At 73.7% G+C, this 114,760-nt stretch carries 101 protein-coding genes and 2 tRNA genes (1 of these 103 cut by a window edge); 68 read left to right on the top strand and 35 right to left on the bottom strand.

The genetic code is table 11. The features are described from left to right. Positions 1–146 precede the first annotated feature (146 nt). Positions 147–220: transfer RNA gene (locus IEV65_RS03865), tRNA-Gly, on the bottom strand. A gap of 95 nt (positions 221–315) precedes the next feature. Between IEV65_RS03865 and IEV65_RS03870 the strand changes: the two genes are divergently transcribed. Further along, positions 316–392 (top strand) — tRNA-Pro (locus IEV65_RS03870). Between the two features lie 81 nt (positions 393–473). After that, entirely contained in the window at positions 474–1,859 is a 1,386-nt protein-coding gene (gene tig, locus IEV65_RS03875) for a trigger factor (RefSeq protein ID WP_188428261.1), read from the top strand. 305 nt (positions 1,860–2,164) lie between these two features. On the opposite strand, the gene IEV65_RS03880 is transcribed toward tig, so the two are convergent. After that, positions 2,165–3,127 (bottom strand): DMT family transporter, encoded by a 963-nt coding sequence (locus IEV65_RS03880; protein WP_229734860.1) that lies wholly within the window; start codon positions 3,125–3,127, stop codon positions 2,165–2,167. Between the two features lie 139 nt (positions 3,128–3,266). Here IEV65_RS03880 and IEV65_RS03885 point away from each other — a divergent pair, with 139 nt between their 5' ends. The 3 genes from IEV65_RS03885 to clpX all read left to right on the top strand — a co-directional run bounded on the left by IEV65_RS03885 (position 3,267) and on the right by clpX (position 6,022). Then, entirely contained in the window at positions 3,267–3,869 is a 603-nt protein-coding gene (locus tag IEV65_RS03885; RefSeq protein WP_188428262.1) for an ATP-dependent Clp protease proteolytic subunit, read from the top strand. A gap of 28 nt (positions 3,870–3,897) precedes the next feature. Then, complete coding sequence (locus tag IEV65_RS03890) at positions 3,898–4,587, top strand: ATP-dependent Clp protease proteolytic subunit (protein WP_229734863.1); 690 nt, start codon at positions 3,898–3,900, stop codon at positions 4,585–4,587. 160 nt (positions 4,588–4,747) lie between these two features. Further along, the gene (clpX, locus tag IEV65_RS03895) at positions 4,748–6,022 is read left to right on the top strand and encodes an ATP-dependent Clp protease ATP-binding subunit ClpX (RefSeq protein WP_308642552.1); all 1,275 of its coding nucleotides are present in this window, start codon (positions 4,748–4,750) and stop codon (positions 6,020–6,022) included. A gap of 40 nt (positions 6,023–6,062) precedes the next feature. Here the strand turns inward: clpX and IEV65_RS03900 are convergent, their stop codons facing one another. Genes IEV65_RS03900 through valS form a run of 6 tightly spaced genes read right to left on the bottom strand, consistent with a single transcriptional unit; the run spans position 6,063 to position 13,162 of the window. Beyond that, positions 6,063–6,602 (bottom strand): hypothetical protein, encoded by a 540-nt coding sequence (locus IEV65_RS03900; protein ID WP_188428264.1) that lies wholly within the window; start codon positions 6,600–6,602, stop codon positions 6,063–6,065. Beyond that, entirely contained in the window at positions 6,599–7,993 is a 1,395-nt protein-coding gene (locus tag IEV65_RS03905) for a DUF58 domain-containing protein (protein WP_188428265.1), read from the bottom strand. The genes IEV65_RS03900 and IEV65_RS03905 overlap by 4 nt, the downstream gene beginning before the upstream one ends. 43 nt (positions 7,994–8,036) lie before the next feature. After that, entirely contained in the window at positions 8,037–9,047 is a 1,011-nt protein-coding gene (locus tag IEV65_RS03910) for an AAA family ATPase (protein WP_371870148.1), read from the bottom strand. Then, positions 9,044–9,547 (bottom strand): hypothetical protein, encoded by a 504-nt coding sequence (locus IEV65_RS03915; protein ID WP_188428266.1) that lies wholly within the window; start codon positions 9,545–9,547, stop codon positions 9,044–9,046. Before IEV65_RS03915 ends, IEV65_RS03910 begins: the two co-directional genes overlap by 4 nt. Further along, positions 9,544–10,386 carry a DUF4129 domain-containing protein gene (locus IEV65_RS03920; protein ID WP_188428267.1) on the bottom strand — a complete coding sequence of 281 codons (843 nt, stop codon included), beginning with the start codon at positions 10,384–10,386 and terminating at the stop codon, positions 9,544–9,546. Before IEV65_RS03920 ends, IEV65_RS03915 begins: the two co-directional genes overlap by 4 nt. Before the next feature lie 52 nt (positions 10,387–10,438). Then, the gene (gene valS, locus IEV65_RS03925; protein WP_371870159.1) at positions 10,439–13,162 is read right to left on the bottom strand and encodes a valine--tRNA ligase; all 2,724 of its coding nucleotides are present in this window, start codon (positions 13,160–13,162) and stop codon (positions 10,439–10,441) included. 116 nt (positions 13,163–13,278) lie between these two features. Here valS and IEV65_RS03930 point away from each other — a divergent pair, with 116 nt between their 5' ends. Continuing rightward, the gene (locus IEV65_RS03930) at positions 13,279–13,815 is read left to right on the top strand and encodes a hypothetical protein (RefSeq protein ID WP_188428269.1); all 537 of its coding nucleotides are present in this window, start codon (positions 13,279–13,281) and stop codon (positions 13,813–13,815) included. 159 nt (positions 13,816–13,974) lie between these two features. After that, entirely contained in the window at positions 13,975–15,894 is a 1,920-nt protein-coding gene (locus tag IEV65_RS03935) for an alanine/glycine:cation symporter family protein (protein WP_229734866.1), read from the top strand. A 73-nt stretch (positions 15,895–15,967) separates the two neighbouring features. Here IEV65_RS03935 and IEV65_RS03940 read toward each other — a convergent pair whose 3' ends face one another. Next, positions 15,968–17,338, bottom strand: a complete 1,371-nt coding sequence (locus IEV65_RS03940) for an FAD-binding oxidoreductase (protein WP_188428271.1) — start codon at positions 17,336–17,338, stop codon at positions 15,968–15,970. Positions 17,339–17,650: 312 nt separating this feature from the next. On the opposite strand from IEV65_RS03940, the gene ileS reads away from it, so the two are divergent. Together ileS and IEV65_RS03950 are read left to right on the top strand one after the other, a co-directional pair. Then, complete coding sequence (gene ileS, locus IEV65_RS03945) at positions 17,651–21,058, top strand: isoleucine--tRNA ligase (protein WP_188428272.1); 3,408 nt, start codon at positions 17,651–17,653, stop codon at positions 21,056–21,058. Then, positions 21,055–22,533: a bifunctional folylpolyglutamate synthase/dihydrofolate synthase gene (locus tag IEV65_RS03950; RefSeq protein WP_188428273.1), complete on the top strand. Its 1,479-nt coding sequence runs from the start codon at positions 21,055–21,057 to the stop codon at positions 22,531–22,533. Before ileS ends, IEV65_RS03950 begins: the two co-directional genes overlap by 4 nt. A 192-nt stretch (positions 22,534–22,725) precedes the next feature. Here IEV65_RS03950 and IEV65_RS03955 read toward each other — a convergent pair whose 3' ends face one another. Together IEV65_RS03955 and IEV65_RS03960 are read right to left on the bottom strand one after the other, a co-directional pair. Next, entirely contained in the window at positions 22,726–23,481 is a 756-nt protein-coding gene (locus tag IEV65_RS03955) for a DUF305 domain-containing protein (RefSeq protein WP_188428274.1), read from the bottom strand. Further along, positions 23,478–24,107: a thioredoxin-like domain-containing protein gene (locus IEV65_RS03960; protein ID WP_188428275.1), complete on the bottom strand. Its 630-nt coding sequence runs from the start codon at positions 24,105–24,107 to the stop codon at positions 23,478–23,480. The genes IEV65_RS03955 and IEV65_RS03960 overlap by 4 nt, the downstream gene beginning before the upstream one ends. Positions 24,108–24,198: 91 nt before the next feature. Here IEV65_RS03960 and IEV65_RS03965 point away from each other — a divergent pair, with 91 nt between their 5' ends. From IEV65_RS03965 to IEV65_RS04055, 19 genes are all read left to right on the top strand, one after another. Further along, entirely contained in the window at positions 24,199–24,630 is a 432-nt protein-coding gene (locus IEV65_RS03965) for a DUF4233 domain-containing protein (RefSeq protein ID WP_188428276.1), read from the top strand. 3 nt (positions 24,631–24,633) lie between these two features. Next, positions 24,634–25,464 carry an undecaprenyl-diphosphate phosphatase gene (locus tag IEV65_RS03970; protein WP_188428277.1) on the top strand — a complete coding sequence of 277 codons (831 nt, stop codon included), beginning with the start codon at positions 24,634–24,636 and terminating at the stop codon, positions 25,462–25,464. Positions 25,465–25,508: 44 nt separating this feature from the next. Then, complete coding sequence (locus IEV65_RS15560) at positions 25,509–26,699, top strand: helix-turn-helix transcriptional regulator (RefSeq protein WP_229734868.1); 1,191 nt, start codon at positions 25,509–25,511, stop codon at positions 26,697–26,699. 101 nt (positions 26,700–26,800) lie between these two features. Beyond that, complete coding sequence (locus tag IEV65_RS03980) at positions 26,801–27,295, top strand: hypothetical protein (protein ID WP_188428278.1); 495 nt, start codon at positions 26,801–26,803, stop codon at positions 27,293–27,295. Between the two features lie 10 nt (positions 27,296–27,305). Beyond that, entirely contained in the window at positions 27,306–27,743 is a 438-nt protein-coding gene (ndk, locus tag IEV65_RS03985; RefSeq protein ID WP_188428279.1) for a nucleoside-diphosphate kinase, read from the top strand. 116 nt (positions 27,744–27,859) lie between these two features. Beyond that, positions 27,860–29,440, top strand: a complete 1,581-nt coding sequence (locus IEV65_RS03990) for a S8/S53 family peptidase (RefSeq protein ID WP_188428280.1) — start codon at positions 27,860–27,862, stop codon at positions 29,438–29,440. Next, positions 29,437–30,048 (top strand): RNA polymerase sigma factor, encoded by a 612-nt coding sequence (locus IEV65_RS03995; RefSeq protein ID WP_188428281.1) that lies wholly within the window; start codon positions 29,437–29,439, stop codon positions 30,046–30,048. The genes IEV65_RS03990 and IEV65_RS03995 overlap by 4 nt, the downstream gene beginning before the upstream one ends. Continuing rightward, a complete protein-coding gene (locus IEV65_RS04000) occupies positions 30,045–30,530 on the top strand; it encodes a hypothetical protein (RefSeq protein WP_188428282.1) in 486 nt (161 codons plus the stop codon). The genes IEV65_RS03995 and IEV65_RS04000 overlap by 4 nt, the downstream gene beginning before the upstream one ends. Before the next feature lie 20 nt (positions 30,531–30,550). Continuing rightward, a complete protein-coding gene (locus tag IEV65_RS04005; protein ID WP_188428283.1) occupies positions 30,551–33,205 on the top strand; it encodes a CHAT domain-containing protein in 2,655 nt (884 codons plus the stop codon). A gap of 40 nt (positions 33,206–33,245) precedes the next feature. Continuing rightward, a complete protein-coding gene (locus IEV65_RS04010; RefSeq protein ID WP_188428284.1) occupies positions 33,246–33,554 on the top strand; it encodes a hypothetical protein in 309 nt (102 codons plus the stop codon). After that, positions 33,551–34,816 (top strand): cupin domain-containing protein, encoded by a 1,266-nt coding sequence (locus IEV65_RS04015; RefSeq protein ID WP_229734870.1) that lies wholly within the window; start codon positions 33,551–33,553, stop codon positions 34,814–34,816. The genes IEV65_RS04010 and IEV65_RS04015 overlap by 4 nt, the downstream gene beginning before the upstream one ends. Before the next feature lie 58 nt (positions 34,817–34,874). Continuing rightward, entirely contained in the window at positions 34,875–35,864 is a 990-nt protein-coding gene (locus IEV65_RS04020; RefSeq protein ID WP_188428285.1) for a ferredoxin family protein, read from the top strand. Between the two features lie 13 nt (positions 35,865–35,877). After that, the gene (locus IEV65_RS04025) at positions 35,878–36,930 is read left to right on the top strand and encodes a rod shape-determining protein (protein ID WP_188428286.1); all 1,053 of its coding nucleotides are present in this window, start codon (positions 35,878–35,880) and stop codon (positions 36,928–36,930) included. 8 nt (positions 36,931–36,938) lie between these two features. Continuing rightward, positions 36,939–37,748 (top strand): rod shape-determining protein MreC, encoded by an 810-nt coding sequence (gene mreC / locus IEV65_RS04030; protein ID WP_188428287.1) that lies wholly within the window; start codon positions 36,939–36,941, stop codon positions 37,746–37,748. Further along, positions 37,745–38,230, top strand: a complete 486-nt coding sequence (mreD, locus tag IEV65_RS04035) for a rod shape-determining protein MreD (RefSeq protein WP_188428288.1) — start codon at positions 37,745–37,747, stop codon at positions 38,228–38,230. Before mreC ends, mreD begins: the two co-directional genes overlap by 4 nt. Positions 38,231–38,304: 74 nt before the next feature. Next, positions 38,305–40,323: a penicillin-binding protein 2 gene (mrdA, locus tag IEV65_RS04040; protein ID WP_229734871.1), complete on the top strand. Its 2,019-nt coding sequence runs from the start codon at positions 38,305–38,307 to the stop codon at positions 40,321–40,323. Between the two features lie 80 nt (positions 40,324–40,403). Further along, entirely contained in the window at positions 40,404–43,175 is a 2,772-nt protein-coding gene (ppc, locus tag IEV65_RS04045; RefSeq protein WP_229734872.1) for a phosphoenolpyruvate carboxylase, read from the top strand. A gap of 200 nt (positions 43,176–43,375) precedes the next feature. Further along, positions 43,376–44,377 (top strand): type IV toxin-antitoxin system AbiEi family antitoxin domain-containing protein, encoded by a 1,002-nt coding sequence (locus IEV65_RS04050; protein WP_188428290.1) that lies wholly within the window; start codon positions 43,376–43,378, stop codon positions 44,375–44,377. 64 nt (positions 44,378–44,441) lie between these two features. After that, positions 44,442–45,284, top strand: a complete 843-nt coding sequence (locus tag IEV65_RS04055; RefSeq protein WP_188428291.1) for an Fpg/Nei family DNA glycosylase — start codon at positions 44,442–44,444, stop codon at positions 45,282–45,284. Positions 45,285–45,296: 12 nt separating this feature from the next. On the opposite strand, the gene IEV65_RS04060 is transcribed toward IEV65_RS04055, so the two are convergent. Continuing rightward, positions 45,297–46,031 carry a PIG-L deacetylase family protein gene (locus IEV65_RS04060; RefSeq protein ID WP_188428292.1) on the bottom strand — a complete coding sequence of 245 codons (735 nt, stop codon included), beginning with the start codon at positions 46,029–46,031 and terminating at the stop codon, positions 45,297–45,299. A 162-nt stretch (positions 46,032–46,193) separates the two neighbouring features. Between IEV65_RS04060 and rpsO the strand changes: the two genes are divergently transcribed. Together rpsO and IEV65_RS04070 are read left to right on the top strand one after the other, a co-directional pair. Further along, a complete protein-coding gene (rpsO, locus tag IEV65_RS04065) occupies positions 46,194–46,463 on the top strand; it encodes a 30S ribosomal protein S15 (protein ID WP_141817840.1) in 270 nt (89 codons plus the stop codon). A gap of 172 nt (positions 46,464–46,635) precedes the next feature. Next, the gene (locus IEV65_RS04070) at positions 46,636–49,164 is read left to right on the top strand and encodes a polyribonucleotide nucleotidyltransferase (RefSeq protein WP_188428293.1); all 2,529 of its coding nucleotides are present in this window, start codon (positions 46,636–46,638) and stop codon (positions 49,162–49,164) included. Positions 49,165–49,357: 193 nt separating this feature from the next. Here the strand turns inward: IEV65_RS04070 and IEV65_RS04075 are convergent, their stop codons facing one another. The 5 genes from IEV65_RS04075 to IEV65_RS04095 all read right to left on the bottom strand — a co-directional run bounded on the left by IEV65_RS04075 (position 49,358) and on the right by IEV65_RS04095 (position 52,442). Next, positions 49,358–49,498 carry a hypothetical protein gene (locus tag IEV65_RS04075; RefSeq protein ID WP_188428294.1) on the bottom strand — a complete coding sequence of 47 codons (141 nt, stop codon included), beginning with the start codon at positions 49,496–49,498 and terminating at the stop codon, positions 49,358–49,360. Between the two features lie 108 nt (positions 49,499–49,606). Continuing rightward, a complete protein-coding gene (locus IEV65_RS04080) occupies positions 49,607–50,785 on the bottom strand; it encodes a heparan-alpha-glucosaminide N-acetyltransferase domain-containing protein (protein WP_188428295.1) in 1,179 nt (392 codons plus the stop codon). Positions 50,786–50,788: 3 nt separating this feature from the next. Next, entirely contained in the window at positions 50,789–51,097 is a 309-nt protein-coding gene (locus IEV65_RS04085; RefSeq protein ID WP_188428296.1) for an AzlD domain-containing protein, read from the bottom strand. Beyond that, on the bottom strand, positions 51,094–51,846 hold the full coding sequence (locus IEV65_RS04090) for an AzlC family ABC transporter permease (RefSeq protein ID WP_188428297.1): 753 nt from the start codon (positions 51,844–51,846) through the stop codon (positions 51,094–51,096). Before IEV65_RS04090 ends, IEV65_RS04085 begins: the two co-directional genes overlap by 4 nt. Beyond that, entirely contained in the window at positions 51,843–52,442 is a 600-nt protein-coding gene (locus IEV65_RS04095) for a GNAT family N-acetyltransferase (RefSeq protein WP_188428298.1), read from the bottom strand. The genes IEV65_RS04090 and IEV65_RS04095 overlap by 4 nt, the downstream gene beginning before the upstream one ends. A 94-nt stretch (positions 52,443–52,536) precedes the next feature. Between IEV65_RS04095 and paaA the strand changes: the two genes are divergently transcribed. From paaA to paaE, 5 genes are read left to right on the top strand one after another with little or no spacing between them, the layout of a single operon-like run. Further along, entirely contained in the window at positions 52,537–53,556 is a 1,020-nt protein-coding gene (gene paaA, locus IEV65_RS04100) for a 1,2-phenylacetyl-CoA epoxidase subunit PaaA (protein ID WP_188428299.1), read from the top strand. Further along, complete coding sequence (gene paaB / locus IEV65_RS04105; RefSeq protein WP_188428300.1) at positions 53,553–53,840, top strand: 1,2-phenylacetyl-CoA epoxidase subunit PaaB; 288 nt, start codon at positions 53,553–53,555, stop codon at positions 53,838–53,840. Before paaA ends, paaB begins: the two co-directional genes overlap by 4 nt. Then, complete coding sequence (gene paaC / locus IEV65_RS04110) at positions 53,837–54,664, top strand: 1,2-phenylacetyl-CoA epoxidase subunit PaaC (protein WP_308642553.1); 828 nt, start codon at positions 53,837–53,839, stop codon at positions 54,662–54,664. Before paaB ends, paaC begins: the two co-directional genes overlap by 4 nt. A 20-nt stretch (positions 54,665–54,684) precedes the next feature. Then, positions 54,685–55,206 (top strand): 1,2-phenylacetyl-CoA epoxidase subunit PaaD, encoded by a 522-nt coding sequence (gene paaD / locus IEV65_RS04115; protein ID WP_188428301.1) that lies wholly within the window; start codon positions 54,685–54,687, stop codon positions 55,204–55,206. Positions 55,207–55,213: 7 nt separating this feature from the next. Beyond that, positions 55,214–56,332, top strand: a complete 1,119-nt coding sequence (gene paaE, locus IEV65_RS04120; RefSeq protein WP_188428302.1) for a 1,2-phenylacetyl-CoA epoxidase subunit PaaE — start codon at positions 55,214–55,216, stop codon at positions 56,330–56,332. 206 nt (positions 56,333–56,538) lie between these two features. Here the strand turns inward: paaE and IEV65_RS04125 are convergent, their stop codons facing one another. After that, complete coding sequence (locus IEV65_RS04125) at positions 56,539–57,873, bottom strand: NAD(P)/FAD-dependent oxidoreductase (RefSeq protein WP_188428303.1); 1,335 nt, start codon at positions 57,871–57,873, stop codon at positions 56,539–56,541. A gap of 408 nt (positions 57,874–58,281) precedes the next feature. On the opposite strand from IEV65_RS04125, the gene IEV65_RS04130 reads away from it, so the two are divergent. Beyond that, positions 58,282–59,487, top strand: coding sequence for an MFS transporter (locus IEV65_RS04130; RefSeq protein WP_229735056.1), 1,206 nt, complete (start codon positions 58,282–58,284; stop codon positions 59,485–59,487). 10 nt (positions 59,488–59,497) lie between these two features. Here IEV65_RS04130 and IEV65_RS04135 read toward each other — a convergent pair whose 3' ends face one another. Genes IEV65_RS04135 through IEV65_RS04145 form a run of 3 tightly spaced genes read right to left on the bottom strand, consistent with a single transcriptional unit; the run spans position 59,498 to position 62,411 of the window. Next, positions 59,498–60,121 carry a Maf family protein gene (locus tag IEV65_RS04135; protein ID WP_188428305.1) on the bottom strand — a complete coding sequence of 208 codons (624 nt, stop codon included), beginning with the start codon at positions 60,119–60,121 and terminating at the stop codon, positions 59,498–59,500. Next, positions 60,118–60,711: a GNAT family N-acetyltransferase gene (locus IEV65_RS04140; protein ID WP_188428306.1), complete on the bottom strand. Its 594-nt coding sequence runs from the start codon at positions 60,709–60,711 to the stop codon at positions 60,118–60,120. Before IEV65_RS04140 ends, IEV65_RS04135 begins: the two co-directional genes overlap by 4 nt. Positions 60,712–60,728: 17 nt before the next feature. Then, positions 60,729–62,411 carry a DUF885 domain-containing protein gene (locus IEV65_RS04145; RefSeq protein WP_229734873.1) on the bottom strand — a complete coding sequence of 561 codons (1,683 nt, stop codon included), beginning with the start codon at positions 62,409–62,411 and terminating at the stop codon, positions 60,729–60,731. Between the two features lie 108 nt (positions 62,412–62,519). On the opposite strand from IEV65_RS04145, the gene IEV65_RS04150 reads away from it, so the two are divergent. Beyond that, entirely contained in the window at positions 62,520–63,179 is a 660-nt protein-coding gene (locus IEV65_RS04150; protein WP_229734874.1) for an MOSC domain-containing protein, read from the top strand. Positions 63,180–63,342: 163 nt separating this feature from the next. Here the strand turns inward: IEV65_RS04150 and IEV65_RS04155 are convergent, their stop codons facing one another. After that, positions 63,343–63,600: an acyl-CoA carboxylase subunit epsilon gene (locus tag IEV65_RS04155; RefSeq protein ID WP_229734875.1), complete on the bottom strand. Its 258-nt coding sequence runs from the start codon at positions 63,598–63,600 to the stop codon at positions 63,343–63,345. Beyond that, positions 63,597–65,228 (bottom strand): acyl-CoA carboxylase subunit beta, encoded by a 1,632-nt coding sequence (locus IEV65_RS04160; protein WP_188428307.1) that lies wholly within the window; start codon positions 65,226–65,228, stop codon positions 63,597–63,599. Before IEV65_RS04160 ends, IEV65_RS04155 begins: the two co-directional genes overlap by 4 nt. A 24-nt stretch (positions 65,229–65,252) precedes the next feature. Here IEV65_RS04160 and IEV65_RS04165 point away from each other — a divergent pair, with 24 nt between their 5' ends. The 4 genes from IEV65_RS04165 to IEV65_RS04180 are packed head-to-tail and all read left to right on the top strand — an operon-like array spanning position 65,253 to position 68,624. Further along, positions 65,253–66,044 (top strand): biotin--[acetyl-CoA-carboxylase] ligase, encoded by a 792-nt coding sequence (locus tag IEV65_RS04165; RefSeq protein ID WP_188428308.1) that lies wholly within the window; start codon positions 65,253–65,255, stop codon positions 66,042–66,044. An 11-nt stretch (positions 66,045–66,055) separates the two neighbouring features. After that, the gene (locus tag IEV65_RS04170) at positions 66,056–66,850 is read left to right on the top strand and encodes an enoyl-CoA hydratase/isomerase family protein (protein ID WP_188428309.1); all 795 of its coding nucleotides are present in this window, start codon (positions 66,056–66,058) and stop codon (positions 66,848–66,850) included. A gap of 13 nt (positions 66,851–66,863) precedes the next feature. Beyond that, positions 66,864–67,556: a response regulator transcription factor gene (locus tag IEV65_RS04175; RefSeq protein ID WP_188428310.1), complete on the top strand. Its 693-nt coding sequence runs from the start codon at positions 66,864–66,866 to the stop codon at positions 67,554–67,556. Between the two features lie 3 nt (positions 67,557–67,559). Continuing rightward, positions 67,560–68,624 carry a sensor histidine kinase gene (locus tag IEV65_RS04180; RefSeq protein WP_188428311.1) on the top strand — a complete coding sequence of 355 codons (1,065 nt, stop codon included), beginning with the start codon at positions 67,560–67,562 and terminating at the stop codon, positions 68,622–68,624. Here IEV65_RS04180 and IEV65_RS04185 read toward each other — a convergent pair. Then, positions 68,597–69,163: a GtrA family protein gene (locus tag IEV65_RS04185; protein ID WP_188428312.1), complete on the bottom strand. Its 567-nt coding sequence runs from the start codon at positions 69,161–69,163 to the stop codon at positions 68,597–68,599. The two genes, IEV65_RS04180 and IEV65_RS04185, sit on opposite strands and share 28 nt — an antisense overlap. Before the next feature lie 39 nt (positions 69,164–69,202). On the opposite strand from IEV65_RS04185, the gene IEV65_RS04190 reads away from it, so the two are divergent. The 3 genes from IEV65_RS04190 to IEV65_RS04200 are packed head-to-tail and all read left to right on the top strand — an operon-like array spanning position 69,203 to position 72,055. Further along, entirely contained in the window at positions 69,203–70,453 is a 1,251-nt protein-coding gene (locus IEV65_RS04190) for a 5-(carboxyamino)imidazole ribonucleotide synthase (protein ID WP_188428313.1), read from the top strand. Then, positions 70,450–70,977, top strand: a complete 528-nt coding sequence (gene purE / locus IEV65_RS04195) for a 5-(carboxyamino)imidazole ribonucleotide mutase (RefSeq protein WP_188428314.1) — start codon at positions 70,450–70,452, stop codon at positions 70,975–70,977. Before IEV65_RS04190 ends, purE begins: the two co-directional genes overlap by 4 nt. 52 nt (positions 70,978–71,029) lie before the next feature. After that, on the top strand, positions 71,030–72,055 hold the full coding sequence (locus IEV65_RS04200) for an LLM class F420-dependent oxidoreductase (RefSeq protein WP_188428315.1): 1,026 nt from the start codon (positions 71,030–71,032) through the stop codon (positions 72,053–72,055). 65 nt (positions 72,056–72,120) lie between these two features. Here IEV65_RS04200 and IEV65_RS04205 read toward each other — a convergent pair whose 3' ends face one another. Beyond that, positions 72,121–72,630 (bottom strand): hypothetical protein, encoded by a 510-nt coding sequence (locus IEV65_RS04205; RefSeq protein WP_188428316.1) that lies wholly within the window; start codon positions 72,628–72,630, stop codon positions 72,121–72,123. A gap of 121 nt (positions 72,631–72,751) precedes the next feature. Then, positions 72,752–77,746, bottom strand: coding sequence for an nSTAND1 domain-containing NTPase (locus IEV65_RS04210; protein ID WP_229734876.1), 4,995 nt, complete (start codon positions 77,744–77,746; stop codon positions 72,752–72,754). A gap of 149 nt (positions 77,747–77,895) precedes the next feature. Between IEV65_RS04210 and IEV65_RS04215 the strand changes: the two genes are divergently transcribed. The 3 genes from IEV65_RS04215 to IEV65_RS04225 are packed head-to-tail and all read left to right on the top strand — an operon-like array spanning position 77,896 to position 80,980. Next, the gene (locus tag IEV65_RS04215; RefSeq protein ID WP_188428318.1) at positions 77,896–79,056 is read left to right on the top strand and encodes an acyl-CoA dehydrogenase family protein; all 1,161 of its coding nucleotides are present in this window, start codon (positions 77,896–77,898) and stop codon (positions 79,054–79,056) included. A 50-nt stretch (positions 79,057–79,106) separates the two neighbouring features. After that, complete coding sequence (locus tag IEV65_RS04220) at positions 79,107–79,919, top strand: isocitrate lyase/PEP mutase family protein (RefSeq protein ID WP_188428319.1); 813 nt, start codon at positions 79,107–79,109, stop codon at positions 79,917–79,919. Next, positions 79,916–80,980, top strand: coding sequence for a serine hydrolase domain-containing protein (locus tag IEV65_RS04225; protein ID WP_188428320.1), 1,065 nt, complete (start codon positions 79,916–79,918; stop codon positions 80,978–80,980). Before IEV65_RS04220 ends, IEV65_RS04225 begins: the two co-directional genes overlap by 4 nt. Before the next feature lie 14 nt (positions 80,981–80,994). Here the strand turns inward: IEV65_RS04225 and IEV65_RS04230 are convergent, their stop codons facing one another. Together IEV65_RS04230 and IEV65_RS04235 are read right to left on the bottom strand one after the other, a co-directional pair. Continuing rightward, positions 80,995–82,731: a serine/threonine-protein kinase gene (locus tag IEV65_RS04230; RefSeq protein WP_188428321.1), complete on the bottom strand. Its 1,737-nt coding sequence runs from the start codon at positions 82,729–82,731 to the stop codon at positions 80,995–80,997. 78 nt (positions 82,732–82,809) lie between these two features. Then, positions 82,810–84,018, bottom strand: a complete 1,209-nt coding sequence (locus IEV65_RS04235) for an LCP family protein (protein ID WP_188428322.1) — start codon at positions 84,016–84,018, stop codon at positions 82,810–82,812. Positions 84,019–84,108: 90 nt separating this feature from the next. On the opposite strand from IEV65_RS04235, the gene IEV65_RS04240 reads away from it, so the two are divergent. Together IEV65_RS04240 and IEV65_RS04245 are read left to right on the top strand one after the other, a co-directional pair. After that, on the top strand, positions 84,109–85,125 hold the full coding sequence (locus tag IEV65_RS04240) for a glycosyltransferase family 2 protein (protein WP_268235327.1): 1,017 nt from the start codon (positions 84,109–84,111) through the stop codon (positions 85,123–85,125). A gap of 18 nt (positions 85,126–85,143) precedes the next feature. Beyond that, positions 85,144–85,566: a pyridoxamine 5'-phosphate oxidase family protein gene (locus IEV65_RS04245; RefSeq protein WP_188428323.1), complete on the top strand. Its 423-nt coding sequence runs from the start codon at positions 85,144–85,146 to the stop codon at positions 85,564–85,566. Positions 85,567–85,648: 82 nt separating this feature from the next. Here the strand turns inward: IEV65_RS04245 and IEV65_RS04250 are convergent, their stop codons facing one another. The 3 genes from IEV65_RS04250 to IEV65_RS04260 all read right to left on the bottom strand — a co-directional run bounded on the left by IEV65_RS04250 (position 85,649) and on the right by IEV65_RS04260 (position 87,950). Further along, positions 85,649–86,323 carry a 3-oxoacid CoA-transferase subunit B gene (locus IEV65_RS04250; RefSeq protein WP_188428324.1) on the bottom strand — a complete coding sequence of 225 codons (675 nt, stop codon included), beginning with the start codon at positions 86,321–86,323 and terminating at the stop codon, positions 85,649–85,651. A gap of 1 nt (position 86,324) precedes the next feature. Then, positions 86,325–87,125, bottom strand: a complete 801-nt coding sequence (locus IEV65_RS04255; RefSeq protein WP_188428325.1) for a CoA transferase subunit A — start codon at positions 87,123–87,125, stop codon at positions 86,325–86,327. Between the two features lie 81 nt (positions 87,126–87,206). Next, positions 87,207–87,950, bottom strand: coding sequence for a TIGR03089 family protein (locus IEV65_RS04260; RefSeq protein ID WP_188428326.1), 744 nt, complete (start codon positions 87,948–87,950; stop codon positions 87,207–87,209). A gap of 78 nt (positions 87,951–88,028) precedes the next feature. On the opposite strand from IEV65_RS04260, the gene IEV65_RS04265 reads away from it, so the two are divergent. After that, positions 88,029–88,970 carry a DNA-3-methyladenine glycosylase family protein gene (locus IEV65_RS04265; protein WP_229734877.1) on the top strand — a complete coding sequence of 314 codons (942 nt, stop codon included), beginning with the start codon at positions 88,029–88,031 and terminating at the stop codon, positions 88,968–88,970. Between the two features lies 1 nt (position 88,971). Here IEV65_RS04265 and IEV65_RS15835 read toward each other — a convergent pair whose 3' ends face one another. Further along, positions 88,972–90,012: a coenzyme F420-0:L-glutamate ligase gene (locus tag IEV65_RS15835; RefSeq protein ID WP_188428327.1), complete on the bottom strand. Its 1,041-nt coding sequence runs from the start codon at positions 90,010–90,012 to the stop codon at positions 88,972–88,974. Next, positions 90,009–90,980 (bottom strand): 2-phospho-L-lactate transferase, encoded by a 972-nt coding sequence (gene cofD / locus IEV65_RS04275; RefSeq protein ID WP_188428328.1) that lies wholly within the window; start codon positions 90,978–90,980, stop codon positions 90,009–90,011. Before cofD ends, IEV65_RS15835 begins: the two co-directional genes overlap by 4 nt. 156 nt (positions 90,981–91,136) lie before the next feature. Between cofD and IEV65_RS04280 the strand changes: the two genes are divergently transcribed. From IEV65_RS04280 to IEV65_RS04290, 3 genes are read left to right on the top strand one after another with little or no spacing between them, the layout of a single operon-like run. After that, the gene (locus tag IEV65_RS04280; protein ID WP_188428329.1) at positions 91,137–91,406 is read left to right on the top strand and encodes a WhiB family transcriptional regulator; all 270 of its coding nucleotides are present in this window, start codon (positions 91,137–91,139) and stop codon (positions 91,404–91,406) included. Positions 91,407–91,463: 57 nt separating this feature from the next. After that, positions 91,464–94,685 (top strand): glycosyltransferase, encoded by a 3,222-nt coding sequence (locus tag IEV65_RS04285; RefSeq protein WP_188428330.1) that lies wholly within the window; start codon positions 91,464–91,466, stop codon positions 94,683–94,685. Beyond that, on the top strand, positions 94,685–96,463 hold the full coding sequence (locus IEV65_RS04290) for a DUF5719 family protein (RefSeq protein ID WP_188428331.1): 1,779 nt from the start codon (positions 94,685–94,687) through the stop codon (positions 96,461–96,463). The genes IEV65_RS04285 and IEV65_RS04290 overlap by 1 nt, the downstream gene beginning before the upstream one ends. A gap of 19 nt (positions 96,464–96,482) precedes the next feature. Here IEV65_RS04290 and IEV65_RS04295 read toward each other — a convergent pair whose 3' ends face one another. Continuing rightward, on the bottom strand, positions 96,483–97,691 hold the full coding sequence (locus IEV65_RS04295) for an ATP-grasp domain-containing protein (protein ID WP_229734878.1): 1,209 nt from the start codon (positions 97,689–97,691) through the stop codon (positions 96,483–96,485). Between the two features lie 30 nt (positions 97,692–97,721). Further along, positions 97,722–98,108: a metallopeptidase family protein gene (locus IEV65_RS04300; RefSeq protein WP_229734879.1), complete on the bottom strand. Its 387-nt coding sequence runs from the start codon at positions 98,106–98,108 to the stop codon at positions 97,722–97,724. A 107-nt stretch (positions 98,109–98,215) separates the two neighbouring features. Here IEV65_RS04300 and IEV65_RS04305 point away from each other — a divergent pair, with 107 nt between their 5' ends. From IEV65_RS04305 to IEV65_RS04375, 15 genes are all read left to right on the top strand, one after another. After that, entirely contained in the window at positions 98,216–98,596 is a 381-nt protein-coding gene (locus IEV65_RS04305) for a DUF3499 domain-containing protein (RefSeq protein ID WP_188428332.1), read from the top strand. 57 nt (positions 98,597–98,653) lie between these two features. After that, positions 98,654–100,078 carry a phosphomannomutase/phosphoglucomutase gene (locus tag IEV65_RS04310; RefSeq protein ID WP_188428333.1) on the top strand — a complete coding sequence of 475 codons (1,425 nt, stop codon included), beginning with the start codon at positions 98,654–98,656 and terminating at the stop codon, positions 100,076–100,078. A gap of 1 nt (position 100,079) precedes the next feature. Then, positions 100,080–100,289 carry a Trm112 family protein gene (locus tag IEV65_RS04315; RefSeq protein ID WP_188428334.1) on the top strand — a complete coding sequence of 70 codons (210 nt, stop codon included), beginning with the start codon at positions 100,080–100,082 and terminating at the stop codon, positions 100,287–100,289. A gap of 12 nt (positions 100,290–100,301) precedes the next feature. Further along, a complete protein-coding gene (locus tag IEV65_RS04320) occupies positions 100,302–101,603 on the top strand; it encodes an SIS domain-containing protein (RefSeq protein ID WP_188428335.1) in 1,302 nt (433 codons plus the stop codon). Between the two features lie 62 nt (positions 101,604–101,665). Then, on the top strand, positions 101,666–102,574 hold the full coding sequence (kynA, locus tag IEV65_RS04325; protein ID WP_188428336.1) for a tryptophan 2,3-dioxygenase: 909 nt from the start codon (positions 101,666–101,668) through the stop codon (positions 102,572–102,574). Further along, complete coding sequence (locus tag IEV65_RS04330; RefSeq protein ID WP_188428337.1) at positions 102,571–103,830, top strand: kynureninase; 1,260 nt, start codon at positions 102,571–102,573, stop codon at positions 103,828–103,830. Before kynA ends, IEV65_RS04330 begins: the two co-directional genes overlap by 4 nt. Before the next feature lie 25 nt (positions 103,831–103,855). Next, on the top strand, positions 103,856–104,938 hold the full coding sequence (locus IEV65_RS04335) for a DNA polymerase IV (protein WP_443093925.1): 1,083 nt from the start codon (positions 103,856–103,858) through the stop codon (positions 104,936–104,938). Positions 104,939–104,958: 20 nt separating this feature from the next. Next, positions 104,959–106,464 carry a mycothione reductase gene (locus IEV65_RS04340; protein WP_188428338.1) on the top strand — a complete coding sequence of 502 codons (1,506 nt, stop codon included), beginning with the start codon at positions 104,959–104,961 and terminating at the stop codon, positions 106,462–106,464. Positions 106,465–106,469: 5 nt separating this feature from the next. Then, a complete protein-coding gene (gene ahcY / locus IEV65_RS04345) occupies positions 106,470–107,948 on the top strand; it encodes an adenosylhomocysteinase (RefSeq protein ID WP_229734881.1) in 1,479 nt (492 codons plus the stop codon). Between the two features lie 22 nt (positions 107,949–107,970). After that, entirely contained in the window at positions 107,971–108,648 is a 678-nt protein-coding gene (mtrA, locus tag IEV65_RS04350; protein ID WP_188428340.1) for an MtrAB system response regulator MtrA, read from the top strand. Continuing rightward, a complete protein-coding gene (gene mtrB / locus IEV65_RS04355) occupies positions 108,620–110,395 on the top strand; it encodes an MtrAB system histidine kinase MtrB (RefSeq protein ID WP_229734882.1) in 1,776 nt (591 codons plus the stop codon). The genes mtrA and mtrB overlap by 29 nt, the downstream gene beginning before the upstream one ends. Continuing rightward, positions 110,392–112,149 carry an LpqB family beta-propeller domain-containing protein gene (locus IEV65_RS04360; RefSeq protein WP_188428342.1) on the top strand — a complete coding sequence of 586 codons (1,758 nt, stop codon included), beginning with the start codon at positions 110,392–110,394 and terminating at the stop codon, positions 112,147–112,149. The genes mtrB and IEV65_RS04360 overlap by 4 nt, the downstream gene beginning before the upstream one ends. Before the next feature lie 54 nt (positions 112,150–112,203). After that, complete coding sequence (locus IEV65_RS04365) at positions 112,204–112,971, top strand: ComF family protein (protein ID WP_188428343.1); 768 nt, start codon at positions 112,204–112,206, stop codon at positions 112,969–112,971. 111 nt (positions 112,972–113,082) lie between these two features. Further along, positions 113,083–113,769 carry a ribosome hibernation-promoting factor, HPF/YfiA family gene (hpf, locus tag IEV65_RS04370; protein WP_188428344.1) on the top strand — a complete coding sequence of 229 codons (687 nt, stop codon included), beginning with the start codon at positions 113,083–113,085 and terminating at the stop codon, positions 113,767–113,769. Between the two features lie 111 nt (positions 113,770–113,880). After that, a protein-coding gene (locus IEV65_RS04375) for a winged helix-turn-helix domain-containing protein (RefSeq protein ID WP_188428345.1) crosses the window boundary here: on the top strand, positions 113,881–114,760 show its 5' portion. It continues 338 nt past the right edge of the window; 880 of the gene's 1,218 nt are visible here — the first part of the coding sequence; its start codon is at positions 113,881–113,883; its stop codon lies off the right edge, out of view.

Genomic DNA, 114,760 nt, shown 5'->3' on the forward strand with positions numbered 1-114,760 from the left:
ACCTCGACGCCGACCGCGACTACCACCCCGCGACCCGACACCACATCGACGACACCCTGAGTCGCGACATCGACGACACCCCCGCGAACCCACAAAAAAAGCCCTGAGCCGCGACACCGTGTCAACGGTGTCGCGACTCAGGACACTGGAGCGGGTGACGGGAATCGAACCCGCGTAGCCAGTTTGGAAGACTGGGGCTCTACCATTGAGCTACACCCGCATGGACTGTCCCGGCCGCGCCCTCCGTGGTCCGGAGCAGCACGACCGAGCCGATAGTCTAGCCCTCTGGTCACCGTGCTCCGGCACGCGTGCCCGCGGGGTATGGCGCAGCTTGGTAGCGCGTCCGCTTTGGGAGCGGAAGGCCGCCGGTTCGAATCCGGCTACCCCGACCACCTAGCATGGTGAAGCCGACCCGCCGTGCCCTGGCCCCGCCAGGGCACGTCATACCCATCGACCATCCTGGAGCACCAGCAGTGAAGAGCGCTGTCGAGACCCTGACCCCGACCCGGGTCAAGCTGACCGTCGAGGTCCCCGCCGCCGACCTCAAGCCCCGCCTGGACGCGGCCTACCGCACGATCGGCGCGCAGGTGCAGATCCCCGGGTTCCGCAAGGGCAAGGTCCCGAACCGGATCATCGACCAGCGCTTCGGCCGCGGTGCCGTCGTGCAGGAGGCGATCAACGAGGCGCTGCCGGAGTACTACACGCAGGCCGTCGCCGAGCACGAGGTCCGCCCGCTGGGCCAGCCGGAGATCAACCTCACCTCGCTGCCGCTCGAGGACGGCCAGGACTTCGCCTTCGAGGCCGAGGTCGACGTCGTCCCCGCCTTCGACCTCCCCGACTTCTCCGACATCGCCATCGAGGTGGAGCCCGCGGCCGCGTCGGAGGAGGACGTGCAGACGCGCCTGGAGGCGCTGCGCGGTCGCTTCGCCACCCTCAAGCCGGTGAACCGCAAGGCCAAGACCGGCGACCACCTGACGATCGACCTGTCCGCCAAGATCGGCGACGAGGAGATCGACTCCGTCACCGGCGTCTCCTACGAGATCGGTGCGGGCAACATGCTCGAGGGGCTGGACAAGGCGCTGCGCGGCACGAAGTCCGGCGAGACCGTCGAGTTCGAGGCCCCGCTGGCCGGTGGTGACCGTGAGGGCGAGAAGGCGGACATCACCGTCACCGTCCAGTCCGTCAAGGCGCGCGAGCTGCCGGCTCTGGACGACGACTTCGCCCAGCTGGCGAGCCCGCACGACACGCTCGAGGAGCTGCAGGAGGACCTGAAGAAGCAGGCCGACCAGGCCGCGAGGTTCGGTCAGGGCATCGAGGCCCGCGACAAGGTCCTCGACGCGATGCTGGCCAAGGTCGACATCCCCGTCCCGGCCAACCTCGTGGAGGCCGAGGTGCACCGCCACCTGGAGGACGAGGGTCGCCTCGAGGACGACACCCACCGCACCGAGGTCACCGAGTCCACGACCAAGGCCATGAAGACCCAGTTCCTCCTCGACGCCCTCGTCGCGCGCGACGAGATCGGCGTGGACCAGGGCGAGCTGATCGAGTACATCATGATGACCGCCCAGCAGTACGGCATGAACCCGCAGGAGTTCGCCCAGCAGATCGACCAGGGTGGTCAGGTCCAGTCGATGGTGGCCGAGGTCGGCCGCCGCAAGGCGCTGGCCAACGTGCTGGAGATCGCCACGGTCACCGACACCGACGGCAACGTCGTCGACCTCGACGCCATCACCGGCGAGGACGAGCTGCTCGAGGATGATGAGCTGCTCGAGGACGAGGTCCTCGCGGAGGCCGACGCCGAGGCTGCCGAGGCCGAGGCTGCCGACGCCGACGCCGAGGCCGAGGCCGAGAAGGCCTGAGCACCCCCGCACCACACGAAGGCCCCCGACCTGCGCTGCAGGGCGGGGGCCTTCGTCGCGCCTGGGGCCGGGCCGGTCCGGGAGTGGGCGGACTCTGCGCGGAGGCGTGCAGTCAGACCGGCACTATCGGATGTGCCGGCGTGCGGAGCCCATGACGGCGGGCCTTTCGGCACGGACGGGGAAAGTGCCGGTTCGACTGCACGCCGGTGAGCCCGATGAGGGGGCTGGCGAGGGCGACCCGGTCGTGGGCGAGCCGTCCGGGCGCTCGGGAGACCGGCGAGGCCGACCCGGTCGTGGGCGATCCGTCAGGCGTCGACGTCGGCCCGGTCGCGGCTGACCACCGCGGGGGTGCTCGAGCGCTGCTCGTGCAGGGCCAGGGCGACGACGGTGACGAGCACGATCGCGATGCCCAGCCACTGCGTCGGCACGGGGCGCGTGCCGAAGACCACGACCCCGACGAGCGCGGCCGTGAGCGGGAACGCCAGCTCCGCCAGCGTGGCCCGAGAGGCGGGCGTGCGGCCGAGGGCCAGGTAGTAGAGGACCATCGCCGCCAGCCCCGGCAGGAGCACGAGGAGCACGATGGGCAGGTATGCCGTGCGCGGCACCTGGAGCGGGGTCGAGGTCAGCGCGACCAGCAGACCGAGCGTGACCAGGCCGATCGTGAACCGCAGGGCCACCAGGTCCCGGAAGCGCAGCTCGGCGCTGGCGTAGCGGCCCAGCACCGTCCCCGCGGCCCACAGGGCGGCCGCGCCCACCGCGAGCAGCGCGGCCTGCGCGCTGGAGACACCGACGGCCAGCGGGTCGGGGAAGGCCAGCAGCCAGGCGCCGACGAGCGCAGGGAGGAGGAAGGCGGCATACCGGGGACGGAGCCGCTCGCCGAGGATCAGCGCGGCCAGGGCGACGGCGAAGAGCGGCTGCAGCTTCTGCAGGACCTGCGGGGTGATCGGGTCGCCCATCCGGAAGGCCGCCGTGAACAGGACCGTCGCCAGCGCCGACGAGCCGGCCCCGATCACCAGCACGGCCGCCACCGTGCCGGGCCGGGCCGCGCGCAGCCGCCGCAGCGCCGGCAGCAGCCACGGGCTCACGAGGATCACGAGGAGCACGTGCTCCCAGAAGACGATGGTCAGCGAGGGCAGCTCCCGCGCCAGCGGCCCGCGCCACAGGGCGGACAGGCCCCAGAGCGAGGCGGCCAGGGCCACCATCCAGGTGCGGTCGGTGCGGGCGGCGCGGGTCGCGGCTCTCGGCGCGGTGGGCAGGCTCGGGGTCACGGGCGTCAGCGTAGGGCCCCGCTGCGCTCAGGGCGAACACGGGGGGAGTGCGGGAGTGCCGCGAGGAGGCCGGGCGTTAGGGTCACTGACAAGGCACAGCCGCACTTGCACGGCATACCCGACAAAGCGAGGGAAGAGCATGACGCAGGAGATCAGCATGGCCGAGCGCCCGGTCGCGGGCCTGGACGACCAGATCTACAACCGCCTCCTCAAGGAGCGGATCATCTTCCTCGGATCCGACGTGCGCGACGACAACGCCAACGCCATCTGCGCGCAGCTGCTGCTGCTGTCGGCGGAGGACCCGGAGTCCGACATCTGGCTCTACATCAACAGCCCTGGTGGCTCGGTCACCGCCGGGATGGCGATCTTCGACACCATGAAGTGGATCCCCAACGACGTGTGCACCGTGGCGATGGGCCTGGCCGCCTCGATGGGCCAGTTCCTGCTGTCGGCCGGCACCAGGGGCAAGCGCTACGCCACGCCGCACGCCCGCGTGATGATGCACCAGCCCTCCGGCGGCATCGGCGGCACGGCCTCCGACATCAAGATCCAGGCCGAGCAGATGCTGCACATCAAGAAGCAGATGGCCGAGCTGATCGCCGAGCACACCGGCCAGACGGTCGAGCAGATCGAGAAGGACTCCGACCGCGACCGCTGGTTCACCGCCGCGGAGGCCAAGGAGTACGGCTTCGTCGACCACGTCTACGAGCGCGCCGACGACGCGCCGAAGTCCGACGCCTGAGCCACCCCGCGAGCGAGAGAGAGCTGACATGAACCAGCCCCTGAACCCCTACGCCGGCGCCGCCTGGGGCAGCGCCGCGCACGGCCGCCTGGCCGTTCCGGCCCCCGCGAGCCGCTACATCCTGCCGCAGTTCGAGGAGCGCACCTCCTACGGCATGAAGCGGCAGGACCCCTACACCAAGCTCTTCGAGGACCGGATCATCTTCCTCGGCGTGCAGGTGGACGACGCGTCGGCGGACGACATCATCGCCCAGCTGATCGTGCTCGAGTCCCAGGACCCGGACCGCGACATCCTCATGTACATCAACAGCCCCGGTGGGTCCTTCACCGCGCTGACCGCGATCTACGACACGATGCAGTACATCAAGCCGGACGTGCAGACGTTCGTCATCGGGCAGGCGGCCTCGGCGGCGGCCGTGCTGCTGGCCGCCGGTGCGCCGGGCAAGCGCTTCGCCCTGCCCAACGCCCGCGTGCTTATCCACCAGCCCGCGCTGATGGGCGGTGACTACGGCCAGGCGTCCGACATCGAGATCCAGGCCAACGAGGTGCTGCGGATGCGCACCTGGCTCGAGGAGACCTGGGCCAAGCACTCCGGGCGCACCGTCGAGCAGGTGCAGCAGGACATCGAGCGCGACAAGATCCTCACGGCCGCCGAGGCCAAGGACTACGGCCTGGTCGACGAGGTGCTCGCCTCGCGCAAGGCCTCGCAGGACGACTGAGCAACCGGGTGGTCCCGCTCAGGGCGCACGGCGTTGCGCCCTGAGCGGACACCCTGCCCGGCACGACCCGCCCTCCGGACAAATGGCGGCGCGGCGGGGGTCCGGCAAGGTACCGTCGTGAACGTACGACCAGCGCACGAGAGCACGAAGGGAAGTCCGCGTGGCACGCATGGGTGAGAGCAGCGACCTGCTCAAGTGCTCTTTCTGCGGGAAGAGCCAGAAGCAGGTCAAGAAGCTGATCGCCGGCCCCGGCGTGTACATCTGCGACGAGTGCATCGACCTGTGCAACGAGATCATCGAGGAGGAGCTCGCGGAGTCCTCCGAGCTCGGTCTGGGGCAGCTGCCCAAGCCGCGCGAGATCTTCGACTTCCTCGAGCAGTATGTCGTGGGCCAGGACCCGGCCAAGCGCGCCCTCGCCGTCGCGGTCTACAACCACTACAAGCGCATCCAGGCGGGCGAGAACCGGGTCGGCGACGACGCCGTCGAGATCGCCAAGTCCAACATCCTGCTCATCGGCCCGACCGGCTGCGGCAAGACCTACCTCGCGCAGACGCTCGCCAAGATGCTCAACGTCCCCTTCGCGATCGCCGACGCCACGGCGCTGACCGAGGCCGGCTACGTCGGTGAGGACGTCGAGAACATCCTCCTCAAGCTCATCCAGGCCGCCGACTTCGACGTGAAGAAGGCCGAGACCGGGATCATCTACATCGACGAGATCGACAAGATCGCCCGCAAGAGCGAGAACCCGTCGATCACCCGCGACGTCTCCGGCGAGGGCGTGCAGCAGGCCCTGCTGAAGATCCTCGAGGGCACCGTCGCCAGCGTCCCGCCGCAGGGCGGTCGCAAGCACCCGCACCAGGAGTTCATCCAGATCGACACGGGCAACGTGCTCTTCATCGTCGGCGGCGCCTTCGCCGGCATGGAGAAGATCATCGAGGCCCGCGCGGGCAAGCAGGGGCTCGGCTTCGGGGCCGAGCTGAAGACGGCCAAGGACGCGGGGGAGCACTTCGCCGACGTGCTGCCCGAGGACCTGATGAAGTTCGGGCTGATCCCGGAGTTCATCGGTCGCCTCCCGGTCATCACCACCGTCGCCCCGCTGGACCGGGACGCGCTGGTCAACATCCTCACCGAGCCGCGCAACGCGCTCGTCAAGCAGTACCAGCGGATGTTCGAGATCGACGGCGTCGAGCTGGAGTTCGAGGACGAGTCGCTCGAGGCGATCGCCGAGCAGGCGCTCCTGCGCGGCACGGGTGCCCGCGGCCTGCGCGCGATCCTCGAGGAGGTGCTGCTGCCGGTGATGTTCGACGTGCCGTCCGACGACGAGATCGCCAAGGTGGTCATCACCCGCGAGGTGGTCCTCGAGAACGTCAACCCGACGATCGTCCGCCGGGACCTCCAGACCCGCAAGCGTCCCCAGCGCAAGGAGAGCGCCTGACCCTCGGGTCGCCCCGGGCGGCCGGCGCCGCGCACCTGCCTCAGCGGTCGGTCGGACGCCAGCGGACGTAGGCCGCGAGCAGGACCGCCAGCAACGTCAGCCCGACGATGCCGGGCAGCGGGCCGAGGCCCGTCGCGGGCCGCAGCGTGAGCAGGCCGGCCAGTCCCCAGACCAGGACGGTCAGCGCGGCCACGAGTCCCGTCCTCTCGGCCCACCGCCGCACCACGGTGACCGGCACCGGTGCCTGCGCCGGGACCGATGCGCAGAGCGCGGCCGCGGTGTGCAGCACCAGGATGCCGAGCGCGGCCGGGAGCAGGGCCCAGTGCCAGGTCGCCTCGACGGTCGCCCACCAGGAGGCCACGGCATACCCGAGGAAGAGACCCGGCGCCAGGGTGTGCGGCTGGAGCACCACCGCCAGCCCGAGGGCGACCAGGCCGAGCCAGGCGATCACGTTGCCGCCGCCCGCCAACGCGTAGGCGAGCGCGAACAGCAGCGCCCCTCCGAGGATGCCCGCCCGGACCCGCAGGTGGGACCGGCTGGCCGAGCGCAGGTCGACCCACAGCTCCCGCAGCTCTCTCATGCCGACCGCCCCTGCCCCCGGCCGCGCCCCCGGCGACCCAGCTCGCGCAGGACGACGTCCAGGCTGCCGGGGCCCAGCCACGGCACGACAGCCACGCCCTCGGCCGTGATCGCGCGCACCTCGCGCTCGCGCTCGAGCATCCGGATCCGCCAGGCGGTCCGGGCGAGCGGGTCCTTGTCGTCGCTCGCCACGACCTCGCCCTGGCGGGGGTCCACGAGGGCGTCGACGACGACCACCGACACGCCTCGGCCGGCGAGGGTGGCGGCCTGGGTGAGCGCGTCGGGGGAGACGAGGGCCGAGATCATGACGACGAGCGTCCCCGCTGAGATGCCGAGGTGGACGCGGCGGGCGTCGGTCTCCTCGGACACCGAGGGCACCACCCGGCTCAGGGTGTCGAGCACGCGGACGTGGTGCCGCCGGCCCGTGCCGACCGGCACCGTCAGCGGCGTCCTGGCCGACAGCACCCGCAGGCTCACCCGGTCGCCCTGCCGCAGGAAGTGCTCCGCGATCGAGGCGGCCGCCCGCACCGAGCGGTCGAGCGAGCTGGCGGCGCCGTCGACGCCGCCGGAGCGTCCGACGTCGTAGTGCGCGTCGAGGAGGACGGCGACGTGCGTGTCCTCGTCGGCGTAGCTGGAGGTGACGTAGAGCGTCCCGTCGCCGCGTGTCGAGCGTGGCCAGTGGATCCGCCGCAGCCGGTCGCCCGGCTGGAAGGGGCGCAGTGCCGCGAACTCGCTGCCCTGACCGGGGCGGACCGACCGGTGCGTGCCCACCAGGCCGCGCGGATGGGGTGCGGGTGCCGCGGAGTCGAACGCCACCGGCTGGGGGAGCGTGCGCAGCCCCAGCGGCTCCAGGCCCGTCGGGCCCCAGCGGAAGGAGCCCCACGGGCTCACGGCGGCGACCTGCACGGGACCGATGCGGCGCACGCCCCAACGGGTGAGGCGGACGCCCACGGTGAGGCGGCGCGGGCCGTCGGCGAGCGGCGGTCCGCCCGCCTCCCCGGCGACCGCGTCCGCCACGACGCTGGTCGGCTTGACGTCGATCCCGTCGACGTCGGCCACCTCGCGGCGCCGCTCCAGCGGCACACCGCTCACGAACGGCGCCGGCGGCACCGCGGCCGCCATCACGTCGGCGTCCGGCACGGGCTCCACGTCGACGACCGCCAGCGCCTGCTCGCCCTCCCGGAGCAGGGCGTGCGAGAGGCTGAACCGGCGCTCGGGCACCTGGCTCGGGCGGGTCACCAGGCTCCACACGAGCACCATCGCCAGCGGGGCGACGAGCACCAGCAGGTCGGGGCGGCGCCACAGCAGGGCCACCGGCACGGTCAGCAGGACGACCGTGAGCAGCCGCACCAGGGCAGGTGTGGGCGCCCAGAGGTCGTTGCGACCGGTCATCCCTGCTCCGGCCGGAGGCTGCCGCGCAGCCTCGCGAGCGGCGTCATGCCTGCACCGCCGTCGAGGCGCCCGTGCGCGCCCCCGGCACCGGCACCTGCGTCAGCACCGCGTCCACCACGGCGGCCCCGCCCGTGTCGGACATCCACAGCTCCGGCCTGATCGAGATCCGGTGGTCCAGCACGGCGTGCGCCACCGCCTTGACGTCCTCGGGGGTGACGTAGTCGCGGCCCTGCACCACGGCATACGCACGGGAGGTCAGCATGAGCGCCAACGAGCCGCGCGGTGACGCACCGACGAGCACGGCGCGGTGGCGTCGCGTCGCGGCGGCCAGCTCGACGCAGTAGCGGGAGATGTCGTCCTCGACCGGCACCGTCTCGACCGCGTCCTGCATCGCCGAGAGGCCCTCGGCGTCGGTCACCGCCTCGAGGTGCTGGTCCTCGCGCTGCCGGGCGACGCGGCGGCGCAGCACGTCCCACTCCTCCTCGGCGGTCGGGTAGCCGAAGCTGACCCGCATGAGGAAGCGGTCGAGCTGGGCCTCGGGGAGGGGGTAGGTGCCCTCGTACTCGACCGGGTTGGCGGTCGCGAGCACGTGGAAGGGCTGGGGGAGCGCGAAGGTCTGCCCCTCGACCGTCACCTGGTGCTCCTGCATCGCCTCCAGCAGCGCCGACTGCGTCTTGGGCGGCGTCCGGTTGATCTCGTCCGCCAGCAGCAGCCCGGTGAACAGCGGCCCTGGGCGGAAGGCGAACTCGCCGACGCGCTGGTCGTAGACGAACGACCCGGTCAGGTCCGAGGGGAGCAGGTCGGGGGTGAACTGCGCGCGCGTGAAGTCGAGGCCGAGGGTCTGGGCGAACGACCGGGCGGCGAGGGTCTTGCCGAGCCCTGGGAAGTCCTCGAGCAGGACGTGGCCGCGGGACAGGATCGCGGTGAGCACGAGCGTGAGCGCCGGGCGCTTGCCGACGACGGCCTGCTCCACCCGGTCGAGCACCTCGTGCGCGCGGCGCGTCACCTCCTCCAGCGGCAGGCGCGGCGCGTCGGGCGTGGGGGTCTGGGTCACAGCTTCTCGATCCCTTCGATGGCGGTCTGCAGCGCGCTGCGGCTGCGCTTGCGCGCGTCCGTGGGCGGGGTGGTCAGGTAGCGCCACAGCAGCGGGTCGACGACCCGCCGCGCGGCCTCGGGGTCGGCGTCGAGGTCGACGCCGTGGTGGGCCAGCAGCCGCTCGGCCGCGAGCTCACGCAGGAGCGGATGGACGAGGTCCTCGCGGTCGTCCCGCTCGACCGCGTCGCGCAGGTCGCGGCGGATCCGCACCAGCCGGTAGTCCATCGCCGCCGGCGGCACGGCCTCCTGGTGCAGCGTGGAGGCCCAGTAGGCGCGCTCGGCATACCGCCCCTCACGCGTGAGCGCGCCGAGCAGCAGCGGGGCGACGACCGACGCCACGACGACCAGCGCGGTCACGGCAGCCGGCCCGTGCGGCAGCGAGCCGACGTAGAACAGCAGCGCGCCGAGCAGCAGGGTCCCGACGGCCAGGGGGAGGGCGCTGCGCAGTCCTCTGCTCACCTCCGCCTCCGGCGCGTTCCGGTATGCCGCTCGCGCGTCCCTGCGAGGGCGCCCCTGCCGTGGGTGGTGTCCTCGGGGCCGTGGCTGTCCGCCGCGTCCTCGGCCGCGATGCGCTCGGCCTCGCGGGAGCGCTCCTCGGCGGCGCGGGCCTCCTCCTCGGCGGCGACGCGGCGGCGCAGGTCGGTGTGGATCCGCTCGAGGGCGGTGACGGCTCGTTCGCGCTGGGTCTCGGTGACGGGGTGGCGGGAGAAGCGGGCCTCGCGGTAGGCCTCGGACAGGTCGGTGATCGCTGTGGCGTCCACGTCGTAGCGCGCGAGGACGCGGGCGGTGAGCTCGGCGGCGGTCTCGGCGCGGTCCTGGTGCAGCCCGGCGCGCTGGACCGCCTGCTCGAGCGCGACCCAGCAGGCCACGACGCCGTTGCGGGGGTCGCCCTCGGCCAGCGCCTGCCAGCGCACCTCGTCGCTGGTGGCCTCCAGAAGCGCGACGAGCTCGTCCTCCTCGAGCAGGGCCCGTCGCTCCTTCTCCTCCACGCGTTGCTGCGACATCCAGCGGAGCAGCAGCAGGATCGTCGTGAGGACGGCCATGAGGAAGAGGGCGGTGGCCAGGTCGATCGCCCACGTCGTGGTGCGGTCGGGCAGCTCCTCGCCGGGTCGGGTCGTGGCCCTGGCCGTCGCTGCGGTCGTGGGCACGTCAGCGGACTCGGCCCGGGGCTCGCCCCAGGTGCCCTGCGGGGCGGTGACGAGGGGATCCCCGCTGCTCGACCCCCAGACCAGGACCACGAGGGCGGCGAGGACAGCCAGCAGGGCGACGACCACCGTCGACCTCGTGCCCCAGCGCATGGCATCACCCTATGCGCTGGGGTCCCACGAAGCGCCAGCCCGCCCTACCGGGTCAGACGGTGGAGTCCTCCAGCACCAGCTGGACGTCGCGCACCGCGAGCTCCTCGCCCTCCTCGGCGAAGGCGACCTCCCCGGTGACCTTGCCGGCGGCCGAGAGGTCGCCCAGGGCCGCGCGGACGCGGTCCAGGTCGGCGGCCGGACCGGCGACGGTGGCCGCCGAGATCTCGGTGCGCATCTTGACCTTGGCCTCGGACTTGGCCTTGCGCAGGCCGGTGAGGGCCTGACCCACGATGCCCAGCAGAGCCGCGTCCCCGCCGGCGGCGGCGCCGAGCTCCTCCACGGTCGGCCACGGCTGGACGTGGACCGAGGAGCCCTCCTCGTGCCACCAGCTCCAGACCTCCTCGGTGGCGAAGGACAGCACCGGCGCGAGCAGGCGCAGCTGCACGGACAGCGCCAGTCGCAGTGCCGCGCGGGCCGAGACCGTGGCCTGCTCGGGCCCGGAGGGCACCTCGTCGCCGAAGCTCCCGCCGTAGGCGCGCTCCTTGACCAGCTCGAGGTAGTCGTCGCAGAAGGTCCAGAAGAAGGACTCGGTGACGTCGAGCGCGGTCGAGTAGTCCCACGCCTCGTAGGCGGCCGTCGCGCGCTCCACGACCTGGGCCAGGCCGGCCAGCATCGAGCGGTCGATCGGCTCGGTCACCAGGGCGGCGTCGTCGGCCGGCGAGCCGTCGGCACCCGCCGGCAGGTCGCCGAAGCTCAGGGCGAACTTGCTGGCGTTGACCAGCTTCATCGCCAGGCGGCGCCCGACCTTGACCTGGTTGGGGTCGTCGATGGTGTCCACGCCGGGACGGGCGGCCGCGGCCCAGTAGCGCACCGCGTCGGTGCCGTTGGCCTCGAGCATGTCGATCGGGGTCGTCGCGTTGCCCTTGGACTTGGACATCTTCTTGCGGTCCGGGTCGAGGATCCAGCCGTTGATGTAGGCGTCGCTCCAGGGCAGCGAGTCGTGCTCGTAGTGGGAGCGCACGACGGTCGCGAACAGCCAGGTCCGGATGATGTCGTGCCCCTGCGGGCGCATGTCGAAGGGGAAGATCTTGTCGAAGAGCGCGCTGTCGTTGCCCAGCTCTCCGTCGGGGCGGCCGGCCACCGGCCAGCCCGCGGCGATCTGCGGCGAGAGCGAGGAGGTCGCCCAGGTGTCCATGATGTCCGGGTCGCCGGTGAAGCCGCCCGGCTGGTCCCGCTGGTCCTCGGTGTAGCCCTCCGGCACCTCGGACATCGGGTCGATCGGCAGCCGGTCCGCGGAGGGCACGAGCACGGTGTCGTGGTCGACCTCGCCGTCGGCGTCCACGGCATACCAGACGGGGATCTGGACGCCGAAGAAGCGCTGCCGGCTGATCAGCCAGTCGCCGTTGAGCCCACCGACCCAGTTGCGGTAGCGGGTCTGCATGAAGGCGGGGTGGAAGTCGAGCTTCTCCCCCCGCGCGAGCAGGTCCTCGCGCACGGACTCGTCCTTGCCGCCGTTGCGGATGAACCACTGCCGGCTGGTGACGATCTCGAGCGGCTTGTCGCCCTTCTCGTAGAAGTTGGCCTTGCGCTGGGTCTTCTGCGGCTCGCCCTCGAGGTCGCCCGACTCGCGCAGGGCGGCGACGACGGCCTCGCGCGCGGAGTGGGTGGTCTTCCCGGCGAGCTGGCCGGCATACAGCTCCTCGCCGGGGCCGCCCGCGATCCACGACGGGGTCTCGGACTGGAGGCGGCCGTTGCGGGTGATGACCGAGCGGGTCGGCAGGGACAGCTCACGCCACCACTGCACGTCGGTCATGTCGCCGAAGGTGCAGCACATGACGATGCCGGAGCCCTTGTCCGGCTCGGCCAGCTCGTGCGCGAGGACCGGGACCTCGACCCCGAACAGCGGGGAGGTGACGGTGGTCCCGAACAGCGGCTGGTAGCGCTCGTCGTCGGGATGGGCGATGAGGGCCACCACCGAGCAGATGAGCTCCGGGCGGGTCGTCTCGACGTAGACCCGCTCGCCGGAGGGGCGGTGGTAGGCCACCCGGTGGTAGGCGCCCGGGTAGTCGCGCGCCTCGAGCTCGGCCTGGGCGACCGCGGTCTGGAAGGTGATGTCCCACAGGCCGGGGGCCTCGGCCTGGTAGGCCTCGCCGCGCGCGAGGTTGCGCAGGAAGGCCTGCTGGGCGACGGCGCGCGAGCGGTCGTCGATGGTGCGGTACTGGATGTTCCAGTCGATGGCCAGGCCGAGGCGGCGGAAGGTGTCCTCGAAGGCCTTCTCGTCGATGACCGTGAGCTCCTCGCAGAGCTCGATGAAGTTGGCGCGGCCCACGGGCACCTGGTCGGCGGCCTTGGCGCTCTTGCCCTCGCCACCCTGCTGCGGCGGGGTGAAGCCGGGGTCGTAGGGCAGGGTCGCGTCGCCGCGGACGCCGTAGTAGTTCTGGACGCGGCGCTCGGTGGGCAGGCCGTTGTCGTCCCAGCCGATCGGGTAGAAGACGTGCTTGCCGGTCATCCGGTGGTAGCGCGCCAGGCAGTCGGCCTGGGTGTAGCCGAAGACGTGGCCCAGGTGCAGCGAGCCGGACGCGGTCGGCGGCGGGGTGTCGACGGCGAAGATCTGGCTGCGGTCGGCCTGCAGCGCGGCCTCCCGGTCGAACGCGAAGACGTCACGGTCCTTCCAGACGGCTACCCACTTCTCCTCCAGGCCGTCGACGGTCGGGCGCTCGGGCAGGGTCGCCGGGCGTGCAGGATCGAGGTGGCGTGCAGACGTCATACCCGGCATTGTCCCAGACGCCATGGGTAGAACTGCCCATAGCGCGGAGGCCGCAGCGGGAAGACGCTGGGAGGTGCCCATCCCCTGGGCATCCCGTGAATCCTTGAGAGAGAAGATGGTTCTGCATGCGTACCACCCGTGCCTCCAGCCTGCTGCTCGCCGGTGTCGCCGCGGTCAGCCTCGCCGCCGCGCCGGCGCTGGCCGAGGTCAACGTCAAGAGCGAGCCGGTCATCGCCTTCGCCGGCGAGTCCGCCACCATCCAGGGGGGCAACTTCAGCGGTCTGGGCAACATCCCCGTGTATGGCGTGCTCGTCGTCTCGGGCGTGGCCAACTACGACTGCCACAACCTCGGCAACCCGGACAACATCGTGCCGGGCCAGAACCCCGTCCAGGCGGGTGCGGGCACGTCCGGCCCGGTGCTGCTGCCGACGAGCAAGAACGGCCGCGCGACCGTGCCGCCGATCACCGCCACCGTCCTGCCCCCGGCGACGCCCACCGTGGACGAGGTGGGCTGCGGCGGCAAGGGCGCGGTCAACAACTGGGCCGTCGAGCTGCGCTCGCTCGAGGCGACGGCCGCCACGTTCACCGTCACCCAGAGCGGCATGACGCTCTTCGTATGGGACTACGTGAAGGGCGGGTCGCCGACCGGCACCATGCGCTGAGCTCCTCGTCCGCCCGCTGCGGGTCTGCCTCGACGGGGCAGGCCCGCAGCCGGGTCGTCCACAGAGGTCACGGTTCGGTCACCGATCGGGCGATGTGATTGACGTCACTAGGAAATGCCCTCAGGCTGTAGGTTCATGACTGGATACAGAGCAGTACCCATGTCCGCCGTCGAGGACCCTCAGTGGGTCACCGACCTGGAGACCACGGTCGACAGCGCCTTCACCAGCGTGACCTACTGGTCAGGTGAGATCATCTTCTTCACCCTGCCCGGCCTCCCGCAGATGCCGTTCGTGGTGATGTGGCTGATCGCCGCCGCGATCATCATCACCGTCTACCTCGGGTTCATCCAGTTCCGTGGCCTCAAGGTGGCGGCGGAGACCATCCGCGGGCGATACTCCTCGGCCGACGACCCCGGCGAGATCCCGCACTACCAGGCCCTCACCTCAGCGGTCTCCGGCACCGTCGGCCTCGGCAACATCGCCGGTGTCGGCGCCGCGGTCACCCTCGGCGGTCCCGGCGCCACCTTCTGGATGATTCTCGCCGGCCTGCTCGGGATGGCGACCAAGTTCGCCGAGTGCACGCTCGGCGTGAAGTACCGCAAGATCCACGAGGACGGCACCGTGGCAGGCGGTCCCTTCACCTACCTGCCGGTCGCCTTCACCAAGTTCCCGAAGTTCCTGTCCGTGTTCCTGACCGGCCTGTTCGCGGTCGCGATCCTCTTCTTCGGCGTGGGCGGCGGCAACATGTTCCAGGCCAACCAGACCTACGCCCAGGCGGTCACCGTGCTGGACCCCGATGGCTCGGGCTGGATCTCCTCGACGAGCGGCTCGCTGGTCTTCGGGCTGGTCCTGGCCGGCATCATCGGCGCCGTCATCATCGGGGGTATGAAGTCGATCGGCCGGGTGACCTCCACCCTGGTGCCGGTCATGGGCGGCATCTACATCCTGGCCTGCATCGTGGTCATCCTCGGCAACCTGAACCACGTCGTGCCGGCCATCGGCGAGATCATCACCGGTGCCTTCTCGGCCGAGGGCGTGACCGGCGGCATCGTCGGCGCGCTGGTCGTCGGCCTGACCCGCTCGGCGTTCTCCAACGAGGCGGGCCTCGGCTCGGCCCCGATCGCCCACTCGACGGTCAAGACCCGAAGGCCGGTCTCCGAGGGCTTCGTCGCCCTCTTCGAGCCTTTCATCGACACCGTGGTGATCTGCACCATGACCGCGCTGACGATCGTCATCGCCGACACGACCTTCTACAACGACGCCCGCGCCTTCACCTTCGAGGACGGCGACCGCTACGACCCGGACTACGGGCTGTCCGGCGTCGAGGTCACCTCCAGCGCGTTCGGCGAGCACATCAGCTGGTTCCCGATCGTGCTGGCGTTCGCGGTGGCGCTGTTCGCCATCTCCACGCTCATCACCTGGTCCTACTACGGCCAGCGCGCCTGGAACCACCTCTTCGGCGACACCAAGACGTCGACGACCATCTACCGCTTCGTGTTCCTCTTCTTCACCGTCGCGGGCACGATGCTCACCTTCGGCCAGGTGCTCGCCTTCGCCGACAACTTCCTCTTCGTCTGCGCCTTCGTCAACCTGCTCGGCGTCTACATGCTGCTGCCGACGATCAAGCGCGAGATGAACGAGTACCTGAGGGATCGCGCGAGCGGCAAGCTGGCCCAGCTGGGCCTCCCGGACGCGGAGAAGACCGTCCCCGTCTCCGAGCTCGCCGGTGAGAACCAGCTCGTCGACGCGTCCGGACGCAACCGGGTCGCCGCCGGCGTCGCGGTCGAGGACCTGCGCGAGGGCTCCGGGTCGCGGATCGCCGAGGAGGGCGGTCGCTGGACCCACGAGGTCGACCCGGACGACGACGGCTTCGGCCGCGGCGGCACCACCACCCCGATCCCGCCGCCGCACCGTCGTCACCCGCACGGCCGGCACGAGGAGGTCCTGGACCCGGACGACGACGGCTTCGGCCGCGGCGGCACGACCACTCCCGCCGCGCCTCCGCACCGCCACCCGCACGGCCGTCACGAGGCGGACGGCGAGCCGGACGTCCCCCACGAGGAGGACCCGCGCGTCTGACGTCCGCCCGGCAGCATCCACGACCGACCCCCAGCGCTCTCAGCGCTGGGGGTCGGTGCCGCTGCGGGGCCTCTCAGGCGATGCCGCGCCCCGGGTTCATGATGCCCAGCGGGTCGAACAGCGCCTTCACCGCGCGCTGGCGCGCGACCTCTGCCTCGCCCAGCTCCTCGGCGAGCCAGGGCACCTTCTGCTGGCCGACACCGTGCTCGCCGGTGACCGTGCCACCGAGCGTCCACGCCGCGCGCACGAGATCGTCGAAGGCAGCCCTGGCCGCCGCGGTGCTGGCCTCGTCGGCGTCGTCGTAGAAGAAGCACGGGTGCAGGTTGCCGTCGCCGGCGTGACCGCCGCAGGTGGCCTCGAGTCCATGACGACGGCCGATCGCGTGCACCTGGGTCACCAGCTCGCCGAGCCGCCCCACCGGCACGCAGACGTCCTCGATGAACCGAGGCCCGCGAACCTTCAGCGCAGGGTTGAGCACGCGCCGGCCCTCCAGGAGCAGGTCGGCCTCCGCCTGGTCGTCGGCCACGGCGACCTCGGTCGCGCCGGCGGCGGTGAGGGCGGTGGCGTACTCCTGCACGTCCTGGGCCGCGTGCCCGGGCCGGTCCGACTGCACGAGCAGCACCCCGCCCGCGCCGCGCGGGAAGCCGTAGTCGCCGTAGTCCTGGATCGCCTCCAGGCTGGGTCCGTCGAGCAGCTCGACCAGGCTCGGGGTATGCCGTTGCGCCCGCATCGCAGCGACGCCCGCCATCGTGGCGGTCAGGGTGGGGAAGACGGCGAGCGCGGTCAGGGCCGGGTCGCCCAGCGGCACCAGCCGGAGGACCGCCTCGGTCACGACGCCCAGGGTGCCCTCCGACCCGACGAACAGCCCGGTGAGGTCGTAGCCGGCGACGCCCTTGGCCGTGCGGCGGCCGGTGCGCATGACCTCGCCGCCGGGAAGGACCACCTCCAGGCCGCGGACGTAGTCGGCGGTGACGCCGTACTTCACGCAGCACAGGCCGCCCGCGTTGGTCGCGACGTTGCCGCCGATCGAGCACATCGAGGAGCTCGCGGGGTCGGGCGGGTAGGCCAGCCCGTGGGCGGCGGCGGCCGCCTTGAGGTGGGTGTTGATGACGCCGGGGCCGACGACGGCGACCCGCTCCACCGGGTCGATCTCCACGCTGGTCATCGCGGCGGTGGACAGCACGATCGAGCCCGGCAGCGCGCAGGCCGCGCCGGTCGTGGCGGTGCGCGCTCCCTGGGGCACGACGGGGACCCGGTGCGTAGCGGCATACCGGAGGGTGGTGACGACGTCCTCGCGCGAGCGGGCGCGCACGACGGTGAACTCTTCGCCGGTCAGCGCCGCCGCCTGCGGGTAGGCGTCGGCCGCGAAACCGGCGGCGACCGACGGGTCCGTGACGACGCGGTCGCCGAGCAGCGCGCGGAGGGCGGCGGCATGGGAGGGCATGGGGGTCACGGTATGCCACGAGCCTCGCGCAGCAAGGACGTCCCGCACGGCTACCATGGACCCACAGGCGTCCGAGCCGTCATCAGCGGCGAGCCTGCGGAAGAACAGCCCCGGCAGCCCGGCCGGAGGCCCACTAGACCCGCACGGGGCAGGCCCGTCACAGCCGCAGCGAGTGAGTGGCACGCCGTCAGCGTGCAAGCGAGGTGGTACCGCGGTGCCCCTGCCCGACCCGGCCACGGGAGAGGTGGGGCGTCGTCCTCGGTGAGAGACCGCATACCCCAGAAGAACGCACCACTCACGAGGAGCCGCCCCATGGCCTATCCGCTCACCAGCACCTCCGGCAACGCGCTGACCAGCAGCCCGCGCTTCCCGGAGATCGAGGAGGCGGTGCTCGCCTACTGGCGCGAGCACGAGACCTTCGTCAAGAGCGTCGAGGCGCGCCCGGCCGGCGAGAACGGCGCCAACGAGTTCGTCTTCTACGACGGCCCGCCCTTCGCCAACGGGCTGCCGCACTACGGCCATCTGCTCACCGGCTACGTCAAGGACGTCGTGCCGCGCTACCAGACGATGCGCGGCAAGCGGGTCGAGCGTCGCTTCGGCTGGGACACCCACGGGCTGCCCGCCGAGCTGGAGGCGATGAGCCAGCTGGGCATCAAGACCAAGGACGAGATCCTCGAGATCGGCATCGAGGCGTTCAACGCCAAGTGCCGCGAGTCGGTGCTGAAGTACACCTCCGAGTGGGAGGACTACGTCACCCGCCAGGCCCGCTGGGTCGACTTCGAGGGCGACTACAAGACGCTCAACGTCACCTTCATGGAGTCGGTGCTCTGGGCGTTCAAGAGCCTCTACGACAAGGGCCTGGTCTACGAGGGCTTCCGCGTGCTGCCCTACTGCTGGAACGACCAGACGCCGCTGTCCAACCACGAGCTGCGGATGGACGACGAGGTCTACCAGGTGCGCCAGGACCCGGCGGTCACCGTCGGCGTGCGGCTGCTGCCGGGGGAGCAGCCGGACGAGCTGCTCGACGGGGCGCTCGCGCTCGTCTGGACCACGACGCCGTGGACGCTGCCGGCCAACCTCGCGGTCATGGTCGGCGAGGACATCGAGTATGTCGTGGTGCGCGCCGCCCTCCCCGGCGCCGGTGAGGGTGCGGCCGACCAGCGCTACGTGCTCGCCAAGGAGCGGCTCACGGCATACCGGAACGAGCTGGGGGAGGAGCCGGAGGTCCTGGCGACGTACACCGGCGCGCAGCTGGCGGGGCGCTCCTACGTGCCGCCGTTCACCTACTACCAGGGCTGGGAGCGCGCGCACCGCGTCGTGGTCGCCGAGTTCGTGACGACCACGGACGGCACCGGTCTGGTCCACACCGCCGGCGCGTTCGGTGAGGACGACAAGGTGGTCACCGACCGGGAGGGCATCGAGCCGGTCATGCCGGTCGGGCCGGACGGCCTGTTCACGCACCCGGTCGCGGAGTATGCCGGCACGCTCGTCTTCGACGCGAACGCCCCGATCCAGGACCACCTCAAGGCGGCGACCCTCAACCAGCTGCCGCGCACGCAGGAGCACCCGGACCTGCTGGACCAGGGCTCGGTCAGCGAGGGCACGGTGCTGCTGCGCCGCGAGTCCTACGCGCACTCCTACCCGCACTGCTGGCGCTGCCGGCAGCCGCTCATCTACAAGGCCGTGTCCTCCTGGTTCGTCGAGGTGACGAGGATCAAGGACGACATGCTCCGGACCAACGAGGAGATCACCTGGGTCCCCGAGCACGTCAAGCACGGGCAGTTCGGCAAGTGGCTGGAGAACGCCCGCGACTGGTCGATCTCGCGCAACCGCTTCTGGGGCAGCCCGATCCCGGTGTGGCGCAGCGACAACCCGGAGTACCCCCGCATCGACGTCTACGGCTCGCTCGAGGAGATCGAGCGCGACTTCGGCACGCTGCCGCGCGACCGTGACGGCAACGTCGACCTGCACCGCCCGTTCGTCGACGAGCTGACCCGGCCCAACCCGGACGACCCCACGGGGCAGAGCACGATGCGCCGCGTCGAGGACGTGCTCGACGTGTGGTTCGACTCGGGCTCGATGAGCTACGCGCAGGTGCACTACCCGTTCGAGAACGCCGAGTGGTTCGAGCACCACTTCCCGGCGGACTTCATCGTCGAGTACATCGGCCAGACCCGTGGCTGGTTCTACACGCTGCACATCCTCTCGACCGCGCTCTTCGACCGCCCGGCCTTCTCCACGTGCGTCTCGCACGGCATCGTCCTGGGCAACGACGGGCAGAAGATGTCGAAGTCGCTGAAGAACTACCCGGACGTGCGCGACGTCTTCGGACGCGACGGCGCGGACGCGATGCGCTGGTTCCTCATGTCCAGCCCGATCCTGCGCGGCGGCAACCTCGTCGTGACCGAGCAGGGCATCCGTGACGGCGTGCGCCAGACGATGATCCCGCTGTGGAACGCGTGGTACTTCTTCGGGCTCTACGCCAACGCCGCCGGCTACCAGGCGACGTGGTCCACGGCGTCCACCCACGAGCTGGACCGCTACCTCCTGGCCAAGACCCGGGAGTTCGTGGAGGCGGCGCAGGGGCACTACGACCACCACCAGATCGCGGCGGCCTGCGACACGATCCGCGAGTTCGTCGACGTGCTCACCAACTGGTACATCCGGCGCTCCCGTGACCGCTTCTGGTCCGAGGACCACGCTGCCTTCGACACCCTCTACACCGTGCTCGAGGTCACCTGCCGCGTCGCCGCCCCGCTCCTCCCGCTCCTCACGGAGGAGGTATGGCGTGGTCTCACCGGCGGGGAGTCCGTCCACCTGACCGACTGGCCGGCGGCCGAGGACCTGCCCGCGGACGCCGAGCTGGTCGAGGCGATGGACACGGTCCGCGAGGTGTGCTCGGTGACGCTGGGGCTGCGCAAGGCCGAGCAGCTGCGGGTGCGTCTGCCGCTGTCCTCGCTCACCTTGGTGACCCCGCACGCCGAGGGCCTGGCCGCCCACCCGGGGCTGTCCGACATCGTCCGCGACGAGGTCAACGTCCGCGAGGTGACGGTGCTCGACCTGGGCGACGCGGCCGCGGCGGACCACGGCGTCGAGCAGCGCCTCACCGTCAACGCCCGCGCCGCCGGCCCCCGGCTGGGCAAGGACGTGCAGACGGCGATCAAGGGCTCCAAGACGGGTGACTGGTGGGTGGCCGAGGACGGGACGGTGACCTCGGGCGGGCTGGCGCTGGTCGAGGGGGAGTACACCCTGGAGACCGTCGTCGCCGACGCCGCGGACGGTGCCGGCTCGCGCGCGACCGCGATGCTGCGCGGCCACGGCGGAGGGTTCGTCGTCCTGGACACCGAGGTGACCGAGGAGCTGGCCCGTGAGGGTCTGGCGCGCGACCTCGTCCGCGCGGTCCAGGGCGCCCGCAAGGACGCCGGCCTGGAGATCACCGACCGGATCAGCCTCACGGTCGTCGGCGACGACGACGTCTGGGACGCCGCCATGGCGCACCAGCAGCTCGTGATGGACGAGACCCTCGCGGTGCAGTTCGGTGCCGCAGGTGCCGGGACGCCCCTGCCGAAGCCCAAGCACCACGGCCTCGGTCCAACAGCGGACGACCCGGGCCCTAACTCGTCAGGCACCCAGCCCCGCCACACGGCATACACCACCGAGGCCGACCTCGGTGCGGGACGGAAGGTCGAGCTGATGATCGCCAAGGTGGAGACCCGATGAGCGGGGAGTTCTTCGAGGGCAACGAGCTGCCCCTCGACAACGAGCTGCCCCTCGACCCCGGGGCGGCGGCGCCGGAGAGGCCAGGGCGCCCCGGTCGTCAGGCCGCCGCGCCGGTCGACCCCGCGCTCGCGGCACGGTATGCCGAGGTCGTCGAGGAGATCCTGGCCCGCACCCCGGAGCACATGCCCGAGCCGACGCTGCACCGCGTGCGGCGGGTGATGGCGCTCATGGGCGACCCGCAGCGGGCGTTCCCGATGATCCACCTCACCGGCACCAACGGGAAGACGTCCACGACCCGGATGGTCGAGCGCATCCTGCGCGAGATGGGCCTGCGCACCGGGCGGTTCACCAGCCCCCACCTGCACGACATGCGCGAGCGGATCAGCCTCGACGGCGAGCCGATCGGGATCGAGGCGTTCCTCGCGGCCTACGACGACGTCATGCCGTTCGTCGAGATGGTCGACGGGGAGAGTCTGGCGCACGAGGACGAGCGACGGCGTGTGCGGATGACCTACTTCGAGGTCGTCGTGTGCCTGGCGTTCGCGGCGTTCGCGGACAGCCCGGTGGACGTGGCCGTCGTCGAGGTCGGGCTCGGCGGCGTGTGGGACGCGACCTCGGTCGCCGACGGCACGGTCGCTGTGGTCACGCCCATCTCCATCGACCACACCCGCCTGCTCGGCTCGACGGTGGAGGAGATCGCCACCGAGAAGGCCGGCATCATCAAGGAGGGCGCGATCGCGATCGTCGGCGTGCAGGAGGCCGAGGCGATGGCCGTCCTGGTGGAGCGGTGCGACGAGGTCGGCGCCCGGCTGGAGGCGGAGGGAGTGACGATCGGCGTGCTCTCGCGGGAGGTGGCCGTCGGCGGCCAGCAGATCTCGGTGCGCGGCCTCGCGGGTGACTACACCGACCTGTTCCTGCCGCTCTTCGGCGAGCACCAGGCGCACAACGCGGCGCTCGCGATCGCGGCGGTCGAGGCCTTCGTGGGCGGCGGTGAGCAGCACATCACCGACGAGGTGCTGCGGGGCGGGCTCGCCGGGGCGACCTCGCCGGGGCGCCTGGAGATCGTGCGGCGCTCGCCCACGGTCATCGTCGACGCCGCCCACAACCCCGCCGGTGTCGAGGCGCTGGTCGAGGCGGTGCGGGAGTCGTTCACCTTCACCCGGCTCGTCGGGCTGCTGGCCGTGCTCGAGGACAAGGACGTCGAGCCGATGATCCGCTCGCTCGAGCCGATCCTCGACCACGTCGTGGTCAGCCGGACCACCTCGCCCCGGGCGATCCGGCCGGCCCGCCTGGGCGAGCTGGTCGCCGAGTACTTCGGCGAGGACCGCGTCACCGTCGTCGACGCGCTGCCGGACGCGCTGGACGTCGCGGCCGGCCTGGCCGACGAGGGCGGCGTCGCCGGCGCGGTCCTGGCCACCGGCTCGGTCACCACGGCCGCCGAGGTGCGCGAGCTGCTGGGCGTCACCACCACCTGACCGACCCCCACCTGACCGACCGCCCACCTGACCGACCCACCCCCACCGAGCGCGTCAGGTGGTTGCTCCCAGCCCCACCGAGCGCGTCACGTGGTTGCTCCTCGTCCCGCAAGGATCGTCACGTGACTCTCGGGGACGTATCCGAGAATCACGTGACGATCCTTGCGGGACGCAGAGACCCGCGCCGGCGGCTCAGTGGCCGCCCGTGTGCTCCTCGTCGTCGTCCTCGTCGGTGCCGCCGGAGGAGTCCAGCTGCGCCAGCCAGGCGTCCACGTCCTCGCGCGGCTCCGCGTCGCGGTCCTGCAGCAGGTCCCGCATCAGCGTGACCTCGCCCTCCTGCGCGGTGACCATCCGGCCGGCCAGTGCGTGCACGCGCGGGTCGTCGGCCTGGTCCAGCGCGGCCTGCGCCATCTCCACGCCCGCCATGTGGTGCGTCGTCATCAGCTGCAGGAACAACACCTCCGCCTCGCGGCCGGTGGCGTCGGTGAGCGCCTGGATCTCGGTGGGTGACGCCATACCGGGCATCACGACACCCGCGGGCATCTCCATCGAGGAGTGGTCGCCCTCCATCCAGGCCATCCGCTCCTCGCCACGCGCGCGGGGCAGGCCCCAGTCCTCGAGCCAGGTTGCCATCACGCCGCGCTCGAAGTTCTGGTTGTTGTCGATGTCGACGGCCAGGCGGCGGATCTGCTCGTCCTCGGTGCGCTGCATGACCAGCTGCGACATCAGGATCGCCTGCGCGTGGTGCTCGCTCATGTCCCGCGCGAAGCCGGCGTCGGCGCTGGAGTCGTCCGGCGTGCGCGGCGCGAACGCCAGCCAGCCCAGCAGCACCCCCAGGCACAGGGCGGCCACGGTCACGGCGGCCAGGGCCGGGGCGCCGAAGGTGCGCCAGCGCTCACGGGCCGGGCGCAGCGCCGGGGCGGGGCCCGGGGCCTCCACGTCGCTCACGAGCGCTGCACCAGGTCGGTGGTGGTGCCGGACGTGCAGGCGGCGCCCAGCTCGGGGGTGTCCGGGCCCTGCTTGTACGCCCGGATGAACGCCTTCAGCGTCTTCTCGTCGGCCGTGTCGAGGGAGAGCTGGTGGTTCCACGAGCTCGCGACGACGGGGGAGGACTGGTCGGCCAGGGGGGAGACCAGCATGTAGTCCTCGCCCCCGAGCTCCTCCAGCAGCGCGATCTGGTCCGCGGGGAGCGAGGGCTGGTAGGTCAGCCACACCGCACCGTGCTCGAGGGAGTGCACCGCGTGCTCCTTGGGCACCTCCTGCTCGTAGACGCCGCAGTTCCACCAGGCGTCGTTGTGCTCGCCGCCCACGGGCGGGTTCTCGGCATAGGTCACCGCCGACGGCGTGTGCTGCGAGCCCTCGTACGCGTAGTCCTGGACTCCGGACAGGTCCGCCAGCGCCGGGCTGTCACGGACGATCGCGAAGACGACGGCCCCGACGATCGCGGCGAGCACCACGGCGGCGGTCACCCAGATCAGGGCTCCGCGGCGGCGCTCCGCGGCCTGGGAGGCCTTCTGGATCTTCGCCACGCGCGCGGCGCGGTCGTTGGGGGCGGTGCGGTCGGGACGGGGCACGGCTGCTCCTGGGGCACGAGGGACGGTCCAGGCAAGGGTATGCGGTGTGGCTGGGTGGGTGCCCAGGTCGGGTCTGCGATGATCCCGTCCCGTGGACGACACCTCCGCGGCCTCCGCCGCTCCCCGGCCCCCCGGCAGGATGACCAGCCGCCTCGCCGCCGTCACGCTCGTGGCCCAGACGCTCGCGGTCTTCTTCGGGGCGCTCGTCGCCTGGCAGCTGGACCGCGCCCAGGGTGGGGACTCCGGGGTGCGCAACCTCGTGGTCGTGGGTGCGGTCGCGCTGCTGTGCCTGGTGACGGCCGGGCTGGTGCGCACCCGCGCCGGGCTGGTCCTCGGCTGGGCCTGCCAGGTGCTGACGCTGGCCAGCGCGCTCCTGCTGCCGGCGATGGCGGTGGTCGCGATCCTCTTCGGCGTCCTGTGGTGGGCGAGCCTGCGAGCCGGCCGCACGATCGACGCCGCGGCAAGCGGCGCGGGCGCGGCATACCCGGCCCCGACCGACCCGACCCCGGACCAGGAGGACTGACGCATGGACCTGCTCACCGCAGCCCTGCTCGGGCTCGTCCAGGGACTCACCGAGTTCCTCCCGATCTCCTCCAGCGCCCACGTGTCGATCGTCGGGCGGCTGCTCGGCGAGGACGACCCGGGTGCCGCGTTCACGGCGATCACCCAGCTCGGCACCGAGGCGGCCGTCCTCCTCTACTTCTGGCGCGACATCGTGCGCATCGTGCGGGCGTGGGCGCTCTCGCTGGCGGGCCGGGTGCCGCGCGCGGACCCCGACGCGCTGATGGGCTGGTGGGTCATCCTCGGCACCATCCCGATCGGCGTGCTCGGCCTGACGCTGCAGGACTGGATCGAGACTGAGTTCCGCAGCCTGTGGATCACCGCGACGATGCTGCTCGTCTTCGCCCTGGTGATCATGGCCGCCGAGCGCGTCGGCCGGCAGCAGCGCACGCTCGACCAGCTCACCTGGCGGCACGGCCTCGCTTTCGGCCTCTGGCAGGCGCTGGCGCTCGTGCCGGGCGTCTCGCGCAGCGGCGGCACGATCGCCGGCGGTCTGTTCATGGGCTACACCCGCGAGGCCGCAGCGCGCTACTCCTTCCTCCTGGCGATCCCGGCCGTGCTCGCGTCCGGAGGCCTGCAGGTCGTCAAGGTGCTGGGCGGCGACGCGATCGGCACCGGGACGGCGTGGGGGCCGATCTGGCTGGCCACCGCGATCGCCTTCCTCGTGGGGTATGCCGTGATCGCCTGGTTCATGCGCTACATCACCACGCACACCTTCACGCCGTTCATGGTCTACCGGATCGTCCTGGCCCTCCTGCTCTTCGGGCTGCTCGGGACCGGGGTGCTCCAGGCCTGAGCGACGCACTCGCGCAACGGGTCCACGGTGCGCGACACTGGGCCATGACCCTGCTGCGGGAGCACCGCCCCGTCGCACTCCTCGCGGCGCCGGCCCTCGCCGTCGTCCTGCTCGTCGTCCTCTCCCGCGTGGCCTCCGGACCGGTCGCGGGCACCCGGGCGCCGGCGGTGCTCGCCGCCGTGCTCACCGCCGTCGCGCTCGTCGTCGCAGCGGCCGTCGGGCAGGGCTCGGTGCGGTGGCGCGGAGCCCTGACCACGCTGGCGCTGCTGACGCTGGCCTACCCGGGGACCTGGGCGGTTGCGGTCCTCACCTCCGGGGCAGCCGCGGGCGGCTGGCCGGAGCGGGTGGCGGTCTCGGTCGCCACGGTCGCCCACCTGCCGCTGCTGGCCGCCTTCACCCTCGTGCCGGTCCTGGCCGTCTCCCACCTCGGGCCGGGGACCCGGACCAGAGTGGCGTGGGTCGTCGTCGGGCTCGGGGTGGCCGCCGCGCTCAGCCTCGTGCTGTTCCTCGCCGACGGCGAGCCGATCGGTCTGCCGGCGCTCGTGCCCTGGGGCCCGGGAGGGGTGCTCGGGCCCGTGGTCAACCTGGTCTTCCTCGTGGTCGCCGTCCTGGCGGGACCGGTTGTCGCCCTGCTGGCGGCGTGGCGGGCGCCCGGCCATGCGTCGCGCCGGCTGGCCCTGGTCGCGGCGGCCGCCCTCGGGGGCGCGGTGCTGGTGATGGTCTGCGGGGCGCTCGCGCCCGCCGGGACCGCCGGGGCGACGCTCGTGCTCGTGGCGATGGACGCCGCGCTGGTCACCGTCGCCCTCGGCTGCACCTACGCCTTGGTCGCACCGCAGCGGGAGCCATCGCCGGCGGACCGCGCCGCCTCCCCCCGGGAGGAGACGCAGCCCGGGCCGACATACCGCGACGTGGTCGGGGAGGACCTCCCCGCCCCGGACCGGCTGCCCACCGCAGACGGCCAGCCCGCCCCCGACCACCTGCTCGGAGGGGACCACCACCCGGTCCTGACCCCGCGGGAGAGCGAGGTCGTGAGCCTGCTCGCGGAGGGGCTGTCGAACGCGGGCATCGCCGCCCGGCTCGTGCTCTCGCAGCGGACCGTCGACGCGCACCTGCGATCGGCGTTCGTCAAGCTCGACCTGCCGGACGGCCCGGAGCACAACAGGAGGGTGCACGCCGCCGTCGCCTGGCGCAGCGACGTCGTCCCCGGTGCGGGAGCGGGCGCCCCGCACGCCTGACGCTGCGACGGGACGATCTAGGCGAAAGGGCCGATGCGCGCGATCGGCCGCGTCCCTAGCGTCGGCGGTGACCCACCCCCCGCTCGAAAGGTCCGGTCGTCATGCGCCGTCCACTCCTGCTCCTCGCCCTGGTCTGGGTGCCGTTCCTGTCCATCTTCCTCTTCGCCAGCCCGGTCCTCACGGGCGCCGTCGGTGACAGTTACCCGCACGTCGCCTTCCACGTGGTGTCGCCCGCGATGCTCCTGGGCGCCGCCGCGGTGGCGCTGCGGTGGCGGCGCGCCCGGGATGGTGCCGCCCTCGTCCGGGCACTGCTGGCCCTGCTCGTGCTGGCACTCGCGGTCGCGGTGCTGGGCAACGGCGTCGAGCTGCTCTCCGCGCTCCGGCGCCTCGCCGAGGACGGCTGGGTGAGCCGCCTCACCCCTGACCTCTTCGAGGCCGGCTCCGGCCTGCACTCCCTCGGCGCCAGCCTAACGATCCCCGCCCACATGGGCGCCCTGGCGCTCAGCCTGGCGTTGGTGGGGGTCGAGGCGCTGCGGGCCCGGCGCGGCCGGGACCAGGGCGCCGCCGCGGACCGGGCGGCGGTGGCACGCCGGTAGGCTGCCGCGCGTGACCGACACCACGCAGACCGAACGCTCCCTCGTCCTCGTCAAGCCCGACGGCTACCGCCGGGGTCTGACCGGTGAGGTGCTGCGCCGCATCGAGGCCAAGGGCTACACGCTGGCGGCGCTCGCCGTGCTGACCCCGACCCGTGAGCAGCTCGCGGCCCACTACGCCGAGCACGAGGGCAAGCCGTTCTACGAGCCGCTGCTGGAGTTCATGTCCTCCGGCCCGGTGACCGCCGCCGTCATCGAGGGCAACGGGTGCATCCCCGGCTTCCGCTCGCTCGCCGGTGCCACCGACCCGACCGCCGCCGCTCCCGGGACGATCCGGGGCGACCTCGGGCGGGACTGGGGCGTGAAGGTCCAGCAGAACATCGTGCACGGCTCGGACTCCCCGGAGTCGGCCGCGCGCGAGATCGCGATCTGGTTCCCGGGCCTGGGCTGACGGGCCAGCCACCACTCGGCGCGCTCGGTGAGGGGTGTATCTGGGACGTCGCCCCTGCCTCTAGGTGGGTGACCGGGACTACGCTTTTCCCCTAGGGCTGCGACGAAAGGGCCGAGATGGCTGACGACGACGACCTCCTCGTGCTGGAGATCCCGCCCGAGGTGCTGCGTCGTCACGACGCCCGTCTCCTCGACCCGCAGACCGCGGCCCGCCCCGCCTCCACCGACCCGGGTGGGGCGCCCGCGGCACCCGGCCCCACGGCATACCGCAGCAGCAGCCTGCTCGTGCGCGGCCTGCCCGGCCGCGGCGCGGCCGGCACCATCGACCGTCTCAGGTCCGCTGCGGAGCGGGCCGGGTATGCCGTGCAGCTCGTCGTGGACGAGGCCGACCTGGCCCTCGAGCAGCGGCTCGGCGAGGCTGCCGCGGAGATCGACGCGCTCTACCAGACGCGGGTGAGCATCGTCGGTGCCGGTCGGCCCGTCGACGCCTGGGAGCTGCTGGTCGCGGCGCGCGCCGACGGGCCTGTCGACGCCGACCTCGAGCACCTGATGCTCGCTGCGGGCTACTACTCCACCGGCGGGCCGGGCCACTGGGAGGGCAACGGCGGGCCAGGGCACTGGGAGGGCAACGGCGGTCCGGGCCACTGGGAGGGCAACGGCGGCGGTGACACCCTGATGCGCACCAGCGTGAGCCTGGGCATCGCCTCGTTGACGACCACGGCCGCGCCCCCGGAGCGTGCGCCCGTCGTCGTCATCCCCGACACCGGGATCGGCGACCACCCGTGGTTCCGCGACGGGCTGTGCCACGTGCTCACCGAGCTCGACGGCATCCCCGTCGGGCCGGCGGGAGGTCTGGACCCCGACCCCGAGGACCGGGGGGTGCGCAACGACCTCACCGGCGCCCTGGACCGGCTGTCCGGCCACGGCACGTTCATCGCCGGCGTGGTGCGGCAGGCCGCACCGGACGCGCGGCTCGTCGGTCTCCCGACGGTCGACTCCTCCGGCGCTGCCGCCGAGGGCGACGTGCACCGCACGCTCGTGGCGCTCTACCTCATGCACGTCCGGGCGCAGGACGCCGGACGGACCGAGTTCGACGCGGACGACCTCACGGGCGGTTTCGCCGTCGACGTGCTCAACCTCTCGATCGGCTTCTACCACCAGGACGGCACGCTCGCGGCGGGTCACCCGATGGAGGCCCTGCTCCGCGCCTTCGGCGACCGAGGGGTGCTCGTGGTCGCGGCCGCCGGCAACGACGCGACCCGCGTGCCGCTCTACCCCGCCGGCTGGGCGGCGCACGCCGGCCCGCCTCCTGCGGACCGCTCGACCGTCCCGCTCGTCGGGGTCGGCGCGCTCAACCCCGACGGCCGCACCGTCGCCATGTTCAGCAACGCCGGCCCCTGGGTCACGACGCACGCGCCCGGTGTCAACGTCGTGAGCACGCTGCCGGTGAGCTTCCAGGGCTCGGCCAACCCGTCTCGCTCGACGCCGGGTGCCGGGGCGTTGCGCTCCACCGGCGACAGCGACGACCACAGCCAGGGCTTCGCCGCCTGGGGCGGCTCGAGCTTCGCCGCCCCCCGCGTCGCCGGCCTGGTCGCCGACCACCTGGCGACGGTCGCCCGAGAGCAGGGCCCGTCGGTCGACCCCGCGGAGATGACCGCCCGCGCCTGGTCCGGGCTGGAGCCGGTGGTGTGGCCATGACGCCGGACAGCCTCCCCGGCCTCCCGGGCCACGGCACCAGCCAGCCGTCCCTGGCCGCGCGCTCGGGCGAGCACCTCACGGCATACCTCGAGGGGCGCCGCGAGGCGCTCGGCGAGCTGGTCGAGCTGCTCACGCCCCTGCTGTGGCAGGTCGCACGCACCCACGGCTGCAGCCAGCACGCCGCGGAGGACGCCGTGCAGGAGACCTGGCTGCGCCTGGTCGACCACGTCCAGGACATCCGGGAGCCGCGCGCGGTGCTCGGGTGGCTGGTCGTCGCCGTCAAGCGCGAGGCCTGGCGCACCACCCGGGTCGCGCGCCGCGACACCTACGACGAGACCGGCACCGTCGACCCCGGCGACGTGCAGGAGGGGCCCGAGGCCCTGACCATCCTCACCGAGCGCCAGCGCACGCTGTGGGCGGCCGTCGGAGCGCTGCCCGAGCGCTGCCGCACGCTCCTGCGGGTCGTCGCGTTCGTCGACCGGCCCGACTACGACCAGGTCTCGACGGCACTGGGTATGCCGCGGGGCAGCATCGGCCCCACCAGGGGCCGGTGCCTGGACAAGCTGCGGCGAGCACTCGTCGCCGACCCGAAGTGGGTGGACGCATGACCGGGACCGACACCGAGCTCGAGCCCTTCGACAGCACCGACGAGGGCATCCTGCGCGACCTGCGTGAGGTCGCGTCGCGGCTGGACCCCTGCCCTGCCGACCTGACCGAGCGGATCCTCTTCGCGCTGACCGTCCAGGCGCTGCAGGCCGAGGTGGCCGAGCTGACCTCGCAGACCGAGCTGGTCTCGCGGAGCATGGCGCCGGACCCCACCGAGGCCTCGACCGTGACCTTCAGCGCCGAGCACCTCAGCATCATGGTCACCGTCGTCCGGGAGGACGCCCGGCACACGAGGATCGACGGATGGCTGACCTGCGGGTCGGCCGAGGTCGAGGTCGACCTGTCCGACGGGCGCGTGGAGACCGTGCTCGCCGACGCGGAGGGACGGTTCGTCGTGACCGGCCTGCCGCAGGGGAGCTCCGCGCGCCTCACGGTGCGCCCGGAGGAGGGACGTCCGGTCATCACGCCGCAGTTCAGCCTCTAGGACGGTGCAGGATCGGGGTCATGCAGCCGTCTCAGCCCGTCACGCAGGAGGTCGCTGACCTCTTCGACCGTGGCCGGGCCGCCAACTCCGCGGGCCGGCCGGCCGAGGCGGAGCGGCTGCTGCGTCGCGCGCTGGCGCTGCTCTCCGCCCCCGCCCGGGACGGCGCTCCTGCCCGGGACGGCGCACCCACCCGGGACGGCGACGGCACGGACCACGGGGTGGACGCGTTCTCCTCGGTCGCCGGCGGGCCGGCCTCCCCGGCGGAGGCGCGGATCCGGCTGCTCGTCTCGTTGAGCTCGGCGCTGATCGAGCGACGGGGTGCGGGGGCAGCCCTGCGCACCGCCCACGAGGCACTGGCGGAGGCACAACGCACCGACGACCCCGTGCGGGTGCCGCTCGTGGCGATCTGCCACTCCCAGCTGGCGATGCTGCACGGCCGGTCCGGGCAGACGACCCAGGCCCTCGCCGAGCTGGAGCTGGCCGGCCACGGACTGGACAGCCTCGGCCCGAGGGAGCGCTTCGTCATCCTGCTCTCCCGCGGGATGCTGAGGCTCGACCTGCCCGACGTCGAGGCCGCGGCCCGCGACTTCTCCGCCGCCGCGGAGCTGGCCGCCGAGCACCACCTGGTGCGCCAGGAGTTCATGGCGCGGCACAACCTGGGGCTGGCCACGGCGCTCGGCGGCGACCTGCCGCGGGCGCTGGCGATCATGCACGAGGCCGAGCGGCTGCCGGTCGACGTGTCCCTCGGCGTGGCCTGGCACGCCCGGGCCACCGTCCTGCTCGACGCCGGCCTCATCTCCGAGGCGGTCGACCTGCTCGAACGTTCCGCCGCAGCCGCCGCCGAGGAAGGCCAGCGGCTGCAGGCGGGCCAGTCCCTCGTCGACCTCGCGCGCGGACGGCTGCTGCTCGGCGACGTGGAGGCGGCGCTGACCACGGCCCGCCGTGCGCAACGCACGCTCGGCACCCTCGCCCCGGCGCTGCGCCGACGCGCCACCCTGGTCCAGCAGCAGGCCAGGCTGCGGACCGACGGCACCGCGGCGAGCGTCGCCACCAGCTGTGTCCGGCTGGCCAGCGGGTTCGCGGCCGACGGTGACCACGTCGCCGCCGACCTCGCCCGCCTGCAGGCGGCCGAGGCACTCACGCGCCGGGCGCGGCATACCGAGGCGCTGGAGCTGCTCGACAGCTCCTCGGACCTGGCGCGCGTCGGGTCGCTCAGCAGCCGTCTGCGCACCCGGACCGTGCTCGCCGCCGCGGCGCGGGCCCGGGGCGATCGCGACGAGGCGCGTCGTCTGGTCCGGGCCGCGCTGCGTGACCTGGCGACCGCCGTCCATGCGAGCGCGAGCATGGAGCTGCGCTCGGCGACGACCGTCCAGGCCCGCGCGCTGGCCCAGCTCGACCTGCAGCTCGCGGGGGAGCGGCCGGCCGCGCGCCTCGCGGCGGTCGAGCGGTGGGGCGAGGTGGTCTGGCGGGCACCGGCGGTCCGGCCGCCGGCCGACCCCGACCTCGCGCGCCGGACCACCGCGCTGCGCCACCTGCGCCAGCAGGTCAGCGAGGACCCGGGCCGCGCCGACCGCCTGCGCGAGCGGATGCGCACCCTCGAGCGGCAGGTCGCGGCGGCCTCGTGGGCCTCCGCCGGCCGGGCAGGCACGCGTGGTGACGTCGTCAGCACCGCGCGGGCGCGCGAGCAGCTCGCCGCGCACGACGCCGTCGCGGTGAGCTACGTCGAGGAGGACGGCCGGCTGGGCGCGGCGGTGGTGGACGGTCGTCGGGTGCGGTGGGTGGACCTGGGGCCCGTGGAGGTCGTGCACGAGACGGCTCGCCGGTTCGCCGCCGACCTCGAGGCACGCACCCGCGTGGCCGGTGGACCGATGGTGGGCGTCGTCGAGACGGCGCTGACCACCTCCGCCCGCCGGCTCGACGAGCTGCTGCTCGCCCCGCTGCGGCTGGGCGGGCGTCTCGTCGTCGTGCCGACGCCCGACCTCGTGGGCGTCGCCTGGGGCATGCTGCCCTCGCGCGCCGGCCTGCCCACCACCGTCGCCCCGAGCCTGGGGACCTGGGTCCGGGGCGCTCGCCGGGTCTCCGCTCCGCGCGCCGTCGTCCTCCCTGGGCCGGGCCTGCCCGGCGCCCTGGCCGAGTGCGTGGCCCTGGCTCCGGTATGGCGTGCCGCGCCCCCCGAGTCCGTGGCCACCTCCGCCGACCTGGTCGCCGGGCTCGGTGGGGCGGACCTCGTCCACGTGGCTGCGCACGGCAGCCACCGCTCCGACAGCCCGCTGTTCTCCTCGGTCTGGCTCTCCGACGGGCCGATGTTCCTGGCCGACCTGGAGCGTGCGGAGCGGACGGCCTCGCACGTCGTGGTGTCGGCCTGCGACGCCGGCCGCGGCCAGGCCAGGGGAGGTGCTGCGACGCTCGGGCTGGCCAGCGGGCTTCTCTCGCTCGGGGTCGGCAGCGTCGTGGCCTCGCCGTGCCGGGTGCCTGACCTCACCGCGTCGGCCGTGATGCTGGCCTACCACCGTCTGCTCGCCGCCGGGCGGCCGGTCGACGAGGCGATGAGCGAGGCGGCCGCAGGCTGCGACCTGCCGCTGTCCGGCGCCTTCGTCGCGTGGGGCTCGCCGTGGGCGGTGGAGACGCCGGTAGCGGTTGCGGGTGGCCCTCGAGGTCAGGAGAGTGGGGCGTAGACCGCGCCGGTCGGCTCGGTCCCGACCCAGGAGGACACGCATGAGCACCCAGGACGAGAACGCTGGTTTCGACGACTCCGAGCTGACCCCGGACACCGTGGGAGACGCCTTCGCCGAGATGCCCGAGAGTGCTGCCGGCGCACCGCTCGACGGGGGCGCGGGGCACGACGGTGGCGCCGATGGCGGTGCTGACGGTGGCGCCGACGGTGGCGCCGACGGTGGCGCTGACGGTGGTGCAGATGGCGGTGCCGACGGTGGCGCGGATGGCGGGGCCGACGGTGGCGCTGACGGTGGTGCCGACGGTGGTGCAGATGGCGGTGCCGACGGCGGCGCCGAGCGCCTCGGGTGACCGAGCACCCACCCGCCGGTGCGAGGGTGGCGCCCGCGGGCGCCACCCTGGGCCGGCTGCTCGGGCGGACCGACCCGGACACCTTCGCGACGGCATACTGGGGCCGCCAGCTCCACCTCGCGACAGTGGAGGACCGGGGCGGCGACGACTTCTCCGACCTGTTCGGGCTCGACGCGGTCGACGAGCTCGTCTCGGAGCGCGGGCTGCGCACCCCGTTCCTGCGCGTCGCGCGTGACGGGTCGACCCTGCCCGAGCGCGCCTACACCGCGGGCGGAGGCATCGGTGCCGGGGTCGCCGACCAGGTCAGCGACGACAAGCTCCTCCAGCTCTTCGCCGACGGCGCGACGATCGTGCTGCAGGGGCTGCACCGCACCTGGGGGCCGGTCCGCGGGCTCGCGGCGGCGCTCGCGGCCGACCTCGGCCACCCGGTGCAGGTCAACGCCTATGTCACGCCACCGCAGAACCAGGGCTTCGCCGACCACTACGACGTCCACGACGTCTTCGTCCTGCAGGTCCACGGGGAGAAGCGGTGGGCGCTGCGCGAGCCGGTCCACCGAGACCCGCTGCGCGACCAGCCCTGGACGGACCGCAGGGCGGCGGTCGAGGACCAGGCCCGTCGGGAGCCGGCGCTCGAGACCACCCTGCGCCCGGGCGACTGCCTCTACCTGCCGCGCGGCTGGGTCCACTCCGCCCGGGCCCTCGGAGGCGTGACGGTCCACCTGACCTTCGGCGTGCACCAGTGGACCCGGCACCACCTCGCCGAGGCGCTGCTGGACCGCGTCCGACCCCTGCTCGCCGAGCGCGACGACCTGCGCTCCTCCCTGGGGCTCGGGCTCGACCTCGCCGACGCGGCGAGCGTCGAGGACGAGGTGGAGCGGGTGCGCGGTGAGCTGCTGGAGACGCTGGCTGCCGTCCCCACGGACGAGGTCGTGCGGGTCCTGCGGGGGCGGGCCAGGGCGGGTCAGCGTCCCGCGCCGGTCCGGCCGCTCGCCCAGCTCGCCGCGGCCGAGACCCTGCGTCCGAGCTCGCGGCTGCGCGTGCGCGAGCACCTCATGACGGACCTGATCGAGTCCTCCGGCCGGGAGGTCGTCGTCTCCTCGCGCGCCGGCCGCTTCTCGGTGCCGGCCGCGCAGGGCGACACCCTCCGCCACCTCCTGGAGGTCGGGGAGTCTACCGTCGTCGCGCTCGCCGAGGAGGCCGCGGACGCCCTCGACCTCGCACGGCTCCTCGTCCGGCAGGGGCTGGTCGTCGTGGAGCCGTGAGCGCGGGAGCGGCGCGGGGGCCGAAGAGGGAGCGGGCCGGCGGTGCGAGGATGAGGGCGTGTCGGAGACCCTGAGCGCCGTGCCCTGCAGCGACGCCGCCCGCGAGCGGCAGGACCCGATGCTGGGGACCGCCCCGCCGCAGGCCCGGTTCCTCCTCGTCGAGGTCGAGGGCGGGTGGCGCTTCGGCGGGTTTGCCGACCTCGTCCTCCAGCAGGACGTCAAGGACGAGGTGGTCGCGCGGGCGGAGGCGGTCGGGGCCCGGGTGATGCTGATCCGTCGCCCCGGGCGGCAGACCTCCTCGGTCTGCTACCTGCGGGCGTGGTGCGCCGTCGACCTGACCGCGACCCCCGGGAGCAGGGTCACCTGGGGCACCTGGGCCTACCCCTCCGAGCTGCTCAGCGGCATCGAGCGCCTCGAGGAGCTCGCGAGCGGTGCCGGGACCGCCGACCCCCTGGCCGAGGCGGCCAGCCGTGACGCGGCGGACCTGGAGGAGCCCGCTCGGACAAGTGACGACGTGCTGATCCTCGTGTGCACCCACGGCAAGAAGGACCCGTGCTGCGCCGTGCGCGGGCGCCCCGTGGCGCAGGCGCTCGCGCGACGCTGGCCGGAGCAGACGTGGGAGTGTTCGCACACGGGAGGTGACCGCTTCGCCGCCAACGTGCTGCTCCTCCCGGACGGGGCGACCTACGGCGGTCTCGACCCCGACACCGCGCTCGAGGCCGTGGAGGGGCACCTCCAGGGGGCACCGGCCACGGCGCACCTGCGCGGGCTGGCCGGCCAGCCGCGCCCGGTCCAGGCCGCGATGGTGGCGGCCCACGACGAGCTCGGCCCCCTGGCCTGGGGAGACCTCACCCCGGTCGTGATCTCGCCGCGCGAGCCGGAGGGCTCCGACGTCGCGGCGTGGACGGTCACCCTGGCGGTCGCGGACGGGCGTCGGGCCGAGGTCGACGTCACCGAGCACCGGCGCCCGGCCGCCCAGCTGACCTGCCGCACCGCCGACGCGAAAGTCTCGCAGGTGCCGGTCGCGGGTCCGGTCCGGCTCGTCTGACTACGATCGCCGGGTGACGACGCCTACGGAGAGGACCGGCCGCGGCGGCTGGGCGCCCCTGGGGCGGGACCTCGCGATCGACCTCGGCACCGCCACCACGCAGGTCCACGTCCGCGGTCGCGGCGTCGTCCTCGACGAGCCCACCCTCGTCTCGGTCAGCACCACCGACGGTCGCCTGGTCGCCGCCGGCGCGGCGGCGCACGCGATGCTCGGCCGCACCCCGGAGCGCGTGCTCTCGCTCCGTCCGCTCTCCGACGGCGTGATCACCGACCCGGACGTGACCGAGCAGATGCTGCGCCACTTCGTCGGACGCGTCCGTCCCTCGAGGCTCCTCCGCCCACGGGTCGTCGCCTGCGTGCCCAGCGGCGTGACCGCCGTCGAGCGTCGCGCCCTCGAGGACGCCGCCATCCGCTGCGGCGCACGGGCGGTCTACGTGCTCGAGGAGGCGATGGCCGCCGCGATCGGCGCCGGGCTGCCCGTCCACGGCGCGACGGCCTCGATGGTCGTCGACATCGGCGGGGGCACCACGGACGTCGCCGTGATCTCCCTCGGCGGCGTCGTCAACGCGCGCAGCGTGCGCGTCGGCGGCGACGAGGTGGACGAGGCGATCGTCCGCGGGGTCAAGGCCGAGCACGACCTGCTCCTCGGCGAGCTCTCCGCCGAGGACATCAAGCACCGGGTCGGTGCGGTCTGGCCGCTCGCCGAGACGCTCACCACGCGCGTCCGGGGCCGCGACCTGACCACGGGCCTGCCGCGCACGGTCGAGATCAGCAGCGACGAGGTGCGCAGGCATGTCGAGCCGGTGACCGCGCAGGTCGTCGAGGCGGTCCGTCTCGTCCTCGACATCTGCCCGCCCGAGCTGTCCGGCGACCTGCTCGACAACGGCATCGTCCTCACCGGCGGTGGCGCGCTGCTGCGCGGCTGGACCGAGCGCCTCCGGCACGAGCTCGGCATACCCGTCCGCCTGGCCGACGACCCGCAGCACGCGGTGATCCGCGGGGCCGGGGTCTGCGTCGACGACTTCGCCTCGCTCCGGCGGGTGCTGGCCGGCTCGTCCCTGCGCTGAGGTCTGGTATGCCGCGTCCCCGCCGAGCCCTCCACGTCACCGCCGCGGTCCTCCTCGCCCTGACCGCCGGCGCGACGGTCGCCGACCTCGCGCGGCCGGGCCTCGCCGACCCGCTGCGCGGCGCCGTGGCGCAGGTGACCACCCCGGTGCAGTCGGTGCTCTCCGGGTGGGACGACGCCCGCGTCGCCCGGCTGACGCAGGAGCGCAACGCCCTGGCCGCGGAGGTCACCCGCCTCGAGGAGCAGCTCCGCCGGCAGCGGCAGCTCGAGGACCTCGACCGCGCCACGAGCTGGGGCGACCACCGGCTCCTGCCGGCGCGGGTGGTGGCCTACGCGCCGGGCACCTCGCCCGTCGGCGGCAGGACCGTGACGCTCGACGTCGGCAGCGAGGACGGCGTCGCCGAGGACCAGACGGTCGTCTCCGTCGACGGGCTGGTCGGCCGGGTGGTCCGCGTGGCGGCGCGCAGCAGCGACGTGCTCCTTCTGGGTGACCCGGGCGTGGTCGTCGGCGTGCGCTTCGGTCCCGAGGGCGGTCTCGGCAGCGTCGGCGCGGTCCCGACGCCCGGCCTGCCACCGCGTGAGCACGGCGAGCTCACCCTGACCGTCGCGGGGGACACCCCGGTGGCCGTCGGCGACGACGTGACGACGCTAGGCAGCCCCGACGACCGTCCCTACGTCGCCCGCGTGCCGCTCGGCACCGTGACCTCCGTCGACCCTGACCGGGGGCAGTTGGGCCGCACCGCGGTCGTGCGCCCGCACGTCGACCCTGACGTCCTCGACCTCGTCGCGGTGGTCTTCGTGGACCGGGGCCGGCGGTGAGCGCCCTGCCGGGGGCGGCCGTGCGCGCGCTGCTGCTGGTCGCCGCGGTGCTGCTCCCGAGCGCGTGGCCCGCAGGACTTCCGCGCGCCGACCTCGTCGTGCTCGTCGTCGCTGCGGCCGCGCTCATGCGCGGTCCGACCACCGGGCTGCTCGTCGGCCTGGCCGGCGGCTGGCTGCTCGACCTCGTCCCGCCCGGCGCGGAGCCGCTCGGGGCGACCGCGCTCGCCTACGCCCTCGTCGGCGTCCTGCTCGGGCTGGCCCGTCGGTATGCCGCAGCCTCCCCCCTCCTGCCCTGGCTCGCGACCGGCGCGGCGTCCGCGCTGCTGCTGGGCGTCCGCGGGGTCGTGGCGGCCGCCGGCGTGGGGCGGGTCGCCCCGGCCGAGCTGCTGTGGTCGTGGGTGGCCACCCTGCTGGTCTCGGTCGTCGCGCTGCCGCTGCTGCTCCTCGTCGAGCGCCGGCTCGTCGAGCGGCGGTGGGCATGAGTCCCCGCGAGAGCGGTCGTGGGAGGGCCGCGGGACCCGGGTCCCCGTCCCGGCGCCGACCGGTCGTCAGCGTCGTGCGCCCCCAGGTCACCCCGCCCCGGGTCGGGCGCCGGCTGCCGACGCGGCCGCTCTGGGGACTGGTCGCCGCGGTCCTGGTGCTGGGCGCCCTGCTCGTCGGCCGCCTCACGGACCTCCAGCTCCTCAGCCATCAGGAGCTGGCGGTCGAGGCGGCCGAGGTGAGCACCCGCGAGGTCGTCACCCCCGCGGTCCGCGGCCGGATCCTCGCCGCGGACGGCACGCCGCTCGCCGCCAACGCCCCCTCGACCGTGGTCACGGTGGATCCCGAGACCCTCCTCGAGTCCGAGGACGAGGGGAGGGCTCTGGTCACCCAGGTCGCGCACGCGCTCGGCCTGCCGGTGGAGGAGCTCTGGGGCCGGACGCGGCTGTGCGGCACCCCGGAGGCCCCGCCGGCACCCGCCTGCTTCTCCGGCTCGCCCTTCCAACCGGTGCCGCTGGCCTACGGGGTGGACCCCGTCGCGGCGCTGGGGGTGCTCGAGCGGCCGGAGGACTTCCCCGGGGTCGGCGTCAGCACCCTCGCGGTGCGCGACCACCCCGCTCCGGTGGGGGTGAACGCCGCGCACGTGCTGGGCTACCTGGGCCGCCCCACCCAGGAGGAGGTGGAGGGCTCCGGCGGGTCCCTGCACCCCGAGGACCGGCTGGGCCGCGCGGGTCTGGAGCAGATCTACGACGAGGCGCTGCGCGGCGAGGCCGGACGGACCACCGTCACCGTCGACCCCCGCGGGCTCGTGACGGGCCGTCTGGGGTCCAGCGACCCGGTGCCCGGTGCGGACCTGCTCACGCACCTGGACGTCGAGGTCCAGGCCGCCGCCGAGGAGGCCGTCCGGGACGCTGTGCGCAGGGCCCGGGCGGACGACGCACCGGCCGACTCGGCCGCGGCCGTGGTGCTCCGACCGGACGACGGCGCGGTCGTGGCCGCCGCCAGCTGGCCCACCTACGACCCGGGCGTCTGGACGCGCGGCCTGTCCCAGGACGAGTACTCCCGCCTGCTGGACCCGGAGCGCGGCCAGCCCCTGCTCAACCGGGTCGTGTCCAGCACCTTCCCCCCGGCCTCCACGTTCAAGGTGGTCTCGCTCCCGGCGGCGCTGCAGACCGGGATCGACCCGGACGCGAGGTACCCCTGCCCGGGGTCTGTCTCCATCGCGGGGCAGCGGTTCGCCAACCACGAGTCGGAGGCCTACGGGCGCATCGACCTGCGACGGATCGTGGAGGTCTCCTGCGACACGGCCTTCTACCGGTGGGCCTACGACGAGTGGCGCTCGCTGGGCGGGCTGGCGCAGACGTCGGACGCGGGGGACCGGTATGTCGCTCTCGCCCGGGGTTTCGGCCTCGGGCAGCCCACCGGCGTCGACCTCACCGCGGAGGCCGCCGGCCTCGTCCCCTCGCGCGAGTGGAAGCGCGAGTCGTGGGAGTCGACCCGCGAGCAGTCCTGCGCGCGCGCCGAGGACGGCTACCCCGAGGTCGAGGACCGGAAGCGGCGGCGCTACCTGGAGCAGCTGGCGCGGGAGAACTGCGCGGACGGCTGGCAGTGGCGCCCCGGCGACGCCGCGAACTTCTCGATCGGCCAGGGTGACCTGCAGGTGACCCCGCTCCAGCTGGCCTCGGTGTATGCCGCGGTCGCCAACGGAGGTGCGCTCTGGCGCCCGCAGGTCGGGGCCGGTCTGCAGCGGCAGGACGGCACGGTGGTGGAGCGCTTCGAGCCGGAGCGGACCGGCACGGTCGTGCTCGACGACGAGGCCTGGGACGTCGTCCGTGAGGGCCTGGCGCGCGTCAACACCGTCGGCACCGCGTCCGGCGCGTTCCAGGGGTGGCCGCACACGGCATACCCGCTGGCGGGCAAGACCGGCTCGGCCGAGTCGTTCGGGCGGACCTCGACCGGCTGGTACGCCTCCTACGGGCCGGTCACGGACCCGGAGTACGTGGTCGTGGTCGTGGTCGAGCAGGGCGGGCTCGGCGGTGACGTCGCGGCCCCGGCGGCGCGCGCGATCTGGGAGGTGCTCCGCAGCAAGGGTTAGGGCCACCGCCCGACCCCGAACCCACCGGGCTTCCCGACCGCTCCCTGACGTAGCGTCACCGGTCGGTAGGGTAGGGCAGCGTGAGCGAGACCAGCCCCACCGGCCCCCGCCCGGACGACCCCATCAGCCCCGAGCTGCGCGCCGACGTGCGCCGGGTCTCGACGATGCTCGGGCAGTCCCTGGTACGGCACCACGGCCAGGACCTCCTCGATGCCGTCGAGCAGGTCCGGCTGACCACCAAGGCCAGCAAGGAGGGGGACGCGGGTGCTGCGGACGCCGTCCGCGGCGTGCTCGCGAGCCTGCCCCTGGACCGGGCGACCGAGCTGGTCCGGGCGTTCGCGGCCTACTTCCACCTCGCCAACGCCGCCGAGCAGGTGCACCGCGTCCGCACCCTCACCGCGCGGGAGGAGGCGGACGGCTGGTTGACCGCAGCCGTGCGCGACATCGTCGCGACGGGCGGCCCGGAGCTGCTGGCGTCCACCGTCGCCGAGCTCGACGTGCGTCCCGTCTTCACCGCCCACCCGACCGAGGCGTCCCGGCGCAGCGTGCTGACCAAGATCAGGCACCTGTCGGACGTGCTCGCCGCCCCGACCGAGCCGGACTCCCAGGCCCGGCGGCGCCAGGACCGCGAGCTCGCCGAGCTCGTCGACCTCATCTGGCAGACCGACGAGCTGCGGCACACGCGACCCACCCCGCTGGACGAGGCGCGCAACGCCATGTACTACCTCGACGAGGTGCTGACCCGCACGGTCCCCGAGCTGTTCGGCGACCTGGCCGACCTGCTCGCCGAGCACGGCGTGGCCACCGACGTCATGCGGCCGCCGGTGCGGTTCGGCTCCTGGATCGGTGGTGACCGGGACGGCAACCCGTTCGTGACCCCCGAGGTCACCCGTGAGGTGCTGCTCCTGCAGGGCCGGCACGCGATCGGTGTCGCGCTGTCCCTGGTCGACGTGCTGATCTCGCAGGTCTCGTCCTCCACCCTGGTGGTCGGGGTGGCGCCGGAGCTCGAGGAGTCGCTGCGCCGTGACCTGGCCAACCTGCCCCGGCTGGACCGGCGCGTCCTCGAGCTCAACGCGCAGGAGCCCTACCGGCTGAAGCTGACCTGCGTGCGCGCCAAGCTGCTCAACACCCTCGACCGCATGACCTCGGGCACCGCCCACGAGCCCGGCCGGGACTACGCGGACGTGCGCGAGGTCCTCGGCGACCTCGAGCTCGTCGCCGGCTCGTTGCGGGCGCACGGTGGTCAGCTCGTGGCCGACGGTCGTGTCGCGCGGGCGGCCCAGACCATCGCCGGCACGGGGCTGCACCTCGCCACCCTCGACGTGCGCGAGCACTCCGAGAAGCACCACGAGGCTCTCGCGCCGCTGCTGGACGCCCTCGACCCCGACGGCCCTGGGTATGCCGTGCTCGACCGCCCCGCGCGCACCCGGCTGCTGGGTGAGGAGCTCGCCTCGCGGCGACCGCTGCTGACGAGGGCCGCGCCCCGGGTGCAGACGCTGGCCGTCTTCGACGAGATCCGGGAGGCGCTGGACACCTACGGACCGGACGCCGTCGAGACCTACATCATCTCGATGACCCAGGGCCCCGACGACGTGCTCGCGGCGGCCGTGCTCGCCCGGGAGGCGGGGCTGGTCGACCTGCACGGCACCGACGGGGGTGAGGGCGCGTTCGCGCGGGTCGGCTTCGCGCCGCTGCTGGAGACGATCGACGAGCTGCGGGGCGCGGCGGCGCTCGTGGACACGCTGCTGTCGACGCCGGCCTACCGCGAGCTCGTGCGGCTGCGCGGGGACCTGCAGGAGGTGATGCTGGGCTACTCCGACTCCAACAAGCAGGCCGGCGTGCTCACCAGCCAGTGGGGGATCCACCAGGCGCAGCGGGCCCTTCGGGACGTCGCGGCACGCCACGGGGTGCGCCTGCGGCTCTTCCACGGCCGCGGCGGCTCGGTCGGTCGCGGCGGCGGCCCGACCTACGACGCGATCCTGGCGCAGCCCAACGGGGTGCTCGAGGGCGAGATCAAGTACACCGAGCAGGGCGAGGTCATCTCGGACAAGTACTCCCTCCCGGCCCTGGCCAAGGAGAACCTCGAGCTCGCCGTGGCCGCCGTGATGCGGGCCACGGCGCTCCACCGCGACCCGCGGACGACGGCCGACGAGCGCGAGCGCTTCGGCGCGGTGATGGACGTCGCGTCCGAGGCGGCGTACACGGCATACCGGAGCCTCATCGACGACCCGGACCTGCCCGCGTACTTCGTCGCCGCGACGCCGGTCGACCAGCTCGGTGCGCTCAACATCGGGTCGCGGCCCAGCAAGCGACCCGACACCGGCAAGGGTCTGGACGGCCTGCGCGCGATCCCGTGGGTGTTCGGCTGGACGCAGACACGGCAGATAGTGCCGGGGTGGTTCGGTGTCGGGTCCGGCCTGCGCGCCGCGCGGGAGGCCGGGCACGAGGACACGCTGCGCGAGATGCTCGACCGCTGGCACTTCTTCCAGGCCGTGGTCTCCAACGTGGAGATGACGGTGGCCAAGACCGACCTGGGGATCGCGGCGCACTACGTCAGCACGCTGGTGCCGGAGGAGCTGCGGCACGTCTTCGACGTCGTCGTGGCGGAGTACGACCTGACGGTCGCGGAGCTCAAGCGGCTGACGGGGGAGGAGGACCTCCTCGACGACCAGCCGATGCTCAAGCGCACGTTCGCGGTGCGGGACAACTACCTCGACCCGATCTCCTACCTGCAGGTGGAGCTGCTCCGGCGGCTGCGGCAGGAGCCCGGGTCGGCCGACGAGCCCGAGCTGCAGCGCGCCCTGCTCGCCACCGTCAACGGCGTCGCCGCCGGGCTCCGCAACACCGGCTGAGCCGGGCTGTCCCTCAGCATGGAGCGTGACACGTCATACAGAGTTATTCGGTGGGTGAGCGCCTTGTTCAGCGCTCCTTGACCGAATAACTCTGTGTGTCGTGTCAACGACCCGAGCGGCTCGCGGCCGCCGGGATGTGCGGCCCGTCGCCCTGTGGACGACGGGGCGTGCGGCACGGTCGGGTCGGTGAGGATGCAGCCATGACCACGCCCCACGTCCAGAGCTGTGTGTCGACCCTTCTTGCCGCCCAGCACCATGTCGTCACCTCGGATCAGCTGCACGGCGCGGGGCTGACGTACGAGAACGTCGTCCGGCTGGTCGACGAGGGATGTCTGCTGCGGCTGCGCCGCAGTGTCTATGTGGACAGGGACTGGTGGGCCTCCAGCGCGCCGTGGGACCGGCACGCCGTCCGGGCGCGTGGCTACGCGATGGCGCTCGGTGCGACGGCGGCTGCGGCGGCGGAGGAGACTGCCGATGCTGTCGACGCCCGCCGGGCCCCGGGTCGGCTGGCGCTGAGCCATCACAGCGCGCTCGCGCTGCAGGGCGCCGGGCTCTACGGGGTCGACGATCTCGTCCACCTGTGCCGCATCGACGGCGGCAGGGGTCATCGCAGCTCCGGGCTGATGATGCACGCTCCGGTCAGGCCCGAGCACACCGTCGTCGTGGACGGGCTGCGCGTCGTCATGCCGGCCCTGGCCTGCCTGCAGGTGGCGGTCCTCGCGGGTGCGGAAGCGGGGCTGGTCGCGGCCGACTCCCTCCTGCGTGACGGCGTCGTGACCCGCGAGGCCCTGACCGACGCGCGGCCGCACCTGAAGGCCCGGGCGGCCGGGCCGGTGGTGGACCTGGTCCTGGCCCTCGCGGACGGGCGCCGCGAGTCGGCGGGGGAGTCGAGGACGGCCTGGCTCGCCCACCAGCTCGGTCTGCCGCCGCTCGTGCCCCAGGTGGTGATCAGCGAGGACGACGGCTCCTTCGTCGCCCGCGTCGACTTCGTGGTCGAGGGCACGAGGGTGGTGGTCGAGTTCGACGGGATGATGAAGTACACCGACCCAGGCACGCTGGCCGCCGAGAAGCTGCGGGAGGACCGGCTGCGCGAGCTGGGCTACGAGGTGGTGCGGATCACCTGGGCCGACCTGGCCCGCCCGGAGACGGTCCGCCGCCGGATCCAGGCGGCGCTCGACCGCGCCGCTGCACGCGCGGCGTGACCCGCTCGACCCGCGGGACCACGCGATGCCGAGGTGACGCGGCCGACCTGAGACGATCGAGGGCATGCCCGAGGGACACACGCTGCACCGGCTGGCCGGCGCGCTCGACACCGCGTTCGGCGGCACGACCCCTGACGTGAGCAGCCCGCAGGGGCGCTTCGCGGAGGGCGCCGCGCTGCTGGACGGCACCGTCCTCGAGCAGGCCTGGGCGCACGGCAAGCTGCTGTTCGTCGACTTCGCGGACGGACGCACCCTCTATGTCCACCTCGGCCTCATCGGCAAGTGGTTCGTGCTGCCGGTCCCGCCCGAGCACGTCGAGCTCGGACCGCCGGTCTTGGGGGAGGTGCGGCTGCGGATCGCGGACGAGCGGCACGTCGCCGACCTGCGCGGCCCGATGGCCTGCCAGGTCGTGGACCAGGAGGAGGTGCTGCGGCTGGTGGGGCGTCAGGGTCCGGACCCGCTGCAGCCGGTGGACGAGCGCAACGACCCGGACACGGCATACCGCACGATCGCGCGGTCGGGCAGGACGGTCGCCGAGCTGCTCATGGACCAGACCGTGCTGGCCGGCGTCGGCAACATCTACCGCTGCGAGGTGCTGTGGCGACACCGCCTGCACCCGCTGAAGCCGGGCCGCTCGCTCAAGCGCTCCTCGTGGCAGCTGATCTGGGACGACCTCGTCCACCTCATGCCGTGGGGCGTGCGGACCGGCTCGATCATCACCCTCGACGACGTCCTCGCCGACACCGCGGCGGCGTGGGAGCGCGGGGAGCGGCCGCAGGTGCCGCGCGAGTTCGCGGTCTACCAGCGCGACGGTATGCCGTGCCTGCGCTGCGGGGCGACCGTGCGCCACAAGGTCGTGGCCGGACGCAACCTGTTCTGGTGCGGCGGCTGCCAGCGCCGGACGTGACCTGGACGCCCGTCAGCGCGTGATGAGGTCGACGGTCCACCGGTAGCGGCTGGGGGTCCCGTCCTCGCCCCGGCTCTCGGGGTCGCCGAGGATGAAGCTCAGCAGCTCGCGCGGCGCCGGGAAGGTCTCCGGCAGGGCCGCGTTGTACTCCGCGTGCGCCTGGAGCGAGCGCACCGCCGCCTCGAAGTGCTCGGTGACGTCCACCTCGTGGGTGGGGGTCGTGCCCGCCCAGCCGAGGTAGCGCACGCCGCCCCAGGGCGCGTGTCCCTGCTCCACCAGCTCGGGGAAGATCCAGCGGTTGCCGGCGGCGGCCACGGCGTCGAGCACCTCCAGACCGACGACGCGGTGGTCGGCCTGGTTGACCATGCCGCCGGCGAAGCGCGCGTCGTAGGTGGTGGTGATGACGACGTCCGGCCGCCGGATCCGGATGGCCCGGGCGAGCGCCCGGCGCAGCTCGAGGCTGTGCTCCAGCACCCCGTCGTGGAAGCCCTCGAGGAAGTCCACCACCTCGACGCCGACCTCGCGCGCCCCGGCGCGCTCCTCCTGCTCGCGCACGGTCGCCGCCCGCGCCGGCTCCATGGTGTCGATGCCGGCCTCGCCGCGGGTCACGAGGAGGTAGGTGACCTCCTTCCCGGCCGCGGTCCAGGAGGCGACGGCCGCCGCGGTGCCGTACTCGATGTCGTCGGGGTGGGCCACGATGCACAGGGCGCTCTGCCAGTCGGTGGGGAAGGCCTCGAGAGTGGACATGAGAGCATCCTGGCAGGGTCGGGGGCCGGCCGCCGCTCGGGATTAGGGCAGGTGGGGAGGCGCTGATATTCTGGACGACGCCGTCTGAACGGCCGCGGATCCAGAGTGCCCCGGTGGACATGCCCGGGATGCGCCGCGCAACGAGAGAGAAGGAGTCGCCCTATGGCGATGGACACTGCCGCCAAGCAGGAGATCATCAAGGAGTACGCCACGGCCGAGGGCGACACCGGTTCGCCGGAGGTCCAGGTCGCGCTGCTCACCGCCCGCATCAAGGAGCTCACCGAGCACGCCCGCGAGCACAAGCACGACCACCACAGCCGCCGCGGCCTGCTTCTCCTCGTCGGCAAGCGCAAGCGCCTGCTCCGCTACCTCGAGCAGACCGACATCGAGCGCTACCGGTCGCTGATCAAGCGCCTCGGCCTGCGTCGCTGAGACTCGCAGGGGAGCGGTTCCCGACCAGATCGGGGGCCGCTCCTTTGCGTATGGCGGGCCCGCACCAGTCGGGTGCGCCAGGGAGACTGCCGGGACGGCATACTCCCCAAGGAAGGACCAGCCGGGCACAACGACGATGCCCCGCGCTGAGAGCAACAGAAAAGGAGGGCCCATGGAGGGTCCAGAGATCACGTTCGCCGAAGCCACGATCGACAACGGCAGCTTCGGCACCCGCACCGTCCGGTTCGAGACCGGGCGTCTGGCCAAGCAGGCCGGCGGTTCCGTCACCGCCTACCTCGACGACGACACCATGCTCCTGTCGACCACGACCGCGAGCAAGCACCCCAAGGACCACTTCGACTTCTTCCCGCTGACGGTGGACGTCGAGGAGCGCATGTACGCCGCCGGCAAGATCCCCGGCAGCTTCTTCCGGCGTGAGGGCCGCCCGTCGACCGACGCCATCCTCACCTGCCGCCTGATCGACCGCCCGCTGCGCCCGACCTTCGCCAAGGGCCTGCGCAACGAGGTCCAGGTCGTCATCACTGTGCTGTCGCTCAACCCCGACCACCAGTACGACGTGCTGGCGATCAACGCCGCGTCCGCCTCCACCCAGATCTCCGGCCTGCCCTTCAGCGGCCCGATCGGTGGCGTGCGCGTGTCCCTCATCGACGGCCAGTGGGTCGCCTTCCCCAACTTCTCCGACATCGAGCGCTCGACCTTCGACATGGTCGTGGCCGGTCGGGTCGTCGGGGACGACGTCGCGATCATGATGGTCGAGGCCGAGTCCACCGAGTCCACCTGGAACCTCGTCAAGGACGAGGGCAAGCAGGCGCCGACCGAGGAGGTCGTGGCCCAGGGCCTCGAGGCCTCGAAGGTGTTCATCAAGGCGCTGTGCGAGGCCCAGGCCGAGCTCGCCTCGAAGACCGCCAAGGAGGTCCAGGAGTTCCCGCGCTTCCTCGACTACGAGGACGACGCCTACGCCGCGGTCGAGGAGGCCACCTCCGCCGACCTGGCCCAGGCGCTGCAGATCGCGGGCAAGCAGGAGCGCGAGGGCCGGATCGACGAGATCAAGGTCGCCATGAAGGCCAAGCTCCTCGGTCTGCACTGGGACGCCGCCGGCGACAGCGACACGACCAGCGACGCCCCGTTCGCCGGGCGCGACAAGGAGCTGGACGCGGCCTACCGCTCCGTGCAGAAGAAGCTCATCCGTGAGCGCATCCTGCGCGACCAGGTCCGCATCGACGGCCGTGGCCTCAAGGACATCCGCGCCCTCTCCGCCGAGGTCGAGGTCATCCCGCGCGCGCACGGCTCGGCGATCTTCGAGCGTGGCGAGACCCAGATCATGGGTGTCACCACCCTCAACATGCTGCGCATGGAGCAGCAGCTGGACACCCTCTCCCCGGTGACCCGCAAGCGCTACATGCACAACTACAACTTCCCGCCCTACAGCACCGGTGAGACCGGCCGCGTCGGCTCCCCGAAGCGCCGCGAGATCGGCCACGGCGCGCTCGCCGAGCGTGCCCTGATGCCGGTGCTGCCGACCCGCGAGGAGTTCCCCTACGCGATCCGGCAGGTGTCCGAGGCTCTCGGCTCCAACGGCTCGACCTCGATGGGCTCGGTCTGCGCGTCCACGATGTCGCTGCTCAACGCTGGTGTGCCGCTGCGCGCGCCCGTCGCGGGCATCGCGATGGGCCTCGTGTCCGCGGAGGTGGACGGTCAGACGCAGTATGCCGCGCTGACCGACATCCTGGGTGCCGAGGACGCCTTCGGTGACATGGACTTCAAGGTCGCCGGCACGCGGGAGTTCGTCACCGCGATCCAGCTGGACACCAAGCTCGACGGCATCCCCGCCGACGTGCTGGCCGGCGCGCTGACCCAGGCCCGCGAGGCCCGGATGCACATCCTCGACGTGATGAACGAGGCCATCGACGCTCCGGACGAGATGAGCCCCTTCGCCCCCCGCGTCATCACGGTGAAGGTCCCGGTCGACAAGATCGGCGAGGTCATCGGCCCGAAGGGCAAGATGATCAACCAGATCCAGGAGGACACCGGCGCAGACATCTCGATCGAGGACGACGGCACCGTCTACATCGGCGCCACCGACGGCCCCTCGGCCGAGGCGGCCCGCGCCGCGGTCAACGCGATCGCCAACCCCCAGATGCCGGAGATCGGCGAGCGCTTCCTCGGCACCGTGGTGAAGACGACGACCTTCGGGGCGTTCATCTCGCTGCTGCCGGGCAAGGACGGCCTGCTGCACATCTCCGAGATCCGCAAGCTCGTGGGCGGCAAGCGCATCGACGCGGTCGAGGACGTGCTCGCAGTGGGCCAGAAGGTCCAGGTCGAGCTCAAGGAGATCGACCCGCGCGGCAAGCTGTCGCTGGGTGCCGTCGTCGAGGGCGGCTCGGCGGGTGACGCCGGCGCTGCCGGTGCCGCCGCCGACGCTCCTGCCGACGCGCCCGCCGCCGCTGCCGGTGCCGAGGCGCCGCAGCTGCCGGGCGTGGACGCGACCGCCCCGGTCGCCGACGCAGCGCCGGAGGCTCCTGCCGACGAGGACGCTGACGCGGGTGCCGAGGACGGCGAGGCTGCCGGTGAGGGCTCCGAGCGTCCCCGCCGCCAGCGTCGCCGCCGTGGCGGCCGCGGTCGTGGCACCAACGCCGGCGCGGGCGACGAGTCCGGCGCCGACGCGGGTGACGACGCCTGACGGCTGAGTCTGCGACACACTGCGAGGGCGGTCCCAGGCGATGGGGCCGCCCTCGCGGCGTGCGTGGTGCGTCTCCACGGGGTCGTCGAGGCGTCAGAGCCAAGGCCCCGCCCCAGGTGGCGCAAGCGGAAGGGCGCGATCCGGAGTGTCCGGATCGCGCCCTTCGGCGTCTGCGGGTCGTGCTCTGTGCTGATCAGCCCTGCGTGACGTGGGGGCTGTCCCCGACGTGCCAGCGCATCTCCATGATCGGGCGCCCCCAGACGTCGTGCCCGGGGACCCAGGCGATCTCGACGCGGCGACGCGTCGTCTCGGGCTCGTGGACACGGGTGTCCATGCATCCACCTCCTGTTCGCTCGATCGTTCATCTTCTGTTCATCTAGCCTAGTCGATGACCTGGCAAAAGTGAACAGAAAGTGAACAGCGGGTCGGTGTGGCCCTCCGCTCAGCGGTGCGGGCCGCGCCCGGGCACGAGCCGCACAACCTCGCTGACGAGCTGCTCCAGCGGACCGCGGCGGCCTGCGGCCACGACGGCTGCGCCGACCCCCAGGGCGACGAGGGTGTGCACCAGCAGAGCCGCCTCACCGCGCGCGCCGAGCGGCGAGGAGAGCACGAGCGCGTGCAGGCTGTAGAGCGTCAACGTCATCGCCCCCGCACCTCCGAGGAGCCGCCACGGCAGCGCGGGGAGCAGCCGCACCGCCGTGAGCGCCAGGCCCAGGACGAGCACGGCCGTCCCGGTGGTGTGGGCAAGGTCGACGATGCTGCCGCTGTGCGGTGCCCAGACCCCCAGCCACCACGAGGTCTCGGTGGGGTGCGTCCCGAACAGCCCGTGCCGGAGCTGGGTGTCCAGCTCGGCCCAGTCCGCGACCGGCTGCCGCGGGTCGGCGACCAGGGCGGCGCGCGCCGTGGGCCGCGAGCGCACCAGACCGGAGACCGCGAGCGCCAGCGCGGCGAGCCAGGCGCCCACGAGCGCCAGCCGCGGCCCGACCGGGGCGCGCCGCAGGTCGAGCCGACCGAGCGCCATACCCGCGAACAGGTAGGTCGCCCAGGTGAGCACGGGGTAGTAGCCGGTGAGCAGGAGCTCCTGGGCGAGGCGCAGCGGCTCGGCGAGGTGGACGAAGGTGGGGACGATCGTGGGGCCGGCGTCCACCCGGTCGCGCAGCACCAGGCTGACGACGGGGGAGAGCAGCCCCCAGGCGACCGCGAGGACGGCCAGGGACCGGGCACGCCAGTGCAGCACCGGCAGTGCGCAGCAGAAGAGGACGCCGTAGAAGGTGAGGATGATCGCCAGGCCCGAGGGGAAGGCGCCCAGCCACAGCCCCAGGAAGGCGATGCAGCCGGCCCTCGTCAGCAGCCGTGCTCGCGCACCCCACGGGTCGGTGCCGGCGTCGCGGCTCGACAGGGCGATCCCGACCCCGGCGAGCAGTGCGAAGAGTGCCGAGGAGCGGCCGGCGACGAGCTGGAAGAGCGGGTCGACCCCGCCGGGCGCCCCCGGGTCGTCAGGACTGACGAGGTGGGCGGCGAAAATCCCCAGCAGGGCGACCGCCCGGGCCAGGTCGACGCCCACCAGGCGTGCCGACGCGGTGCGGGCCCTGCCCGCGCGAGCCGCGCCGACCAGCTCCACGGGTCAGGTCCAGAGGCGCAGCAGCGCGGCCGTCAGGGCCGCCAGGGCGACGACCACGATGAAGGGTGCCCGCAGGAGCAGCAGCACGACGGCCACGCCGATCCCGGCCGCTCGCGGGTCCAGCGTCGGCAGGCCGTCGGTGTCGAGGAAGCCCTGCGTGACGACGAGGGCCGACAGCAGGGCGACCGTCAGGAGCGGCACGACCCGCTCCACCCACGGCACCTCGAGCAGGTGCTCGGGGACGAGGTGGCCGGCGAACTTGGTGGCCAGGCTGAGCAGGCTGGCGGCGATCACCGCGATCCACAGCGTCATGCCGTCGCCTCCGTGGGCTCCGTCGGCTCCGTGGCGGCAGCGTCGGGCCGCCCGCGGTCCCGCAGTCCCACGACCAGGGCCGCGGTCGCCCCGACCAGCACCTCGACGCCGGTGGGGGTGAACGGTGCCGACACGAGCGTGAGGATCATCGCCAGCGCGGCCGTGGCTATCGGGCCGGTCCGTCCGTGCGCGCCACGGCCGAACAGCCGCGGCCACACCAGGGCGACGAAGGCCGCCGCCGCCGCGGCGTCGAGCCCGTAGGCGCGCGGGTCACCCATGGCCTCACCGGCCAGGGCGCCGACGAGGGTGGTGCTGTTCCAGACGACGAACAGCATGACGCCGGTGACGTAGAACCCGATCCGCGAGCGCTGCGGCGTCTCCTGCGCGAGGGCGACGGCGGTGGTCTCGTCGATCGTCAGGTGCGCCGCCACCGGGCGCAGCCACCCCTTCGGCTCGAGCAGCCGCGACAGCTGCAGCCCGTAGAAGCCGTTGCGCAGGCCGAGCAGCGTCGAGGTCGCGACCGCGGCGAGCGGGTTGCCGCCCGTGCCGATCACTCCGTAGAACGCGAACTGCGAGCCCCCGCTGAAGAGCAGCAGCGAGGTGAGCATGGTCTGGGCCACCGACAGGCCCGCGGCCACGCCGAGCGCGCCGGCGCTCACGCCGTAGAGGCCGACCAGGCCCACCGCGAGGCCCTCTCGGGCGGCGGGGGTCTTCCACCACTGCCGCGGGTATGCCGTTGCCCCCGTCACAGGGCGACCACCAGGCGGACCTCCCGTGCGGTGCGGCCGTCCTCGTCGACGACGCGGTCTCGCCAGGCGCCGTCGGGCTCGAAGCCGGCCTGCTGCAGGAAGGCGCGGGTGTCCTCGGCGGCGGCCAGGACCCACGTGGCCACGGCGACCGGCTCGGTGCCGGTGCTCCCGTCCGCGCGGAGCGTGTCGACCGCGGCGTTGAGCAGCCGGGAGCCGTGGCCGGCCCGCCGTCCTTCGGGGTGGACGCCGCCGTCGTAGATCATCCCCGTGCGACCGGGCTCCAGCCCGGGCTCGTCGCCGGCCGGGCCGATCGAGACGTAGCCGACGACCTGCGGGCCCGCGGTCGCGACGAGCAACCGGTGGCGCGGCGTGGGCGGGGTCTCGAGGCTGCGCCGCCAGGCGTTGCCGAAGGCGGGACCCGTGAACTGGTCGAGGACCTCCTGGCCCAGCACACCGGCATACGCGTCCTGCCAGACGAACGCCTGCACGAGGCCCACGGCGGGGGCGTCGGACGGGCGACCGGTCCGCACTGCGGCGTCGGCCAGCGGGCCCGTGGTCGGGGTGTGCGGGTGGTCGTGCGGGTGGTCGTGCGTCACCGCCCTAGTCTCCCACCTGTCCTTTGTGACACCTCAGCGGTCAGACGACGGCGAAAGTGTCATAGAGCCACCGGTCTCTGGCAGACTGGCCCTCATGTACGGCAACGACTTCGGGCCCCGCGACGACGCGCCCCTGAACGCCGCGGAGACCCAGGACTACACGCAGGCCCTGGAGGACTACTTCAACGGCCTCATCGACGAGGACTCGCGCATCGAGCCCAGGGACGCCATGCCCGACGGCTATCGCCAGACCCTGATCCGCCAGATCGCCCAGCACGCGCACTCCGAGATCATCGGCATGCAGCCCGAGGGCAACTGGCTCACCCGCGCCCCCAGCCTGCGCCGCAAGGCGATCCTGCTGGCCAAGGTCCAGGACGAGGCCGGCCACGGGCTCTACCTCTACTCCGCGGCCGAGACGCTCGGCGTGGACCGCGAGGAGCTGCTCGACAAGCTGCACGCCGGCAAGCAGAAGTACTCCTCGATCTTCAACTACCCGACGCTGACCTGGGCCGACGCGGGTGCGATCGGCTGGCTGGTCGACGGCGCGGCGATCATGAACCAGGTGCCGCTGTGCCGCTGCTCCTACGGGCCCTACGCCCGCGCCATGATCCGGGTGTGCAAGGAGGAGTCGTTCCACCAGCGTCAGGGCTTCGAGATCCTGTGGACGCTGTCGCAGGGCACGGACGCCCAGAAGGCCATGCTCCAGGACGCCGCCAACCGCTGGTGGTGGCCGGCGCTGATGATGTTCGGTCCGCCGGACTCGGGGGAGAAGGCCGCCGACGGCCACACCGCCCAGAACATGGCGTGGGGCATCAAGCGGTTCACCAACGACGACCTGCGCCAGAAGTTCGTCGACATGACCGTGCCGCAGGCGATCAAGCTCGGCATCACGCTGCCCGACCCGGACCTGCGCTGGAACGAGGAGCGCGGGCACTGGGACTTCGGCGAGATCGACTGGGACGAGTTCTGGCGGGTGCTCAAGGGCGACGGCCCCTGCAACGCCGAGCGCATCGCGACCCGCGTCGCGGCGCACGAGGAGGGCGCGTGGGTGCGCGAGGCGGCGGTGGCGTATGCCGCGAAGGTGGCAGAGCGCGAGCAGGGAGCGGTGGCATGAGCAACGACAACTGGCCCCTCTACGAGGTCTTCGTCCGCGCCAAGCGCGGGCTGAACCACGTCCACGCCGGGTCCCTCCACGCGCCCGACGCCCAGATGGCGCTGCGCAACGCGCGCGACCTCTACACCCGCCGGCAGGAGGGCGTCTCGATCTGGGTCGTGGCCTCCGACGACATCACGGCCTCCAGCCCGGACGAGAAGGACAGCTTCTTCGACCCGGCCGCCGACAAGGTCTACCGCCACCCGACGTTCTACGACGTCCCCGAGGACGTGGAGTACCTGTGAGCACCAAGGGCTCTGAGTTCGCCGGCGTCCGGATCGCCGGCCCCCGGCCCGGGGGCGACCTGGGGGACGGCGCCTCCCAGGCGACGGCATACCTCCTCAGCCTGGGCGACGACGCCCTGGTCTATGCGCAGCGCCTGGCCGAGTGGCTCACCCATGCGCCGCAGATCGAGGAGGACATGGCCCTCGGCAACATCGGGCTGGACCTGCTCGGGCAGGCCCGCTCGTTGCTGACCCGCGCGGGCGAGGTCGAGGGAGCCGGCCGCGACGAGGACGCGCTGGCCATGCTGCGCGACGAGCGGGAGTTCCGCAACGTCCACCTGGTGGAGCAGGAGCGTGGCGACTTCGCCCACGAGATGGCCCGCATGCTGTGGTTCTCCAGCTACCAGGTCGAGCTCTACTCCCGCCTGGTCGGGTCCGCGGACGAGACCCTCGCCGGCATCGCGCAGAAGGCGGTCAAGGAGGTCGAGTACCACCGTGACCACGCGACGCAGTGGGTCCTCCGCCTCGGCGACGGCACCGAGGTCAGCCACGAGCGGATGCAGGCCGGGCTGGTCGCCGTCCACCCCTACGTCCGCGAGCTGGGCGAGGACTATCCCGCGGCGCGGTGGGCGGCGGCGGAGGGCGTCGGCGTGCTGCCCTCGACCCTGGCCGGTCCGGTCAACGACTACGTCTCCGGGGTGCTGGACCGCGCCACGCTGGCGATGCCCGACGCGCCGCGCTGGCACGCGCGGGGCGGTCGTGACGGCATCCACTCCCGGCCGATGGGCTACCTCCTGGCCGAGATGCAGCACATCGCGCGCAGCCACCCCGGCGCCACCTGGTGAGCCGGGCAGGGGCCCTGGGTATGGCGTCGCGCACCTCCCCGGCGGAGCTCACCTCGCTCCTGGAGCAGGTCGAGCGGGAGCTCCGCGCCGTCCCGGACCCCGAGATCCCGGTGATCTCCCTCGACGACCTCGGCGTGGTGCGAGCGGTCGAGCGGGTCGGTGACGGGCTCCGGGTGACGATGACGCCGACCTACTCCGGGTGCCCCGCCATGCGGGCGATGGAGGAGGCGGTGGTCGCCGTCGGCGTCCGGCACGGTGTGCCGGTCGAGGTCGTCACCCAGCTCTCACCCGCGTGGACCACCGACTGGATGAGCACCCAGGGCCGGGAGTCCCTGCGCCGCTTCGGGATCGCCCCGCCCACGGGCCAACGAGCGCACGACGCCGGTGCCGTCCACCTGACGCTCCAGAAGCGACGGGTGACCTGCCCGCTGTGCGGGTCGCTCGAGACCGAGGAGATCGCCCGCTTCGGGTCCACCGCGTGCAAGGCCCTGCGCCGCTGCCTGGCCTGCCGCGAACCCTTCGACGAGTTCAAGACCATCTAGGAGTCCTGTGTCCCTGATCCAGCAGCCGACCCGGCACCGGGCGCACTTCCACGAGCTCACCGTGAGCAGCGTCGACCGTCTCACCGACGACGCGGTCGCCGTCACCTTCGCCGTCCCCGAGGAGCTGCGCGAGACCTTCGCGTTCGAGCCCGGCCAGCACCTGACCGTGCGCGCGACCATCGACGGCCAGGACGTGCGTCGCTCCTACTCCTGCTGCATCTCCCGCGCGGAGTCGCGGCGTCGTGGGCAGGTGCGGGTCGCGTCAGCGCGCGTGCCGTCGGGCGTCATGTCGACCTGGATGAACACCCAGGTCCGTCCCGGCGACGTGCTGCGGGTCATGGAGCCGCTCGGTTCGTTCGTCTGCCCGGTGGACCCGACCGCCACCAAGCACCACGTCGGCATCGCGGCGGGCTCGGGGATCACGCCCGTCCTGTCCATCCTCTCGACCGTGCTGGAGGAGGAGCCCGGGTCGCGGGTCACGCTCGTCTACGGCAACCGGCGCACCGACTCGATCATGTTCCTCGAGGAGCTGATGGACCTCAAGAACCGCTTCCCGGGGCGGTTCACCCTGCTCAACGTGCTCTCCCGTGAGGCCCAGGAGATCGAGCTGCTCAACGGCCGCATCGACCGGGAGAAGGTCGAGGAGCTGCTGGCGACCTTCGTCCCGGAGGACGAGGTGGACGAGTGGTACCTCTGCGGACCCTTCGGGATGGTCGAGACGGTGCAGAGCGTCCTGTCCGAGCGTGGCGTGGACGCCCAGCACGTCCACCACGAGATCTTCCACGTCGACGACGCGGGCGCCCCGGTCGCGGCGGCGCCGACGGAGGTCGACCTCAGTGCTCCGCCGGAGGCGGTGGCCACCGTGACGCTCGACGGTCGCACGACCCGCGTGCCGATGCCGTCCAAGGCCGAGACCATCCTCAACGCGACGCTGCGGGAGAGGCCCGACGCGCCATACTCCTGCACCGGCGGGGTCTGCGGCACCTGCCGCGCCAAGGTGGTCTCGGGCGAGGTGCGGATGGACCGCAACTACGCCCTCGAGGAGGACGAGGTCGCACGCGGCTACCGGCTGATGTGCCAGTCCCACCCCGTCACCGACGAGGTCGAGATCGACTACGACGCCTGAGCGACCGGACAGGCGTTCCTGCCGCACCGACCGGACAGGCGTTCCTGCCGCACCAACCGGACAGGCGTTCCTGCCGCACCGACCGGACAGGCGTTCCTGCCGCACCAGCGGCAGGAACGCCTGTCCGGTTGTGTGGTGGTGGGTCTGACGCTCGCGGGTTTCCTGCCGCGTCGGCGGCAGGAACGCCTGTCCGGTCGGGGCGTGGGTCAGACGCTCGCGGTGCCGCGACGCAGGCGCGTGGGGGCCCAGGTGGGCGTGCGCAGCGGGTCGAACGGGGTCAGCGCGGTCGGCACCCGGCCCGTGGTGATCTGCTCGGCGAGCAGCTGACCGGTGGCAGGGCCGAGGGTGATGCCCCACATGCCGTGGCCGCCGGCGACGAAGACCCGCTCCGAGCTCGTCCGGCCGATGAGCGGCAGACCGTCCGCGGTGACCGGGCGGGACCCGACCCACTCGTCCTGACGGTGGTCCAGGTCCACGCCGCGGAGCAGCCTGCGCGCCGGGTCGACGAGCGCCTTGATGCGGCGGGGGTCCAGCGCCGCGTCGGGGCGGCGGAACTCCATCATCCCGGCCACCCGCAGGCGGTCCCCGAGCGGCGTCAGCGCGAGGCGCGCGACCGGGAAGTAGATCGGGCTGGCGGGCATGTGCTCGGTCTCGACGCTGAAGGAGTAGCCGCGCCCGGCCTGGACGACGTGCCGCACGCCGAACGGGGAGACCAGGTCACCCAGCCAGGCCCCGGTGGCCACGACGACTGCGTCGTAGGTCCCTCCGCCGGCACCGCTGGTCTCAACCCGCACCCCGGCGCTGCCCAGGTCGTCCAGCTGCAGCACCTCGGTGCCGGTGACGATCTCGGTGCCCTGGGCGCGGACCGCGGCGGCGAGGGACTCGACATACCTCACGGGGTTGATGTAGCGCTGCCCGTGGATGACGATCGCGGCCTGCACCGCGTCGGAGAGGGCGGGCTCGCGCCGACGGGCCTCGTCGGCGCCGATGAGCTCGTGCTCGACCTTGCCGCCGGCGTGCTCGATGTGCGTGAACTCATCGAGCAGGACCTGCACGTCACCGGCCCGGTCGTAGGCGGCGATGAAGGGGTCCGCGTCGCGGACCGGCTCGTCGACACCGTGCGCACCGAGGTGGTCGAAGGCGGCGAGCGAGAGGTCGTTGATCGGGATGAGGGACTGCATCGCCCGCTCCCACCGGCTGTTGGTGCTGTGGCGCACGAAGCCGGCGGCGAAGCGCACCAGGCGCGGGTCGGCGCTCGGCGGCACGTAGACGGGGGAGTTGGGCGAGACGAGCGCCTTGATGCCGTAGCGCAGCACCGCCGGCTCCGGCAGCGGCGTCGCGATCGCCGGGGTCAGCCACCCCGCGTTGCCCCACGAGGCGCCCGCAGCCACGCCCTCACGGTCGAGGACGGTGACTTCGACGCCTCGCTCGCGGAGGAACCAGGCCGTCGCCAGCCCGACCATCCCCGCACCGACCACCGCGACCCTGCGCGCACCGCCTACCACCACGACCTCCTCGTCGAACCACGTGTGCGCGGCCATCGTCTCACCCGCGTGGGGCGTCACTGAGCCGGGGGCAGGGCAAGGTCCGGTATGCCGCGCGCGCCTGGCGTAGCCCCGCGATGGCTGACGGCGGAGGTGAGAGACGAGGTGGTCCGGCGGTGCGGAACGGTCGTCGGCCAGGTCCGTCACGGGCGGCCCTGGCCGACGACCGCGCCACCCCCTCCGGGGCGGCGCCGCGGCAGCGACCCCTGCTGCGCGGCGCGCCCGTGCCGGCGGCCCCCGAGCCGCCGGTGCCAGGAACGGTGTCGCGATGACTCAGAGCCCGCGCGGGAGCCGCAGATACATCCTCATCGGAGGGCACACGGTGCTGCAGCCTCCTGCCGACGGACGGTGATGTCGCAAACCCGCCAGCGAGCCGGGGCCGGCCCTCGCAGACTTCTGCCCGTGATGATCCTGCGTGAGTCCTGGCGCTCCCTGCGCTCCTTGCCCTCCGACGTCCGCCTCGTCCTGGTCGCCGCCGGCGTCAACCAGCTCGGGGCGGTCCTGGAGGGCTTCCTCCTCGTCTACCTGGTCCACGCCGGGCTGCCGGCGCGCGACGCCGCCCTGGCGGTGGGCGGGTTCGCCGTGGGCACCCTGCTCGGGGCTCCCGTCGGAGCGGCGGCGACGTCCCGCCTCGGGCCGAGGACGGCGATGGCCGGCGCGCTGGGGACGACCGGAGTGCTCATCGCGACCGTCCCGCTGGCCGCCTCGACGGCGTCGGTGCTCCTGGTGGCCGCGCTCGCCCTGGTGGTCGGCGTGTCCACGCAGGCGTTCCGTCCCGCCTCCTCGGAGGCGCTCAGCCGCGCGGCCGACGAGGACAGCTCGGTCTTCGTCTTCTCCGCCTTCCGCGTCGCGATGAACGCCGGCGCACTGGTCGCGCCCGTGCTGGCCGCGGCGGCGATCGCCGCTGACCGGTGGGTGCTGCTCTTCGTGCTGGACGGCGTCACCTCCCTCCTCGCGGCCGGCGTCGTCGCCCGCACCTCCGCGGGCCGCAGTGCCGGCGCCGCGCCCGCCCCGGAGAGGGCGACGGCCGGCGGCAGGTGGTCGACGCTGCTCACCCGCCGGCGCGTGCTCTACGCCGTGGCCATGCTGACCAGCGGGGTGGTCTACGCGCAGACCTTCTCCACGCTGCCGCTGCAGCTGTCCGCGGTCGGGCACGGCCCGTCCCTGTATGCCGCGATCCTGAGCCTGGGCGCCGTCACCCTGGTCGTCCTCGAGCTCCCGGTCACCACCGCGACGCGCAGCTGGCCGGTGCCGGCCGCCGTGCTGGTCGGCACCGTGGTCTTCGGCCTCAGCTTCGCCCTCTACGGCCTCGCTCCGCACGTCGCCGCGCTGGTGCTGCTGTCGGCCGTGCTGGCGGTCGCGGGCACCACCGTCAGCGCGCCGCGGCTCTGGTCCTTCCCGTCCGGTGAGCCCGAGGCCCTGCGACCCGCGATGTTCGCCGTCTCGCAGGCGGCGTTCGGGGTGGGTATGGCGCTCGGGCCGGTCGTCGGGGTGAGCGCGTGGCGGGCGGTCGGCGAGGGCTGGTGGGCGGCGGTGGCCCTGGTCGGCGTGGTCTCCGCGCTTGCCGGTGCCTACGGGACCAGCGTCGCGCCGGTGCGCCAGGGGGCGTGACCCGCCGCCGTCAGCCGCGCAGCTCGTGCCAGGCCACGCCGGCCTCGAGGAGGAGCTCGCGCAGCAGCGGCAGGCTCACCCCGACGACCGCGTGGTAGTCACCCTCGACGGAGGTGACGTAGGGCCCGCCGAGGCCGTCGACGGTGAAGGCCCCCGCCACGTGCAGCGGCTCCCCGGTCGCGACGTAGGCCGCGATCTCCTCGTCGGACAGGTCGGCGAAGTGCACCACCGTGGACGCGGTCGCGCCCAGCGTCGCACCGCTGCCGTCCTCGCGGTTGTCGACGACCCAGTGCCCGGTATGCAGCGTGCCGCTCCGCCCGCGCATGCGCAGCCAGCGCTCCGCGGCCTGGGTCGCGTCCCCAGGCTTGCCGTGGATCTGGCCGTCGAGCTCAAGCACCGAGTCGCACCCCAGGACGAGCGCGTCGGGGTCCTCATCGCTCACCACCGCCTCGCACTTGACCCGGGCGAGGGTCAGCGCGACGTCGGCGGGGGCGAGCACGCCATACCTCTCCTGGGCCCGGGCGAGCGCGGCGTCCTCGTCGACGCCGGAGACGACGACCTCGGGCTCGACCCCGGCCGAGCGCAGGGTGGACAGGCGGGCGGGGGAGGCCGAGGCCAGCACGAAGGGGATCACGGGCGCCAGGGTATGCCGTCGCGCGCGGTGGTCGCGGCCCACTCGTCCTGGGTGAGCGCGTGGAAGAGGTGGGCGACGAGCTCGGGGTAGGCGTCGGCGTCCACGCGCGGGTGGTCGAAGTCGCGCGTCGGGTCCGGCCGCAGCCCGATCTTCTCCATGACGCGCAGCGACGCGGTGTTGCCCCTCGCGGTGAAGGAGACGATCTCGGGGAGACCGACCTGCTCGAAGCCGAACCGGAGCGCGGCGCGGGCGGCCTCCGGCGCATACCCCCGGCCCCAGGCGTGGGCGGCCAGGCGCCAGCCCACCTCCACGCCCGGACCCGAGGGGAGGAAGTCGGCGGGCCAGAGGCCGGTGTAGCCCAGGAACGTGCCGGACTCGCGGTGCTCCAGCGCCCACAGCCCCCAGCCGCGCTCGGCCCAGCAGGCGGCGATGCGGTCGACGAAGGCGTCCGAGCGCTCGCGGGTCAGCGTGCCCTGGAGGTGCCGCGTCACCAGCGGGTCGGCGTTGAGCGCCGCGAAGGGGTCGCGGTCGGCGTCCCGGAAGCCGCGGAGGAGCAGCCGCTCCGTCCGCAGCTCCGGGACCTCGCCCATCGTGCGCAGCGCCGAGGTCAGAGCTCGCCCAGGACCGCGGCGCGCAGGGTGTCCAGCCCCACGCCGCCGATGTCGAGCGCCCGGCGGTGGAAGGCCTTGAGGTCGAAATCCTCGCCCTCCCGACGCCTGGCCTCGTCGCGCAGCTCGAGCCAGAGGCGCTCGCCGATCTTGTAGGCGGGCGCCTGGCCCGGCCAGCCGAGGTAGCGGTCCAGCTCGAAGCGGACGAAGCCCTCGTCCATGTTCACGTGGTTGTTGAGGAACTCCCAGGCCTTGTCGTAGGTCCACTCACCGCCACCGACCTCCTCCGGCGCCTCGAAGCCGCAGTGGACACCGATGTCGATGACGACGCGGGCGGCGCGCAGCGACTGCCCGTCCAGCAGGCCCATCCGGTTGCCCGGGTCGTCCATGTAGCCCAGGTCCGCCATGAGCCACTCGCTGTAGAGGGCCCAGCCCTCGCCGTGGCCGGAGGTCCAGGAGGCCAGGCGACGCCACCGGTTGAGCAGCTCGGAGCGGTAGACCGTCTGCCCGATCTGCAGGTGGTGCCCGGGCACACCCTCGTGGTAGACGGTCGTCAGCTCGCGCCAGGTCGAGAACGTCGTCACGCCCTTGGGGACGGACCACCACATGCGACCCGGGCGGGAGAAGTCCTCCGAGGGGCCGGTGTAGTAGATGCCGCCGGTCTGGCTCGGCGCGATCATGCACTCGATGGTGCGGATCGGCTCCGGGATGTCGAAGTGGGTGTCGGCGAGGTTGGCGACGGCCTCGTCGGCCTTGACCTGCATCCACTCCCTGAGCGCGTCGGTGCCGTCCAGCTGGTAGGCCGGGTCCGCGTCGAGGAGGGCCACAGCCTCCTTGACGGTGGCGCCGGGCCGGATCTGCTCGGCCGTCTCCTCCATCATCCGGGTGATCCGGGCCAGCTCCTCCTGCCCCCAGCGGTAGGTCTCCTCGAGGTCGATCTCGGCGCCGAGGAAGGAGCGGGAGCGCAGGCGGTAGAGCTCCTGGCCGGCGGCGTCGGACTCCGGGGCCTGGGCGGCGAGCTCGTCGAGGAAGGTCGCCAGGGCGCCGAAGGCCGACTTGGCCGAGGTGATCGCGGCGGCCAGCAGGCCGCGGACCTCCTCGGGCTGCCCCTCGGCCTCGGTGGTCAGCGCGTCGAAACTGCTGGCCTCGTCGCCGGCCTGGTCGCGGCACTGCTCGGCGACGGCGGTCACCTGGCGACGCGGCACGACCTGGCCGCGCTCGGCGGACCAGGTGAGGGCGTCGGCATACTGCTGGAGCGCGGCGGGGACGGCGTCGAGGCGGGCGGCGATGGTGCGCCAGTGCTCCTCGGTGTCCTTGGCCATGATGTCGAAGACGTCCCGCACCGCCTGCGGCGCGGACGCGATGACGTTGAGGTCGACGGGGGCGCGGCCCTCGAGGACGAGGTCGAGCTGCTCGACCTCGAGGCCGAGGCGCTCGCGCAGCGCGGCAGCGGTCACCTTGTCGACGTCGTCGACGGCCTCGGTGCGGGCCAGCTCCTCGAGCGTGGCGGCGGCCTGGTCACGGTGGGCGCGCAGCCCCTCGATCGACAGGTCGTCCAGCTTGTCGTCCTGGCCGGGGACGCCGAGGTAGGTCGCCTCCAGCGGGCTGAGCGCCACCATGGCGTCCAGGTGGGCCTCGGCGAGGCGGTCGATGTCGGTCTGCGGGCGGCTCTGCTCGGTCACCGTGGCAACCTACCCCGCGGTCGCGTCGAGGTCGAACGGGTATGGCGCTCCCGCGCCCGTCGCCGGGGAGCGCAGGGCCGCAGCGTCGCGGCTCTGTAGGGTGGGTCGGTGACCCCGCACGTCCGCTCCGTGAACCTCGCCCGGCCCAAGCCGGAACCGGGCGGCAAGGGCTATCGGACCGGGATCGACAAGCGGCCCGTGGGGTCGATCGAGGTGTTCGAGCCGGGACCGAGGTATGGCGACGGGCCGGGGGTCGTGGGCGACCATGTCGGGGACGTCGACCACCACGGAGGGGCGCACAAGGCGGTCTACGCCTTCGCGCGGGAGGAGCTCGACCGGTGGGAGGCCGAGCTGCAGCGCGGCCTGCCTGACGGCGGCTTCGGGGAGAACCTCACGACCGAGGGCATCGACCTCGAGGCGTTGCTGATCAACCAGCGGCTGCGGGTGGGGGAGGAGGTCGTGCTGGAGGTCTCGGTGCCACGCACTCCCTGCGCGACGTTCGCGGGGCACATGGGTGAGAAGGGCTGGGTCCGAAGATTTGCCGAGCGAGGCCGGTGCGGGGTCTATCTCCGTGTGGCGGTGCCCGGCACGGTGCACTCCGGGGACACCCTGGAGCTCCTCGAACCGCCCGCTCACGACGTGGACATGCTGACCGCCTTTGCGGCGGCGATGGGTGACGACGAGGCAGCCAGGCGGGTCGTCGACGCCCGCTGCCTGCCGACGATGTACCACGAGCGGCTGGTCCGCCGGCTCACCGCCCGGCCCTGAGCGGAGGGGGCGCGAGGGGCAGGCGGGGCAGAAGCGTCGCGCACCGTCCCGTGAGAGACCGTCACGTGGAAGTCGGAGACGGTCCCGAGAATCGCGTGACGATCTTCACGGGACGGGCTCTGGCCTGCCCGCGACCGGTGCGGAGCGCGCTCCCGGTCGGGTGTCAGCGGGGCAGCGCGGAGGCTCGCCAGCCGCCGGGCCCGACGGCCGGGCGGGGGCGGGCGAAGCGCGAGCGGGCGGTCCACAGGGTGCGCCGTGAGCCAGCCGAGCCGTCGCCCGCGCTGCCGGCGCTCCCGCCCGAGGCGGCGGTGAGCACCACGGTCAGGGCCGCGAGCTGCTCGGGGGTCGGGTTGCCGCGCTCGATCCGGATCACCGGCGGCTCCGGCTGCGCCACGTCGCCCGTGGTCTCCTCGGTGCTCACAGCGGGATGTTCCCGTGCTTGCGGGGAGCCCGGTTGGAGCGCTTGGACCGCAGGTGGCGCAGCGCGCGGGCGACCTCGACGCGGGTGTGCGACGGCTCGATGACGGCGTCGACGTAGCCGCGCTCGGCGGCGATGTAGGGGTTGGCCAGGGTGTTCTCGTACTCCTGGATGCGGCGCGCGCGCTCGGCCTCCACATCACCGCCCTCCGCGGCGACGGCCGCGAGCTCGCGGCGGTAGAGGATGTTGGCCGCACCCTGGGCGCCCATCACCGCGATCTGCGCCGTGGGCCAGGCGAGGTTGATGTCGGCCCCGAGGTGCTTGGAGCCCATGACGTCGTAGGCGCCGCCGTAGGCCTTGCGGGTGATGATCGTCACGAGCGGCACGGTGGCCTCGGCGTAGGCGTAGAGCAGCTTGGCCCCGCGCCGGATGATGCCGCCGAACTCCTGGTCGGTGCCCGGCAGGAAGCCCGGGACGTCCACGAAGGTCAGGATCGGGATGTTGAACGCGTCGCAGGTCCGCACGAAGCGCGCGGCCTTCTCCGAGGCGTCGATGTCGAGCGTGCCCGCGAGCTGCATCGGCTGGTTGGCGACGATGCCCACCGAGCGCCCCTCGACGCGGCCGTAGCCGACGACGATGTTGGGCGCGAACAGCGGCTGGACCTCCAGGAAGTCACCGTCGTCCAGCACGGCGCGGACCGCCTCGGTGATGTCGTAGGGCACGTTGGCCGAGTCGGGGATGAGGGTGTTGAGCGCCTCGTCGTCGGCGGTGACCTCCTCGTCCGGCTCCACGTCGTAGGCGGGCGGGTCCTCGAGGTTGTTCTGCGGCAGGTAGCTCAGCAGCTCCTTGACGTACTCGATCGCGTCGTCCTCGTCGCTGCCCATGTAGTGCGCCACGCCCGAGGTGGTGTTGTGCGTCCGCGCGCCACCGAGCTCCTCGAAGGTGACGTCCTCCCCGGTCACGGTCTTGATGACGTCGGGGCCCGTGATGAACATGTGCGACGTCTGGTCGACCATCACGACGAAGTCGGTGATCGCGGGGGAGTAGACGGCCCCGCCCGCGCACGGGCCCATGACCAGCGAGATCTGCGGGATCACGCCGGAGGCGTGCACGTTGCGCTTGAAGATCTCGGCGTAGAGCCCGAGCGCGACCACGCCCTCCTGGATCCGGGCGCCGCCGGAGTCGTTGATCCCGACGACCGGGCAGCCGATCTTCATCGCCAGGTCCATGACCTTGACGATCTTCTCGCCGAAGACCTCGCCGAGCGACCCGCCGAACACCGTGAAGTCCTGGGCGAAGACCGCCACCGGCCGCCCGTCGACCGTGCCGTAGCCGGTGACGACGCCGTCACCGTAGGGCCGGTTGCGCTCCTGCCCGAACGCGGTGGAACGGTGCCGCGCGAGCGCGTCCAGCTCGGTGAACGACCCCTCGTCCAGGAGCGCCTCGATGCGCTCGCGCGCGGTCTTCTTGCCCTTGGCGTGCTGCTTCTCGACAGCCTTCGCCGACCCGGCGTGGACGGCCTCGTCGATGCGGGCCCGGTGGTCGGCCAGACGGCCCGCGGTGGTCTGCAGGTCGGGCCCCGCCGCAGTCGGCGCAGCGGTCACCTCATCGGCGTTGACGGTGTCGGTCATGGGGGACAACTTAGCCTTGTCGGCATGAATTCGTTGCGCTGGGCCTCGCCCGAGCACCACGAGTCCGTGGGCTCGACCAACGTCGAGGCGCTGGCCGGTCCGCGCCCCGGGCGCGTGGTCGTGGCCGACCACCAGTCCGCGGGCCAGGGCCGCCTCGGACGCACCTGGGAGTCCCCTCCCCGCACCGGTATGGCGATCAGCGCGGTGGTCCCCGCCCTCCCCTCCGCGACGCTCGGCTGGCTGCCCCTCGCGGCCGGTCTCGCGCTCGCGTTGGCGCTCGAGGAGAGCCGCTGGCCGGTGAGCGCCAGCCTGAAGTGGCCCAACGACGTCCTCGTCCCGCTGCGCGACGGGGGCTCGGCGGTGCTGGAGGCCGACGGAGTGCGCTGGGGGAAGGTGGCCGGCGTCCTGTGCCAGGTGGCGACGAACGGGTCGATCGTCGTCGGCACGGGCGTCAACGTCGACCACACCCCCGACCAGCTCCCGGTCCCCACCGCCACCTCCTGGCGGCTCGCCCGGGCGCAGGGCACCCCGGCCCCCCTGCCGGCGGGCGCGCGGGAGGAGCTGCTCACGGCATACCTCTCCCACCTCGCCGACGCCCACGGCCGGCTGGCCGAGGGCGAGGTGGCGGCGGTCCGCGGCGCCTATCTGCAGCGCTGCCTGACCCTCGGACGGCCGGTGCGCCTGCACCTGCCGACGGGCGGCACCCTCGAGGGCACGGCGGTGGACCTCGACGCCGACGGCGCTCTCGTGCTCGAGGACGCACGCGGGCGGACCGTCCACCGCGCCGGTGACGTGGAGCACGTCCGGCACCAGTAGCCTGGCTCGTCATGGACGCACCGACGATGCTGCAGCTCACCTGCCACGGCGACGCCGGCCACGTGGTGGAGGTCGCCCTCGACCGGCCCTCGGCGATGAACGCCATCAGCACCGCCTTCGCCGAGGAGATCACCGCCACCACCGCGCGGCTCGCGGCCGACCCCTCGGTCCGCGCCGTCGTCATCACGAGCACGCACGAGCGCGCCTTCTGCGTGGGCGCCGACCTCAAGGAGCGCAACGGCTTCACCGACGCGCAGATGATGGACCACCGGCTCGTGTCCAAGCTGGCCTACCGCGGCGTGCTCGACCTGCCCGTTCCCGCGGTCGCCGCGGTGGAGGGCTTCGCCCTCGGAGGAGGTATGGAGATCGCGCTCAGCTGCGACCTGATCGTCGCGGGGGAGGGGGCCACGGTGGCCCTGCCCGAGGTGGGCGTCGGCGTGATCCCCGGTGGTGGCGGCACCCAGCTGCTCACCCGGCGGGTCGGGTGGTCGCGGGCGGCGTCGATGATCTTCACCGCCCGCCGCCTGACGGCGGCCGAGGGCGGTGCGCTGGGGGTGCTCGACGAGGTGGTGCCCGCCGGGACGGCACGCGACCGCGCGCTGGAGATCGCCGCGCAGATCGCCGCGAACTCGCCGGTCGCCGTCCGCAACGCCAAGAAGGCGATGCGGCTGGGCATGGGCGCCGACCTCGCGGCCGGCCTGGAGATCGAGGACGGCTGCTGGCGGGCGACCGCCTTCAGCGGTGACCGCAAGGAGGGCGTGGCCGCGTTCGCGGAGAAGCGCACCCCGGAGTGGCCGGGCCACTGAGAGGACGACCGAGATGACCAAGGTCCTGCTCGCCGAGGACGACGCGGCGATCTCCGAGCCGCTCGCGCGCGCCCTGCGCAGGGAGGGCTACGAGGTCCTCCTCGCCGCCGACGGGCGCGCGGCGCTGGCCGAGGCGACGCGCCAACCGGCTCCCGACCTCCTCATCCTCGACCTGGGCCTGCCGCTCCTCGACGGTCTCGACGTCTGCCGGGCGCTGCGGGAGGCCGGCGTGCTCGTGCCGGTGCTCATGCTCACCGCCCGCACCGACGAGATCGACACGGTGGTCGGGCTGGACGCCGGCGCCGACGACTACGTCGCCAAGCCGTTCCGGCTGGGGGAGCTGCTGGCGCGCGTCCGGGCCCTGCTGCGGCGCGGTCCGGAGCCGTCGCGGTCCGCCTCCGGCGCCCAGGGTGGCGCGCTCCAGATGGACGTGCGTGCGCGCCGGGTCTTCCTGCACGACAAGGAGATCCGCCTGACCACCAAGGAGTTCGAGCTGCTGCGCGTGCTGATGCGTGAGGAGGGACGGGTCGTCTCGCGCGAGGTGCTGATGCGCGAGGTGTGGGACAGCTGGTTCGGGTCGACCAAGACCCTGGACATGCACGTCTCGGTCCTGCGCCGCAAGATCGGCGACGACGCGACGGACCCGAGCCACATCGTCACGGTCCGCGGGGTGGGCTTCCGCTTCCAGAACGCTCCCCAGGGCTGAGCCGTGCGGGCCGTCTTCCGCGAGCTCGCGCTCCGGGTGGCGCTCGTGGGTCTCGGCACGGCGCTGGTCGTGGCGGGCGTCGTGGCGTGGCTGCTGGCCCAGGCCCGCAGGGCGACCTGGCTGGCCGACGGGGGCCACCTGCCCGTGTGGCTGGCGGCACTGGCGGCGGCGGTCGGCGCCGCGGTGGTGGTGCTCGCGACGCTGGGTATGGCGCGCTCGATGGCTGATCGGGCGGCCGAGACGGTGGCCGCGCCGCTGCGCCGCCTCGCCCACCGCACCGACGAGATGGCCTCGGGCGGCTTCGCCCTGGACCCGCAGACCCGGCCCGGGCGGCTGGTGGATCCGGAGCCCTGGCAGGGCGGCCTGCGCGAGATCGACGCGGTGGCGCGCGAGGTCGACCGGCACCACGGCACCTTCGCCCGGATGCTGGTCTCGGAGCGGTCGTTCGCGGCCGACGCCTCGCACCAGCTGCGGACGCCCCTGGCCGCGCTGCTGCTGCGCCTGGAGGAGGTGGCCCAGGCCGACGACGTGGCCGTGGCCCGCACCGAGGCGGAGATCGCGATCGGCCAGGTCGAGCGGCTCACCGGCGTCGTCGACGAGCTGCTGCGCCGCACCCGGGCCGGTCACGCCAGCGGCGGGGGCCTGACGGCGGTCGACGTGGTGCTCGCCGGCCTGGACGAGGAGTGGGGGCCGGCCTTCGCCGAGGCGGGACGCAGCGTCGGGCTCACCTGCGAGCGCGGCGTCATCGTCGAGAGCAGCCCGTCCGTGGTCTCGCAGGTGCTCAACGCCCTCCTGGAGAACGCCCTCGTCCACGGCGGCGGCGCGGTGCGGCTGCACGTGGGCCGCTCCGGCCCCTCCGCGGTGTTCTCCGTGGCCGACGAGGGGTCGGGCATCGCGGAGGAGATGGCGAGGGCGGTCTTCGAGCGTGCCGTGACGACGGGGGCCGGCACCGGGCTGGGACTGGCCGTGGCCCGTGAATCGGCCGAGTCCGTGGGCGGTCGGCTGGAGCTGACCAGCACGACGCCCACGGTCTTCTCGCTCTACCTGCCGCTGGCCGACACACCCTGAGGTGCGGCGGGGCCCGCGTCCCCCTCGCCGACGGCGCGGTCCGTGACCTCCAGCTCCTCGGCCTCCAGCTCCCCCCGGAAGACGAAGGAGCGGTAGGCCCAGAAGCGGAACAGCGTCCCCAGCACCAGGCCCACGCCGTTGCCCGACACGTTGTCGGCCAGCTGGCTGTCCAGGCCCAGCACGTAGCGCGAGAAGGCGAGGCACGCGAGCGCGATGGCCAGACCCAGCACGTTGAAGACGACGAACAGCGCGAACTCGTGGGCAACGGCCTGGCTGCGGCGGTGCCGGAAGGTCCACAGCCGGTTGCCCAGCCACGAGAACACCGTGGCCACGGCCGTCGCGATGACCTTCGCCGTCAGGGGGTGGGCGTGCAGCACCCCCTGCTCGCCGCCGGGCAGGCCGAAGGCGAGCAGGTTGTAGATGGCGGCGTCCACGACGAACGCCAGGGCCCCGATGGTGCCGAACTTCGCCACCTCGCGCGCCAGGATGTCGTACGCGTTCCGCAACCGGGTGAGCAGGGAGGGGCGGTCGGGGGTCACCGGAGGAGTCTACGGGCCGGGGCTGGGTAGGGTCTGTGCGTGACATCTGCGCCCCAGCCCCCCACGCACCACCACCGTCCCCGCCGTGCCGAGGGCGGATTCCCCGTCGTCGGCATCGTCGGCGGCGGCCAGCTCGCCCGGATGTGCCAGCCTCCGGCCGTGGCCCTGTCGCTGACCGTCTCGGTGCTCGCCGAGTCGGAGTCGGCGAGCGCGGCCCTCGTGGTCCCGCACAGCCCGGTCGGCCACCACACCGACCTGGACGCGCTGCGGGCCTGGGCGCAGCACTGCGACGTCGTGACCTTCGACCACGAGCACGTGCCGCAGGAGGTGCTGGCGGCGCTCGCGGCGGACGGGGTCGAGCTGCACCCCAGCCCTGACGCCCTCGTCTACGCCCAGGACAAGCTCGCCATGCGCGAGCGGCTCACCGCGCTCGGCCTGCCCTGCCCGCGGTGGACCCGCGCCCGCACCGCCGAGGAGGTGGAGGCGTTCGCCGCCGAGGTCGGCTGGCCGTTGGTCGTCAAGGCCCCGCGCGGCGGCTACGACGGCAAGGGGGTCCAGGTATGCCGTGAGCCGGCCGAGGTGGAGCCGTGGCTCTCGGGCGTGGGCGAGGGTGGCCTGGCCGACGGGCTGCTCCTCGAGGAGGCCGTCGACTTCACCCGCGAGCTGTCGATCATGGTCGGCCGCAGCCCCTCCGGGCAGGCGGCGGCGTGGCCGGTGGTGGAGACCGTCCAGGAGGGCGGGATCAACACCGAGGTGCTGGCCCCCGCGCCCGGCCTCGACCCCGACCTGGCGACCTCGCTCACCGAGGGGGCGCTGCGGATCGCCGGCGAGCTCGGGGTGACGGGCGTGATGGCCGTCGAGGTCTTCGAGGTGACCCGGGTGGGCCCCGACGGGGGGACGCGCGCGGCATACCTCGTCAACGAGCTGGCCATGCGCCCGCACAACAGCGGGCACTGGACCATCGACGGCTCGGTGACCAGCCAGTTCGAGCAGCACCTGCGCGCTGTGCTCGACCTGCCGCTGGGCGACCCGTCGGCCCGCGATGCCTGGACCGCGTCGGCGAACGTGCTGGGCGGCGACTACGCCGAGCTGTACGGCACCTACAAGCACCTGATGGCCCGGGACCCTGGCCTGAAGATCCACCTCTACGGCAAGGGCGTGCGCCCGGGCCGCAAGCTCGGCCACGTCACCGTCTACGGAGGGCGCAGCGGCGACCTGCATTCCCTGGAGGCGCTGCGCGAGCGCGCGCGGCACGCCGCCGACTACCTGCAAGGAGTGGTGACCGAATGAGCGAGCACGCAGCGACCCAGCCCCTCGTCGGCCTGGTGATGGGCTCCGACAGCGACTGGCCGGTGATGGAGCTCGCGGCCCAGGCGCTGGAGGAGTTCGGCGTCCCCTACGAGGCGGACGTCGTCTCGGCGCACCGGATGCCGACCGAGATGATCGCCTACGGGCAGGGAGCGGCCGACCGCGGCCTGCGGGTGATCATCGCCGGCGCGGGCGGCGCGGCCCACCTGCCGGGCATGCTCGCGTCGGTGACCGTGCTGCCGGTGATCGGCGTCCCCGTGCCGCTCAAGCACCTCGACGGCATGGACAGCCTGCTCTCGATCGTGCAGATGCCCGCCGGCATCCCCGTCGCGACGGTGTCCGTCGCCGGCGCCCGCAACGCGGGGCTGCTGGCGGTGCGGATGCTGGCGGCGGGCGAGGGCGAGCTGGCTGCGCGGCTGCGGGGCGAGCTGGCGACCTTCGCCACGGACCTGCGCGACCAGGCCCACGCCAAGGGCGCTCGGCTGCGCGAGCGGCGCCAGGGCTGACCGACGCCCCTCCGGCGGGTCGGCCGGTCCGTCGGGCACTACTGTCGTGCCCATGCGCTTCGGAATGTTCGTGCCCCAGGGCTGGCGGTTGGACCTCGTCGGCATCGCGCCCGAGAAGCACTGGGGCGTCATGCTCGACCTCGCCCAGCGCCTCGACGCCGAGGAGGCCTGGGAGTCGCTGTGGGTCTACGACCACTTCCACACCAGCCCCGGCCCCACGGACGAGGCCACCCACGAGGCGTGGACGCTCATGGCGGCCTTCGCGGCCACGACGGGCCGGGTCCGGCTGGGCCAGATGTGCACGTGCATCAGCTACCGCGAGCCGACCTACCTCGCCAAGGTGGCGGCGACCGTCGACGTGATCTCCGGCGGCCGGGTCGAGATGGGCATCGGCGCCGGGTGGTACGAGCACGAGTGGCGCGCCTACGGCTACGGCTTCCCGACTGCGGGGGAGCGGCTGGCCCGGCTCCGCGAGGGGGTCGACATCTTCCGGCAGATGTGGACCACCGGCAGCGCCACCCTGGAGGGCGAGCACTACCGGGTCGACGGCGCCCTGTGCCACCCCCGGCCACTGCAGGGCACGGCGTTCCCGGGGAGCGAGCGCAACGGCATACCGGTCTGGGTCGCCGGCGGCGGCGAGCGCAAGACGCTGCGGATCGCGGCGGAGTATGCCGACTGCACCAACTTCGACGGCACGCCGGACGTCTTCTCGCACAAGTCGCAGGTGCTGGCCGGGCATTGCGCGGACCTGGGACGCGACCCCGCCTCGATCACCCGGTCCGCCAACTACAACGTGGTCATCGGTCGGGACGAGGCGGAGGTGGAGGACCGGCTGGCCCTCGTCAAGGACCTCCATGTCCGGGGCGGCATCGCCGAGGAGCGTGCGGAGGCCGCCGTGCGCAACCTCCGCACCCAGCCTGCCGTCGGGACGCCCGAGCAGATCGTGGATATGCTCAGGGACATGGAGGGGCGCGGTATGACGTACGCGATCACCTATTTCGCCGAGGCGGCCTACGACACGTCCGGCATCGAGCTGTTCGAGGACGAGGTCATGCCGGAGCTCGCCGGCCAGGGCTGAGCCTGCCGCGTGGCTGGGCCCCGCGCCTCCCTGCGGCGCGGGGCCCGTCACGGGACCGGTCGGGGTCAGGGCGCGAGGTAGTCGCAGAGCGGCTGGAGGGACTCCGGCCCGTTCGTGGGGACCACCACGATGTCCTCGCCGCCGTCCGCCGGCCAGATGTTGAGCCCGAAGCCCGAGGCCAGCACGACCGTGCCGGCGCCGGGAATGCGGCGGTTGACGATGCCGCGGATGTAGACGGTCGTCGAGCCGTCGTCGTTGAACACCGCGGTCTCCGGGCCCATGGTGATGCCGTCCACGCTCTTGCCGTTGGCGGAGGTGGTGCTGCGGAACTTGAACTGGCGGAACTCGCGGACCGGGTTGCCCTCGTCGTCGGTCCAGGTGGTGACCATGAACTCGCCCCAGACATGGACCTCGACGGGGAAGCCGCACGCCTCCGTGAAGAGGGGGTGCGCCGGGTTCGTGAACTCCAGCGGCTCGATGACGCGGTCGGGCGCGTCGGCGGTGGCCGGGGCGGCCGTGGCCAGGGTGGCGGCGGTGACGAGTGCGGCGGCCAGGGACCGACGGGTGCGCTTCATGCGGATCAGCTCCTTCTGGTGCGGCTCGGGACCCTCCCTCGCCTGGGTCGAGCCTGGCGCGGTCCGGTCGCGGGGCGGTCGCGGACCGGTCGCGCGACCGTCGGTGCAGGTCAGGGCACGCTCAGCAGGTGGGCCGCACCGGCTCACCGGGCAGGATGAGCGCGGACTCCTCCGGCGTGAGGTCGGTGTTGGCCACCCGGCACGCCGCCTCGACCCACGCGGCCGGGTCGGTGCCGATGGCCGCGTCCGGACCGAGCTCGCCGTAGATCCGCAGCTGCCTCTCGTCGAAGGCCAGGAACCCCCAGCCGAGGCCGTCCACCACGGGCTTGCCGTAGGGGCGCCAGGTGGTGGCGTCGAGGAGGGTGACGTCGCCGTCGCTGCCCATCACCGCGATCGTCGAACCATCGGGGGACCGCTGGAGGTCCACCACGTAGCCGGCGGTCACCAGGCGGTCAGGGGCGACTCGGCGCAGGGTGCCGGCGTCGAGGAAGTGCAGCCGGCCGGAGAGCGAGCCGACCACCAGGGTCTGTCCGTCGGCGCTGTAGAGCGCACGGGACAGGGCCATCGTGCCGGGCAGGTCGAGCGACGCCGACGCGGCACCGTCCTCGCCGGACAGCACGACCACCGACGTCCCACGGAGCACCGCCATCCGGCTGTCGTCGTCAGCAGCGGCCGCGAGCGTGCCGACGGGGCTGGGCTCGCCCGGTCGGTCCGGGTCCTGGTGGCTCCACAGCTCCTGGCCGCTCGAGACCTCGTAGAGCGCCCACCCACCGCTGCCGTTGACGAGGACGCGCGTGCCGTCCGCCGTGAGCGCCAGACCGACCGGCGCCCACGGGGTGGCGATCGTCCGCTCCACCTCACCCGACTCGACGTCCCAGACAGCGACGCGACCCCGGTCGGTGACCGGAGCGAAGTCCTCGAGGTCGTGCCACTCCTCGATGGTGGCGAGCGCCCGTCGCCCGTCGGGGGTGATGGCCAGGGCAGGCCCGACCTGACAGAAGCAGTCGTAGGGCTGCAGCTCGCCGTGGAGGTCCTGGCCGGTGGCCAGGTTCACGAACCGGGCGCCGTTGGGCGCGTCGTCGTGCGGGACCCGCACGACGGCCCGAGCCGCCCGCGGCGCTGCCGCACCCAGCTCGAGCTGCAGCTCCGTCTTCTCCCGGCGCAGCAGCCCCCGGGAGCGCGAGAGGTCGAGGGCGACCGTCGTGCCGTCGCGCCCCGCGGTCCAGAGGAGGTCACGGTCGGTGCCCGCCAGGACGGTGCCGAGCACAGCGCCGTTGTGCACGGGCCAGCTCGTGATCAGGTCGAAGGTCGTCGGGTCGCGCAGCTCAACCCGTTCGTCGACGGCCACGGCGAGGCTGTCACCGTCGGGAGCGAGCTGCGCAGAGCGGACGAATCCGGAGATGGTGCCGGTGCCACCCTGCGGCTCCCAGGAGCGGGGGTCGCGCAGGTGCACGATGGACACCTCCCCGCCCTCGGTGACAGGGTTCGTGCTCGTCACGACCTGGCTCCCGTCGGGGCTGACCCCCACCACCATCCCGGGCAGGTCGCTCCGGACCCGACCTGTGTCGAGGTCGAGCGTCGACGAGGTTCGGCCCTCCTCCATCTCTGCCACCAGGACCCCACCGGGAAGGGTCCAGTGCCAGCCGCTGCGGCCCTCCCAGGCCGTCCGGGACAGCACCTCACCCGAGTCCGGGTCGACGACGAACGCGGAGGACCGCGTGGTGAGCACCGGCCGGCCCTCGTGCAGACCCGCGGAGCGGTCCACGAAGACCTCCTCCCCGGGGTGGGCCTCGTGCAGGTCGGCGACGGTCACCTGGGCCCGGAGCTGCCCGGTCCCGGCGTCGAGCACCTGCAGCACCGCCTGGTCCGGAGGGGCGTCGGGCCCGGCGAGCAGCGGGACCGCGACCCAGTCGGACCCGGGGGCGGAGACGGGGCGGCCCCACTGCCCACCGGTGGGGGAGGCGGTCTGCCAGCGCAGCGTCCCGTCCTCGGCGTCGAGCGCGTACACCTGGTCGATGTTGTCCGAGAGCACCACCACGCGGCCGTCCAGAGCGGTGCCCACCTCGAGGAAGCGGTCCTCGATGCGGTAGCGGGTCACCACGTCCGGCTGGCGCGTGAGCAGCGTGAGGAGGGCGCCGTAGGTCTCGGGACTCTGCTCGCGGCGCACCGCCTCGACGGCCTCCAGGAGGGCGACGGCGGGCCGGTCCTCGTTGAGGGCCACCGCGGCCAGCCGTCGGGCGTCCGCCGACACCGCCGAGTCCCGGGCCCGGACGGCTGAGGCCTCGGCCTCCCCACGGGCGCGCACGGTCAGGACGCCCGCCACGAGCGCCGCGACGAGCAGCAGGACCGTGGCCATCAGCGCCCACCGCAGCCGCCGGTTCTGCCGGGCCGTGGCCGCCGCCCGGGCCCGGGCCTCGTCCTCCCTGGCCCGCACGCGCGCGAGGCCGGCGTCCAGGAAGTCCCGCTCCACCGGGGTGACCTCGTCCGGGCGCGCCGCCGCCAGGTCGACCGCGGCGGACAGCCTGACGCCGCCCCACAGCGCGCTGTCGTCGCGCCCCTCCGCCTGCCACTCTGCAGCGGCCGCTGCGAGCCTGCGCAGCACGTCGTGCCCGGCGGTGTCCTCGCTCAACCAGTCACGCAGGCGCGGCCACTCCCGGAAGAGCGACTCGTGCGCCACCTCGACGTGGGCGTCCGACACGGTCACGAGGCGCGCGTCGGCCAGCGCCTCCAGGACGCGGCGGGTGCCGGGCAGAGACAGCGCCTCGACCTCGGTCAGCGGCACCCGGCGCCGCACCACGCCCTGCCCCTCCCCGCGGCCGGCCAGCCGCAGCAGGAGCACACGGGCGGTGTGCCGGTCCTCGGAGGCCAGCCCACGCCATACCTGCTCGGCGAGCGTGCTGATCGCCCCGGTGATCCCGCCGGCCCGGACGTAGCCGGAGTAACTGAGGCGCCCACCGTCGCGGTCCTGCCAGAGCTGGGTGAGCGCGACGGACAGGAGCGGGAGCGACCCGGGCTCGTCCCCGGCGGCCTCGACGATCGTCTGCGCCAGGCCGTCCTCCAGGACCAGGCCGGCCCGCGCCGCAGGACGGGTGACGGCGCGCTCGATCTCGGCGGGAGAGGGAGAGCCGACCAGCACCGTGCCGTCGGAGAGCAGACGGGCGAGGGCGGGGTGCTGGGCCACCGCGGAGACGAAGTCCGCCCGGAGCGCGACGACCACCGTCGTCGAGGTGGTGCCCGACGTCGCGAGGTCGACGAGGGTGTCCAGGAACGCGACTCGCTCACCCGGGTCGTCGCAGGCGGTCCAGACCTCTTCGAGCTGGTCCACCGCCAGGAGGGTGCGCGGAGCGCCGTCCTCGTCCCGGACGAGGTGCGCGAGGAGCTCACCGAGGTCGGACGTGGGTGAGCCCAGGGCGACGCGCGCGAGCTCGCGCAGGGGGTGGCGGCCAGGCCGCATGAGGACCCGGCGCCAGCCGGCGGAGCCGGGCAGGACGTCGCTGGCGACGGAGGCCAGGACCCCGGCCCTCAGAGCCGAGGACTTGCCGCTTCCCGAGGCGCCCACGAGCGCCAGGAGACGGGTGCTCGTCAGCCGTGCGAGCACCTCCGCGACCAGGTGCTCGCGTCCCGAGAACCACTCGGCGTCCTCTACGTCGTAGGCGACCAGCCCGCGCCACGGGCACCTGTCGTCCGTGTCACCGGTGGCGCGGACGGGCTGCTGTCCCAGCGTCTGGATGCTGTCCGCCACCTCGGCCCGGGCCCGGCTGAGGGCCGCGCTCGAGCGGCCGGCCGTGTCCACGGCCACGACGAGCTGCCTCGAGGCCAGCGCTCGGGCCAGCCGGGCGGCCTCGTCGTGGACCCGTCCCGGCCACGCCGGACCGCCGGCGAGGATCTCCTCGGCGACCTCCTCCACGGCTGACGGCGGGACGTAGTCGGCGACGATCTCGCGCACCTGCTCCGGTCCGAGCGGGGACAGGTCCACCACGGGGACGCCGGGGGGCGGCACCGATCCGGGGCCGGTGAGGAGCAGCAGCATCCCTCGGGAGGTCGCAGGCTCGGGGGACGCGCCGTCCACGACCCGCAGCCACCGGCCGGAGCCCGGCGCCGACGCCTCCCCACCCAGCAGCACCACGGCCCCGTCCCGGTCAGCCTCCTCGGCCAGCGCCGCGGCCAGGCGGGTGGCCCCCGCACCGGCGGGGCCGCGCACGAGGACCGTCACCGCGGCCCCGGCGAGGGACCGGGCCCAGGCGTCGCGCAGCACCTGGAGCTCCTCCCCGCGCCCGACCATGCGGCCGTGCGCGCGGAGCGGCTCGGGCACCCCGTGCCGCCGGTCCGCCAGGTCCAGGCCCGGGTCCTGGGCGAGGATCCGGGCCTGCATCTCCCGCAGGCCGGCCCCCGGGTCGACCCCGAGCTCCTCGGCCAGGTGCGCGCGTGCACGGTCGTAGGTCTCCAGCGCCTGCGCCTGGCGGCCGCCCCGGTAGTGCGCAAGCATGAGCAGCTCCCACAGCCGCTCCCGCAGCGGGTGCTCCTGCGTGAGCCGCTCGAGCTCGGGCACCGCCGCGGCCGACCGGTCGAGCGCCAGGAGCGCCTCGGCCCGCACCTCGAGCAGGCCCTGCCGGAGCTCGCCGAGCCGGCGTGCCTCGGCCCGACCGAAGTCCGTGTCCTCCTGACCGGCGTAGGGCTGGCCGCGCCACAGGGCCAGCGCGTCCCGGGCCGCGTCGAGCGCGGCCTGGGGACGTCCCTCCGCCAGGGCCTGCCGCGCCAGCTCGGCCAGCGAGGTGAACCGGTCGGCGTCGACGGCCGCGCGGTCCACGGCGAGCAGGTAGCCCCGTCCGCTCGTGAGGATGAGTCGCGGTGTGCCGTCGCGGTCCGGCTCGAGGGCGTTGCGGAGCCGGAGCACGTAGTTCTGCAGGGTCTTCGCGGCGCTCGGCGGCGGGTCGTCCTCCCACAGCGACTCGATGAGGTCCGTCGCGGGGACCACCTGGCCGGCGTAGGCCACGAGATGAGCGAGAACGGTGGACTCCTTGGCCCCCCGGATGTCGACGCGCACCCCGTCGCGATGCACCTCGAGCGGTCCGAGGACCCCGATCTCCATGGCGGAACGATAGTGCGGGGCAGGCATGGCGGGGTCCTTTCCGGGCAGGTATGCGCAGGCTCGCCCCGCCCGGTCGCGCGCCGGTCCCGCGTCGGTCGCGCCCCGTCCCCGGACCCCTGGTCCCGTCCTTGACGCCAGCGTCAGGGACGGGTGTGACGCACCGGTAGGCTCCCGCCATGAGCGACTTCGACCTGTTCCGGATCAACGAGGATCACGAGGCCCTCCGGGAGGCCGTCCGCGAGGTGGCCGAGGCCCAGATCGCGCCCCATGCCGCCGCCGTGGACGAGGAGGCGCGCTTCCCGGTCGAGGCCCTCAAGGCGCTCACCGCGACCGACTTCCACGCCCCGCACATCGCGGAGGAGTACGACGGCGTCGGCGCCGACGCCCTGGCCACCTGCATCGTCATCGAGGAGGTGGCCCGCGTCTGCGCGAGCTCCTCGCTCATCCCGGCCGTCAACAAGCTCGGCACGATGCCGCTGATCCTGGCCGCCAGCGACGAGATCAAGCAGAAGTACCTGCCGCCGGTCGCCCGCGGCGAGGCGATGTTCTCCTACGGGCTGTCCGAGGCCGGGGCCGGCTCGGACACCGCGGGCATGACCTGCAAGGCGGTCGAGCAGCCCGACGGGTCGTTCGTCCTCAACGGCCAGAAGTCCTGGATCACCAACGCCGGCGAGTCCGAGTACTACACCGTCATGGCCGTCACCGACCCCGAGGGCGAGCGTGGCCGCAACGTCAGCGCGTTCGTCGTCGAGAAGTCCGACGAGGGCTTCACCTTCGGCGCCCTGGAGAAGAAGCTCGGCATCAAGGGCTCCCCGACCCGCGAGCTGCACTTCGACAACTGCCGCATCCCCGGGGACCGCATGGTCGGCGGCCGCGGCGAGGGCCTGAAGATCGCCCTGCGCACCCTCGACCACACCCGCGTGACCATCGGTGCCCAGGCCGTCGGCATCGCCCAGGGCGCCCTCGACGCGGCGCTGGCCTACGTCAAGGAGCGCCAGCAGTTCGGCAAGAAGATCGCCGAGTTCCAGGGCGTGCAGTTCATGCTCGCCGACATGGGGATGAAGCTCGAGGCCGCGCGCCAGATGGTGTATGTCGCTGCCGCCAAGTCGGAGCGCGGCGACGCCGACCTGCCCTTCTTCGGGGCGGCCGCCAAGTGCTTCGCCTCCGACGTGGCCATGGAGGTCACCACGGACGCCGTCCAGCTCTTCGGCGGCTACGGCTACACCAAGGACTTCCCGGTCGAGCGGATGATGCGCGACGCCAAGATCACCCAGATCTACGAGGGCACCAACCAGGTCCAGCGCATCGTCATGGCGCGCCAGCTCCTCAGGGGCTGACCCGCCGCAATCCCCTCGCGCGGACGGAGCCGGGGGAGCATGCTCGGGACATGAGCACCCACGAGGACCGCGTCGCACAGTTCCACCGCCTCCACGAGAGTGGCTGCTTCGTCATGCCGAACCCGTGGGACGTCGGCAGCGCCCGCGCCCTCGCCGGCCTGGGCTTCCCGGCCCTGGCGACCACGAGCGCCGGCTTCGCCTGGACGCTCGGGCGAGCCGACACGCGGGCCGGGCTGGAGCCGATGCTGGTTCACCTGAGGGAGATCGCGGCAGCCGTCGAGGTGCCCGTCAACGCGGACTTTGAGGACGGCTTCGCGGTGGAGCCGGACGAGGTCGCCGAGAACGTGCGCCGCGCCGCCGAGACGGGCGTCGCGGGCCTGTCCGTCGAGGACTCCTCCCGCGACGGCGGCGAGCCGCTGCTCGACCGGGAGCTGTCCGTCGACCGCGTCGCCGCGGCGCGGGAGGCCATCGACCGCAGCGGCACCGGCGTCCTGCTGACCGCCCGCTCGGAGGGGTTCGTCGTGGGCCGGCCCGATCTCGCCGAGACCGTGCGCAGGCTGAGGGCGTACGCCGACGCGGGAGCCGACTGCCTGTACGCACCACGGCTGAGCACCGTCGAGGAGGTCCGCGCCGTGGTGGAGGCCGTCGCCCCGAAGCCGGTCAACCTCCTGGTCAACGGCCCCTTCATCACGGTCGCGGAGGCCGCCGCACTGGGGGTGCGGCGCATCAGCGTCGGCGGCACCCTGGCCCGCGCCGCCTGGCGCGGGTGGCTGGGGGTCGCCCGGGAGATCGCCGACGAAGGCACCTTCACCGGCTTCCACGACCTGCCCGACGTCGACGCGCTGCACCGGGTGGAGCGGTGAGCGAGCCCCGCTGGCAGGCCCTCGCCGAGCAGGCCACCCGTCTCGAGCGGGACGAGGGCTTCTCCGGCATCCTCCGGGTCGCCCGCGGCGAGGAGGTGCTGCACGAGTCGTGCCACGGCCTCGCGAACCGGGCCGACGGCATACCCGTCCATCCCGGGACGCGGTTCGCGACCGCCTCGCTCAGCAAGATGTTCACCGCCGTGGCCGTGCTCGACGCCGCCGGGCGGGGTGAGGTGGGCCTGACCGACCGGGTCGTCGACGTGCTCCCGCCCCACCGCCGTCCGGTCACGCTCCGCGAGGATGTCACCGTCGAGCACCTGCTCCTGCACACCTCGGGCATCGCGGACTACGCCGAGGAGGACGAGGACCTGCCGGGCTACGTCGCGGACTACGGGTCGATCTGGGCCGACCTGCCCGTCTACCGGGTCCGCGACGGCCTCGACGTGCTGCCCCTCTTCGCCGACCTCCCGCCGGTGTGCCCGCCAGGCACGGCCTACCACTACAGCAACGCCGGCTACGTCCTGCTGGGGATCGTGCTCACCGAGGTCTGCGGCCTGCCGTTCGCCGAGGCGGTCACCAGCCGCGTGCTCCGACCGGCGGGCATGACGGGCAGCGGCTACCTCGCGATGAACGAGGTGCACCCGGACGTCGCGACGGGCTACCTGCCGCCCCTGCTGCCCGGGGGCCCGGCCCGCACCAACATCTACTCCGTCCCGGCCCTCGGGATCGGGGACGGAGGAGCGTTCGTCACCGCGGGGGACGTCGCCCGGTTCTTCGCCGCGCTCGCCCAGGCATGGGTATGGCGCGGGGTCACCCCCGAGCTCGCGCTCACCCCTCGCGCGCCCGGGTGGCCCGGGTTCGGCACGAGCTACGTCGTGGTGGTGCGCGACGACGGCGTGGTCGGCAAGGCGGGCGGAGATCCCGGGGTGGCGACGATCGGACGCTTCCGGCCCTCCGACGGCACCACCGCGGTGCTGCTCGCCAACGTGGGCTGGGAGGACGTGCCCGGGCTGGGCGACCTCGTGGACGCGATGGACGCGGCGGCCTTCGCGGCCGGGTGACCGCTCGCCCGCGCTCAGTCGTCCTTCTTGCCCTTGGCCTTGTCGTTGCTGTTGCCGTTGCTGTTGTCGTTGCTGTTGTCGTTGCTGTTGTCGTTGCCGTTGCCGTTGCCGGTGCCGTTGCCCTGGGCGTCGTCCGCCCCGGTGCCAGCGTCGTCGTCATCGTCCCCCTCGGTCGTGATCACCGGGTCGCTCGTCGCACGGCTCACGATGAGCGGGTCGCCGCCGACCTCGGTGCGGGCGACGACGAGGTCCTCGCGCTGCTCGTAGACCGTCTCGCCGTAGAAGTAGCGCACGGTGATCCCGACGGTGGCCGTGCCGTCGGCGGCCGGCTGGGCCTGGACGTCCTCCCACTCCACGCGGGTCAGCCCGTCGGCGATGCCCGGGTCGACCGCAGCGTCCGGACCGAGGTAGGCGCGCGCGGGCTCCAGCCCCTGGAGCAGCGTCTCGTAGAAGGTCCGGGCCACCTGGCCTGCCTCCTCCGCCGTGACGGGTGTCGCCGTCACCTTGGTGCTCGTGGCTGCGGGGTCGTCCGGGGGGCCGTCGCTGGTGCGGCCCTCGGCGATCGTCCAGACCAGCCAGCCGAGGGCGGCGATCAGCAGGAGGGCGATCAGCCAGACGACGACGGTGCCGACGCGGGGACCCGGGCGTGGGGCTGCGGACCGTCGTGAGACGGCCGCCGAAGCGGGGGCGGCGGCCGACCGTGCCGGGTCAGCGACCCGTGCGTGGCGGGTGTCGCCGACCGGGACCTGCCGGGTCGCGTCGACGGGTCGGTGCTGCTGCGTCGCGCCCACCGACCAGCCGGCCGAGCCCGCAGCCGCTGCGCCGGCGGCTGCGGCACCGGCGCCTGCGGCACCGGCGCTGTCACGCCATACCTCGGTCTGGGCGGTGCTGCCCGTCTGCGCGATCTCGCGCAGGGCGGCGGCCGCTCTCTCGGCGGTCCAGCGCTGCGCCGGGTCGCCGTGCAGCATGCCCGCGAGCACGGGCGTGAGCGGACCCGCGCGACGCGGCTCGGCCGGCGTCTCGCGCACGATCGTGTGCAGCTGGGCGACCGCGTTGGGGGCGTCCGGGAAGGGCCGTCGGCCCTCGACCGCCGTGTAGAGCGTGGCGCCGAGCGCCCAGACGTCGGAGGCTGCCGTGGGCTCGTGGCCGGCGGCGATCTCGGGGGAGAAGTAGGCGGCGGTGCCGCTCACCATCCCGGTCCGGGTGAGCTGGTGGTCCTCCTCGGCCCTCGCGATGCCGAAGTCGGTGAGCTTGGCGTGCTGGCCGCTCTCGTCGGTGAGCAGCACGTTCGCCGGCTTGACGTCCCGGTGCAGCACGCCGGCGCCGTGGGCCGCCGCCAGGGCGGTGGCGACCTGGCTGCCGATGCGCGCGACCTGCTCGGGCGGCAGCGCCGTGCCGCCCTCGATGAGCTGGGCGAGGGAGGGACCGGCGACATACTCCATGACGATCCACGGCGCACCCTCGTGCTCGAACGCGTCATACACGCGGACGACATGGTCGTGCGCCAGGGCGGCGCTCGTCCGCGCCTCGCGCATCCCGCGCGTGAGCAGGATCTCCGTGTCGGCCTCGCCGGCGACCTTCTTCAGGGCCACCTGCCGACCGAGGTTCTCGTCGCGCGCGAGCCAGACGATCCCGCCGCCGCCGCGCCCGAGGGTGCGGAGGATGCGGTAGCGGCCGGCGACCAGCGTGGGGTCCTCCGACAGGGGAGCAGCCGTCGTGGTCTCTGGGTCCTGCTGGGGTTCGTCAGCCACGTCCGTCACCTCCGTGCGGTTGTCCTGGACAGGGTATGCCGACCCTAGCCGCCGACGTGGCGACCGGTCGGTCGTGGGTCAGGGCTGGACCGTGACCGGGGCGCCGTTGCGCAGGGCCTCGAAGAGCGCGGCCGCGCCGGCCTCGTCCCAGAGCACCGCGCTGCCCACGTTGGTGGGGTAGTTGAGGTTGGCGTAGGGCACGGTCGTGGAGACCCCGTTGCCGTTGGCGATCGAGCGCATGGCCAGGGCCATCCGGGCCGCCTCCACGGGGGAAGTGTCCTCGCCGACGGAGAGCGCCGAGCCGGTCGCCGTGCCCACCTGGTGCAGCCTGACGGGGTTGAGGACCGTGGCGGGGCTGGCCATCTTGGCCACGAGCGCCGCGAGGAACTCGCGCTGGCGCTCGACCCGGCCGATGTCGCCCCGCGGGTCGGCGTAGCGCATGCGCACGTAGCCGAGCGCGTCCGGGCCCGAGAGGTCCTGGCAGCCGGCGGCGAGGTCGATGTGCGCCTTCTCGTCGACGACGGCCTCGTCGAGGCACAGGCGGACGCCGCCCACCTCGTTGACCACCCCGACGAAGCCGCCGAAACCGATCTCGAGGTAGCCGCTGATCCGCAGCCCGGTGGCCTGCTCGACAGTGTCCACGAGGCGCTCCGGGCCTCCGAGGGAGAAGGCGGCGTTGAGCTTGTCGAACCCGTGGTCACGGATCTCCAGGTAGGAGTCGCGCGGCAGGCTGACCAGGGTGGGGTCGCCGACGGTCGGCACGTGCAGCAGCATCACGGTGTCGGCGCGCGAGCCCTCGGCGCTGCCGGTGCCGAACTCCGAGCGTTCCTCCTGGGTCAGCTGCTCGCGGCTGTCGGTGCCCACGAGGAGGTAGTTCTCCCCGGCGCCCCCCGAGGGCCGGTCCGCGACGTCCGGCTCGCTGTCGACCTTGCTGACGCTGCCCCAGATGAGCGCCACGACCACGGCCATGGCGACGACATAGGCCACCAGCGCCAGCAGCAGCAGGGCCAGCATGCGGCGCACTCTGTAGCGGCGGCGGCGCCGCGGGGGTCGCGGCGGCGGCGTCGCGGCCCGCCGGGGTCGTGCCTCCCGCTCGTCGTAGCGCTCGTCGTAGCGCTCGTCGTAGCGCTCGTCGTACCGGCCCTGGTACCGGTCCTGCCGGTAGCTCTCGCGAGGGATGTACTGCGTCTCCTGGGAGCGGTCCCGCACCCGCCAGTCCGCGGAGCCGTCAGGGCGGGGGGTCCGGGGAACGGGTCGGGTCCAGTCGTCCTCAGGATGGTTCGGCACGACGTCCCACCTTAGGGCAGTGACCTGGCAGTCGGCTGGACCCCGCGTGCCCACGGTGGTTCGGCTCCTTCCCTTGGGTAGCCTCACCGGGTGAGCACCCTGCCGACCAGGCCTGCCTACCCGCCCGTCTCGGTCATCATGCCGATCCTCAACGAGGAGACCCACCTGGCCGAGGCCGTCCGCTCGGTGCTCGCCCAGGACTACCCAGGCCCGATGGAGGTCGTCGTCGCCGTCGGTCCCAGCACGGACCGGACGCACGAGGTCGCCGACGCGCTCGCGGCCGACGACCCTCGCGTGGTCGTCGTCGACAACCCCAGCGGGCGCACGCCCGACGGGCTCAACGCGGCCATCGACGCCAGCCGTCACGACATCGTGGTCCGGATGGACGGGCACGGGGCGTTGTCGGACGGTTACGTGCAGCGGGCGGTCGACCTGCTGGAGGAGACCGGCGCCGCCAACGTCGGCGGACTCATGCTCGCCGAGGGTCTGGGCGACCTGCAGCAGGCGGTCGCGCTCGCGATGCGCTCCCCGCTCGGGATCGGCGCGGCGCGCTTCCACGTCGGGGGCGAGGCCGGCCCCGCCGAGACCGTCTACCTCGGTGTCTTCCGCCGCGACTGGCTGCGGCGCGTCGGGGGCTACGACCCGCACTTCGCCCGCGCCCAGGACTGGGAGCTCAACCACCGCATCCGGGAGGCCGGCGGCGTGGTGTGGTTCGACCCCGGGCTCACCGTGACCTACCGCCCCCGGGCCACGTGGCGCGCGCTGGCCCGGCAGTTCTACCGCACGGGCCAGTGGCGCCGTCAGGTGATGCGCCTGCACCCCGAGACGGTGAGCGTGCGCTACCTCGCCCCGCCCGTCGCCACGGCGCTCGTGGCCGGTGGCGCGCTCGGCGGGCTGTTCTGGCGGCCCCTCTGGGTCGTGCCTGCGGGGTATGCCGCCGCGGTCACCCTCGGCGGGTGGTGGATCGCCCGTGGCGAGCGACCGGGGGTGGCGGCGCGGATGCCCGGGGTGCTCGCCACCATGCACCTGACCTGGGGTGCGGGTTTCCTGCGCGGCACCGGCGGCCCCGCGCCCGAGGGCATCGGCCAGGACGTGCCGCTGGGGTGACCGCCGCCCGGTGCGAAGATGACGCCCGTGACCTCGTGGCTGCCTGACTGGGACGACATACCGCCGCCGCTCCTGCAGTTCTGGACGGAGCGGCACCTGTGCACGCTGACGACGCTGCGCGCCGACGGACGGCCGCACGTGACCCCTGTCGGGGTGGCCCTGGACCGGGAGAGCCGGTGCGCCTGGGTCATCACGTCCGGCACCTCGCTCAAGGCGGTCCACGCGTCCGTCGACCCGCGGGTCGCGGCCTGCCAGGTGGACGGGCGCCGGTGGTCCACCCTCGAGGGACGGGCCGAGGTCAGGTCCGACCCGGCGGCGGTCAGGCGGGCGGAAGAGAGCTACGCCCGGCGCTACCGCGTCCCGCGCCCGAACCCCGCGCGGGTCGCCCTGCGGATCGAGGTCGAACGCTTCGTGGTGTCCACCGGTCTGCTGACGCCGTAGCGGCACGGCCCCGGACGCGGTTCAGGCTGCTCCCGGCATCGGGAGCAGCCTGACGTGGTGGCCTGCGCGGCGTGCGAGGGGGTCAGCCCTCGACGGGGGAGACCGGCTCGGGCGTCGGCTCGTCGACCGCCACCGTGAGGGGGGCGCCGGTCTTTTCGACGACCTCCTCGACGGTGACGCCCGGGGCGACCTCGCGGAGCACGAGTCCCTCGGGGGTGACGTCGATGACGGCCAGGTCGGTGATGATGCGCTGGACCACCTTCAGGCCGGTGATCGGCAGGTCGCACTCCTCGACGATCTTGTAGCTGCCGTCCTTGGCGACGTGGTCCATGAGGACGACGACCTTCTTGGCGCCCATGACCAGGTCCATCGCGCCGCCCATGCCCTTGACCATCTTGCCCGGGATCATCCAGTTGGCGATGTCGCCGGCCTGGGAGACCTGCATCGCGCCGAGGATCGCGGCGTCCACCTTGCCGCCGCGGATCATCCCGAAGCTGGTGGCGGAGTCGAAGAAGCTGGCGCCGGGACGCGTGGTCACGGTCTCCTTGCCGGCGTTGATGAGGTCGGCCTCCTCCTCCCCGTCGTAGGGGTAGGGGCCCACGCCGAGGATGCCGTTCTCGGACTGCAGGACCAGCTCGACGTCGTCGGGCACGTAGTTGGGGACGAGCGTCGGCATACCGATGCCGAGGTTGACGTAGTCGCCGTCCTTGAGCTCCGCGGCGGCGCGGGCCGCCATCTCCTCACGGGTCAGCGCCATCTCAGGCCTCCTCGGTCGTGCCGGCCGCGGGGCGGGGGCCGCGGGTGGTGTGCTTCTCGATGTCCTTGGCCGCGGCCTGCTCGGGGGTGAGCGCCAGCACGCGCTTGACGTAGATGCCGGGCAGGTGGATGTCGTCGGGGTCCAGCTCACCCGGCTCGACGAGCTCCTCGACCTCCGCGACGGCGACCTCGGAGGCCATCGCGCAGAGCGGGTTGAAGTTGCGGGCCGACTTGTTGAAGACGAGGTTGCCGTGGCGGTCGCCCTTGGCCGCCCGGACCAGGCCGAAGTCGGCGAAGATCGAGTCCTCGAGGACGTAGTCCCGGGTGACGCCGCGCACGGTGTAGGAGCGCTTCTCCTTGGCCGGCGACTCCTTGATCACGTTCCCCTCGGAGTCGTAGAGCCACGGCATACCGCCCTCGGAGACCTGGGAACCGACGCCGGTCGGGGTCCAGAACGCGGGGATGCCGGCGCCCGCGGCGCGCATCTTCTCGGCCAGCGTGCCCTGCGGGGTGAGCTCGACCTCGAGCTCGCCGGAGAGGTACTGACGCGCGAACTCGCGGTTCTCGCCGACGTAGGAGGCGATGACGCGGCGGATCCGGCGCTCGCCCAGCAGCAGTCCCAGGCCCGCGCCGTCGACGCCGCAGTTGTTGGACACGACCTGCAGGTCCTTCGTGCCGCGGGCGAGGAGCTCCTGGATGAGGACGGTGGGGATGCCGGAGAGCCCGAACCCGCCCACCGTGATGGTCATGCCGTCCTGGATGCCGTCGACGGCCTCCGCGGCGGTGGTCACAACTTTGTCCATGCCCGGAGGGTACCGGGCACCGTCGCCGCGGCGACGGGCGGCCGGGCACCGCCCTCCACCCCGGCACGGCGCGGCCCGACGCTAGCTCTCGACGCGGGGCGGGGCCTGACCGGGGGCCCGGAAGGTCACGCCCTCGGCGGAGACGCGGCCGTCGTCGGGCCCAGGGACGTCGCCGCGGACCAGCACGGCGGACCCTTCGGCGGCCAGGACCTGCAGGACCTGCCGGACCAGCAGTCCCCGGTCGGTGGTGGTGAGCAGCGCGCGGGCGCCGTGGGGCACCGGCTCAAGACCGTCCAGCAGCTCACCGTAGCTCAGGCGCTGACCGTCGTGGACCAGGGCGATGTCGTCGACGTCCACCTCGTCCCACGCGGTGAACTCGTCGGCGTAGCTGGACAGCTCGGCCGCCTCGTCCATCACGCCGCTGCGCAGCTCCCGGCCGAAGTCGCGGGTCAGCGCGGGGAGCGCGACCGCGACGACCTCGTCGCTGTCCTCGGCCAGCTCGCTGTCGGGGTCGGTGGTCACGAGCACGTCGGCACCCTCGAAGGGGTCGAGCGTGAGGGTGGCGCCCACGGACCAGACGGCGAGCGCCCAGTAGGCGAGCCGCCAGTGAGGGCTGGGCAGGTCGACGAGCACGACGGAGCCCGGGACGACGTCGAGGCCCTCCTGGAGGGCGTTGGCGGCCTTGGACACCCAGGTGCGCAGCACCCGGCGCGAGATCTCGATGCGCTCTCCGCGGCCCTCGGGCGTGTCGTCGTAGAAGGTGACCGCGGGCCGGGTCCCGTCGGCGGCGACGGCGTCGGCGAGCAGCTGGCTGGGGAACGGCACGGGTCCACGCTAACGGGTGAGGTCCCGCCTCGGTGACCCCCTTGCGCGGAGGTGGCTCGACGGTGCACAGTTGCCGCCGTGACAGCCGAGACCCTGAGAGCGGCGCACGCGTGTCGTGCGTGGCGGCCGGGGTATGCCGTGGACGTGGCCGCGACCTGGGGCGTGTTCCGGCGGGGCGCGGGCGATCCGTCCTTCAAGGTGGCGGGAGGGGCCCTGTGGCGGGCCGTCGAGACGCCGGTCGGTCCGGCGACGTTGCGCACGGTCACCCGCCCGGGGGAGGGCTGCGTGCTCGGTGAGGCCTGGGGTGCCGGCGCAGACTGGGTGCTGGAGCACCTCCCGTCCATGCTCGGTGCCGACGACGTCGCCGCGGACGACTTCGAGAGTCTCCACCCCGTCGTCGCGGAGAGCCGCCGCAGGCACCCGGGGTGGCGGGTGCCGCGCACCGGGCTGGTCATGGAGTCGCTCGTCCCCGCGATCGTCGAGCAGAAGGTCACCGGCCAGGAGGCCTTCGGCGGGTGGCGCCGGATCGTGCGTCGTTTCGGCGAGCCCGCCCCCGGGCCGGGCCAGGTCCTGGGTCTGCAGCTGCACCCGACGCCGGCGGTGCTGGGCCAGATCCCGTCCTGGGAGTGGCTGCGCGCGGGCGTCAGCCCCCAGCGCTCGGACACGGTGGTGCGGGTCGCTGCCCTGGCCCGCCGGCTGGAGGAGCTGCCGGCCATGAGCCACGCGGCCGCGCGCAAGCGGCTGGTCAGCATCCCCGGCGTCGGCGTCTGGACGGCGGCGGAGACGGCGCACCGCGCGCTCGGCGACCCCGACGCGGTGAGCTTCGGCGACTACCACGTGGCGGCCGACATGGGCTGGGCCCTCACCGGCCACCCAGTCGGCGACGAGGGGCTCGTCGAGCTGCTGCGCCCCTGGGCCGGGCAGCGCTACCGCGTGCAGCGCTACCTCGAGCTGGGGGGGGCCGGACGGCCCCGCCGCGGACCGCGGATGGCGCCCCGGCGCCACCTGCCCGTCGCCTGAGCTAACCGCCGGACGACGAGCCGTCCGGCTCGACCGTGACGCTCGACGTCTGGCCCTCTCCAGCCAGGGCCACCTCCAGACGGGCCGCCACGCGGCCCGCGAGGACGGGGTCCGCCGCGGACACGGCATACCCGGACGACACGGTGCCCGCCACCCGGGCGCCCGGGTGACCGAGCAGGGCCAGGCGCACCGCGCGCTCCCCGCGGTCGCGGGGCTCCTCGGGGCCGACCGACGGGATCCCGACGGACTCGGCCTCCTCCGTGCCCGGAGCGGCACCGAGCGCGGCCCGGACCGCCTCGACGTGGCCCAGCGCGAACCAGTCGCCCGGCCCGGTGCGCACCAGGCTGCGCGCGTCCTCGGTGGTCCCCGGGTCGACGACCTCGGGCAGTCCCCGGACGAGCGCGGCGGGCACACCGTCCACTTTCCCCTTGACCAGGTCGGCCGCCGCGGCGATCTCGTCGGCGAGGGCGCGGGCCGTCACCGCGAGCGGCCGCCCGTCGGCGTCCGTGCCGGCCCGCAGGTCGTCGAGCACCCGGAGTGCGTGGGAACCCAGCGCGAGGTCGGTCTGGCCCGAGCGCCACGGGCGGCCGGCGGTGTCGCTCACCAGGACCGCGAAGGTCACGTCCGGCGCCCGGTCGGCGAGCGCGGCGTGCAGGTCGGCCGCGGCCGCGTCGGGGTCGGCGGGCAGCACCAGGACGCCGGCGTCCGGGCCGGTGTTGGACGCGTCGAGGCCGGCGGCCGCCATCACCGGTCCGGCCTGCGCCTCGACGATCCGCGTGGTGCCGGAGCCGGTGCGTCGCTCGGCCACGACCCGACGGGAGTGCCGCAGCACCAGCGCCTCCCGGGCCGCACCGTCGACCGGCTCGCGCAGGCCTAGCGCCTTGGACAGCACCTTGCTGGACACCACGAGGACGTCGCCGTCCCGCAGCCCGCCGACGGGCCGGAGCGCCGTCAGGAGCAGAGCCGCGAGGTCGTCGCCCGCGCGCACCTCCGGCACGCCGCGCAGCGGCACCAGCTCGACCACGCCGTCAGGACGGCTCATCGCAGCTCTGCAGCGAGGTCGAGCCCCGCCCGGGCGATCCGGGCCGCACCGGCCTCGTCGCGCATGAGGAGGTCCAGGGAGCGCACCCGGACCCGGGCGGGGTAGGACGAGCCGGCGTCGGCCTCGTCCACGAGCCAGCCGTCGAGCAGGTCCTCGTAGAGCCCGGCGACCCCGGCCGCCGAGGCCTCGACCCCGAGAGGTGCCAGGCAGGCGTCGGCGTGGCCGCGCACGGGCCGTCCGGCGATGAGCGGGCTGACCCCGACCACCGGCGCCCGGGTGCCGCGGAGCGCGTCACGCACGCCGGGGACGCCCAGGATGATGCCGATGGAGACCACCGGGTTGCTCGGCGGCAGGAGGACCACGTCGGCCTCCCGGATCGCCTCCAGCACACCGGGAGCCGGTGCCGCCTGGGCGAGCCCGGCGACGGTGAACCGGAGGGCCGGCAGCGCGGCGCCGTGGCGGACCCACCACTCCTGGAAGTGGATCGCGCGCTCCCCGCCCGCCTCGTCGTCCACCACCACGTGGGTCTCGATCGGGGCGTCGGTGACCGGCAGCAGCCGCACGCCGCGGTCGGGCAGGCCCCACCGCTGCGCAAGCCGCTCCGTCGCCTCGCTGAGACTGGCCCCGCGGCCCAGCCAGAGACTGCGCGCGACGTGGGTGCCGAAGTCCTTGTCGCCCAGACTGAACCACTGCGGGGGGACGCCCAGGGCAGTCAGCTCCGCCATGACGTGGTGCGACTCGTCGGCGCGTCCCCAGCCCTGGGCCTCGTCGACGCCCCCTCCCAGGGTGTAGAGCAGGGAGTCGAGGTCGGGGCACACGCGCAGCCCGAAGAGCGTGATGTCGTCGCCGGTGTTGCCGACGACGGTCACGGTCGAGCCCTCGTGGTCGGGGTCGTCGGCGAGCGCGCGGAGCAGGCCTCGGACGAAGCGGGCGCCACCGACGCCGCCGGACAGTGCGGTGATCTGCATGGGTCACATTGTGGGAGGTCGGAGACCAATAGCAGATCCCGGGTTGACGTATGGGGATGACACGCGTGTAATTCAGGTGTCGCACTTTTCCGGTCCGGAGGCAGACCGTGGTCGGTGGAGGCGACGGACGTGTAGGCGCGAGGTCGAGGAGGAGCCATGCACGAGCTGGAACTGCTGTCGCTGCTCAGTGGCGCAGACGGCGTCGAGGAGTCGTCCTGGCAGGAGCGCGCGCTGTGCGCGCAGACGGATCCCGAGGCGTTCTTCCCGGAGAAGGGCGGGTCGACGCGCGAGGCCAAGAAGGTCTGCGTGGGGTGCGAGGTGCGGGCTGAGTGCCTGGAGTACGCCCTCGCCAACGACGAGCGCTTCGGCATCTGGGGCGGGCTGTCCGAACGCGAGCGCCGCAGGCTCAAGAAGAGCGCCGTCTGACCTGTGGTGTCGGCAGGCCGGGAGCCCGTGACCACACGCGCCGCGGGTGCGGCCTCCGTGGCGCAGCCCCCCGTCCCCCCGACCCGCGCCAGGGTCGAGGACGTGACGGTCATCGTCCTGACCCATCCCGACGGGCATCCGCTCGACGATCTCCTCGACGACCTGGCCGCCCAGTCGCTGCGCCCGCAGCGGGTGCTCGTCGCGGGGCTGGACCCGCAGGGGGGAGAGGCCGCGCAGGTGGCCCGCCACGCGCTGCGCACCCGGCACCGCGTCCCGGTGATCCTGCGACCGGCGCTCGCGCCCACCGGTGAGGAGGCCGCCCGTGGGGAGGCCTCCCCGGGGCGGGTGCTCGAGGACGCGCGGTCGGCGCTGCCGGTGCACCCGGGCCACTGGTTGTGGGTCCTCCACGACGACAGTCGCCCCGAGCCGGGCGCCCTGGCGGCGCTGGCGGGGGCCGTGCGGCGGGCCAGCAGGGTGGCCGTCGTGGGCCCCAAGCTCGTGCGGCTCGACGACCCGAGGATGCTCGTGGGCGTCGGTCTCCACCTGACGGCCGGTGGACGGCCGGTCGATCCCCGCGCCGGGGACGGCGCGCTCGTGGACCAGGGGCAGCTGGACCAGCGGCAGGACGTCCTCGGCGTGCCCCTCACCGGGGCCCTCCTGCGCAGCGACGTCCTCGACGAGGTCGGCGGCGTGGACCGCGCCTTCGGCGACGACGGTGTGGACGGGCTTGACGTGTCGTGGCGCAGTCACCTCGCGGGCCACCGGGTGGTCGTCGCGACCGACGCCGTCGTGCGTCAGGGCGACAGCGGGCTCGGTGTCCGGGACCCCCGTCTCACCAGGGTGCGCCAGCGCCAGGTGGCCCTCGCGCGCGGCTCGGTCCTGGGAAGCCTGGGCCGACGCCTCGGCATCGTCGTCACGAGCGTGCTCGCGGCCCTGGTGCTGCTGCTCGTCAAACGCCCCCACGAGGCCGCGGACGAGCTCGCCGACCTCCGTGCCGCGCTCTCGCCGGCGCGGGGCTGGGGAGCCCGCTGGCGGTTCCGCCGCCGCCGCTCGGTGCGGCCGAGCGACCTGCGGGGCCTGTTCGTCCCTGCGGCAGCCGGGTGGCGCACCACGCTCGACGTGCTGGCCGACGCGCTGGACCCCCGGGCGAGACGGGGCGACGAGCGGGTCGCGCGTGGGCCCTCAGGGGCTGAGTCGGGGCCCGTGTCGGAGGAGTTCGCCGAGCTCGGCCCGGGAGGTGACCGGCGCCCCCGCTGGAGCTGGCCCCTCGCCGTGGCGCTCGCCCTGGCCACGTCCCTCACGCTCTGGCAGTGGCAGCGGCCCGGTCTTGTGGGGGCTCTCTCGCCCCGTTCCTCGGGCGTCGCGGGCGGCGAGCTCGGCCCGGCGACCACCGACGCCGCCGGCCTGTGGAGCTCGGCGCTCGACGGGTGGCGCGGCGGCGGGCTGGGGCACTCCGACCTGGCCGAGCCGTGGCTGCTGCCCGCCGCCCTGGTCTCCCGGATCGTCGAGCTCGCCCCCGGCGCGGCCGGGTCGGCCACCGCCGGGGTCGGTGTCGCGTGGCTGCTGGCACTCGCGCTCCCGCTGAGCGTCGTGACCGCATACCTCGCCCTGCGCAGGGTCACCCGGCGCCCGGCGCTGCGTGCGGCGCTCGCGCTCGGCTGGGCCGGCCTCGGTCCGCTCCCGGTCGCGGTGGGTGAGGGCCGGGTCGGTCCCGTCGTGGTGCACGTGCTCGCGCCCCTTCTCGTCGCCGGGTATGCCGTGGCCGCCTCCCGGTCGGGCGGGGCCCGTCGCACCGCGGCGACCTTCGCCACGGTGCTGGCCGTCGTCCTCGCCGCCCAGTGGGTGCCGCTCGTCCTGGTCCCCTCGACGCTCGCGGCCGTCCTGCTCGTGGTCGTGGGCCCGGCCGCGGTGCGGCGTCGGGGTGCCGTGCTCGCCGTGCTGCCCTGGCTGCTCCTCTTGCCCTGGCTGCCCGCGCTCTGGTCCGACCCTGTCAGGCTCCTCGGCGGCGCGGGCGCCACGGTGGCCGCGGAGGGCGCTTCTGACGCCCCCGCGTGGCAGCTCCTCCTGCTGCGACCCGGCGCAGAGGTCGACCCGGCCACGTGGGGCGCGCTGCCGCTCTGGTGCGCGGTGACCCTGTGGACCGCCGCGCTGGGCGCGCTCCTCCTCGGCGGGTCCTCGCGGCGACGGGCCGTCGCGCTCGTGTCCGGGGCCCTGCTCGCGCTGACGCTCGCGCTCGCGGCCCCGCGCCTCGTCCTCGGGGCACTGCCGCAGGGGTATGCCGACGCCGGCGCCGGCGTCTCCGCATGGTCGGGCACCCCGCTGTCCCTGAGCTCGGCGGCCCTGCTGCTGGCCGCCGGGCTGCTCCTCGACCGTGTGCTCGACAAGGACGCCGCCCCAGCCAGGCGCCTCGGGCGCCTGCGCCGTCCCGCTGCGGCCGCCCTGGTGGCCATCGTGCTGGGCGCCGGCGGGGTCGCCCTGCTGCACACCACGCTCCTGACCGGGGTCGGCACCCTGCAGCGCGCCATCGACCCGCTCCCGGCGGTGGCCGCCGAGCAGGCCCGTGGCCCCGCCGCCCAGCGGACGCTCATCCTGCAGCCGGCCACGACCACCGGGAGCGGCACGCTGGCGCTCGACGTGGACCTTCTGGGGGCCGAGCCCGAGCCGGCCCGCATCCTGCGCGACCGGGCACGTGACCTGGCGGTCGCGGTCCCGGGCTCACCCCAGGTCGTCGACGCCGTGGCGGCGCTGGCCGGGCAGGGCACGCCCGAGGAGGCGGCCGCCCGGCTGCGTGGGCTGGGGGCCGCCTACGTCCTGCTGAGGTCGGACGACAGTCACCCGGTCGCCTCGCTCGTCGACGGGCTGCCGGGCCTGACGCGGGTCAGCAGCCCCCCTGAGCAGGTCCTCTGGCGGGTGGCCCAGCCGCAGGTCGCCAGGGTCGCGGCGGTCGGCCCCGACGGACAGGCGCTGCACCGCCTGCCCGTGGTCGGCGCCCACGCCGCCGCGCGCGGCACGCTCGAGAGCCTCCCGGAGGGCGCACGGCTCGTCGTCGCCGAGGGGGACGGCTGGGCGCGCCACGCAGCGGTGGAGGTCGACGGCGAGCGGGTCGACGTCGCGGGTGACGGCACCGTCGCGCTGCCGGCCGGCACGCACGAGGTCGAGGTGGACGTGAGAGCCGGACTCGCCCCCTGGCACCTCGTGGCCCTCGTGCTCGCGGCGGTCACCGCCTTCCTGGCGCTGCCGTTCGGGCGCCCCGAGACCGAGGTGGAGGAGCAGGCGTGATGACGAGGCGGACGGCTGAGGAGCGGCCGGACGGACCCGTGCCGCGACACGACGGGGCGGCCGTGCCCCAGCCCGCGGGCGGCCCTGACCGGGCAGCCCCCCGTCTGCGGGCACGACGATGGGTGGCGCCGGCGGTCGCCTCGTCGGTCACCGCCGCCCTGGTGCTGGCCTTCAGCGCGTGGGACGGACAGCTCGTGCTCGACGCTCCCGCCGGCCAGGCACCGGACACCGCCGTCGCCACGGCGTCGGGCTCCGCGCTGGTCGGGGCGGCCGCGCTGGGCTGTCCCGGTCCCGAGCTGCTGGGCGTGGACGGGGACGAGCAGCGCGAGCAGCAGGTGACGGTCACCGCGGCCGCGGCCCCACGGCGGGTCGTCAGGGCTGCCGAGTCCCCTTCCGACGCTGCCGGTGCCGACATCGAGGCCAAGGCCGAGCTCTCGGCGACCGGCGGGGCCGGCGACGCTCCCGTCGACCTGGTCGGCGGTGCCGGGTCCCTCACTTTGGACACCGCCGCGGGTGCCCTCGTGCTGGCGAGCGGACCCGCCGCCCCAGGGCTGGTGGCGGGCCAGCTCGGCCAGTCCACCGCAGCGGGCACTCGTGGCCTGAGCCTGACGGCCTGCTCGGCCCCCGCGGAGACCTTGTGGCTCGTCGGCGGTGGTGCTTCCCCCGGCCGCACCGAGCACCTCGTCCTGACCAACCCGGGCGACGACGCCGTCACCGTCGACGTCGCGGTGTGGGGGGCCGAGGGTCCCGCAGCCCGGACCGGCACCGACGAGATCGTCGTCCCTGCACGGGGACGCACCGTGCACCTGCTCGACGCCCTCGCCCCCTCCGTGGAGTCGCCGGTGCTCCGGGTGCGTTCTCGGGGCGGACCCGTGACGGCCTACCTCGGCGAGGACTACCGGGAGCGGACGGTGGACCTCGGCGCCGAGGTGGTCACGGCCTCCGCACCACCCTCCACCGACCTGGTCGTCCCCTCCGTGGACGCCGACGGCCCGGAGCGGCTCCCCGGCAGGACCATGACCCTGCGCCTGGCCGCGCCGGGGGACGCTGCGGCCGTCGTGGACGTCACCGCCCTCACCGAGCGCGGCGCGGTCACCCTGCCGGGGGCCGTGACGCGCGTCCCGGCGGGCCGCACCGTCGACGTCGCACTGGGCGACCTGCCCGAGGGGGTGCTGGGGCTGCGGCTGCGCTCCGACGTCCCGGTCACGGCCGGGGCCCGGCTGGAGGTCCCGCCGACCGGCGACGAGCCGCTGCCACCGGACGAGGCCGGCGCCAGCGAGGAGCCGGAGGACGGTGACTCCCCGGGATCGCGGGGGGACGACACGTCCTCGACGTCCGGTGCCGACGGCGGGGCGAGCGCCGACCCCGACGGCCCGCCGATCCTCCGTCCCGCGGGAGAGACGGCGTGGGTCGCGGCGACGACGCCGAGCCTCACCCCCCTAGGGATGGCCGTCCCCGCCACGGACGGTGTCCCTGGCGCCCGGGCCGGGCTGGTGGTCACCGTCGTCGACGCCGCCGACGTCGTCGTCCACACGCTCGCGGCCGACGGCACCGTGCGCCAGGAGGAGCTGGGGCGGGTGCCCAACGACACCAGCCGAGCCGTGGACCTCCGGGCCGACACCCGCGCGGTCTGGGTCAGTGTGACGGGAGGGGTGGGCGTCGTGGCGTCGGTCCTCCTCAGCGGCGCCGACCGGCGTGGCCCCTATCTCGCGGCCAGCACCGTGCCTGGCACCCCGTGGTCGCGGCCGGTGGCCGACGTCACCGTGCTGGGTCCCTGAGCCCGCGGTCGCACGCGCCTCACCCGGCGTAGATGCGCAGGTCGGTCGCGACGCGGTCGGCCAGGCGCAGCAGGGTCGCGAGGTCCGGGTCGCGGGCGATGACGACCCCGTCGGAGATGAGCGTGGCCCGCCAGTCCCGGCGCGGTGCGCCGACCGGCAGCAGGTCGACCACGCAGAGCTGGTCACGGTGGTCGGCCTGGAGCTCCTCCAGCCCCTCGACCCGGCTGATGCGGCCGTTGCCCTGAGCGCGCTTGTAGACGATGGCGCTGTTGAACCGGTGGGCGGGCACGTGGGAGACCGTCCCTGCGGTCGCCTCTGCCCACAGGCGGTAGAGGTCGTCGTCGGCGGCGTAGTTCATCGCGTCGACGGTCCGGGCCCCCGGAGGCCGCGCCCCGATCTCGCCGAAGACCACCTCCCCGTCGTGCTTGCGGTACCACTCCATGTGCGAGAAGCCGTCCCGGAAGCCGAGCACGTCCAGGACAGCCCGGCCCATCTCCAGCCCGGCCTGCACCTCCGGCCCGTGCTCGCGCAGCACGACGGTCATCGGGCTGATCCACTCGTTGCTGCGGCCCAGCAGCGGCCGCGGCCGGTAGTGGCAGACGTTCTCGAAGAGCACCCGGCCCCCGGCGCACACCGTGTCGTAGGTGAACTCCTCACCGTCGACGAACTCCTCGACGCTCACGGTGGCGACGTGCCGCAGGCGCGGGAGCACGGTGGCCAGCTCCTGCGCCGACCCCACGCGGTAGGTGTCGGCCGACCCCGCGCCGTCCAGCGGCTTGATGATGAGCGGGTAGCCGATACGCTCCGCCGCCGCCCGGACCCCGGCGGCGTCGGAGGCGGTCGTGTGCCGCGGGGTGCGGATGCCGGCCTCGTCGAGGACCTGCTTCATCAGCTCCTTGTCGCGGAAGGTGCGCGCCTGCTGCACGGTCATCCCCTCGATCCCGAGGTGCTCGCGGATCTGCGCAGCGAGGACGACATACGGCTCCCAGAGGCACTCGACGCGGTCCAGCCGCAGGTGCCGGGCGATCCGGTCGACCGCCGCGAGCACGGCGTCCCGGTCGGCGAGCTGCACCTGTTCGTAGTGGGCCAGCGCGTCGCGAGCCTCCGGCGGCAGCGATCCCGCGCCCTGGTCACCCAGGCCCACGACCGTGGTGCCCGTGCGGGCCAGGGCCCGCGTGAAGTAGGCCTGCTCCTGGGGGAAACCGGGGGAGAGCATGAGGACGTTCACGGGTCGGCCTTCCTCTGGGTATGCCGTGGGTCAGGTCAGGTCGTCGGGGTCGCGACCGAGCATGCGGGCCACCTGCTCGGCCATCACCTCGTAGACGATCGCCGCGAGATCGGTCTCGTCGACCGCCCGCTGGGTGATCGGGCGCCGGTAGACGACCAGCCGGGCGGGGAGCGTGCGCTCGGCGGGGAAGAGCCGGCCGAGCGCGATGCCGTGCTCCCAGGGCGCAGGGTCGGACGGCGGCACCTCCTCGACCGCCAGCTCCAGGCCGAGCTCGTGGCCCAGCTTGCGCTCGAGCTCCTCGGCGGCATCGAGGACCATCTCGTCGAAGGCGGCACTGCGGGTGCGCGTCGCCGGGAGCGGCGGCCAGGCCAGCGGGCCGCGCATCCCGCGCCCTCTCCGGTCCCGTCGAGTGCTCACCCCAGGGACCCTAGTGCGTCGGGGCGGTCCGTGGCGCGACGCGTCCAGGGGACGTCCTCGGGGTGGTGCCGCTGGTTTGTCGGCGCGGGAGCCTAGAGTGTCGTCCCGTGACCGTCACCCGTCAGTGCTCCAAGACCGCGTGCTCGCGCCCCGCGACGTCCACGCTGACGTACGTCTACGCCGAGCAGACCGCGGTGCTCGGTCCGCTGGCCACCTACGCCGAGCCGCACTCCTACGACCTCTGCGAGGACCACGCGACCAAGCTGACCGCGCCGCGCGGCTGGGACGTCGTGCGGCTCGAGCTGCCCGAGGGCCAGCCCCGGCCCCCGGCCGACGACCTCGCCGCCCTGGCCGACGCCGTCCGGGAGCACCGGGGTCACAGCTCGGTGGTCCACGTGGAGGCCGGCCTGCGCGACGGTGATCCGCCCATCGCCACGGTCACCGAGATCGCCCGACGGGGCCACCTGCGCGTCCTTCGGGACCGCTGATCCGGCGCCGCTCCCGGCCGACGCCCGGGCTGCAGCGGCTCGGTAGTGTTGTCTGACGTGACAGCCGTAAGACTCGCCGACGTCGTGAAGGCCTACGACGTGCGCGGACTGGTCCCCGAACAGCTCAGCCCGCAGGTCGCGACGACTCTGGGCACCGCCTTCGCCCAGGTCGTCGTCCTGCCCGAGGGCGAGCGGGGCGTGGTGATCGGCCACGACATGCGCGACTCGTCACCGGAGCTCGCGCGGGCCTTCGCCGCCGGGGTGGTGGCCCAGGGGGTCGACGTCACCATGGTGGGACTCTGCTCCACCGACGGGCTCTACCACGCCAGCGGCTCCCTGGGCCTGGCCGGCGCGATGTTCACCGCCAGCCACAACCCGGCGCGCTACAACGGGATCAAGCTGTGCCGCAGCGCGGCCCGGCCGGTCGGCCAGGACTCAGGGCTCACCGAGATCCGGGACCTGGCCCAGTGGCTGCTCGACCGGGGCGACCACCATCCGCCGATGCGCGCGGCCGTGCCGGGCACGATCACCGAGACGGACCTGCTCGACGACTACGCGGCATACCTGCGCTCCTTGGTGGACCTGCGCGGCGGGCGTCCGCTGACCGTCGTGGTCGACGCCGGCAACGGGATGGCGGGCCTGACCGTCCCTGCGGTGCTGCAGCGCGGGGACCTGCCCCTGACCGTGGTGCCGCTCTACTTCGAGCTGGACGGCACCTTCCCGCACCACGAGGCCAACCCGCTCGAGCCGGAGAACCTGCGCGACCTGCAGGCCGCCGTGCTCGCGCACGGGGCCGACCTCGGTCTCGCCTTCGACGGCGATGCCGACCGGTGCGTCGTCGTCGACGAGCGGGGCGAGCCGGTGAGCCCGAGCGCCGTCACCGCGCTCGTGGCCGAGCGCGAGATCCGCAAGGAGGTCGCGAGCGGCCGGCCCGCCGCGGAGGTGACCGTCGTGCACAACCTCATCACCTCGCGCGCCGTCGGGGAGACCGTGGACGCCCTCGGCGCCCGGGCGGTCCGGACCCGGGTCGGGCACAGCTTCGTCAAGGCGCAGATGGCCGAGCACGAGGCCGTCTTCGGCGGTGAGCACTCGGCCCACTACTACTTCCGCGAGTTCTGGTATGCCGACACCGGTATGCTCGCCGCCCTGCACGTCCTCGCCGCGCTGGGGGAGCAGGACGCGCCGATGTCGAGCCTGGTCGAGCGGTTCGACCGCTACAGCGCCTCCGGCGAGATCAACTCCACGGTGGCCGACGTCGCGGCCGCGACGGAGCGGGTGCGTGCGTGGGCGCAGGACCGCGGCGCCGTCGCGGACACCCTGGACGGCCTCACCATGAGCCGGGAGGATGACCCCGTGTGGTGGTTCTCGCTGCGCCCGAGCAACACCGAGCCGCTGCTGAGACTCAACGTCGAGGCCGCGGACCGCACCACGATGGAACAGGTCCGGGACGACGTCCTGGGCCTCGTACGGCAGGAGCCCTGACATGTCACAGCCGCAGTACGAGCCCTGGGTCCGCGAGATCCTGCGCTGCCCCGTGGGGCTGCACGAGCTGGTCGACGTCGTCGACGACGAGGGCCGGCCCGCGCTGCAGTGCGCGGTGGACTGCGGCGCCCCCGGCCGTCGGCTCCGCTTCCCCGTCTCCGACGGGATCCCGGTGCTGCTGGCCGACGACGCGGTCGTCGTCACCGTCTGAGCAGGACCGGCGATGGCCCCCTACATCGACGAGGCGCTCCTGGACGACCCGGAGGAGCTGAGCCGCAAGGACTCCCGGGCCACCCTGCGGGCGCTGGCCTCGGCGGGTGCCCAGGTGCGCGAGGCGCTCACCCTGGCCGCGGAGGCGGGGATCGACCGGCTCGCCGAGCACGACCGCCCGCGGTCGGTGCTCGTCGCGGCCACCGGTGGCTCCTCGATCGTCGCCGACATCCTGGAGCTGCTCGCCGAGCCCGGCTCGCCCGTGCCGGTCCAGGCACGACGCAACCTGCCGCTGCCGGGATGGGTGGGCCCGCTCGACCTCGTCGTGGCGGTCTCGCTGTCCGGGAGGGCGCCCGGGCCGCTCGCCGTGGCCGCCGAGGCCGCTCGTCGGGGGGCCTCGCTGCTCACCGTCGGCGCAGACGGCTCCCCGCTCGCAGAGGTGTGCCACCGCGCCCGCGGCATCCACGTCGGGACCGGACAGGCGACCCGGACCAGCTCGCGCACCGCGCTGTGGACACTGCTGACGCCCGTCCTCGTCGGGGCGGACCGGCTGGGCCTGCTCGACGCGCCGCTGCCGGTGCTGCAGCAGGTCGCCGACCGCCTCGACGAGCGCGCCGAGGAGATGCGACCGGCCTCGGAGGGCTTCGTCAACCCCGCCAAGCTGCTGGCCGTCCAGCTGGCCGAGACCGTCCCCGTCATCCTCGGCGACGGACCGCTCGGCGGGGTCGCGGCCGCCCGGGCCAGCGCCATGCTCGCGCGGACGGCCCGGGTGCCGGCACCCTTCGGCGAGCTCCCCGACGCGGCCAGCGGCATCGTGGCCTGCTTCGACGGCCCGTATGCCGGTCTCGCCCGGTCCCGACCCGGCACCTACGACGAGGGGCGCATCCGGCTGGGCGACATCGACACGAGCGGGTGGGAGCCGCACCACTTCGCCGAGCCCGAGGGTGAGCTGATGGAGCGACGGCGGGGGCCGGCGGCCGAGTCCGGGACGGGTGGTCGCGACATCTTCGCCGATCCCTTCCTCGACGGCCCTGCCGCGCCCCGGCTCGGGCTGCTCATGCTGCGCGACGCCCCGGTGACCCCGCCGACCCCGGCGTCCGTGGAGGCCGAGACGCTCACCGACGCCGTCCTGACGACGGCCCGCGAGGCGGGCGTGACGGTGATGGAGGTCCGGGCGGGCCCGGGGGAGCACGTCGTGCGGCTCGCCGACCACCTGGCCGTCGTCGACTTCACGGCGACCTACCTGGCGATCGGCCTCGGGCTGGACCCGTCGGTGAGCCCCCACGTGGCGGACCTGCGCGACCGGACCCGTTGACCCGACCCGTTGACCCGACCCGTCGACGTGGCCGCGGTCGCAGCCGTGCCACACTCGGGCGCGTGACAGACAAGGACGTCCCACGGCATACCCGGTCCGTGCGCGAGATCGAGGCAGGGATCGAGCGCGACCTGGCCCGCAACCTCTCCTACGGTGACTACCTCGACCTGCACACGGTCCTGGACGCGCAGCACCCGCGGGCCGTGCCGCCGCGCCACGACGAGCTGCTCTTCATCATCCAGCACCAGACCTCCGAGCTGTGGCTCAAGCTCATGCTCCACGAGCTGACCTCGGCCCGGCAGCTGCTGGCGACCGACGACGTGCAGCCGGCGCTCAAGCGCATCGCCAGGGTCAAGCACATCCAGCACACGCTCACCGAGCAGTGGTCGGTGCTGGCGACCCTCACCCCGAGCGAGTACGCCCAGTTCCGCCACTTCCTGGCGACCGGCTCCGGCTTCCAGTCCTGGCAGTACCGCGCGGTGGAGTTCTCCCTGGGCAACAAGAACCCCGAGATGCTCAGGGTCTTCGCGCACGACGCCGCCGTCCACGCCGAGCTGGACCGGCTGCTGCACGAGCCCAGCCTCTACGACGAGGTGCTGCGCCTGCTGGCCCGTCGCGGCCACCCGGTCCCGCAGGAGGTGCTCGACCGCGACGTGACCCAGCCCTACGAGAGCCACGAGGGCGTCGTCGACGTCTTCGCCGCCATCTACGCCGACCCGGCGCGGCACTGGCCCGAGTACCACCTCGCCGAGGACCTCGTGGACGTGGAGGACAACTTCCAGGTATGGCGCTTCCGTCACCTCAAGACCGTCGAGCGGATCATCGGCTCCAAGCGCGGGACCGGCGGGAGCTCCGGCGTGCCCTTCCTGCGGCGTGCGCTCGACCTCACCTTCTTCCCCGAGCTCTACGACGTCCGGTCCCGGATCCAGGACGTCACTCCCGACGGCTACCACGGAGGTGACGGCTCGTGACCGAGCTCACCGCAGGGACGACCCCCACGCGGGCGGACGCGCTCGCCCTGGACGCGGCCGACCCGCTCGGCGCGTACACCTCGCGTTTCGAGCCCGCCGAGGGGTTGGTCGCCTACTTCGACGGCAACTCGCTGGGCCGGCCGGTCGCGGGCACAGCCGAGGCGGTGGCCGAGCTCGTGCGGGGCGCCTGGGGGACCCTCCTCATCCGCAGCTGGGACGAGAGCTGGCTGCCCTGGCCCGAGCAGCTCGGCGACCTCGTGGGCCGGGCGGCCCTCGGCGCGGCGCCGGGGCAGACCGTGGTCGCCGACTCCACGACCGTGCTGCTCTACAAGGTGCTGCGCGCCCTCGTCGACCACCAGGTCGCGCTGGACCCCGGTCGGACGGAGATCGTTCTCGACCGGGACAACTTCCCGACCGACCGCTACGTCGCCGAGGGCGTGGCCGCCGAGCGGGGGATGACGCTGCGCTGGATCGAGGTCGACACCGCCGCTGGGGTGACCCCGGACCAGGTCGGCGACGTCGTCGGTCCGGCCACGGCGGTGGTCCTGCTGTCCCACGTCGCCTACCGCTCCGGCTGGGTGGCCGACGCGGAGCAGATCACCCGCGTGGCCCACGACTCCGGGGCGCTGGTGCTGTGGGACACCTGCCACTCGGCAGGGTCGGTGCCGGTGCGCGCCGACGACTGGGGCTGGGACGCGGCGGTGGGCTGCGACTACAAGTACCTCAACGGCGGTCCCGGCGCCCCCGCCCACGCCTACCTCGCGGCGCGGCTCCACGACATCCCCACGCTGCGGCAGCCGGTGCAGGGCTGGATGGGACGCCGCGACTCCTTCCTCATGGAGCAGGGCTACTCCCCGGCCCCGGGTGTGCGCAGCCTGGTCAGCGGCACCCCGCCGGTGACCGGCATGGTGCCCTTGTGGCTGTCGCTGCAGATGCTCGAGGAGGCCGGCATCGAGGCCGTGCGCGCCAAGTCGCTGCTCCTCACCGACCTCACCCTCGCCGTGGTCGACGCCTGGCCCGACGAGCTCGGCGTCGTGGTCGCCAGCCCGCGCGACCACGAGCGGCGCGGTGGCCACGTCACCCTCCGCCACCCGGACTTCGAGGTGGTCAACCGGCGGCTGTGGGAGCGCGGGGTGATCCCCGACTTCCGCGCCCCCGACGGCCTGCGGGTCGGCCTGGCGCCGTTGTCCACCACCTTCGTCGAGGTCTGGGACGGCCTGGCCGCGGTGCGCGAGGAGCTCGAGGCGGCGCGCTGAGGCGTCCGACGTGCAGACTGGGGCCGTGACGACGACCCGGCCCTGGGTGCTGCACGTGGACCTCGACCAGTTCATCGCGGCGGTCGAGGTCCTGCGCCGCCCGGAGCTCGCCGGGCGGCAGGTGGTGGTGGGGGGTCGGGGCGACCCCACCGAGCGGGGCGTCGTGGCGACGGCGTCCTACGAGGCACGCGAGCTCGGCGTCGGCTCGGGCATGCCCCTGCGCACCGCTGCGCGCAAGGCCCCCGACGCGGTCTTCCTGCCGCACGACCGCGAGGCCTACGAGGCCGCGTCCGCGGAGGTGATGGCGGTGCTCCGGGGGCTGCGCCACCCCGGTGCGCGCGTGCAGGTGCTGGGCTGGGACGAGGCCTTCGTCGGCGCGACGACCGAGGACCCGGAGGCCCTCGCGCGCGAGATCCAGGGTGAGGTGCTGCGGCATACCGACCTGCGCTGCACGGTGGGGATCGGCGACTCGACCGTGCGGGCCAAGAACGCCACCGTGTTCGGCAAGCCCGGAGGGACCTTCCGGCTGACCCGCGAGAACTGGCTGACCGTCATGGGCCCTCGCCCCACGCGGGACCTGTGGGGCGTGGGCCCGCGCGTCTCGGCGCGGCTCGCGGCGCACGACATCCTCACCGTCGACCAGCTTGCGCACGCGGACCGGGAGGTCCTCGTGCAGGAGTTCGGCCCGCGCATGGGGCCGTGGTACCTCCAGCTCGGTCGCGGCGAAGGAGCGAGCGAGGTGGACGACACGCCGTGGGTGGCCCGCGGTCACAGCCGCGAGCAGACCTTCCAGCGCGACCTGGAGGAGCCGGAGCAGGTGCGGGCGGCGGTGCAGGAGCTGGTCGCGGCGGTGCTCGACGACGTCGCCGCGGAGGGACGGCCGGTGGTGCGGGTCACGCTCAAGGTCCGCTACGCGCCCTTCCTGACCCGCAGCTACGGCCGCACGATCCCCGCCACCGACGACCGGGCCACGGTGACGGCGGTGGCCCTGACCCTCGCCGGGCGGGTGGACCCCGACCGTCGGGTGCGGCTGGTGGGCGTCCACCTGGAGATGACGATGCCCGACGGTGCGCGCGAGGGGACCACGCCGACGCGATCGGCCTGGTAGGCCCCGACTAGCCTGACGGGGTGACGGACAGCACGCACTACGACCTGATCATCCTCGGCTCCGGCTCGGGCAACTCCCTGGTCACCAGCGAGATGGAGTCGCGACGCACGGCGGTCGTGGACCGTGGCGTCGGGAGCGAGGGTGCCTTCGGCGGCACCTGCCTCAACGTCGGCTGCATCCCGACCAAGATGTTCGTGTATGCCGCGGAGGTCGCCTCGACGGTCCGCGACGCCGCCCGCTTCGGCGTCGACGCCACCCTGGACGGGGTGCGGTGGCGCGATATCCGCGACCGGGTGTTCGGCCGCATCGACCCGATCAGCGAGGGCGGGCGCGACTACCGCCGCGACGCGGACCACACCGACCTCTACCTCGGGCACGGGCGGTTCGTCGGTGACCGCGAGGTGGAGGTCGTCATCACCCGGCCCGGCGGGCGGCACGAGGTCGGGACCCGCCACCGGATCACGGCGGACCAGGTGGTCGTCGCGACCGGGGCGCGGCCGCGGGTCCCGCAGGTGGTCCTGGACGCGGGGGTGCCCTTCCACACCTCCGACAGCGTGATGCGCATCGACGAGCTGCCGGCCAGCATGGTCGTCGTGGGGGGAGGTGTCGTCGCGGCGGAGTTCGCCCATGTCTTCTCCTCCCTCGGCGTGCGGGTGTCGGTCGTGACGCGCTCGAGCCGGATGCTCCGGGGCGTCGACGAGGAGATCTCGCAGGCGTTCACCGACCTCGCCCGGCAGGCGTGGCACCTGCACACCGACGCCCGCCCCACGGCGGTGCGCGCCGGCGGCGAGGGCGTCGAGCTGGACCTGGCGGACGGCGCGACGGTCACCGGAGAGCTCCTGCTGGTGGCCACCGGTCGCACCCCCAACAGTGACGACCTCGGGCTGGAGCGCACCGCGGTCCGCACCCACGACGACGGCCGGGTCGCCGTCGACGAGCACGGCCGCACCGACGCGGCGGGCGTCTGGGCGCTCGGCGACGTCAGCTCGACCTACCAGCTCAAGCACGTCGCCAACCACGAGGCGCGCGTCGTGGCCCACAACCTGGTGCACCCCCAGGACCTGCGCACCGTCGACCACCGCTACGTGCCGGCCGCCGTCTTCACCCATCCCCAGGTGGCCACGGTCGGGCTGAGCGAGGCGGGGGCGCGCGAGGCGGGGTATGACGTGACCGTCAAGGTCCAGCGCTACGGCGACATCGCGTACGGCTGGGCGATGGAGGACACCACCGGCCTGTTCAAGCTGGTCGGCGACCGCCGCACCGGCCGCCTGCTCGGTGCCCACGCGATGGGTCCGCACGCCTCCAGCCTCATCCAGCCGGTCATCCAGGCCCTGAGCCTGGCCGGCCCGGAGGGCGGACCGACCGCGGAGCAGCTGGCGCGGGGGCAGTACTGGATCCACCCGGCGCTCTCGGAGGTCCTAGAGAACGCCCTGCTCGGCCTGGACGTCCAGCCCTTCCACGACGCGACCGCGGAGTACGACCCGGCCGGCGAGCACGAGGGGGGCACACCGCTGGACGTAGCATGAGCAGCATGTCCGACGCCATGACGACGACCCTCGACCACAAGGTCGCCGACCTGTCCCTCGCCGAGCGGGGCCGCCACCAGATCCGGCTGGCCGAGCACGAGATGCCCGGTCTCATGGCGCTGCGCGAGCGGTTCGGCGACCAGCGGCCGCTCGAAGGGGCCCGGATCGCCGGCTCCCTGCACATGACGGTGCAGACGGCCGTGCTCATCGAGACGCTGGTGGCGCTGGGCGCTCAGGTGCGCTGGGCCTCGTGCAACATCTTCTCCACCCAGGACGAGGCCGCGGCGGCCGTGGTCGTCGGCCCGGACGGCACCCCCGACGACCCCCGCGGCGTTCCGGTCTTCGCCTGGAAGGGCGAGAGCCTGGAGGACTACTGGTGGTGCACCACGCAGATCATGCTGTGGCCGGGGGAGGGCCCGAACATGATCCTCGACGACGGCGGTGACGCGACGCTCCTCGTGCTCAAGGGGCGCGAGTGGGAGCGACAGGGCGCGGTGCCGAGCCCGGAGCCGGAGGACTCGGACGAGTGGAAGGTGATCCTTCAGACCGTGCGTGCCGGGCTGTCCGAGCACCCGACCCGCTGGACCGACGTCGCGGCGGGCATCCGCGGCGTGACCGAGGAGACCACGACCGGGGTGCACCGGCTGTACCAGCTGCACGAGGCCGGGCAGCTGCTCTTCCCGGCGATCAACGTCAACGACTCGGTGACCAAGAGCAAGTTCGACAACACCTACGGATGCCGGCACAGCCTCGTCGACGGGATCAACCGCGCCACGGACGTGCTCATCGGCGGCAAGGTGGCCGTGGTGTGCGGCTACGGCGACGTCGGCAAGGGCTGCGCGGAGGCCCTGCGCGGGCAGGGCGCGCGCGTCATCGTCACCGAGATCGACCCGATCTGCGCGCTGCAGGCCGCGATGGACGGCTACCAGGTCGCGCGCCTCGAGGACGTCATCTCCCAGGCCGACTTCGTCGTCACGGCCACCGGCTGCAAGGACGTGGTCACGGCCGAGCACATGCGGCGCCTGAAGGACAAGGCGGTCCTGGGCAACATCGGTCACTTCGACAACGAGATCGACATGGCCGGCCTGGCCCGCGTGCCCGGGGCCCGACGCACCGAGATCAAGCCGCAGGTGCACGAGTGGACGCTGCCGGCCGAGAGCGTGGACGGGCAGGAGCGCGGGGAGCGGTCCTTCATCGTCCTGTCGGAGGGGCGGCTGCTCAACCTGGGCAACGCGACCGGCCACCCCAGCTTCGTCATGTCGACCAGCTTCACCAACCAGGTGCTGGCCCAGATCGAGATCTTCACCCGGCCGCAGGACTACCCGGTCGGGGTGCACACGCTGCCCAAGGCCCTGGACGAGGAGGTGGCGCGCCTGCACCTGGAGTCGGTCGCCGCGCACCTGACCGAGCTCACCAAGGAGCAGGCCGCCTATCTCGGGATCGACGTCGCCGGGCCCTACAAGCCGGACCACTACCGCTACTAGACGCACCGACAGGAGGCAGCCGGTGACCGCCAGCATCCTCGTCGTCGACGACGACCAGGCCCTCGCCGAGATGCTCGGCATCATCCTCCGCAAGGAGGGTTACGTCGTCGCGACCTGCGGCGACGGCGGCCGGGCCCTGCCCACCTTCCGCGAGCTGCGGCCCGACCTGGTGCTGCTCGACGTCATGCTTCCCACCGTCGACGGCATCGAGGTCTGCCGCCAGCTGCGGCAGGAGTCCGGCGTGCCGATCGTCATGCTGACCGCGCGCACCGACACCCGGGACGTGGTGGGCGGCCTGGAGGCAGGGGCGGACGACTACGTCGTCAAGCCGTTCAAGCCCCAGGAGCTGCTGGCCCGGGTGCGGGCCCGGCTGCGCCGTCTCGACACCGAGGACGACGGTCGGCTGCAGGTCGGCGACATCACCATCGACGTCGCCGGGCACGAGGTCACCCGCGGCGGCGAGCCGATCTCGCTGACCCCGCTGGAGTTCGACCTGCTGGTCGCGCTCGCCAGCAAGCCCAGCCAGGTCTTCGACCGTGAGTCTCTCCTGGAGCAGGTCTGGGGCTACCGGCACGCCGGCGACACGAGGCTGGTCAACGTCCACGTGCAGCGCCTCCGCTCCAAGATCGAGAAGGACCCCGAGAACCCCCAGATCGTGGTGACCGTCCGTGGTGTCGGTTACAAGGCCGGCCATCCCTGAGCGCCTCGGCGGCGAGCCGGCGGCGCACGCTCCGGACCAGCTCAACGCGACGGCGGGGCGTCCGGACCTGGCCCGGACGCGGCCGGAGGTCACGCGGGGTGGACCGCCGACGCTGCGCGCCGGACGCCTGGCCACGGCCTTCCTCGACTGGTGGCACAGCTCCATGCGGGTGCGCGTCATCACGATCACGCTGGTCCTGGGCCTCGCCTTCGGTCTGCTGCTGGGCTCCCTGCTCTACCAGCAGATCGCCAACGGTCTGGTCGCCCAGGCGGTCGACAGCGCGCAGCGTGACGCCGCGCAGCAGGTGGCGCTCGCCCAGGAGGCCATCGACTCGATCGACCGTCGTGACGACGCCGCCCTGACGGTGGCCGCCCACGACCTGGTCCTGTCCATGGCCGGCACCAACGCCGAGCTCGGACGTCAGGTGGTGCTCTCCCCGGCGCTCGACAACGAGCGCGGCGGCATCGTTCCCGCCATCGCGGTCGGCGTGAGCGACGACGCCGTCCCCGCCGGGCTGCGGGAAGCCCTGGCCGCCGGACCCGAGGACCAGCAGGTGGTCGTGGTGCCGGTCCGCATGGTCGACCGCGAGGAGCCGGTGACCTCGGTCGTCGTCGGCTCGAGGATGAGCCTGCTGCGCGCGGGCGCCTACGACCTGGTGCTCGTCTACCCCATGGTGCGCGAGCAGGAGACCCTGGACCTGGTGCGTGGGCTGTTCGTCGCGGCAGGCATGGGGCTGGGGATCCTGGTGGGCGGGCTGGGGTGGCTCGCGACGCGGCTGGTCACGCGGCCGCTGGAGCGGGCGGCCGTGGTCTCCCGGCAGCTGGCCGCGGGCCACCTGGACGAGCGGCTCCCGGTGCAGGGCAGCGACGAGCTGGCCCAGCTCGCCACCTCGTTCAACACGATGGCGGACTCCATCCAGCTGCGGATCCGGGAGCTGCGCTCGCTCTCGCAGCTGCAGCAGCGCTTCGTCTCCGACGTCTCCCACGAGCTGCGCACGCCGTTGACGACGATCCGGATGGCGGGGGAGGTGCTCCATGCCGGGCGCGACGACTTCCCCGAGCCCATGGCGCGCTCCGCCGAGCTGCTGCAGCAGGAGCTGGACCGCTTCGAGGAGCTGCTGACCGAGCTGCTGGAGATCAGTCGTTTCGACTCCGGCGCGGTCACCCTCGAGCGGCACCGCGAGGACATGGTCCGCGTGGTGCGGTCCGCCGTGGACGGGGTGCAGGCCCTGGCCCGCTCGCTGGGCACCGACGTCGTCGTGCGGCTGCCCGACGGCGACCCGCTGCCGACGGCCATGGACGGGCGCCGGGTCGCGCGCGTCCTGCGCAACCTGCTCGCCAACGCCGTCGAGCACGGGGAGCACCGTCCGGTGACGGTGACCGTGGCGGCGACCGCCGAGGCTGTCTCGGTGTGCGTCCGCGACCGCGGCATCGGCATGGACGAGGCCCAGCAGGAGCGGGTCTTCGACCGGTTCTGGCGGGCCGACCCCTCCCGCCAGCGCACCACGGGGGGCACCGGGCTGGGGCTGGCGATCGCCGTCGAGGATGCGCGCGTGCACGGTGGCTGGCTGCAGGTCAGCAGTGCGCCGGGGGAGGGCAGCTGCTTCCGGCTGGTGCTGCCTCGCAACGAGGCCTACGTGATCGCCGAGGCCCCGCCCTGGCGCGACCCGTCCAGCGGTGCGCCCCTGCCCGACGACGAGGTCCCGCCGCTGGTCCTCGCGCTCGCCAACCGGAAGGAGACGTCGTGAAGGGCTCCGGCGCGCTGTGCGCCTCTGCTGCGGTCGCCGTCCTGCTGGCCGGCTGCTCCAGCACGCTGCCCACCGACCCGGTCCCGCGCGCCGGACTGCCCGTGGAGGTCCAGCCGCGTGAGGACGTCACCCGCGTGCTGCCGGCCCCGCGCGCCAACGCGAGCGCGGTCGACATCGTCCGGGGCTTCCTGCGCACCAACGTCGGCTTTGCCGAGGACGACGACGTGGCCCGCGAGTACCTCACCCCGGCCCTCGCGAGCGAGTGGGTCCCCACGAGCAGCGTGCTCGTCCTCGAGGGCAACCCGGTGGTCACCCCGGCGGACTCGGGCAGGGTCCAGGTGTCCGCCCCGATCAGCGCCCAGATCGACGCGTTCGGCCGGCTGGTCGAGCTCCCTAGCGGCACCACCGTGACCGAGACCTTCGAGCTGAGCCCGGTCGACGGCCAGTGGCGCATCTCCGGCTTCCCGGAGGGGTTCGGGCTGTGGCTGTCCCGCACCGACCTCGACCAGGCCTTCCGGCCGAGGAAGATCGTCTACCTCAACCGCGAGCTCGGCGTCTTCGTCCCGGACGTCCGGTGGCTGGCCGAGGGGGAGGGGCTGCCGACCTCGCTGGCCCGCGCCCAGCTGGTGGACGTGCCGCCCTACCTGGAGGGAGCGGTCGACACCGGGGCCGCAGGCGAGGGACGGCTCACCGTCGCGGCCGTGCCGGTGGACGCCGAGACCCGGGTGGCGACCGTCAACCTGCAGGGGGCCGGCCTCAGCGAGGACCCGGTGCGTGTCCGTGAGCTGCGGGCCCAGCTCTCCAAGGCGCTGCTGGGGGTCGACGGCATCCAGGGGGTCGACCTGCGGCTGGCCGGGCGCAGCGTCGACGACTCCGGTCCGGTCACCACGCAGAGCGATCTCGGCTTCCGCGACGTCGAGCCTCGCGCGGACCGCGCGCTCCTGCGGGTCCAGGACACCTTCGTGGTGGTCGACCCCCACGTCTACGACCTCCGTGACGTCCAGGCCACGTCGGCCGTGGAGCTGCCGACCCTCGGCCCGTCGTGGACCGGGGTCGCCGCGTCCGCAGACCTGCAGTCCCTGGCGGCGGTCTCCGTGGACGGCACCAAGCTGTGGCGCTGGCGGTCCGGGCGCGAGGACGTCAACCCGGGGATCGGCGACGAGCTGGTGCCGCCCAGCTTCGACCCCCACGGGCTGCTCTGGGTCGCGGGTGCCGCGCGCGGCGGCGGCGCGCCGCGCGTGTGGTACGTCGACGCCGACGATGTCGGTGCGGTCGCCCGCCCCCTCGACGTGCCGGACCTGAGGGACGACGACCGCATCCGGTCCTTCCGGGTCTCCCAGGACGGCACCCGGGCGCTCATGGTCGTCACCGACGCGGACGGGGCGGCTGGTCGCCTTCTGCTCGCGGGGATCGTCCGTGACGCGGACGGGAGCCCGACGGGGATCGACGCGCCGATCGAGGTGGCGCCCACGCTCACGGGCGTCGTCTCGGCCCGGTGGGCCACGACCACCGAACTGATCGTGACGGCCCGACGCGAAGGTGAGGAGATGCTCGGCGGCTACCGGGTCCCGCTCGGCGGGTGGGTCCGCCCGCTCGGTGTCCAGGAGGGGCTGAGCGAGGTCCTCGCCGTGCCGGACGGTGACACCTACACCCCGATCGCCCGCACCGCGGACGGCCGCTTCCACACCACCGAGGGCACGACCGGCTGGTACGACGCCCGCAACGGCGACGAGCTGGTCATCCCCGGCGCCTGAGGGCCCCTGTGGACAAGGACCGTCCCGCGACGGTCCTTCGGCGACGCTGGAGGTATGACGTGGCGCCCCGGGGAGGACCTGCTCGCCCTCCTCGACCTGGCGGCGCCCGCCGCGTGCGGAGGATGCTCGCGGGCCGGCACCCGGTGGTGCTCGGACTGCGCGGCGTCGCTGCGCGACGGAGCGGCCGGAGCCGGCCCCTGGTCGCCCACGCCCCGGCCGGCCGGTCTGCCGCCGACCTGGTCCGGAGCGGCCTACGCGGGCGCGGTCCGGGCGGGGGTCGTCGCCTGGAAGGACGGCGGCCGCGCCGACCTCACCGCGGTCCTGGCCCCGGTGCTGCGCGCCGTGCTCGCGGCCGCCCTCGACGGGTCGGTCCACCACGCCGAGGCGCTCGCGGCCGGTGACGCCGTGCTGCTGCTTCCCGCACCCTCCGGACGGGCGGGCACCCGCGCCCGCGGGGAGCACCGCGTCGCCGCCCTGACCAGGGCGGCGGTGCGCGGCATACCCCGCAGCGAGGGACCGCGGCCCCTGGAGGTGCTGGACGCGCTGTGTCTGGTCAGGCGGGTGCAGGACCAGGCAGGGCTGGACGCCCGGGCCCGTGCCGCCAACCTCGCCGGCGCGGTCAGGGTCCGGCCCGTCCTCGCGGGGCGGATCGTCGGGAGGCCGTGCATCGTGGTCGACGACGTGGTGACCACGGGCGCGACCCTCGCCGAGTGCGCCCGCGCGCTGCGCGAGTGCGGTGCGGGGCCGGTCGCGGCAGCCACGCTGGCGGCCACCCGTCGGCGTCCGCGAGCCGGTCTACCGGAAGCGGCGCGGGCGGACTAGTGTGAGTTCATGGAGCCCCTCATGCGCACGGATCGGGGGTGAGGCCGGACGAGCAAGGCGCCAGGACAGACGCCGTGAAACCCCTCACCACCCCTTCCCATGGAGGACTACATGGAACTCATCGTGACCGGTCGCAAGAAGGACGTCTCGGACCGATTCCGCCGTCATCTGGAGGAGAAGCTCAGCAAGATCCCGCAGCTGGCTCCCCGGGTGCGCCGCACCGAGGTCGTCCTGACGCACGAGGCCAACCCCCGTCAGGCCAAGGAGTCCGAGCGCTGCGAGATCACCTGCTACGTGCAGCGGACCGTGGTGCGCGCCGAGGCCGCCGCGGACGAGGAGTACGCCGCGCTCGACCTGGCCATGACCAAGCTGACCGAACGGCTGCGCCGGCTGCACGACAAGCGCCGCGTGAGCCACACGGGCAAGCACCGTCCCGCCTCCGTCGCGGAGGCCACGTTCGGACTCCCGACCGAGCCCCTCGCCGCGGGCGAGGAGCCGGTCCAGCCGCCGGCGCCGAGCAGCGAGGAGGCGCTGGACGCCGCCCTCGACACCCGCGGCAACAGCCCGATCGAGATCCGCGAGAAGACGCACCCCTCCAGCCCGATGACCGTGGGCCAGGCCCTCTCGCGCATGGAGCTGGTCGGCCACGACTTCTTCCTCTTCCACGACGTCGACACCGACCGCCCGAGCGTGGTCTACCGGCGGCGTGGCTGGTCCTACGGCGTGGTCCGGCTGGACCTCGACGCCGAGGACGCCTATGAGGTCCACGAGTCCGACGAGGAGGCCTACGCGTCGTAGTCCTGCACCCCGGCCGCGGGCCCGTCACCGAGCAGGTGGCGGGCCCGCCGCCGTGACGGGTGCGGCCGGGCCGGGCGCCCCTGTCGGTGAGCTCTGCCAGGATGTCGCGGCATGACCGTCCTGCGGACCCTCACCCTCGACCAGGCCCGGCGGACCGCCCTCGCGGCGCAGGGTTTCGCTGACCGTCGGCCCGCGCCGGGTGGGGCCACGATGCGGCACGTCGCCCGGGTGGTCGACCGGGTGCAGGTCGTCCAGGTCGACAGCGTCAACGTGCTCACGCGCAGCCAGTACCTCCCGTTCTTCTCCCGGCTGGGTCCCTACGGCACCGACCTGCTCGACCGGGCCCGCGACGGGGCCGGGCCGCGGGCGCGCACCGGTCGCCGCCTGGTCGAGTACTGGGCGCACGAGGCCTCCCTGGTGCCGCCGTCCGTGTGGCCGCTGCTCACCTTCCGGATGGACGCGGCGCGCGAGCGCGCCTGGAGCCGTGGCGTCACCGTCGAGCACGCCGAGCTGCTTGATGCCGTGCGCAGGGTCGTGGCGGAGCACGGACCGCTGACCAACCGCGAGGTGGAGGCGCACCTGCCCCACGGAGCGGAGCGCGGGCGGGAGAACTGGGGGTGGAACTGGTCGGCGGTCAAGAGCTGCCTCGAGTACCTCTTCTGGGCGGGGGAGATCACCTCGGCCGGGCGGACGACCTCCTTCGAGCGCAGGTATGCCGTGCCCGAGGCGGTCCTTCCGCCGGAGGTGGTCGCCGCACGGAACGCGGCCAGAGGCGCAGACCCGCAGGCGGCCGTCACCGAGCTCCTCCGACTGGCGCTCGTCGCCCACGGTCTGGGCACCCAGCGGTGCCTGGCCGACTACTTCCGCGTCCGGGGACCGCGGGTCGCGGCGGGGCTGGCCGAGCTCGAACGCCGCGGGCTGGCCGAGAGGGTGCGGGTGGCCGGGTGGGACCGCCCCCTGTGGCGCGACCCCGGGGCCCGCAGCCCCCGGC

The organism is Ornithinimicrobium tianjinense, from assembly GCF_014636495.1.
GTDB lineage: Bacteria > Actinomycetota > Actinomycetes > Actinomycetales > Dermatophilaceae > Ornithinicoccus > Ornithinicoccus tianjinensis.

What these genes read in the sequence shown, in the direction of transcription:
- IEV65_RS03890 (WP_229734863.1), top strand. Translation starts at nt 3,898, where the DNA reads ATGAACCAGCCCCTGAACCCCTACGCCGGCGCCGCCTGGGGCAGCGCC.
- IEV65_RS04160 (WP_188428307.1), bottom strand. Translation starts at nt 65,228, where the DNA reads ATGACCGACACCGTCAACGCCGATGAGGTGACCGCTGCGCCGACTGCG.
- paaA (WP_188428299.1), top strand. Translation starts at nt 52,537, where the DNA reads ATGTACGGCAACGACTTCGGGCCCCGCGACGACGCGCCCCTGAACGCC.
- IEV65_RS03885 (WP_188428262.1), top strand. Translation starts at nt 3,267, where the DNA reads ATGACGCAGGAGATCAGCATGGCCGAGCGCCCGGTCGCGGGCCTGGAC.
- IEV65_RS03995 (WP_188428281.1), top strand. Translation starts at nt 29,437, where the DNA reads ATGACGCCGGACAGCCTCCCCGGCCTCCCGGGCCACGGCACCAGCCAG.
- IEV65_RS04250 (WP_188428324.1), bottom strand. Translation starts at nt 86,323, where the DNA reads ATGGCGCTGACCCGTGAGGAGATGGCGGCCCGCGCCGCCGCGGAGCTC.
- IEV65_RS03990 (WP_188428280.1), top strand. Translation starts at nt 27,860, where the DNA reads ATGGCTGACGACGACGACCTCCTCGTGCTGGAGATCCCGCCCGAGGTG.
- ahcY (WP_229734881.1), top strand. Translation starts at nt 106,470, where the DNA reads ATGTCCGACGCCATGACGACGACCCTCGACCACAAGGTCGCCGACCTG.
- IEV65_RS03950 (WP_188428273.1), top strand. Translation starts at nt 21,055, where the DNA reads ATGAGCGGGGAGTTCTTCGAGGGCAACGAGCTGCCCCTCGACAACGAG.
- IEV65_RS03920 (WP_188428267.1), bottom strand. Translation starts at nt 10,386, where the DNA reads ATGCGCTGGGGCACGAGGTCGACGGTGGTCGTCGCCCTGCTGGCTGTC.
- IEV65_RS04220 (WP_188428319.1), top strand. Translation starts at nt 79,107, where the DNA reads ATGAGCACCCACGAGGACCGCGTCGCACAGTTCCACCGCCTCCACGAG.
- IEV65_RS04245 (WP_188428323.1), top strand. Translation starts at nt 85,144, where the DNA reads ATGACGCCCGTGACCTCGTGGCTGCCTGACTGGGACGACATACCGCCG.
- IEV65_RS04005 (WP_188428283.1), top strand. Translation starts at nt 30,551, where the DNA reads ATGCAGCCGTCTCAGCCCGTCACGCAGGAGGTCGCTGACCTCTTCGAC.
- IEV65_RS04125 (WP_188428303.1), bottom strand. Translation starts at nt 57,873, where the DNA reads ATGGCCGCGCACACGTGGTTCGACGAGGAGGTCGTGGTGGTAGGCGGT.
- IEV65_RS04085 (WP_188428296.1), bottom strand. Translation starts at nt 51,097, where the DNA reads ATGACGCTGTGGATCGCGGTGATCGCCGCCAGCCTGCTCAGCCTGGCC.
- IEV65_RS04315 (WP_188428334.1), top strand. Translation starts at nt 100,080, where the DNA reads ATGTCACAGCCGCAGTACGAGCCCTGGGTCCGCGAGATCCTGCGCTGC.
- paaB (WP_188428300.1), top strand. Translation starts at nt 53,553, where the DNA reads ATGAGCAACGACAACTGGCCCCTCTACGAGGTCTTCGTCCGCGCCAAG.
- IEV65_RS03905 (WP_188428265.1), bottom strand. Translation starts at nt 7,993, where the DNA reads ATGACCGGTCGCAACGACCTCTGGGCGCCCACACCTGCCCTGGTGCGG.
- IEV65_RS03980 (WP_188428278.1), top strand. Translation starts at nt 26,801, where the DNA reads ATGCGCCGTCCACTCCTGCTCCTCGCCCTGGTCTGGGTGCCGTTCCTG.
- IEV65_RS04365 (WP_188428343.1), top strand. Translation starts at nt 112,204, where the DNA reads ATGACGTGGCGCCCCGGGGAGGACCTGCTCGCCCTCCTCGACCTGGCG.
- IEV65_RS04175 (WP_188428310.1), top strand. Translation starts at nt 66,864, where the DNA reads ATGACCAAGGTCCTGCTCGCCGAGGACGACGCGGCGATCTCCGAGCCG.
- IEV65_RS04130 (WP_229735056.1), top strand. Translation starts at nt 58,282, where the DNA reads ATGATCCTGCGTGAGTCCTGGCGCTCCCTGCGCTCCTTGCCCTCCGAC.
- IEV65_RS15560 (WP_229734868.1), top strand. Translation starts at nt 25,509, where the DNA reads ATGACCCTGCTGCGGGAGCACCGCCCCGTCGCACTCCTCGCGGCGCCG.
- rpsO (WP_141817840.1), top strand. Translation starts at nt 46,194, where the DNA reads ATGGCGATGGACACTGCCGCCAAGCAGGAGATCATCAAGGAGTACGCC.
- IEV65_RS04170 (WP_188428309.1), top strand. Translation starts at nt 66,056, where the DNA reads ATGGACGCACCGACGATGCTGCAGCTCACCTGCCACGGCGACGCCGGC.
- IEV65_RS03940 (WP_188428271.1), bottom strand. Translation starts at nt 17,338, where the DNA reads ATGCCCTCCCATGCCGCCGCCCTCCGCGCGCTGCTCGGCGACCGCGTC.
- IEV65_RS04000 (WP_188428282.1), top strand. Translation starts at nt 30,045, where the DNA reads ATGACCGGGACCGACACCGAGCTCGAGCCCTTCGACAGCACCGACGAG.
- IEV65_RS04050 (WP_188428290.1), top strand. Translation starts at nt 43,376, where the DNA reads ATGACCACGCCCCACGTCCAGAGCTGTGTGTCGACCCTTCTTGCCGCC.
- paaD (WP_188428301.1), top strand. Translation starts at nt 54,685, where the DNA reads ATGGCGTCGCGCACCTCCCCGGCGGAGCTCACCTCGCTCCTGGAGCAG.
- IEV65_RS04210 (WP_229734876.1), bottom strand. Translation starts at nt 77,746, where the DNA reads ATGCCTGCCCCGCACTATCGTTCCGCCATGGAGATCGGGGTCCTCGGA.
- purE (WP_188428314.1), top strand. Translation starts at nt 70,450, where the DNA reads ATGAGCGAGCACGCAGCGACCCAGCCCCTCGTCGGCCTGGTGATGGGC.
- valS (WP_371870159.1), bottom strand. Translation starts at nt 13,162, where the DNA reads ATGCCGGGTATGACGTCTGCACGCCACCTCGATCCTGCACGCCCGGCG.
- IEV65_RS04010 (WP_188428284.1), top strand. Translation starts at nt 33,246, where the DNA reads ATGAGCACCCAGGACGAGAACGCTGGTTTCGACGACTCCGAGCTGACC.
- hpf (WP_188428344.1), top strand. Translation starts at nt 113,083, where the DNA reads ATGGAACTCATCGTGACCGGTCGCAAGAAGGACGTCTCGGACCGATTC.
- IEV65_RS04055 (WP_188428291.1), top strand. Translation starts at nt 44,442, where the DNA reads ATGCCCGAGGGACACACGCTGCACCGGCTGGCCGGCGCGCTCGACACC.
- IEV65_RS03970 (WP_188428277.1), top strand. Translation starts at nt 24,634, where the DNA reads ATGGACCTGCTCACCGCAGCCCTGCTCGGGCTCGTCCAGGGACTCACC.
- IEV65_RS04280 (WP_188428329.1), top strand. Translation starts at nt 91,137, where the DNA reads ATGCACGAGCTGGAACTGCTGTCGCTGCTCAGTGGCGCAGACGGCGTC.
- IEV65_RS04060 (WP_188428292.1), bottom strand. Translation starts at nt 46,031, where the DNA reads ATGTCCACTCTCGAGGCCTTCCCCACCGACTGGCAGAGCGCCCTGTGC.
- IEV65_RS04165 (WP_188428308.1), top strand. Translation starts at nt 65,253, where the DNA reads ATGAATTCGTTGCGCTGGGCCTCGCCCGAGCACCACGAGTCCGTGGGC.
- IEV65_RS04205 (WP_188428316.1), bottom strand. Translation starts at nt 72,630, where the DNA reads ATGAAGCGCACCCGTCGGTCCCTGGCCGCCGCACTCGTCACCGCCGCC.
- ileS (WP_188428272.1), top strand. Translation starts at nt 17,651, where the DNA reads ATGGCCTATCCGCTCACCAGCACCTCCGGCAACGCGCTGACCAGCAGC.
- cofD (WP_188428328.1), bottom strand. Translation starts at nt 90,980, where the DNA reads ATGCAGATCACCGCACTGTCCGGCGGCGTCGGTGGCGCCCGCTTCGTC.
- IEV65_RS04070 (WP_188428293.1), top strand. Translation starts at nt 46,636, where the DNA reads ATGGAGGGTCCAGAGATCACGTTCGCCGAAGCCACGATCGACAACGGC.
- IEV65_RS04200 (WP_188428315.1), top strand. Translation starts at nt 71,030, where the DNA reads ATGCGCTTCGGAATGTTCGTGCCCCAGGGCTGGCGGTTGGACCTCGTC.
- IEV65_RS04215 (WP_188428318.1), top strand. Translation starts at nt 77,896, where the DNA reads ATGAGCGACTTCGACCTGTTCCGGATCAACGAGGATCACGAGGCCCTC.
- IEV65_RS04290 (WP_188428331.1), top strand. Translation starts at nt 94,685, where the DNA reads ATGACGAGGCGGACGGCTGAGGAGCGGCCGGACGGACCCGTGCCGCGA.
- IEV65_RS03935 (WP_229734866.1), top strand. Translation starts at nt 13,975, where the DNA reads ATGTCCGCCGTCGAGGACCCTCAGTGGGTCACCGACCTGGAGACCACG.
- IEV65_RS04140 (WP_188428306.1), bottom strand. Translation starts at nt 60,711, where the DNA reads ATGGGCGAGGTCCCGGAGCTGCGGACGGAGCGGCTGCTCCTCCGCGGC.
- IEV65_RS03900 (WP_188428264.1), bottom strand. Translation starts at nt 6,602, where the DNA reads ATGAGAGAGCTGCGGGAGCTGTGGGTCGACCTGCGCTCGGCCAGCCGG.
- IEV65_RS15835 (WP_188428327.1), bottom strand. Translation starts at nt 90,012, where the DNA reads ATGAGCCGTCCTGACGGCGTGGTCGAGCTGGTGCCGCTGCGCGGCGTG.
- IEV65_RS04075 (WP_188428294.1), bottom strand. Translation starts at nt 49,498, where the DNA reads ATGGACACCCGTGTCCACGAGCCCGAGACGACGCGTCGCCGCGTCGAG.
- IEV65_RS03930 (WP_188428269.1), top strand. Translation starts at nt 13,279, where the DNA reads ATGCGTACCACCCGTGCCTCCAGCCTGCTGCTCGCCGGTGTCGCCGCG.
- mreC (WP_188428287.1), top strand. Translation starts at nt 36,939, where the DNA reads ATGCCGCGTCCCCGCCGAGCCCTCCACGTCACCGCCGCGGTCCTCCTC.
- IEV65_RS04320 (WP_188428335.1), top strand. Translation starts at nt 100,302, where the DNA reads ATGGCCCCCTACATCGACGAGGCGCTCCTGGACGACCCGGAGGAGCTG.
- IEV65_RS04255 (WP_188428325.1), bottom strand. Translation starts at nt 87,125, where the DNA reads ATGGACAAAGTTGTGACCACCGCCGCGGAGGCCGTCGACGGCATCCAG.